Below are 111,575 nucleotides of genomic sequence, written 5' to 3'. Positions count from 1 at the left end.
AATGGCTGGGCTACCCGCTGCTCGAGCGCAAGGGCGCGCGCATCGGGCTGACCGCGCGGCGGCTGCAACTCGGGCGCTTCCTGTTCCGCCGGCATGGGGGCATCATCGTGTTCGTGGGGCGCTTTATCGCCATATTGCGGGTATTTGTTGCCCTGCTGGCGGGCGCCAACCACATGGCATGGCCCAAATTCCTCCTGTTCAACGCCATGGGGGGCATATTATGGGCGGGCGGCTATGCCTATGCCGCCTACTTCCTGGGCAACCGCATTACCCGGCTGTCGGGGCCGGTGGGCATGGCGGTGGCCACCTGTGGCGGGATCATGCTGGTGTGTGCCATCATTTTCCTGCGGCGCAACGAGGCGCGGCTGACGGCCGAGGCGGAAGCCACCGCCGAAAAGGAAATGAACCAACCCGGAGAACAGGCTGAACCATGAGCAGACACTGGACCATAAAACAGGCCCCCCGCATGGACGGACGCCTGGCCCTGGTCACGGGTGCCACCGGTGGCCTGGGCTACCAGACCGCCCTTGGCCTGGCACGGCGCGGCGCGCGGGTCATGCTGGCGGGCCGCAACCCCGACAAGGGACTGGCGGCCCTCACGCGCCTGCAGCATGACGCGCCGGGGGCCGATGCCTCCTTCCGCCTGCTTGATGTCGCCTCCCTTGACTCGATCGCGACCTTTGCCCGCAATCTGGCGCAAGAAACCGATACGCTCGATGTGCTGGTCAACAACGCGGGCGTGATGGGCACGCCCCACCGGCTGGAAACGCGCGACGGGTTCGAGTTGCAGTTCGGCACCAATTTCCTTGGTCCCTTCGCGCTCACCGCGCGCCTGCGCCCCCTGCTGTGCGCCCCCCGCCACGGTGGCCGGGTGGTGACGGTGGCAAGCCTTGCGGCATTGACGGGCCAGATCGTGTTTGATGACCTGCAGGCCCGCCGCCGCTACGCGCCGTTCCGCGCCTACCGGCAGAGCAAGCTGGCCGACCTCATCCTGGCGCTGGAGCTTGACCGGCAGGCCCGCACGCATGGCTGGAACCTGCACTCCATCGCAGCCCATCCCGGCTGGTCCATGACCGATATCGCCACCAGCCGCCTCAATACCGAGCAGGGTCTGCATGAGCGCCTGACCCGCTTTGGCGCGGTGTGGGCGTTCCGCCTCATGGGGCAGTCCGCCGCCGAGGGGGCATTGCCCATCGAATTCGCCGCCATGGCGCCCGAGGCGCGTGATGGCGGTTATTATGGCCCCGGCGGCTGGGGCGAGCGCCGGGGCCCGGTGACCGAAGCCTTCGTGCCGCCCGCCGCCCGTGACCTGACCATTGCACGGCGGCTGTGGCAGGCGGCCCAACGGCTGACCGGCACGTCGCTGTCGTGATCAGCGGCGCGTAAAGGTCCAGTACAGCGGCTGGCGGCCAGCCTTCAGCGCCTTGGCCTCGTAGCGGGTGGGCGGCCAGCCTTCGGGCCGCACGGTGGCGGGGGGGGCTGTATCGAACAGGTCCTGGGCACCCATCACTTCCTCCACCCAGGCCTGATAGGTCGGGTCATCGCTGGCCACGCGCCACACGGCGCCGGGGCGCAGGATGCGGGCGGCCATCTTCACCGTTTCGGGGTGAACGAAACGGCGCTTGGCGTGGCGCGACTTGGGCCATGGATCGGGGAACATGAGGAACAGGCGGTCGATCGACTGATCCGGCAGGCCACGCAGCAGGATGCGCGCATCCTCATCCCACACCCGCAGCATGTCAGGCACGGGGGCGGTTTCCTCGCCGCCATCAGGCACCACGCGCGAGAGCAGGGAGCACAGGCCGTTCTCGAACACCTCACAGGCAATATAGCCCACATCCGGGTGGGCGGCATGCTGGGCCAGCGAATGCTCGCCCCCGCCAAAGCCCACCTCAAGCCAGACCTGCGCGGGCTTGTGGCCAAAGCCCGTGGCCGGGTCAGCAATGGCGGCCTGGGGAAAGCGCAGGCGTGGCAGTGTCTGGTCGAGCAGGCGCTGCTGGCGCGGGCGCAGCGGATGGCCGCGCTGGCGCCCATAAAGTCGGTCTGGCGATGCCTTTACATCCACGGAGGCCGTCATCTATCCGAAAATCCTGCTCCTGCTGCCGGTGTGCGGCATGATTGAAAAACACATCGGGGGCCGCCACGACCCGCTTTTGCAAGCAGCCATGGCAAGCCCCCCTGATACAGAAGTTCCGGATGCAGCCATTTTAAAATAAGGCCGCACCCAAAAACTTTTATCGTCTTTTAGCGGTTGAACGCGCCACGCAGGGCATCGACCAGATCGGTCTGCTCCCAGGTGAAGTCGTCCTTCGCCGCATCCGGCGTGCGGCCGAAATGGCCGTAGGCGGAGGTCTGGGTGTAGATGGGGCGGTTGAGGCGCAGGTGCCTGCGGATGCCGCGCGGGCTGAGGTCCATGACCTCGCGCAGGACGCGGCCAAGCTTTGCCTCATCAATGTCCTTGCCCGTGCCATCAAGGTCCACATAGACCGAAAGCGGGTGCGAGACGCCAATGGCGTAGGAAATCTGCAGGGTGCAGCGATCGGCAAGGCCCGCAGCCACCACGTTCTTGGCCAGGTAGCGGCAGGCATAGGCTGCCGAGCGGTCCACCTTCGTGGGGTCCTTGCCCGAGAACGCACCGCCACCATGCGGGGCAGCACCGCCATAGGTGTCGACAATGATCTTGCGCCCGGTCAGGCCGCAATCGCCATCGGGGCCGCCGATCACGAACACGCCGGTGGGGTTGACGTAGAATTCGTCTTCCGGCGGCATCCAGCCCTCAGGCAGCACATCGCGCACGATGCTGCCGAGTTCCTCGCGGATGGTGGCCTGGCTGGCACCTTCCACATGCTGGGTCGAGATCACGACCGAGGTGGCGCCCACGGGCTTGCCATCGACATAGCGCAGCGTGACCTGGCTCTTGGCATCGGGCTGCAGGGCGGCAGCGCGCGGGTCGCCCGCCTTGCGCAGGTCGCGCACGCGGTGAAGGATGTCATGCGCGTAGAACAGCGGCGCGGGCATGAGGCTTTCAGTCTCGCGCGTGGCGAAGCCGAACATGATGCCCTGGTCCCCTGCGCCTTCGTCCTTGTCGCCCGCGCTGTCAACGCCCACGGCGATATCGGCGGACTGGGCATGTAGGTAGTATTCCACCTCGGCATTGCGCCATGAGAAGCCGGCCTGGTCGTAGCCGATATCCTTCACCGCATCGCGCGCACCCTGGATCAGCAGGTCAGGGGTGACGGAAGACGGACCACGCACTTCACCGGCAAGGATGATGCGGTTGGTGGTGACCATCGTTTCACACGCAACGCGGGATTCACCATCTGCTGTCAGGAAGGCATCGAGAACGGTATCACTGATCCGGTCAGCGACCTTGTCGGGATGCCCTTCGGATACTGATTCCGATGTAAACAGAAAATCGCCTTTATTGCGCATGATGGTCCTGTCTGCCTCGTATGGAGTAGAATAACGCCTGCGAAACCGGGCGTACGATCGCATGCGTTTGGCCGAAACCCGCCCAAGCGTCAAGCCATTTCCCTGAATACCACCCTCCCGGATGGCCTGCGGCACGCGGATGGTCGAGGCACTGCCATGGAAAAGTTTCTGGTGAAGCTTTTTTCAAAAAGCTTCAAGGAACGCCGCCTTTTTGAAAAAAGGCGGAACCCGAAAACTTTTATATTTTATTATCAATACCTTGATATCAATCGCGCGGCAGGCCCAGCACGTCTTCCATATCATAGAGTCCCACCTCATGCCCGCGCAGCCAGTGCGCGGCCCGGACCGCGCCCGTGGCATAGACCCTGCGGTCAAACGAGCGGTGGGTCAGGCTGATCTGTTCATGGCTGGAGGTGAAGATGACCGAATGCTCGCCCACGATCTGCCCGCCGCGCAGGGCGGCAAAGCCAATCGCGCCATCAGCGCGCGGGCCGGTATGGCCATCGCGCCCGCTTTCGATATGGTCTTCGAGCCTGATGCCGCGCCCCTGCGCCACCGCGCGGCCCATGGCCAGCGCCGTGCCTGAAGGGGCATCGACTTTCTGGCGGTGATGCATTTCAAGGATCTCGGCATCATACTCGCTGCCGGGCAGCACGGCGGCCATCTGGCGCGCAAGGCGGGTGACCAGCGTGACACCGGGCGAGAAATTGGCCGCCTGCACCACGGCAATGCGGGTTGCGGCCAGATCGACCGCCTGCTGGTCTGCTGCTGAAAGGCCGGTCGTGCCCAGCACCCATGCCGTGCCTGCCGCAGCGAGGGCCTGGGCATGCGCCACCACCGTGCTGACATGGGTGAAGTCGATCACCACATCGCACTGCGCGGCAAGGGTGGCGATATCGGCATGAACGGGGCAGTCGATCCCTTCAACAGGGCGGCCATCGCGCGTCGTGCCACCGGCCAGCACGGCCCCTGCCGCTGGCACTTCCTGCGCCAGAAGGCGGCCGACACGGCCATTAAGGCCCGTAATCCCGATCCGCAGGGGCTGCGCGTTCATGCTGTCTTCTCCACCAGTGCCCAGATATGCAAATGGCGGCGCGACCGGGGGATCGCGCCGCCTGAACTCTATTCATGGTGCAGGTTGGGGGGGATTCACCATGAATAGTGGTTCGACCCTACACCTGACCCATCAGCAATTTCAACCACCTGCACGCCATGGTCGCCATGGCGTGAGAACAGGCTTACAGCTTGCCTTCAAAAAAATCCTTCACCTTGCTGAAGAAGCCGGTGCTCTCGGGGCTGCCCTTGGCATGGCCTACGGCATCGGCCTCGAATTCCTCAAGCAGTTCACGCTGGCGCTTGCTCAGGTGGCGCGGTGTCTCGACCACGACCTGAATATACATGTCGCCCCGCGCGGAAGAGCGCAGCACCGAGAACCCCTTGCCACGCAGGCGGAAGTGCTCGCCCGTCTGGGTACCTGCCGGGATCTTGACCTTGGCGCGCGAGCCATCGACCACCGGCACCTCGATCTCGGTGCCAAGGGCGGCCTGGCCCATGCGCACCGGCACGCGGCAATAGATATTGGCGCCATCACGCTGGAAGATGGCATGCGCCTCCACCGACACATGCACATACAGGTCGCCTGCGGGCACGCCCTTGCCGCCGGCCTCGCCCTCGCCAGTGATGCGGATGCGCGTGCCATCCTCGACACCTGCGGGGATCGCCACCTCGATGGTGCGGTTCTTTTCCACCGTACCCGCACCGTGGCATTCCTTGCACGGGTTGCGGATCAGGCGGCCGGTGCCGTGACAGGTGGGGCAGGGGCGCTCGATGGAAAAGAAGCCCTGCTGCGCGCGCACCTTGCCCGCGCCGTGGCACGAGGGGCAGGTTTCGGGCGGCTGGTCCTTGTCGGCGGAGCCGGCGCCATCACAGCTTTTGCAGGTGACGCGGGTGGGGATGGTGATTTCCTTCTTCACCCCCGCAAAAGCCTCGACGAAGGTGATGGTGACCTGCACCTGGATATCGGCGCCCGAGCGGCGGCCACCGCGCCTGCCGCCCATCATGTCGCCAAACATCTGCTCGAAGATGTCGCCAAGCCCGCCGCCACCAAAGTCGAAGCCACCCGGCCCCGGGCCACCGCCCTCGAACGCGGCATGGCCAAAGCGGTCATAGGCAGCGCGCTTCTGGTCATCCTTCAGCACGTCGTAGGCTTCGCTGATTTCCTTGAACTTGCTTTCCGCCTGCGCATCCCCCGGATTGCGGTCGGGATGGTATTTCATGGCCAGCTTGCGATACGCCCGCTTGATTTCATCGCCATTGGCATCACGCGAAACTTCAAGGGCTGCGTAATAATCTATCTTGGTGGCCATGTTGGTCCTCTAGCAAACGCGGCCGCCCGGCTTGTCGCGGCACGATCCTCGCGTTCCAGCTTTAATTGTTGGGCAGCATATGGAAAGCGCCCGTCTTCAAAGAAGCACGGGCGCCACCCTGGTGGAAGGGAACGCGGGCCCTCAGGCCCGCGCCCCGCTTTCCGGAGCCTGTATGACGCCTTGCGGCAATCAGGACTTCTTGGAGTCGTCCACGTCCTCGAAGTCGGCGTCGACCACCTTTTCATCCTTCGGTGCTGCCCCACCGGCGGCGGCACCTGCGGCACCCTCGGCCTGGCCAGCCTTGTGGATGGCTTCGCCAACCTTCATGCCAACCTGCGTCAGGTGATCGGTCGCGGTCTTCAGCGCCTCGGCATCGGTGCCTTCAAGCGCCTTGCGCACGGCGGCGATCGCGGCTTCCGCCTCGGCCTTGTCAGCCGCCGGGATCTTGTCGCCCCCTTCGGTCAGTGACTTCTCGACCTGATGGGCCATGCCTTCGGCCTGGTTACGGGCCTCGATCTGCTCCTTCTTGGCCTTGTCAGCCTCGGCATTGGCCTCGGCGTCCTTCACCATCTTGTCGATGTCGGCTTCGGACAGACCACCAGAAGCCTGGATCTTGATCTGCTGTTCCTTGCCGGTCGCCTTGTCCTTGGCCGAGACGGACACGATGCCGTTGGCGTCGATGTCGAACGTCACCTCGATCTGCGGCACGCCGCTCGGAGCAGGCGCGATGCCGGTCAGGTCGAAATTGCCAAGCAGCTTGTTGTCAGCCGCAATTTCACGCTCGCCCTGATAGACCTTGATGGTCACGGCCGTCTGGTTGTCTTCCGCGGTCGAGAAGGTCTGGCTCTTCTTGGTCGGGATGGTCGTGTTGCGGTCGATCAGGCGGGTGAAGATGCCACCGCGCGTCTCGATGCCCAGCGACAGCGGGGTGACGTCGAGCAGCAGCACGTCCTTGACATCGCCCTGCAGCACCGCACCCTGCACGGCGGCGCCGATGGCGACCACTTCGTCGGGGTTCACGTTACGGGCGGGTTCCTTGCCGAAGAACTCCTTGACGGCCTCGATCACCTTGGGCATGCGCGTCATGCCACCCACGAGGATGACTTCATCGATCTCACCCGACGAGACGGACGCATCCTTCATCGCCGCACGGCAGGGCTCGAGCGTGCGCTGGATCAGGTCATCGACCAGGCTTTCCAGCTTCGCACGGGTCAGCTTGACCACGAGGTGCTTGGGCCCGGAGGCATCAGCGGTAATGAACGGCAGGTTGATCTCGGTCTCCTTGGAGGAGGAGAGTTCGATCTTCGCCTTTTCAGCCGCTTCCTTCAGGCGCTGCAGGGCCAGCTTGTCCTGACGCAGGTCGATGCCCTGCTCGCGCTTGAACTCGTCGGCCAGGAAGCCGATGATGCGGGCATCGAAGTCTTCACCGCCGAGGAACGTGTCACCGTTGGTGGACTTCACCTCGATCACGCCATCGGAAATCTCGAGGATGGACACGTCGAACGTGCCGCCGCCAAGGTCATAGACCGCAATCGTGCCGCCGTTCTTCTTCTGCAGGCCATAGGCCAGGGCTGCGGCGGTCGGCTCGTTGATGATGCGCAGCACTTCAAGCCCGGCGATGCGGCCCGCATCCTTCGTGGCCTGACGCTGGGCGTCATTGAAGTAGGCCGGAACGGTAATGACGGCCTGCTTGACCGGCTCGCCCAGATAGGACTCGGCAGTTTCCTTCATCTTGCCCAGGATGAAGGCGGAGATCTGCGCGGGGGCGTATTTCTTGCCCTGTGCCTCGACCCAGGCATCACCGTTGTCGCCCTTGACGATCTCGTAGGGGACAAGGCCCTTGTCCTTCGCCACGGTCGGGTCGTCATAACGGCGGCCGATCAGGCGCTTGACGGCATACAGCGTGTTGGCGGGGTTGGTGACGGCCTGGCGCTTGGCGGCCTGGCCCACGAGCATCTCGCCGCTGTCGGTAAAGGCGACCATCGACGGGGTCGTGCGTGCGCCTTCGCTGTTCTCGATGACCCGCGTCTCGTCGCCTTCACGCACGGCAACGCAGGAATTGGTCGTACCAAGGTCGATACCGATAACCTTGCTCATGAAATCTTCTCCTTTTCAGCGGCCTGTCCGGACCCGAAGCATCGGGACAGACCCTTCTTTATTCAGTCGTCCGGCGTGTGGCGCGGACTGTTTTTTCCACATCCACCCGCACGCCGTCATCATTATCCGATGTAGGCAGCCCGTGCGTCGCTTTCAAGAGGAGCCAGCCATGCACGGGCGGGATTTCACCCTGCCTGCGCCGGCCCTTTCGACACGACCACCATGGCCGGCTTGAGCAGCCGCCCGTGCAGCGTCCATGCAGGCGTCCATGCCTCCATCACGGTATCGGCGGGGTGTTCGTCGCTGTGCTGCTGGCTCATGGCCTGGTGCAGGTTGGCATCGAAGGGCTTGCCCTTCGCGTCTTCCGCCTTGATGCCGTTGCGCTCGAGAATGCCCATGAACGAACGCTCGGTGCTCTCGATGCCTTCGCGCATGCTGGTCAGCAGCTTGTCCTCGCCCTCGGTGGGCTTGGGCAGACTGGCCAGCGCGCGCTTGAGGTTCTCGGCGGCCTCGACCACGTCCTTGGCGAATTTCTGCACGGCGTATTGCCGGGCATCTTCCACTTCGCGCTTGGTGCGGGTGCGCAGGTTCTGCATGTCGGCTTCCGCGCGCATCCACTTGTCACGCATGGCCGAGAGTTCGGCTTCAAGCTCGGCTATGCGCGGGTCGGGTCCGGCCTCCGCCTCGGGCTGGGGCGCTGCCGCTTCGTGGGCGTGCGCGCCATGCGCGTCGGAGGGTGTGCCATCGCCGGGGGTGGCGTCGGCAAAGGGGGTGGGGTCTGTGTTCTCGCTCATGCTCTTACAAGTAGGTAACGACTGACCGATGGACAAGGCATTGCGCTCCCGGCAGGCATGCCGATTTTGCGCAACGTCCCTGCCGTGAACGGAGCAGCCGGAATGACGTTATCATTCCAGTGGATCCCGGCACCCGCATCCCCTCATGACATGCGGGCGGTTATGACGCTATGCTGCGCGCGCCTGCCAGGCAAGATGCTGGCGGTCATGCCCGGATCGGCGAAGGAGCAAAAAGAGAGCCCCCATGGAGCCAACGAAACAGACGATCGTGCTGGTTGACGATGACAGGAACATCCTGACCTCCGTGCAGATGACACTGGAGGCGGAAGGCTTCATCGTCCGCACCTATACCGATGGGGAGAGTGCGCTGCATGGTCTGTCATCGCGCCCGGCCGACCTGGCGGTGCTCGATATCAAGATGCCGCGCATGGACGGGATGGAACTGCTCCAGCGCCTGCGCGCGCGCTCGCAGCTGCCTGTGATCTTCCTGTCTTCCAAGGATGAGGAGGTGGACCAGCTCATGGGCCTGCGGCTGGGGGCGGATGACTACATCACCAAGCCGTTCTCGCAGCGCCTGCTGCTCGAGCGCATCCGCGCGCTGCTGCGCCGCAACGAGGTCAGCCGCAGCGAGGCGGCGGGCATCAGCCCCACCGGCACCATGGTGCGCGGCGCCCTGTCGCTGGATGAAACCCGCCACCAGTGCCTGTGGCACGGGCGCGACATCCAGCTTACGGTCACCGAGTTCCTGCTCGTCAAGGCGCTTGCCGCCCGCCCCGGCCTGGTCAAGTCGCGTGACCAGCTGATCGATGCGGCCTATGGCGAGAACATCTACGTGGATGACCGCACCATCGACAGCCACATCAAGCGCGTGCGCAAGAAGTTCCGGCAGGTGGATGACGCGTTCAACCAGATCGAGACGCTGTACGGCATCGGCTACCGCTACAAGGAGGAATGAGCACGCCGGTGTCCCGTCTTCTCCTGTCTTCCCTACCGCTTCCCCGCCCGCTGCGCCGCCTGCTGCCCCGGCGGTGGAGCGGGGAGCGGCAGAACGCGGTTGCGGAATTCATGGAATACCGCACCCGGCTGGTCTCGCCGCTCATGCGGCGCATCCTTCTGGTCAATACACTGCCGCTCGGCCTGCTGGCGCTGACGCTGCTGTACCTCACCCAGTTCCAGAACAGCCTGCTTGAGGCCGAGGTCTCGGCCCTGCGCGAGCAGGCGCGCATCTATGCGGGCGCGCTGGGGCAGAGTGCCGTGATCGTGTCGCACCGTGACGTGACCCTGGCGCCGGACCTTGCGGGGCCGCTGCTGCTGCGCCTGACCGAGCCCAGCCCGAGTGCGCATGCCCGCCTGTTCGCCCCTGATGGCCAGATCGTGGCCGACAGCCGCGTGGAACAGGCAGGGTTTGGCGTGCGGGCCACCCCCCTGCCACCGGCCGAGGAAGACGAGCACGCAAGCCCGCCACACGGCGCATCGATCAATATGGGCGAGCGGCTGTATAACTGGCTTCTGGCGCAGTTGCCCACGCTTTCGGGCGAGCGGATCATGACGCTGGACACGCCGGATTCAGACCCGTCGATCCAGCCCGTCACCCAGCCCGATGGCACGCGGGTGATGGAAATTCCGCCCTATATCCGCCGCAACGCCGACCACCAGCTCATGGTGACCGTGGCCGAGCCGGTCATGCATGCGGGCCAGACCACGGTGGGCATCATCCAGCTCACGCGTGAGGCGCGTGATGTCGACCGCTCGCTGTTTGCCGTGCGCTCGTCCATCCTGTCGCTGTTCCTCATGGCGCTGGCGCTGACCATCCTGCTCTCGTGGTATCTGTCGCTCACCATCGCCCGCCCGCTGCTGCGGCTTGCGGCCTCGGCCCACACCATGCGCGAATCCTCCGACCGCACCGACATGGTGCCCGAGCGCCTGCTGGCCCGGCGCGACGAGATTGGCGAGGTTGCCCGTGCGTTGCAGGACAGTGCGAGCGCGTTGTGGGCGCGCATGGATGCCATCGAGCGCTTTGCCGCCGATGTCAGCCACGAGATCAAGAACCCGCTCTCCTCCATCCGCTCGGCCATTGAAAGCCTGCTGCGCATTGATGACCCCGAGCGCCAGCGCCGCCTGATGTCGATCATCAACGACGACGTGCGCAGGCTCGACCGGCTGATTACCGATATTTCCGATGCCAGCCGCGTGGATGCCGAACTCTCGCGCACCCGCGCCGAGCCGGTGGCCATCGTGCCGCTGCTCTCCGTACTGGCCGAAATTCATCAGGCCACCCGCAAGCCGGGCCAGCCCTTCATGGCGGTGGCAAGCAGCGGCGACAGCCCCGAGCGCAGGCTGGTGGTGCTGGCGGTGGAAGACCGGCTGGTGCAGGTGCTGCGCAACCTGATCGGCAACGCCATCTCGTTCTCGCCGCCCGATGGCAAGATCCTGCTCAGCGCGGTGCCCGCGGGCGGCATGGTGGAGATTGCGGTCAGTGATGATGGCCCCGGCATTCCGCAGGCCAAGCTCGACAACATTTTCGACCGCTTTTATTCCGAGCGGCCGAGCAGCGAGAATTTTGGCCAGCATTCCGGCCTGGGCCTGTCGATCAGCAAGCAGATCATCGAGGCCCTGCGCGGCACCATCAGCGCTGAAAACCGCGTGGATGCCGATGGCCACGTGCAGGGCGCGCGCTTCGTGATCTGCCTGCCGCGCGTGGACGTGAAGGGCGAGGTCAGCCGACCTCATCCGTAGCACGCGCATATCGCCGGTAGCGAAACGGTGGCGGCGTGGCGGGCAGGGTGTCGAGCACGGCCTTGACCCGCTCATGGTCGGGCGCGCGTGAGCAGACCGGGTCAGTCGCGGCGGCATCACCTGCCAGCGCCAGGGCCTGGCAGCGGCAGCCGCCCCAGTCCTTCTCGCGCTGGTCGCAGCTCCGGCAGGGCTGGGGCATCCAGTCCGTGCCGCGGAACATGGTAAAAAGCGGGGCCTCACGCCAGATATGGTCCAGCGTGTCGTGCTTCACGTCAGGGAAGGCGACGTTGGGAATGGTCTCGGCCGCATGGCACGGCAGCACCCGGCCCGAGGGCGAGATGTTGATGAACCGCCGCCCCCAGCCCCCCATGCACGGCTTGGGCCGGTCGGCATAGTAATCGGGTGTGACGTAATCGATGGTCAGGCGGCCCTCGTATGTCCTGCGTGCCGCCTCCACCGCCTGCGTGGTCTGCTCAAGCTGGGCGGCGGTGGGCATGAGGGCCTCGCGGTTGGCCAGCCCCCAGCCATAATACTGCGTATGGGCGATCTCGACCCGGCGCGCGCCCATCTTCAGCGCTGCCTCAAGCATCTGCGGCACGCGATCTGCGTTTTCACGGTAGATGACGAAGTTCAGCGTCAGCGGCATGCCGTCGGCTGCAACCAGCCGTGCCGCCTCGATCTTGCGGGCCTGCGCGCCTTTCATGCCGCCCACAATCTCGGCATTTTTCGTGTCGATATCCTGGAACGAAAGCTGGACATGATCGAGTCCCGCCTCCACCAGTGCCGGGAAGGTCTTCTCGTTCAGCAGCACGCCAGAGGTGATGAGGTTGGTGTACAGCCCCAGCCCCACGGCATGGCGGATGAGTTCGGGCAGGTCGGGGCGGCTCATCGGCTCGCCGCCCGAAAAATGCACCTGCAGCACCCCCATCTCGGCGGCCTGGTCAAGCACGCTGATCCATTCGGCGGTGGAAAGCTCGTTCTTGCGCGGCTCCAGCGCCAGCGGGTTGGAACAGTACGGGCACTGCAACGGGCAGCGATGCGTGAGTTCCGCCAGCAGGCTCATGGGCGAGAGAATGGTTTCGGTCATGCCACCAGCACCTGTCGGGTCATGAGGTCGGTCACCATGACATGGACATCGCGCCCGATCACATCAACCGGGGCGGCGAAGCGGCTGGCCAGATCGGCAATGATCTGGCCCAGCGTGCGCGTGCCATCGACCAGTCTGAGCACCTCGGCCGCGATGGGATCGGGAATGAAGGCCCGCTCCGGCGCCTGGATGATCCAGCGCTCACGCACGCGGTCATGCTGCAACCGCACCCCGCGCGCGAAGCGGATGACCGTCTCGTCAGTCAGGTCTGCGCTCATGCCGCATCCGGGCGGAACGCACCGGGGGGGATGCGGCCCGGATTGACGTAGGCGTATTCCAGCTCATCAAGCATGGCCCACAGCACGCCGCACTTGAACTTGAGCGCGCCGAGCACCGCCTGCTGCTGCGCGGGCGTGCGGGCATGTTCCTTCACGTAGCCCAGCGCAAAATCGGAATCACGTGGGGCCTGTGTCAGGCGCGGCTGGAAGTAGGCCAGTGTTTCGGGCGTAATGAAGTCGTAGTGGCGCAGCATGCCCGCCACGCGCTCGCTGATGATGGTGGGCGAGAACAGTTCGGTCAGCGACGAGGCAATAGCCTCGAGGATGGAACGGTCACGCACGAAGGCCACATACGCATCCACCGCGAAGCGGGTGGCGGGTAGCAGCCCTTCGAGCGACTCCACATAGGCGCGGTCCAGCCCCAGCCCGTCGGTCAGCTTGAGCCAGCGCGCGACACCGCCGGTGCCCGGCGCATCGCCATCATGGTCCACCAGCCGCCTGCGCCATTCGCGCCGCAGTTCCGCCGTGGGCAGGCGGGCGAGCAGCGTTGCGTCCTTGGCGGGGATGCTGGCCTGGTAATAATAGCGGTTCAGCGCCCAGGCCTGCACCTGCGCACGGTTCAGCCGCCCATCATGCAGCGCACGGTGGAAGGGGTGCAGGTTGTGGTAGCGTTCCGCCCCGATGGCGCGGAGTGCCGCCTCGAGTTCATCGGGGGAAAGCAGGGGTGCGCTCATGCCGTAATCCTCATCCCGTCATGGGAGATTTCCCACCCTGCGGCCTCGACGGCAGCGCGCTCGGGCGTATCTGCCAGCAGCACAGGGTTGGAATTGTTGATGTGTATGAAAATCTTGCGCTTTATGCCCAGGTCGCGCAGGGCGGCGATGGTGCCGTCCATGCCATCCATGGACATGTGGCCCATGCGGCGGCCGGTCTTCTCGCCCAGGCCCGCGCGGACCATCTCGTCATCCACCCACAGCGTGCCGTCAAAGAACACGGCATCCGCCCCGCGCAGGCGCACGCGCAAATTATCGGTCATGCGCGCGCAGCCTGGCACGAAGCATACGCGGTGGTTGCCATCGGAAATCTCGAGGCCGATCGTCTCGCCATTTTCACAGATGGCGGCAGGGTCGGGGCCGGACTCGGCATAAAGCGGCACCTTGCCGGGCACGGCAAAGGGCACGATGGTCAGGCCCGCGGGCGCGCCATCGGCCAGCTTCAGCGCCAGGGGCTGGTCGAGTCCCATCGGTTCACGGCTCACGACCGCGCGGTTCAGGGCCTCAAAAATGGGGTTGGCATCCAGCATGGACAGCACTTCGGGCGTGGCCAGAAGGGTAAGGGGCTGTCGCTCGCGCAGGGTGAGCAGGCCGGTGATGGTATCCACCTCGCCGCCTGTCAGGATCACGCCGGCGATGGGCGTGGAACGCAGGCCCTCCTGCGGGTGCAGCGCCGGGGTCTGGTTGATCTGGGTACGCAGGTCAGGCGATGCGTTGACCACGAACCAGTTCTTTCCATCTCCGCTGATGGCGATGGAAGCCTGTGTGCGGGGCAGGGCTGCCGGATCGCCGGCCCTGGCCCGCCTGCAACCGGGAGCATTGGAGTTCCATTGGGGAAATCCGCCGCCCGCCGCCGCGCCGAGAACGATAATGTCGATCATGGACGCAGAGTGTAAAAGAAAATCGCCGCCTGTGCGAGACAGGCGGCGATGTTTCCATCTTACTTCTTTTCGCCGCAGACGTAGCTGTTGATCTCGGCGCCCAGGGGGACTTCAACGATCTTGGGGGTATTCCAGGCCATGGGACTCTCCATTGATTGATATGCGAAAGGCAGGAACCTTCGTCTGTCGGTTATTTGAGCCCGGTCTCCCGCCACTTTCAAGTCATGTGTGGGGGCATATGGGGCCTGAAAATTCACGTTAGCGTGTACCACGCCGCCCCCCTGCAATGGTTGCGTAGCGGGAATGTGCCAAAATCCTTGGTCCTGCCTGCCCGATACGGCCATAAGGAGCAGGTACGCGGACACCAGCCCCCGGCCATACGGGCCAAGCCAGCACAAGCCAGGACCTGAACCGATGCCGCCCGAGACACCGCCCCCCCCGCCGCCATCCTACGAGCAGGTCCAGCAGCAGCGCGCCATCGAGGTCATGCGCCACAGCCGCATCGACACCCGCACGGCCTGCCTGCTGCTGCTCAGCGTGCTGGCGGTGTTCTATACGCTGTATTTCGCCTCGGCCATCATCCTGCCCATGATCCTGGCGCTGGTGGTCAACCTGCTGCTATCCTCGCCGCTGCGGTTCCTGCACACGCGGCTGCACCTGCCCAAGCCACTGGCGGCGCTGTGCCTGATCCTGTGCGTGTTTGGCGTGGTGGGGGCGGTGGGCACCGCCATTTCCGTGCCCGCCACGGGGTGGCTGGAGCGCGCGCCCGACGCGATCAATACAGTGCAGGAGCGCCTGGCCTTCCTGCGCGGGCCGTTCCAGCTCCTGACCGGCGCGTCCGACCGGATCCATAATTTCCTGTCCATCGCGGGCGGGCATGCCACGGTGGCCGCTACCGACCAGACAACACCCGACGGGCATGTCATCATCGTGTCCACGCCGACCGGCGGTGGCGGCGTGGCGGGGCTGGACCGCTTTTCCTCCTCCATCCTGCTGGGCACGCAGGCCTTCATGGGCCAGTTCTTCACCATGATCCTGATGCTGTTCTTCCTGCTGGCACAGGGGGACAGCCTGCTCCGGCGCTTTGTCGAGATCATGCCCACCTTCGCCGACAAGCGCCGCACGGTGCAGATCGCCTATCAGATCGAGCGCAACGTGTCGGAATACCTGGCCACCATCACCATCATCAACAGCCTCGTGGGCGTGGTGAACATGGTGCAGTGCTGGCTGCTGGGCATGCCCAACCCGCTGCTGTGGGGGGTCATGGCGTTCCTGCTCAACTACATTCCCATCATCGGGCCGATGATGGGCATCATCATCTATTTCCTGGTGGGGCTGTTCGTCTATCCATCGGTGTGGCAGGCGCTGCTGCCGCCGGCCATCTACCTGTGCATCCACCTGACGGAAGGCGAGACCATAACCCCCATGGTGCTGGCGCGGCGCTTCACGCTCAACCCGGTGCTGGTCATGGCCTCACTCATGTTCTGGGACTGGCTGTGGGGCATTTTCGGGGCGTTCCTGTCGGTGCCCCTGCTGGCAGTGTTCAAGATCATCTGCGACCATGTGGAGATCCTGACCCCGCTTGGCCACATCGTCGGCGGCCCGGCCCATCCCGCGCCACAGAAGCCGCTCTTTACCGAAATGCCCGATACCGCCACGCCGGATGAAGACGCCAGCCGGCTGGACGACTAGCTGTTGCCCGCCGCCAGAACCTCAAGCTTGGCCGTTGACACGATGGTAATGGCGTAGCCCTTGCCCACCTCGATCATGCCCTGGCTGCGCATCCAGCTCAGCGTGCGGCTGACGGTCTCGATGGTCAGGCCAAGGTAGTCGGCAATGTCGCCACGGGTCATGGGCAGGTGCAGCCGCCCGCCGGATGGCGGCGGCTGGCCGGGCAGGAGGCCCGCCTGCATCTGGTCGAGCAGGAAGCTCGCCACGCGCTCGCGCGCGGTCTTGCGACCGAGCAGGAGCATCTGGTTCTGGGCGGCCACGAGTTCGTTGGAGGCTTCTTCAAGCAGGCGGCGCTCGAGCTTGGGAAAATCATCGAGCAGTTCGCTCATCTTCTCACGCGAGAAGCGGCATACGCGCACCGTATCGATCGCTTCCGCGCCAAAGGCGTAGCTGTCCGACACGGCAAGGCCCAGAAAGTGCCCGGGTGCGGCAAAACCGGTGATCTGGCGCCGCCCGTCAGGCAGGGCCTTGAACAGTTTCACGGTGCCCGATGTCACGTTGAAGAAGTCGGTCGCAGGCGCGCCTTCCTCGATAAAGCCGCGACCGGGGGAAATGATGGTTTCCACCGCCACTTCGGCGAGGCGGGAGATATCGGAGGGTTCGATCACGCTACAGACGCTGGTGGGGCGAACGCTGCAATTGGTGCAAAAATCGGCCTGCACGCCACCCGACCCGATTACGATACGCCGTGGCCTCGATTCGAACTGACACGAAGGCATATCCGACATGATAATTTCCAATTCACTTTCAGGCGCCCGCGTTCCGGCGCCGAAGTAACCGGACATGCCCTGGCTCCCAAGAAATACAATAAATGCATTCGCCAAGAGCGCAGACTATGGCGGATGGGTTGATGTAAATCAATGCGGTGAACCCAGAAATATAAGGTAAACACGACTGATCATAACAAAAAATTCTTAACCCGAGGAAATCCCGACGCGTGCAGGCCGTCCCCCCGCCTATGGTCAGACGACTGGACCCCGCCGATGTCCCGCTGCTTTATCCGCTGGTGCGCCAGTCCTTTCCGCACCTGACGCTGCGCGAATGGATGCGGATCGGCCGCAGGCTGGCCCGCCCCGGCGCGCGGGCGCGGCAGGGCATCCTTGTCGCCCGCTATGGCGATGGCAGGCCACCATGCGGCATGGCCACCTTCAGGCGCGGGTTCGACCTGTGTTCGGGCGATACCCTGACATCGGACTACATCATCACCCTGTCCTACACGCGCGCGCAGGCCATCATCGACGCGCTGCTGCCCGCCATGGAGACCATGGCGCGCGAGTGGGGATGTGATGCCATACGGACCATTACGCACAGTAAACCTGCTGCAAAACCATACGGTGCGTTTCCCAAACTGTGTTCATCCGGCAACATTACCGAAAGAACAGTCAGGCTGGACCACAACACGCAAATAGTTCCGCGTGGTTGATTGATTCATATCAAGGCCGAGTGCTAGGTGGCCGTGATTTCTGCACACATCAAATGAACTTGAATATTCTTAATCCTCTCGCCTGCCTGCCAGCCGGGAAAGAAACTGGGGTCTGCTTACCATGAAGAACATCCGCAAACTCGCCCTGTCGGCAGTGCTCGGCGCCTCGGCGCTGGCCCCCGTGGCAGGCCATGCACAGACGATGGCGCCCTCCACCTATGTCAATGCCCCGCTGGCGGCACCCGTGGCACCTGCGCAGCCCAAGGGCCATTGCGGCATCTTCGAGACCTGTGCGTCGACCAAGATCGGCCTGGGCCGCGGCGATTTCATGATCCGCCTGTCCGCCGTGGGCGTGCTGCCCGAAGATCGTGACAGCAAGGTGTGGGCTGGCGGCATGAATGGCCCTTACAACGTAGTGAGCGGCACGCGCATCAAGACCACCAACCAGGTCATGCCGGAACTGACGTTCGAATACTTCGTAACCGACAACATCTCGCTGGACCTGATCGCGACCAGCACCCGTCATGAAGTTGCAGCCGAAGGTGCTGCCGTGGGCGGCAAGCTTGACGTGGGCAGCGCCTGGGTGCTGCCCCCCACGGTCACGGTGGCCTGGCACTTCCGCCCCCACAAGCGCCTGAACCCGTATGTGGGCGTGGGTGGTACCTTCATGTGGTTCCACAACATGAATGCTGCTGGCAATGCACTGAACACGACCAAGCTGAACTCCGGCTTCACCGGTGGCCCGTCCATCAACGCCGGTGTGGATTACCAGCTCGTTGGCAACTGGTTCTTCAACTTCGACGTGAAGCAGATGTTCGTGCGCATGCACGCCTGGGCTGAAAACAACGACGAAAGCCTGAAGGTCAAAGCCCACGACTCGCTGGACCCGACCGTCGTTTCCGCCGGTATCGCCTACCGGTTCTGATGACATGAACGCGGCGGACAGCACCCTGCTTTCGCGCTACGGGGGCAACCTGCCGCGTTATACCAGCTACCCCACCGCAGCCCAGTTCACGGATGCGGTGGGCCCGGACGACAGCCGCGCATGGCTGTCCTCCCTCCCGGCGGACCAGCCGGTCTCCCTTTACCTGCATGTTCCCTTCTGTGACACGCTGTGCCGGTTCTGCGGGTGCAATACCGCCGTGCTGCGCAATGCGGATGCTAGGAGCGCCTATGCCGCCCTGCTGCATGAGGAACTGCGCCGCGTCATTGCCCTGATCGGCCCCGGCCGGCGTGTAACGCACCTGCAATGGGGCGGCGGCACGCCCACCACGCTCCCGGCCAGTGCGATGCGCCGCGTGATGGACGCCATCCGCCGCGATTTTGACATCGCCCCCGATGCGGAAATCAGCATCGAGGTCGACCCCCGCCACCTTCCGCCCGACTACCCGGCCGTGCTGCATGAACTCGGCTTCAACCGCGCCAGCATGGGCGTGCAGGATCTGGATGCCAGCGTGCAGCAGGCCTGTGGCCGCATCCAGAGCTGGGAGCAGACGCGCGACTGCCTTGAGGCGCTGCGCGGCGCGGGTGTCGCCTCCATCAACATCGACCTGATCTACGGCCTGCCCCGGCAGGACACCGAAGGCGTTGCCCGCACGGCGCAGGCCGTGGCCAGCCTGGGGCCGGACCGGCTGGCCGTGTTCGGCTACGCCCATGTGCCGTGGAAGCAGAAGCGCCAGACCCTCATGCCGGTAGGCGAGCTTCCCTGTGCGGAAGACCGCATCAGCCAGCGTGCGGCAATGGACGGCGTGCTGCGCGCGGCCGGTTTCCTGCCCGTGGGGCTGGACCATTACGTCAGTCCCGATGACAGCATGGCCCATGCCCTGAAGGCGGGCAGGCTGCACCGCAATTTTCAGGGCTATACCACCGACAGCGCGCCGGTGCTGATCGGCATCGGGGCCTCGGCCATTTCCGCGCTGCCCGGCGGCATGACGCAGAACGCCGTCTCGGCCGCCGCCTATGCCCGCCTCATGGCCCGGCCCGACAGCCTGCCCGTGGCGCGTGGCGTGCGCCTGCAAGAAGATGACCGGGCGCGGGCCGACATTATTGAACAGATCATGTGCGCCATGCAGGTCGATCTTGATGCGATGGGCGCCCGCCACGGCCTGCCCGCCAGTCATTTCGACGCCGAATGCGACCGTCTCGCGCCCATGGTGGCTGACGGGCTGGTCACCCTTGCAGGCCATGACGTGCGCGTGACCGAAAAGGGGCGGCCTTTCGTGCGGCATGTCGCCGCAATCTTTGACCGTTACCTCACGGCCCAGAGCAGCACCCGCCACGCCAGCGCCCTGTAGCGCCGTCCAGCGCCTCTCCTGGGCGGGGCACCCGGCACGGTCCGAACCCACAGCCAGCAGCAGACCCTTCATGCAAACCAACTGCGTCACCGCCGCCCTTGCCACAAGTCCTGTCCAGCCATGGCCCTATCCCCACTGGCAACTGCATGACGTGCTGCCCGCCGCCATTGCCACAGCTCTCGTACAATGGGTGCCCGACGCGCGGTTCATCGGCGGTGACAGCGGCGGCCAGCGCGCAGGTCGCAACGGGCACCGGCTGTTCGTCACCCCCGCGCAACGCGCGGTCCATCCCGCGCTCGACCAGTTGGCCTGCCTGTTTGATGATCCCGCCACGCGCGCGGGCTTTACCCACCAGTGCAATGCCTGGCTCGATGATGCCGCCCTGCGCCTTGAACTGTGCCTTGATGGCAATGGCTTCTGGCTTGAGCCACATACCGATATCGGCGCCAAGCGGCTGACGCTGCTGGTCTCACTTTCCATGGGGGCCGCGGCGACGGACTGGGGCACCGACATCATGACCGCGGAGGGCACGCCGGTGGCACGCGCCTCGGGGCTGTTCAATTCGGGGCTGCTGTTCATTCCATCCGCGCACTCATGGCATGGCTTCGTGCGCAGGCCGCTGCACGGCGTGCGGCGCACGCTGATCGTCAATTACGTCAGCCCCGCATGGCGGGCGACGGACGAACTGGCCCTCACACCCCGCGCCGCCTGAATACGGCCCTGGCAGGGGGCCATCCGCAACGGAATATGCAGCCAAGACTTTATTCATGCACCAATCGGTTCTAGGAAGCACTCCTATACAGGTGTAACCCCTTTCATCCCATGTCATCCCGGTCATGACGCAAGAGGACAACAGAGGTATGAGCGAGACCCCGCGCGAGACTATGGAATTCGATGTCGTCATCGTAGGTGGCGGCCCGTCTGGCCTGGCCGCGGCCATCCGGCTGCGCCAGGTTGCCCCCGACGCCACCGTGTGCCTGATTGAAAAAGGCAGCGAGATTGGCGCCCATATCCTGTCCGGCGCGGTGATCGAGCCGCGCGCGCTGGCGGAACTCCTGCCGCACTGGCACGAGGAAGGCGCACCGCTGAACACCCCCGTGACGGAAGAGCAGATGCTCTACCTGACCGAGAACGGCGGCATTGAAGTCCCGTTCCTTGACCGCGTGATGCCGCATATGCGCAACCACGGCAACTACATCGTGAGCCTTGGCGACCTGTGCCGCTGGCTGGCCGGCCGCGCGGAAGACCTGGGCGTGGAGATCTATCCCGGCTTTGCCGGTGCCGAGGTGCTGGTTGATGACAGCGGGCGCGTGGCGGGTGTTGCCACCGGCGACATGGGCGTGGGCCGCGACGGCCAGCCCACCGGCAACTATGCGCCGGGCATGGAACTGCGCGCGAAATACACCCTGTTTGCCGAAGGCTGCCGCGGCTCGCTGACCAAGCAGGTCATGGCGATGTACAACCTGCGCCAGGGCGTGGACCCGCAGACCTACGGGCTGGGCATCAAGGAACTGTGGGAAATCCCCAAGGAGATGCACCGTCCCGGCCTGATCCAGCACAGCTTTGGCTGGCCGCTCGATGACCGGACCTATGGCGGGGCGTGGATGTACCATTTTGGCGACAACCTCGTCTCCTACGGCTTCGTGGTGGGGCTGGACTACCCCAACACCTGGCTCTCGCCGTTTGACGAGATGCAGCGCGTGAAGCTGCACCCCTCCTTCCGCCCGTATTTCGAGGGCGGGCGGCGCATCGCCTATGGCGCGCGCGCGCTCTCCGAAGGGGGGATCCAGTCCATCCCGCGCCTGACCTTCCCCGGGGGCGCGCTGATCGGCGATACGGCGGGCTTCCTCAACGTGCCCAAGATCAAGGGCACGCACACGGCCATGAAGTCGGGCATGCTGGCGGCCGAGGCCGTGGGCGAGGCGCTGGCCACAAACCGCGTGGAACCCGGCTCCTATACCCGCCGCATCAAGGATTCCTGGCTGTGGGATGAACTGCGCACGGTGCGCAACATCCGCCCCGCCTTCGCCAAATTCGGCATGAAGGGCGGCGCGCTGTATGCGGGTATCGACGCCATGCTGCTGCGTGGCCGCGCACCGTGGACGCTGCACACCCGCCACGCCGACAACGAAGTGCTGGAACCGGCCTCGGTCTCGCCGAAAATCAACTACCCAAAGCCCGATGGCAAGATCACCTTCGACCGTCTCTCCTCGGTGTTCCTGTCGGCCACCAACCATGAGGAAGACCAGCCCGTCCACCTCAAGGTGCGCAACATGTCGCTGTGGAAGACGGTGAACTGGGATGTGTTCCGCGCGCCTGAAAGCCGCTACTGCCCGGCGGGCGTGTATGAAGTGGCCGATGAGGCGACCGACCCGCACCTGCAGATCAACGCGCAGAACTGCGTGCACTGCAAGACATGCGACATCAAGGACCCGGCCCAGAACATTGACTGGGCCACGCCGGAGGGGGCGGGCGGCCCGAACTATCCGGGCGGGATGTAATTGCCCGGCGGGTACGGTATGTATCCGCCACACCGATTGCCCTTATCCGAAGACAGACAGGCAAATATGCAATGAAGGTTCTTGTACCCGTCAAGCGCGTGATTGATTACAACATCAAGCCACGTGTGAAAGCCGATGGCACCGGCGTTGAAACCGCTGGCGTCAAGATGTCCATGAATCCGTTTGACGAGATCGCGGTCGAGGAAGCCGTGCGCCTGAAGGAAAAAGGCGTAGTGAGCGAGATCATCGCCGTCTCCATCGGCGAGGCCAAGGCGCAGGACACGCTGCGCACCGCCATGGCCATGGGTGCCGACCGCTCCATCCTGGTCGAGACCGATGTGGTGACCGAGCCACTGGCCGTAGCCAAGGTGCTCAAGGCGCTGGTGGAAAAGGAAAAGCCGGACCTCATCATCCTGGGCAAGCAGGCCATTGATGATGACATGAACGCCACCGGCCAGATGCTGGCCGGCCTGCTCGACCGCCCGCAGGCCACCTTCGCCTCGAAGGTGGAAGTCGCTGATGGCGCGGTAACCGTCACGCGCGAGATCGATGGCGGGTCGCAGACCATCAAGCTGGCGCTGCCCGCCATCATCACCGCTGACCTGCGCCTTAACGAGCCGCGCTACGCCTCGCTGCCCAACATCATGAAGGCGCGCAAGAAGCCGATGGAAAAGATCACGCCCGCTGACCTGGGCGTGGACATGACCCCGCGCCTGAGCGTGGTCTCGGTGTCAGAACCGCCCGAGCGCAAGGCAGGCGTCAAGCTCGACTCGGCGGCGGAACTGGTTTCGCGCCTGCGTAACGAAGCAAAGGTGATCTGATCATGACCGTTCTCGTTTATCTCGATCATGAAGGCGGCGTGATCCGCCAGGCTTCGCGCTCCGCCATTACGGCGGCCACAAAGCTTGGTGATGTCGATGTGCTGGTCACCAGCCCCGATGCCGCTGCCGCCGCCAAGTCGGCTGCCGCCATCCCCGGCGTGAAGAAGGTGTTTGCCGTAACCGACACCACCGGCAACAGCGAACTGGCCGAGCCGGTTGCCGCCCTGCTGGCCCAGCTTGCGGGCAATTACACGCATATCCTCGCAGCTTCTTCCGCCACGGCCAAGAACGTGCTGCCGCGTGCGGCGGCCCTGCTTGATGTGCAGCCGATCCCCGATATCGTCGCCATCAACGATGCCGAGACCTTCGTGCGCCCGATCTATGCAGGCAGCGCGCTGGCCACCGTGAAGTCGGCTGATGCGAAGAAGGTGATCACGATGCGGGCCTCCGCCTTCGATCCCGCCCCGGCGGAAGGCGGCAGCGCCACCATCGAGGAAATCGCCCTGCCCGCAGGGCCGGGTGGCTCCACATTTGTCGCGACCGAGCTTTCGAAGTCCGAGCGGCCGGAACTGGAATCCGCCCGCGTGGTGGTATCGGGCGGCAACGGCATGCTCAATGAAGAGAACTTCAAGCTGCTCGAGCCGCTCGCCGACCGCCTGGGTGCTGCCATTGGCGCCTCGCGCGCGGCGGTGGACAAGGGCTTTGTCTCGAACGAATACCAGGTGGGGCAGACCGGCAAGATCGTGGCGCCGGAACTGTATATCGCCATGGGCATTTCCGGGCAGATCCAGCATCTGGCCGGCATGAAGGACAGCAAGGTCATTGTTGCCATCAACAAGGACCCCGAGGCCCCGATCTTCCAGGTGGCGGATTACGGGATCGTGGGCGACCTGTTCACCATCCTGCCGCAGCTTGAGGCGGAACTCGACAAGGCAGGCTGACCCCACCGGGCCAGTCGCCATGCAAAAGGGGTGCCGGGCGGTCTGTCCGGCGCCCCTTTTTTTTCAGGCGGGCCTATTCATTTTCCAGTACGGCATGGGCGCGGGCGACGACCGTGTCATACTCCTCCTGCGTAAGGTCGCCCCGGTGCAGCATCTCGCTCGCACGGGCCAGCGCGTCACGCGCATGGGTCACATCGGGTATGGGGTAGCGTCGGCCCGGCAGGGCAAAGGCTGAATCAGGCAGGGCATCACGTTCGGCCGCCGTCAGTCTGGACATCGGTATTCCTCCCTTAATGCAGGGGTTCCTGCCACGGGCGGGAACCGGCTTCAGCGTAATGGAGACGCCTCATGCGCGACCAGCGATAAAAGTGCTGGTCTCCTGCGCGATGATAAAATTTTTTAGGTGCTGTCTTTTTCCAAAAAGGCAGCATTCTTCGAAGCTTTTTGAAAAAAGTTTCGCCAAAAACTTCTTTTGGCAGAAGGCTACAGATCCTGCTCGACCTCATGGGCCACGTGGTGCCGCCCGTCAGGGGCAAGGCCACCGGGCAGGGGCTGCGCGGTCTCGACGGACTGCACCCGTGCCCACAGCATCGGCATGGCCACGACATAGTCACAACCAAATATGATCACATTGCACACCATGGCGCAGGACACGGTCATGAGCAGCCTGTGCCTTGCGGATATGAGATAGGCGGTGGTCACGCACAGGATTTCCAGCCATTCGATGCCAAACAGGAGGGCACTGCCATACCCCCACTGCCAGTAGGCCCATGCCCCCCTGCAGGCTGAGGGTCACCAGCAGGAACACCCCGGTCCTGTGCAGCGGTCGAAGCCGGGAGAGATGCCCAATGAGCCAGTAAGGCAGGCTCATGCACACGGTATCGTCCAGAATATTGTGTCCCAGTGCATAGATGATCTGCCTGCGCAGCACGGATGCCATAAATATCACGACCGCCAGCGGGCCTGACAGGTTTTGCAGGATCTGCTGTTCCTGCGGGCTGCGCAGGCTGTCGAGCGTGCTGCCATCGGGTTCAAACAGCCACTCCACCGCCCCGAGTAGAACGCCCATGATGCCAATGAGCAGGCAGGAATATTTTGGCGGCAGGGACATGCGGTTCATGAAGGGCGATACTTTGGCGGGTCGGATTGCGCGGCAGACTGTTCCCTTTGCCAGAAATGGACTGGTCCGATCTAATTTTTAACCCGACCAGCTCCCCCATGCGGGCCTGGCGGGATTGCACGGGCAGGGCACAAAAAAAGACAGGGCCGCCCATGGGGTGACCCTGTCAGTAGAACGTTGATACCGGAGGGTAACACGTCCAGCCCGGTATCATGACCGGATTTTATCGGTTTTTATGGAAGCCAGCGGCTTCGTGTAACCCCTTATGCCATCCACCTATTTAAACGTCAACAATAAAGATAAATAAAAATTCTATTTTACTTTTTTTGCACTGCACAATTGGCATGGTTATTTTGCACTGCACAATCAAATTTTATTATATACAGCAATAGTAAGGTGATTTTGTGCTCTGCAGCAAAAACAGGCCGGGCAGGGGTCTTGTGCCCGGTTTCAATGCCCCGCATCATGGGGCGTGACCATGGCGGCACTGGCCAGGCCGCCCCCACTGCAGCAGACAGGACACCCGAATGGGGGGACAACCCGCGACCCGACCCAAAGCCGCATTCTGCACAGGCAGCATTGTCCGCCATGTGGTGGTCATGGCGGGTACGGGGGCCATTGGCCTGATGGCGGTGTTCATTGTCGACCTGCTGAACCTTTTCTACATTTCATGGCTGGGTAACCCTGCGCTGACGGCGGCCATCGGCTTCTCGGGCGTGATCAGCTTCGTGCAGATCGCGGTATCCATCGGCCTGTCGATTGGCATCGGCGCCATCACCGGCAGGCTGATCGGCGCGGGCAGGATGGAGCAGGCGCAGCGCGTCGCATCCTCCTTTGGCGTCGTCATGCTCGGCTTCTGCCTGCTTATCGGGGTATTCACCGCATGGCTTGCGCCGCTCCTGCTGGCCCTGCTCGGGGCGCAGGGGGAGGCAGCGCGGCAGGCGGCCACGTTCCTGCGCATCGTCTCGCCCGGCCTGCCGCTGATCGCGGCGGGGATGGGGTGCTCGGGGCTGCTGCGCGCCATCGGGGCTGCGCGCATTTCCATGAATGTAACGCTGATCGGCGCCATGATCTCGGCCGTGGCCGACCCCCTGCTGATCCTGGGCCTCGGGCTGGGGCTGAAGGGGGCTGCGATCAGCACCATTTTCTCGCGCGGGATCGTGGCGCTGATGGGCTTTCGCTGCGCGCGCCGTCATGGCCTGCTGGCCTGGCCCGTGCGCACCCATGTCGTGGCCGACACAAGGCTGGTGGGGCAGGTGGCCATGCCCGCCATCCTGACCAACCTGGCAACGCCGGTGGGCAGCGTGTTCGTAACGCATGCCATGGCGGGGTTCGGGCTGGCGGCGGTGGCGGGGCAGGCGACCATCGAGCGGATCGTGCCGGTGGCCTTTGCCTTTGTCTTTGCCCTGACGGGATCGGTCGGGCCGATCATGTCGCAGAACCTCGGGGCAGGGAAGCTGGAGCGCGTGCGCGCCACACTCGTGGCCTCGCTGTGGCTGGTGGCAGGCTGCGTGGCGCTGACATGGGCCATCCTGTTCCTGACGCAGGACCTGGTGGTGCGGGTGTTTTCTGCACAGGGCACGGCGGCGATGCTGATCCACCTGTTCTGTAACTGGACCATTGCGGGCTACGTGTTCATCGGCATGCTGTTCGTGGCCAATTCCGCATTCAACAATCTGGGCCACCCGCTCTATTCCACGCTGTTCAACTGGGGGCGGGCCACGCTGGGCACCATTCCGTTCGTGTGGATGGGCATGCGTTACGGGCCGGGCGGCGTGCAGGTGGGGCAGGTGCTGGGCAGCGTACTGTTTGGCTCCTGCGCGGTGCTCACCGCCTTTTCCGTAGTGCGGCGCCTGCACCCGGGCGACCGGGCCACGCAGCAGGCCATGCCGGTCATTCCTCCGCCCCAGACCGGCGAAGCAGGCCTGATCGAACTCGACGAACTCGACCACTCGGCCTGATCACGACGCGCCGGGCTGCCTGCGTGCCACGCGTAAGGGAACCAGTCGATCACGGCGGAAAAAGGCGGCGCCGCTGCATCATGCGCCGAGACAATGACCTGCCCGTCGGCCACGGGCCATTCAATGCCCAGTGTCACATCATTTAAGCGCAGGTGGGGTCGGAGGGGAGCGTGCATGGCAGTGCCCCTCCGTATGGTCGGCCAACGTGCACAAACCGTGCAGGAATCCCGGCGGTATCCAGGACTGGCCGCCATTTTCGGCATTCAGGGTCGCGCCCACCCATTGCCCGAACGTAGGCGAACCGGCGCGCACATCCACCGCCACATCCCATATCCCCCTGCGCGTGCGCCGCACCAGTTTGCCCTGGGCATGAGGGGTTCCCTGAGCATGAAGCCCTCATGCAGAACATGAAGGCACTGGCCAGATCATTCATCAATAATATTTTTGGGGTACCAGATTAAGGAATCTGGTGGAGCCAAGGGGAGTCGAACCCCTGACCTCCTGAATGCCATTCAGGCGCTCTCCCAACTGAGCTATGGCCCCACTGTTCCGACGGTGCAGGCCATCTGCATGGCCACCGTGGTCCGGTGACGGGGGTATAACCGCAAGCGCAGACCGATGCAACCCCCCTTTAACCGATTCAGGGCAAGATAATGTCCTGCCCGCGCAGGGCGGCAAGCAGGGGCAGCAGTGGCAGGCCCATAATGGCCGACTGTTCCCCCTCGATGCGGGAGAAAAGCTGGATTCCCGGCCCTTCAAGCCGGTAGCACCCCACGCAGGACAGAATCGCCTCGCCCTCGGCGGCCAGATACCACGCAAGAAAGGACTCGCTGAACGCACGCATGTGCAGCACGGGGCAGGCGACATGGTGCCAGACCTCGCGGCCATCGCGCCACAGGCTCACGGCCGTGTGCAGCACATGCGCCCGGCCCCGCAGGCGCAGCAGTTGCGCACGGGCCGCGCTGCGGTCTTGTGGCTTGTCGAACCATTCCGCCCCGCAGGACAGGATCTGGTCCGCGCCAATCACCACCGTGCCGGGTGCGACCGGAACCGCCCGGGCCTTGGCGCGGGCGAGTTCAAGGGCGGCAGTACTGGCATCGTGCCCGGCAGCGCGCTGGGCCGCGCGAATGGCGTGTTCATCCACATCCGCCGCCATGAACCGGGCCACAAGCCCCGCCGATTCCACCAGTGCGCGCCGCGCGGCCGAGCGGCTGGCCAGTACTATCGGCGGCGACTCCACCTGTAATGGGGTGGGCTTTAGTACTAAACTGGAGTCGTCCGGCATCGCGCTCTCCGTACTGCGGAAGTGAAACATTTAATTCGGGCCTCTGGAGTACTGGGGTACATGGGGACAGTACTCCAAACAATTCTGTGCCGTACCGAGTACCGTGGACAACGTGTACCCGCCCCATTCCGGTGAGTTGTACACAGCCTTATGTCGGTACATTCGGGATAACTTTCCGACTCCGTGGGAATCCTTGGAGTCGGAAACGGTACACACTGTGGGGAAAACGGGGTACATTTTCGGAAACATGGGTACCCCGTGATCCACAGCACTAAAAGCACATCAAGAAATTTCTTTCTCTTTTCTTTTATTGTTTTGAAAGGGGCGCGCGCGTTGTGCCCTGCCCGCTATCCGTCAGCCCGAAAGTACGAGATAGTCCGGCCACAACGAAACAGAACGACGGATCGATGACAGCAACACGCAAACCCCTGCTCGCCACCCTGTTGGGAGAGGCGACCTGGCCCCCTCCGGTATGGCTGATGCGGCAGGCGGGCCGGTTCCTGCCGGAATTCCGGGCCTTGCGTGAAAAGGCGGATTTCATAACCCGCTGCATGACCCCCGACATGGCCGTCGAGATCACGCTGCAACCCATCCGCCGTTTTGGCATGGATGGGGCCATCCTGTTCTCCGATATCCTGATCCTGCCCTGGGCCATGGGGCAGTCGCTGGAATTCGTGCCGGGCCGGGGGCCTGTCCTGGGGGCCGTGCGCTCACAGGCCGATCTCGACCGGCTTGATCCGGGCCGCGTGGCGCAGGCGGTTGAGCCGGTGATGCAGACCCTGCGCAGGCTGCGGGCCATTGTCGACGGGCCGGAGGCGATCGGGCCGGCACGACCGGGGCAGGTGACGCTGATCGGGTTTGCAGGCGCGCCGTTTACGGTGGCGTGCTACATGGTGGAAGGCCATGGCTCGCGTGAGTTCGAGGAAACCCGCAAACTCGCCTATACCGACCCCGCGTTCTTTGACCGGCTGATCGACCTGCTCACCACCTCGACGGCGGATATGCTGTGCGCCCAGATCGAGGCGGGGGCCGAAGCGGTCATGCTGTTCGATAGCTGGTCGGGCCTGCTGCCGCCCTCGCAGTTCCGCAAGCATGTGATTGAACCGGCGAAGCGCATCACCGCCATCATCAACGCCCGCCACCCCGGCGTGCCGGTTATCGGCTTCCCCCGGCTGGCGGGGCTGATGGCGGTTGAATACGGGCGTGAGACCGGCGTGAACGCCATGGCGCTCGATACCGGAGCGGATATGAAGGCCGTGGCCGACAAGGTGCCCGGCACGCTGGTGCTGCAGGGCAATCTCGACCCCATCCGCGTCCTGGCAGGCGGCGAAGGCATGCGTACGGAAGCGCGTGCCATCCGCGACGCCATGAAGGGCCGCCCTCATGTGTTCAACCTTGGCCACGGCGTCATTCCCACCACGCCGCCCGAGCATGTGGGCGACCTGATCAAGACCATCCGGGAGGTCTGAGCCATGCTGCCCTCTGCCCTGCGCCCCGATGGCGCGCTCAGGCTGGTCATTTTCGATTGCGATGGCGTGCTGATCGACAGCGAAGGCCCGTCATGCCGCATGATCGCCCGCACCCTGCGCGACTATGGCCCCGAGATCAGCGATGAGGACGCCGTGCGCCGCTTCGCGGGTCACGCCCTGACCGCGCTCAAGCACGAGATCGAGGATGCGGAGGGCATCAGCCTGCCTGCTGACTGGCCCGCCCGGATGCAGCGCAACCTCGTCACCCTCATGCGCAGTGAGGCGGAAACCATCGCGGGCGCGCCTGCCATGCTGCGCGGCGTAGCTTCGCTGGGGCTGCCCTACCGCATCGGCTCCAATTCCTCGGTAGAGGAAATGGAGGCCAAATTCGGCCGCACGGGGCTCGATGCGCTGATTGCGCCCGCCAGCATCCACTCCGCGCGTGACATGGGCCAGCCCAAGCCGGACCCGGCGGTCTATCTGGCGGCGGCCAGGGCGCAGGGCGTGCCGCCGGAATGCTGCATCGTGCTGGAAGATACCGATACCGGCGCCCGTGCCGCGCAGGCGGCGGGCATGGGCTGCGTGCTGCTGCGCGCGCCCGAACTGCCCGCACCCCAGTGGCCGGGGCTGCTGCGCATCGCGCATCTGGATGAATTCGTGCCGCTGCTCAGCCGCATCCTGGCCAGCCAGAAGCAGGCGGGCTGCGTGAATGGGTAGCGCCCTCATTCCCTTCATGCTGTGGCTCAAGGCGTTCCACATCATGTCGCTGATTGCATGGATGGCGGGGCTGTTCTACCTGCCGCGCCTGTTTGTCTATCACTGCCAGGTCGCACCCGGTTCATCGGAATCAGCCCGGTTCAAGGTGATGGAATACAAGCTGCTGCGCTTCATCATGGCGCCTGCCATGATCAGCACCTTCGTGTTTGGCGGGCTGCTGGCCGCCATACCCGGCGTGATCGACTGGCATGCGGCGTGGTGGCCGGTCAAACTGGCCTGCGTGCTGGCGCTGGCGGGCTTTCAGGGGGCATGCGGGCGGTGGCGGCGTGACTTCGCCAATGACCGCAATACGCGGCCCGAACGCTTCTATCGCATGGCCAATGAAGTGCCGACCGTGCTGATGATGGTCATTGTCATCATGGTGGTGGTCCGCCCGTTCTGAACCGAGCAGGCGGACCCCCGTAACGCCCGTGGATCAGAGCAGCGACTTGCCCTGCTTGAGCACGGCGTTGCAGACCTTGGTGGTGACCTTCTGCTTGAGGTTGCCCTTGAGCGTGGCGAGCGAGAAGGTGTTGCCGTTGCCGGTATCAAGAATGCCGTTCTGGCCGTTGGTGTACTGGCTGCCCGTGGTATCAAGCCCGGCCTTCTGCTTGAGCGAGGACAGCAGGGTGGTGGGGCTGTTGCCCTGCAGGTAGTTGTTCTGCACGCAGTAGCCCAGCAGGCCCGTGACGTTGGAAGGGGCCAGCGAGGAAACGGAGGGGGCGTTCATGCCACTGCCCGAGAGCAGGTTCGATGCGTCGCCACCCAGGCCGCCAAGCCCGCCAAAGCCTTCCGCATGTGCCGGAGCGGCAGCGAGGGCCGCAGTCAGGGGCAGGGCGGCGAGAAATGCCAGGAAACGGTTCGATTTTTTCATGTGAATACTAACTCCTGAAAATGCGGTCCGCGTGAAAAAGCAGGGCCCGTTCCCCCATTATAGGCCGCACGGCGGCGGCGGGGATAGTCCGCTTACATCGGGGGGGTGAGCAACATGGCCTCGATCCTGAACAGGATCGGCAGCGCCAGGTACTGGATCAGCAGCAGCAGGACCAGCGGGCTGAAATCCATGTTGCCAAAGTTGGGCAGCACGCTGCGTATGGGGCGCAGCACCGGTTCGGTCATGCGGTACAGGAAATTGCCGATATTCCACACGATCGGGTTGCGCTGGTCGAGAATGCCGAAGGCCAGCAGGAAGCTGAACAGGCACGAGACCAGCACCACATAGGTGTAAAGCTGTATCAGTTCAGCCAGCAGGCTAAAGAGTATGGGGATCAACGGGCCAACTTTCATAGGTGACGACACACGGGAATCTAGTGTCGTCAGGGAGCGCATACAACCGCCATGCACCGCCAGTTCGGTGCGGGAAATGAGGCACAGGCCAAAATTTGGCCTTGACTTGCGCCCGGTGCAGGTTATCTATCGCGCGAGGATTGTGGGGCTGTAGCTCAGATGGGAGAGCGCCTCGTTCGCAATGAGGAGGTCAGGGGTTCGATTCCCCTCAGCTCCACCACGATCCCCTCCTGATTCCATACAGATTGCAGCGCGTCGTTCAGGCTGATGCCCTTCAGGCGTCTTCCTCGCCCGGTCCGGTCGTGGCGAGCAGTTCGATCTCGGCCAGTTGCCCCGGCTGTTCAAACCCCTTGACCAGGCGCAGCGTGGTGGCGGGGCAGGTGCGGGCGAACAGGTCGTTGAGCAGCGGGAAACAGGCGGCAAAGCCTGCCGTGTCATGCAGCATGAAGATGATGCGCGTCACGTTCTCCGCCCCCATGCCCTGGCTGGCCAACTGGTCCATGCCCGTCATGAGCGCCTGGCGGATCTGGCCAAACAGTTCAGGGGAGAAGCCGCCGGTCTGCGCGTTGATCCCGGTCAGGTGCCGGAGGTGAAGTTCGGACTGCGGGCGCAACGACGTGTTTTCTTCCATCTGTCAAAGAATCATGAAGTCGCCATGTTTTGTCCATAAAAATTTTTCCTTTCCCGAAACAGCGCCCTGTCCGGTAAAGCACGGGCATGAACGCACCGCTCCACATCCATGCCTCCTGTGCCGCGCGCGGTGCGCAGGGCGTTCTGCTCATGGGGCCATCGGGGGCGGGCAAGTCGGACCTGCTGCTGCGCCTGATCGATGCGGGCTATGCCCTCGTGGCCGATGACCAGGTCTGCCTGCACGCGGGGTGGGCCAGCCCGCCTCCCGCCCTTGCGGGCTTGCTCGAGGTACGCGGCATCGGCATCATCCGCATGGCGTGGCAGGAGCGGGTGCGGGTGGTGGCGCTTGCAAGGCTGGTGGCGCCGCCCGATTATGCCCCCCGCCTGCCACCGGCACCCGAACCCGACGCGCTGGCCGGCGTGCCCGTGTTCCGCCTCGACCCGGCCCGGCCCTCGGCCGTGGCGCGCGTGGGGCTGATCCTTGACTGCGTTGCCGGACGCAGCCAATTGCTGGGTGAAAGACAGATGTGATGCGGCTGCCACTTTCCATGCTTGCCCTTTCGGGGGAGAATGGGTTCAGGAAAAGGTTTCGATCCCGCCATGATACAGCGATCTGTCATCCGGCAAATGGCTGAGAGAAGTCAGGGTTTTGCGTGACTGACACCATGCATGAAGACACACCTCTCCCCCGTCGCATCCTGCTTGTGACCGGCCTGTCCGGGGCAGGAAAATCCTCGATTCTGCGTATTCTGGAGGATCTGGGGCATGAGGTGATCGACAATCCGCCGCTGGGCATGCTCGATGAGATCGTGGCCCGTGCCGAGCGCCCGGTGGCCATTGGCGTGGATTCGCGCACGCGTGGCTTCGATGCCTCCGCCGTGCTGGCCGCCCTGGCCCGGCTGCGCGTCAACCCCGCCCTCAATGCCGAACTGATCTACGCCACGGCGGAGGAAAGCGTGCTGCTCAGCCGCTACACCGCCACCCGCAGGCGCCACCCGCAGGCCGTGCACGGCACGGTCAAGGAAGGGATCGAGGCCGAGATCCGCCTGACCTCTCCCCTGCGCGAGGCCGCCGATGTGGTGATCGACACCTCCGACCTGCCCCCGCCCGAGTTGCGCCAGCTTGTCGAGGCCCGCTTTGGCGAATGGTCGGCAGGCGGGCTTGATGGCCTGACCGTCGCCCTGATGTCCTTCGCCTTCCCCGCCGGTCTCCCGCGTGAGGCGGATATGGTGTTTGATGCCCGCTTCCTCACCAACCCGTATTACGACCCCGCCCTGTCAGCCATGACCGGGCTGGATGCGGCCGTGGCGGATTATGTGGCAAACGACCCTGATTATGCCGAATTCCTTGATCGCATGGCGGGGCTGCTCGAACTCGTGCTGCCGCGCTTCGTGCGCGAGGGCAAGAAATACGCCACCATCGCCATTGGCTGCTCGGGCGGGCGGCACCGTTCCGTCACCCTTGTCGAGGCATTGGCGCAGCGGCTGGCGCAGCGTGCCGACAGTCCTCACCCCCATGATGCATGGCCCGTCGTGATCATGCACCGTGAACTGGCCCGCCAGGGTCGCAGTAGCTGGCGCTGGGCCAACCGCCCGCGCGGGCTGGCCGAACCAACGGAGCAGGCGGACCCACGATGATCGGTCTTGTATTCGTGATGCATGGCGTTCTGGGCGAGACGCTGAAGGCGGAACTCGAACATGTGGTCGGCCCCCAGGCGCAGGCCACGGTGTTCAATGTCACGGCGGCCTCGCTGCCCGGTACCTGCCGTGCGCCGTTGCGCCAGGCCATCGAGTCGGTCGATAGCGGGCAGGGCGTGATCCTGCTGACCGACATGTTTGGCAGCACGCCATCCAATGTTGCGATTTCCGTGCTGGAGAACGACCGCGTGGAAGTACTCGCCGGCGTCAACATGCCCATGCTGGTCAAGCTGGCGCAGATGCGCGGCCAGGTGGGTCTGCAGGAATGCCTGCATGGCGCGGAAGAGGCGGGCAGGCGCTATATTTCGGTCGCATCCCACCTGCCTGCCGCCTGCCTGTCGGGCGTGGGAGCCTGCGCGGGCGAGGCCGCGGACAGCGTGGTCGGTCATGGTGGCTGAGCCCGTGGCGCAGGCGGCACCCCGGCGGGCGGATGTGGGCATTGTCAACCAGCGCGGGCTGCATGCGCGGGCGGCGGCCAGATTCGTCACGGTGGCGGAAAAATTCGATGCGACCATCGACGTGACCCATGCGGGCATGACCGTTCCGGGTCATTCCATCATGGGGCTCATGATGCTGGGGGCGGGAAAGGGCGAGACAATCGGCATCACGGCCCACGGCCCGCAGGCGGAACGCGCGCTTGCGGCCCTCGTGCGGTTGGTCGGGGCCGGATTTGATGAAGACGACTGAACGCAGCACCGCGCGTCGCCCCCGCGCCGGTGAGGTACGGCTGGAAGGCCAGCCCGTTTCATCAGGCGTGGCCATTGGCCATGCCGCCATCGCGCATGACCCCGACCCCCCACCCATCGACACCACGCGGCGCGACTGCGACCCCGCCCATGAACGCGCCCGCCTGCATGAGGCCATAACCCGCTCCACCGCCCAGCTGCGCCGCCTGCATGACCGCCTGGCCCTGCTGCCGGAAGACGGGCAGGTGGAAATCGGCTCCCTGCTTGAAGTCTATCGCCGCATGCTCGGCCCCTCGCGCCTGCGGCGCGGCATCGAGGCGCGGCTGGGCCATGGCATGCTGGCCGAGGCCGCCGTGCAGCTTGAAACCGAGGCCCTGGCCGCCTTCATGCTCAGCCCCCCCGGTCGCCCCGCGCCTGAAGGCGAGGATGCGGTGGCGGCAAGGCGGCGCGCGGGCGAGTTCCGCGAGATCGGGCGCAGGCTGGTGCGCAACCTTAGCGGCACGCCATACCGGTCGTTTTCCGCCATCCCTGATGGCGCGATCCTTGTGGCCGAGCAGTTGCGCCCCGCCGATGCCGCCCTGATCGACCCCTCGCGCATTGCCGCCGTGGTCACGGAGGAAGGTGGCAGCACCGGGCATACCGCCATCCTGCTGCGCGCCCTTGGCATCCCCGCCGTGCTGGCCACCCATGGGCTGCTGGCGCGCATCGGGCGGCGTACGCGGCTGGTGGTCGATGGCACCACCGGGCAAGTCATTCTCCGGCCTTCCACCCGCACGGCGGCAGCGGCCCGGGTGGCGGTGGCGGCCTATGCGCGGGAGCGCCAGGCACTTGGCCGCCTGCGCCGCCTGCCTGCCCGCCTGTCGAGCGGTGAGGTGCTGACATTGCAGGCCAATCTGGAAATACCGGCCGAACTGCCCATGATCGCGCAGTCAGGTGCGGCCGGCATCGGGCTGCTGCGCAGCGAATTCCTGTTCATGAATGCCGGGACCCTGCCTGATGAAGCCCGGCAGGAATCACTTTACCGCCCGCTGATCGAGGCCATGTCGGGCGATCCGGTCACGATCCGCGTGGTGGACTGGGGCAGCGAGAAGAACAGCGATGCCCTGGCACAGGCCGGCATCGGGGCGGGCAGCGATGTCAATCCGGCGCTGGGGGTGCGCGGCATCAGGCTGCTCCTGCGCCATCGCGCCCTGCTGGAAACGCAGTTTGCCGCCATCCTGCGCGCGGCCACCGCGGGTCCGGTGCGGGTGCTGCTGCCCATGGTCTCAAGCCCGGCGGAACTGCATGCGGCGCGTGAGGTCTATGCCCGCGTGGGGCGCAGGCTGCGGCGCAAGGGGGTGGACATACCCGATCCGCTGCCGCCGCTTGGCATCATGATCGAAACGCCCGCCGCAGCCCTCATGGCCGATGTGCTGGCGCAGGAGGCCGAATTCCTGGCCATCGGCACCAATGACCTGACCATGTATACCCTGGCGGCTGACCGCGCGGCGACGGATGTGGCAGGGCTGTATGACCCGCTGCACCCCGCCGTGCTGCGGCTTGTGCGCCTTGCGGCCGATGCGGGGCTGCGCCAGCGCAGGCCGGTCTCGCTGTGCGGCGAGATGGCGTCCGACCCGCTGGCCGTGCCGTTGATGGTGGGGCTGGGGGTGCGGTCGTTTTCCATGCATGCCTCCGCCGTGCCGCATGTGAAGCGCGCCGTGCGGGCAGCGGCGATGGATGACTGCCGCCGCATGGCCTGCCGCGCGCTCGAGGCTGCCGACGGGCCGGAAGTCAGCGCCATGCTGATGGCCTATGCCGCCACCCTGCGGCACGCTGGTGATGGCTAGCCCCGCGCCCTGCCTGTCCGTGGCCTGGCGGGATGTGGATGACGTGCTGGCCGCGTGGGGTGGGAGCCCCGGCTTTGCCTGCCTTGATAGTGGCGGCCCGGTCGGCCCGCGCGCGCGCTGGACCATCATCTGCCGCAACCCCGTGCGCTGGATCGCGCAGCATGATGGCACATGCTGGCTTGATGGCACGCCGGTTGCGCACGATCTGCCATGCCTGCTGCGGCAGTGCGTGCCGGGTGGCGCCTGCCCGCCCGCGGTCCCGTTTGCCGGGGGCGCGATCGGTTTTATCGGCTATGGCGCGGGCCAGCGCATGGAAGGCATCGGCACGCGGCATGGCGCAGGCGATGATGGCCCTGAGGCCGCTTTTGGCGTGTATGACCATGCCTTCGTGCTCGATCGCGAGACGGGCCGCGCCTGGCTGGCGGGAACCGGCCTTGATGGCCCGCGCGCGGCTGGGCTGGTGGCGCAATGGGCGGCGATTGGTCCGGCAGCCACACCCCTGCCGCTGCCCGCATTGCGTTTCAGGCCCGATCAGGATGGGGCAGCCTATCGCGCCGCCGTGGCGCAGGCCGTGGCCCGGATTGCAGCGGGCGAGGTGTTTCAGGTCAACATCACCGGGCGCATGCAGGCCGCCCGCCCGCCCGGGCTTGCGGCGGTTGATGTCTACCGCACGCTACGTGTCACATCGCCCGCGCCGTTCGGGGCCTTTGTGGCGGGCAGGGACGGGTTTGCGCTGCTCGGTGCCTCGCCCGAGCGTTTTTTAAGCCTTGATGGCGCAGGCCGGGTCAGCACCCGGCCCATCAAGGGCACGGCCGCGCGTGGCGCCACCGCGCAGGACGATGCCCGCCTGGCCCACGCCCTGCGGCACGACCCCAAGGAGCAGGCCGAGAACCTGATGATCGTTGACCTCATGCGCAACGATATCGGGCGCGTGGCCCAACTGGGCAGCATCGCGGTGCCGGAGCTTTTCGCGGTCGAGCAGTTTGCGCATGTGCACCATCTGGTGTCCGAAATAACGGGGCGGCTGGGGCCGGGGCGCGATGCGTATGACCTGCTGGCCGCTACCGTGCCGCCCGGTTCGGTCACCGGCGCGCCCAAGCACCGCGCCATGCAGGTGATCGATGCACTCGAGGCCTCGCCCCGTGGGGCCTATTGCGGCACGGTGGTGCGGATCGGCTGCGATGGCGCGATGGACAGCGCCGTCATCATCCGCACGCTGGTGCTTACGCGCGACCACGTTACGGCAGCAGCAGGCGGCGGTATTACCGTGGAGTCCGACCCGGAGCGCGAATACCGCGAGATGCAGCTCAAGATTGCAGCCCTGCTGGCCCTGTTCGGACCACAGGCGGCGGAAGGAAACATGCCATGACCCCTGCCAGCCTGCCTGTCTGGCTCAATGGCCGCATCATCGATCAGGCCGAGGCCCGCATCGACCCGGCGGACCGGGGGCTGCTGCTGGGTGATGGCCTGTTCGAGACCATGCGCGTGGCGGGTGGCGGGGTGCGGCATTTCACACTTCATATGGAGCGGCTGGCGCATGGCGCTGGCGTGCTCATGCTGCCGCCACCCGACAGGGGCCTGATCGCGCGGGCGGCGGCCGACCTGCTGGCGGCGTGCGGGTTGCAGAATGGTTCGCTGCGGCTGACATTCACCCGTGGTCCCGGCCCGCGCGGGCTGCTGCCGCCGCCCCAGGTACGGCCCACCCTGCTGCTGACTGCAACCGCCAACCTGCCGCCCGCAACCCCCGTGCGGCTGGCAACAGCCAGCCACCGGCGCGATGAGGAGAGCGTGCTTTCGCGCATCAAGAGCCTGAACTACCTGCCCTCCATCCTGGCGCGGATGGAGGCGGCCGGTCAGGGCGCGGATGATGCGCTGCTGCTCAACCGGGCAGGGCACGTGGCCGAGACGAGTGCCAGCACGCTTGTGGCGGTCAGGGATGGGGCGGCGCTTACGCCCCCCGTGCGCGACGGCGCCCTGCCCGGCATCGCCCGTGGCGTGCTGCTTGCGGCAGGCATGCTGCGCGAAAGCCGCCTCAGCCCCGCCATGCTGCGCGGCGCCGAGGCGGTTTTTGCCCTGAACAGCCTGTGCGCGCGTGAAGTGGTGGCGATCGACGGCCACGAACTGCCGCGCCAGCCCGCCTTTCTGGCCCAGCTGGTCGCGCCTCTTGATGGCTGATTTTGCGCCCGTCGGGAGGAAAGTGACAAAAGTTTCTGGGTGCCGCCTTTTTTCAAAAAGGTAGTTTGTTTTACAAAGCTTTTTGAAAAAAGCTTCACCAAAAACGTTTTGATGTTTTTTATAATATCTGTTCCAAAAAACCTTTTAAAGAGCCAGCCATAACATTTCGCTTATTGCCCATTCCGGCGCGGTTGGACTAATCCAACCCGCATTGGCTCATTTCCAGCTTGCGTGAAAGGTCACTTGCAGATGACCCCCCCCACCACCGTGCCGGTCCGGCGTGCCCTGATTTCCGTGTCTGACAAGAAGGGACTGCTTGATCTGGCCCGCGCGCTTGTCGCCCACGGGGCCGAGATCCTGTCCACCGGCGGCTCCGCCCGCGCCCTGCGCGAAGCGGGCATTGCCGTGCGCGACGTGTCCGAGCATACCGGCTTTCCGGAAATTCTTGATGGCCGCGTCAAGACGCTGGTGCCGCAGGTGCATGGGGGCATTCTGGGCCGGCGCGACCTGCCCGCCCATGTGCAGCAGATGGAAGAGCACAGGATTGCCCCGATCGACCTCGTGGCCGTCAACCTCTACCCGTTCGAGGCCACCGTGGCCTCTGGCGCGGGGCCGGAGGACTGCATCGAGAACATCGATATCGGCGGCCCCGCCCTGATCCGCGCCGCCGCCAAGAACCACGCCCATGTGGCCATCGTGACCGACCCCGCCCAGTATGGTGAAGTGATCGCGGCGCTGGAAAATGGCGGCACGACGCTGGACCAGCGCACGAAGCTGGCAGGTGCTGCCTATGCCCGCACCGCAGCCTATGATGCCGCCATCGCCGCATGGTTTGCAGGCCAGGAAGGCGAGGTGCTGCCGCCGCGCATGATCCTTGCGGGCGAAAAGCGCGAAAGCCTGCGCTATGGCGAGAACCCGCACCAGAAGGCGGCCTTCTACACCGATGGCTCGACCCGTCCCGGTGTGGCCACGGCCACGCAGGTCCAGGGCAAGGCGCTGTCCTACAACAACATCAATGACACCGATGCGGCGTTTGAGGCGGTTGCGGAATTCGATGCGCCCGCCGTGGTCATCGTCAAGCACGCCAATCCGTGTGGTGTCGCCACCGCCCCCACCCAGGCCGAAGCCTGGGACCGTGCGCTGCGCTGCGATCCGGTCTCGGCCTTTGGCGGCATCGTGGCGTTGAACCGCACGCTGGAAGCCGAAGCCGCCGCGCGTATTGCGTCGATCTTTACCGAAGTGATCGTAGCACCCGATGCCACGGCCGAAGCGCGCGAGATCCTGTCGCGCAAGAAAAACCTGCGCCTGCTGCTGACCGGCGCGCTCCCCGACCCCGCAGCCGGTGGCGTGGTGGTGCGCTCGGTGGCGGGTGGTTTCCTCGCTCAGACGCGTGACAGCGGCCGCATCACGCCTGAGGCGCTGAAAGTCGTGACCAAACGCGCGCCCACGGCCGCCGAGATGGCGGATCTCATCTTCGCCTTCCGCGTGGCCAAGCACGTCAAGTCGAACGCCATCGTGTATGTGAAGGACCAGAGCACGGTGGGCATTGGCGCGGGCCAGATGAGCCGGGTGGATTCCGCGCGCATCGCCGCCACCAAGAGCGCCGATGCCGCGAAGGAAGCCGGCATCGACCACCCGCTGACCCAGGGCAGCGTCGTGGCGTCCGATGCGTTCTTCCCGTTTGCCGACGGGCTCGAGGCCGCGATTGCGGCAGGGGCCACCGCCGTGATCCAGCCCGGCGGCTCGATCCGTGATGACGAGGTGATTGCCGCGGCTGACAAGGCGGGCATTGCCATGGTCTTCACAGGTATGCGCCATTTCCGGCACTGATCCGAAGTGAAGGCCCTTGCCTGCGCGGCGGGGATGGAATGAGATGGCACGCCCGGCAGCGTGCCGGTCAAGACAGACGAAAGACGGGTACCCGCATGGACATTCATCGACGTTCCTCCTGCCGCCTGCTCGCGGGCGTGCTTGTTGCTGGCAGCCTGGTGGCGGGTAGTGCCCATGCGGCTGGCAAGGCGGGCGCCCAGCCCCCTTCTGCCGCCCCTGCCGCAACGCAGGTTGCCCCCGTGTTCGACCTTGCGCCGCTGCCCGTAACCAGCGGGCAGCTGGTGCAGTACATCCTCAGCCCGGCAGGGCAGGTGGCAGGGCTGCTGCTGGCCGATGGCACGCAGGTTTTCTGCCCGCAGGACCTGGGCGAGAACCTGCCCGCCATCGCCCGCCCCGGCGAGCAGGTCTCGATCAGCGGGCTCAAGGGCATTGGCCATCCCATCGTGCGGGCCTATGCCGTAACCGGCCCGCGCGGGCAGCGGATTGCCGACGTGCGCCCCGCAAGTGCGCCCGCTCCCTATGATTCGCCCTCCATCGGCCCCGACGTGCCGGTTGATGGCATCGTGCTCGCCCCGCTCTATGACATGCAGGGCAAGGTGCAGGGCGCCATCATGCACGATCACAGCGTGGTGTATGTGGGCGAGGCCAACGCCACCCGCCTTGCCGCCTGGCTCAGGCCGGGTGCCAGCCTGCACGCCATCGGCATTGGCGTGAGCGGGGAGCGCGGCACCGCCATCAACGCGCGTGAGATCGGCCCGGACGTGAACCAGGCCATCCATATCGAGCCCGCCGATGCGCCGCCGCCGGGCGCCTTTCCCGGCAGCGCGGGGTATGACGTGATTCCGGGCAGCGCCACGGCGCAATAAAGATGCGCCGAACGCACAACCGATAAAAAAGATGCAGGGGAACCTGTTTGTTTGCCACCCCTTGCTTGACAGGTTATTGCAGCCCCGTTAGCTACCGCCTGCACCCTCAAGGAGGTGCGAGAAGTGGATAAGGATAACGATCCATCCGGCGAGTCCTTCAACCGGCGACTGGAAGCGGCCCGCGAGCGCATCAAGCCCCGCAAGGCCGCTGAACGCGATACGGGCGGGACAATGTCCGATCTGGGCCTGGTCATCAGGTCGGGAACGGAACTGGTGTCGGCACTTGTGGTCGGGGTTGGCATTGGCTGGGGGCTTGACCACTGGCTGGGCACAAAGCCCTGGTTCCTCATCGTCTTCTCGCTTCTTGGCGGTGTGGCGGGTGTACTTAATGTCTGGCGTCTTGTCAGGCCCGATGCCATAAGCACTAAGGCAGACGGGCCGGATGGCGGCCCCGGACGGTTATAGGGAAGAACGAAGTTGGCGGCCGGATCATCTATCGACGCGCTCGGTCAGTTCGAGCTCCATCCAGTTCTGGGTGCATTGGGCGAATCCCTGCGGTTCAGCCAGTCCCCCATGATGATGATTGTCGCCGCCTTGCTGGTTCTGGCGTTCCTGTACGTGGGCATGCGGCCTGCTGCGGTGGTGCCCGGTCGCCTGCAGGCCGCAGCCGAGATGTGCTACGACTTCATCTACAACATGGCAGTCGACACCATCGGCGTGGAAGGCAAGGCCTTCTTCCCCTTCGTGTTCACGCTGTTCTTCTTCATCCTGGCCGGTAACTACCTCGGCCTGCTGCCTTTCTCCTTCGCCTTCACCAGCCATATCGCCGTGACCCTGGCGCTGGCGCTGATGGTGTTCTGTCTCTCGATCATCGTATCGCTCAAGGTGCAGGGGGCGAAGTTCTTCGCCCATTTCATGCCCGCAGGCGCGCCCAAGGCGCTGGCCCCGCTGCTGATCCCGATCGAGATCCTTTCTTTTCTTTCGCGTCCCGTGAGCCTGTCGATCCGTCTGTTCGCCAACATGGTGGCGGGTCACGTGATGTTCGACATGTTTGCCGCCTTCACGATCATGCTGGCCGGTCTGGGCTTCTTCGGTGAAATCATCGCCGTTGGTCCCGTGGTCATCAATATCGCGCTGATGGCACTCGAATTGCTGGTTGGTGCCTTGCAGGCCTATGTGTTTGCAATCCTGACCTGCATCTATCTGAGGGAGGCGGTGGCCCACTAACAGGCCGCATCCGCTTCCATCTATTTCAATCCAGAACGTCTGAAACAAGGAAAACAAGACATGGATATCGCAGCAGCCCGTGAAATTGGTGCCGGTATCGCCGTTATCGCCCTCGCTGGCGTTGGCATTGGCCTGGGTAACATCTTCTCTACGCTGGTCAGCAGCATCGCGCGCAACCCGTCCGCACGCCCGCACGTGTTCGGCCTTGGCATGCTGGGCTTCGCCCTGACGGAAGCCGTGGCCCTGTATGCGCTGCTGATCGCGTTCCTGATCCTGTTCGTCTGATACGCTGGAGGCGAACATGGCGCGCGCCGTGATGTATAACAACATCCGAAGGGCGAAGTCGTTTGTGGCTTCGTCCGCGCTGGCTCTGCCGCTGATGGCCATGGCAGCCCCTGGCGCGCGCGCCGAGGGCATGCCCCAGCTTGATTTTGGCAATCCTTATGTCATCGGTCAGGTGATATGGGGCGCTGGCATTTTTCTGGTTCTCTACCTGCTGCTGAGCCGTTCGGCCCTGCCCAGGGTGGAGAAGGTTCTCTCGCTGCGTCGTCAGACCATCGAGACCGACCTTGGCATCGCGCACAAGGCCAAGACCCGCGCTGATGAAGCCGTGGACGACCTGCACGCCGCACGCCGCAAGGCGCTGGCCGATGCACAGGCCAATGTGGACAAGGTTGTCGAGGAGGCCCGTCTGGCCGCCGCCCGGCAGACCGAGGAAATGAACGCACGCCTTGCCGCCGAGATCAGCGATGCCGAGACCCGCATCGCGCAGGCCCGGACGCAGGCGCTGGCTTCCGTTCGCGAGATTTCCACAAACACGGCGGAAACGCTGATCAATCAGTTATCTGGCATTGCCGCCCCGGCCGATTACGTGACGGCAAAGGTCGGTTCTGCTGCGGCAGCACGTGGTCTCTGACCCGCTGCCCAAGACAGACAGGTCATAATCATGTTTCATGATCCCCGTTTCTGGTCGGCTGTTGCCTTTGTCCTGTTTTTCGTCCTGTTCGGGCGTTCACTGTGGAAACCCCTGGTGAGCGCGCTCGACGGGCGGGCAGAGCGCATCCGTGCCGAGCTTGATGAGGCAGCCCGCCTGCGCCGCGAGGCCGAGCAGATGCTGGAGGACGCAACGCGCGACCGCGAGGCGGCACTCGCCGAAGCCAAGGAATTGGTCGAGCACTCCCTGCGTGAAGCCGCGAACATTGCGGAAAAAGCCCGCAAGGATGCCGAGGATATTGCCACGCGGCGTGAGCAGATGGCCAAGGACCGCATTGCTTCGGCCGAGCGTTCCGCCCTGCGCGAAGTGCGCGAGACGGCGGTTGACATTGCCATCGAGGCCGCCCGCGAGACGCTGGCCGCCAGCCTGCCTGCGGATGCTGATGGCAAGATCATCGACAAGGCGATCGGCGACCTGCCGACTGCCCTTTCCAAGCGCGCTGCCTGATTGTCTTTGCAGCCGCCCGTCATGAAGGACAGCCATAACGGGGCGGACTCACGCCCCGTTTTGTCCATTATTGCTGCCGTGCTGAACGAGGGCGGCAATATCCGCCCCCTGTGCCAGGAAATCGCGGCCGTGCTCGACCGCCTGCCCTCGGCTGAAATCATCTTTGTCGATGATGGCAGCACGGACGGCACCGTGGCCGAGCTTGAAGCGGTCCGGCGCGATGGCATCCTGCCGCAGTTGCGCATTCTCAGCCATGATGTCACCTGCGGCAAATCCGCTGGCCTGCGTACCGGCGTTGAAGCCGCGCGGGGCGAGTGGGTGATCGTGCTTGATGGCGACGGGCAGGATAATCCCACCGACTTCATCAACATGCTGGCACTGTGCCAGCAGGGCAACGGGCGTGCCCCCCTGGTGGTGGGCGTGCGCACCAAACGGCGCGATACCCTGTCGCGCAGGCTGGCGTCGCGTTTTGCCAATGGCCTGCGCCGCCGCCTGCTGGATGATGGCTGCCCTGATACGGGGGCCTCGCTCAAGGCATTCCGGCGCGAAGATTTCCTGCCGCTGCCGCAATTCGAGGGGCTGCACCGCTTCCTGCCTGCCCTGATGGGGCGGCGCGGCGTGCCGCTGGTGTGCATGCCGGTGCATCATCGCAACCGGCTGCATGGGTCCTCCAAATACACCAATTTCAACCGGGCGATTGTCGGCATCCGCGATATACTGGGTGTCATGTGGCTCAATAACCGCGCCAGGATACCGAAACGCGTTACCGAACGCTGAAGGGACCGTGCCATGACGCGCCTGACACTGCGCCACTATGTTTTTGTGGCGCTGTCCGTGTTTGTCCTGTTCCTGCCCGGGCGGGCCTCGCTGCCGCCGCTGGACCGTGACGAACCCCGCTACATGGAAGCCACGGCCCAGATGCTGCATAGCGGCAATTACGTCGATGTGCGCTTTCTCGATCAGCCCCGCTACCTTCAGCCCGCTGGCATTTACTGGCTGGAGGCGGCTGCCGTCAGCCTGACCGGCATGCAGGACCGCAACGCTACCTGGCCCTATCGGATTCCCTCGCTTCTGGCCGTAACGGCGGCCGCTGTGCTCACGGCCTGGATTGGTGCCGCCCTGTTTGGCCCGCAATGCGGCCTGCTGGCGGCGGCCCTGCTGGCTGTTTCGGTGCTGATGACCGCCGAAGGCCGCATGGCCACGATTGACACCACGCTGCTTTTGTTCGTGCTGCTGGCGCAATGTGGCCTGCTGCGTGCCTATCTCGACCGTGAGCGCGATCTGGCCACGCCGCTTGCGGCGGCCCTGCTGTACTGGATTGCGCTGGGCTGCGGGCTCATGCTCAAGGGGCCGGTGGTGCTGATTCCCGGCTTTGGCACGCCACTGGCGCTGGCGCTGGTGGAGCGGCGCATTGACTGGTGGCGCCGCCTGCGCCCGGCCTGGGGCTGGCTGCTCATGCTGGCCATCGTGCTGCCGTGGTGCATTGCCATCGGGGTCATCAGCCATGGTGATTTCTTCTCGCGCGCGGTGGGGCGCAATTTTCTGGGCAAGGTGGCGAGCGGGCAGGAAACGCATGGCCTGCCGCCGGGCTATCATCTGGCCGTGTTTGCCCTGGCCTTCTGGCCCGGCTCGCTTTTTGCCGCCATGAGCCTGCCTTTTGTGTGGGCGCAGCGTTTTCAGCCGCATGTGCGCTACCTGCTGTGCTGGATCGTGCCGCACTGGCTGGTGTTCGAGGCCATTGCGACCAAACTGCCGCATTATGTGCTGCCGACCTATCCGGCCATTGCCATCCTCACGGCTGCGGCGGTGGTCTCGTTTCCCACGGAGTGGGCATGGCCCCGCGCCCTGTGGGCCCGTGGCCTGCTCGCGGCCTATGGGCTGATCTGGTTTACGGTCGGTTCCGTGCTGGCCTTTGCTGGCCCCGTGCTGCTGTGGCGCATGGAAGGCACGCTGTCGCCTGCCGCCATGCTGATCCCGGCGGGAGCGCTGCCGGTTTTGGGGCTGTCGGCCTATATGATTTTGCACCGTGAGGTGCTGCGGGCGGTCATGGCGGCGGTTGCTGCAGCGGTCATTATCCATGTCGGGCTGTTTACGACCGTCATTCCGCGCTTGCAGACCATATGGCTCAGCCCGCGCCTTGCTGCCATGGTCGATGCCCACCGCCCCTGCGGGCGCGAGAGCATTGTCGCCTCGACATCGGATTCAGAACCCAGCCTTGTCTTTCTGCTTGGTGAGAATACCCGGTTGATCACACCTACGGCAGCGGCTGATTTCCTGCAGCAGAACCAGAAATGCGGCATGGTGCTGGTGGGGGCGCGTGAACTTGCGGCGTTCAGCACCCGCGCACTGCAAGATGGCCTGGACCTGCATGAACTCGGGCAGCAGGCGGGGCTGAACTATTCAACCGGCAAGCATCTGCAAATCGGGCTGTATGTGGTGATGCCGCCGCCGACACCGTAACGGATAAAAGTTTTTGGGGGCCGCCTTTTTTCAAAAAGGCAGCGTTTTTGGTGAAGCTTTTTGAAAAAAGCTTCACCAAAAACTTCTGTAAAAAAAAAGCGCTGCGCGGGTTCTGCCCGGCAGCGCTTTTTTTGTGGGAACGGATCTCAGAACAGCAGGATCATACCGCCCGAGGCACTGTTGTCGCTTTCCTTGTAGGGGCCGTGGGCGGCGGAACTGGTATGGGCGTATTCGGCCACCAGGTTCAGCCAGTCGGTCATCTTGTAGTAGGCGGCACCCACTTCGGATTCATTGCGGCGCACGAGATCGGGATCTTTCTCGCCCGGTGCCAGATACAGGTTACTGACACCATAGCTGCCCACGAGTTTGAACTTCTTGGTGAAGTTATACATCATCTGGACATAGTAGCCTTCCGATGCGCGCTTGCGGCCATTGCTGGCCACGCCATCAAAGAACAGGCCGGTCGTGCCAAGGCCGCTGCCGCGATAGTAGTAGCCCACGAACTGTGCCGCGCCGTAGGTCAGCTTGGTGCCGATTTCGCCTGCTTCCGCCGTCACGCCGTGTTTCTGGCCGGGGACGACGGACACATCCGCCGTGCTGGTCGAGGTATAGGGGAAGCGTGTTACCCCATCGGCTTCAAGCAGGAATGTGGTGACGTTGCTGGTGCGGCTTTCGGTCAGGTCCTGCTGGTGCTGTGTCAGGAAACTGGCCCAGATACGCGCCGTAAGCCCACCGACCTTGAAGTCGTACGTCACCTTGCCCTGGATCATGGGCGAACTGTGCTGCGTGGAGGACGCCGAATAGGCATTGCCGTTGGCATCGTCACCCGAGAAATCGAACTCATCAAGCGGCTGCAGGATGCCGATCGTGCCCTGGAAGCCCTTGATGGTGGGCGACTGGTAGGAAATCTGCGGAATCCAGTCGGCATACACGTAACCGACGCCAATGCGGCCAAGCGAGGTATTGCCCGGTGCCGAGTTGCTGCCCGTCGAGCCGACACTGAGCAGCGTTGCGTCATCAAGAATGGCGTCGCCACCAAAGATGCCAAGGTCACGACCGATCTTGAACGTGCCCCATTTCTTGTTGCCCGCCGTCACGTAAACCTGACGAAAATCGATGCCGGCGGTGCCAAGGCCCACCGGGCTGCCGCCGGTATTGGCGTTGAAGGCGCCGTTCTTGGCGTTGTCGATGCCGGGATACATGCCCATCACGGCGGCAAGGTCGATGCCGTTCTGCGTGGTCGAGAGCTTGAGGATCAGGCCCGCGGGCAGCAGGCCGTTACGCAGCGCCGAGGAATCGAACCCGCTCGACCCTGACGAGACGCCGCCCGCCACCGGCATGCCGCCAGCAGGGCTGTTATAGGTATAGAAGCCGTTGATGAAGCCCGAGAGATTGATGTCGATCGGCCCGGCCTTGAAGGTCAGGCCCTTGCCGGGCACGTATTTTTCCATCCGCACCAGCGACATGCCGCCGCCAAGCCCCATGGAATGCTGGGCCGCAAGCCAGGTGGACTCGGCCGAGGCCGCGCTGGCCTGCGCGCTGGCCGCCGCCTGCTGCGCCTGGGCCAGCACATAGTCGGGGTCCATGCCGTTGCCGCCAATCTCGATCTGGCCGGGGGGCTGGACCGCCTGGCCCATTGCAGTGCGCATGGGTGCATGGGCGGCCTGCGTGCCCATGTGGCGCGCGGCGGGCACGTATTGCTGCGTGCGGGCGGCACTGGTCGCCGCCTCATGCACATGTTGCAGGTGATGGGCGAGCAGGCCGCGATATTCACCCTGCGTCAGGCTGCCCTTGGCCTTCAGGATATCGAGAAGTTCACTATAATCGTCAGCCCATGCCTCATCGATGCAGGCAAGCGATGTGCCCCCGCTTGCCATAACAACCACCGCGCCAATACGCGCCAATTTTCCTGCCGACATAGTATTAAACTCCCTATGCGCATTCCTGTTGTATAAAACCCGGCGGGTCAATGGCCCCTGCTGGCGGCTGCAGGGGGCAGGACAGCGGCCACAGGGTGCAGGCGCGTGCAGGGACTTCTCCCCCCATGGTGGGAGAAACAGGGCGTGCAGGGCAGGCTCCGTTATGGATTCGTTGGTTAATCTTCCTTTTTTTTCATGCAACGTTCAAAAAATGGTCATAACGGAACACATGTGCGTTTTCGATCTTGTGGTGTGCGACAGGGCAGTACGTCATGATGCCTGTTGGACCTGGACAGTCCGGTTTCGCAAGGCGTGTAAAGATCCATCAAACAATCGTGTGCGGCCCCGTTGGTCGTTTCTGTTCAATAAAACGGCATGAGCAGACGCATTGCTGGCGCGGGAATACACAGTAGAACCTCACAAAGCTGTGTTTGTATTTTACTAACTTATTTCTTGACCGTCTCTTCCATGCCCACCGTTCAGGCCAGCAGGGTGCGCGCCTGCCGCCAGGCCTGCTCCAGCGCATCGACCATGGTGGGGGCGGGCGCGGTCCAGTCCTGCGCGGCCTGCCCGGGCACGTCGAGGCGCGCGTGCCAGCATTTGGCATCGGGCGCACCGGGCAGGCGCTCGATATGGATCCCCCACGGGGCGGGAATGCGCGACAGCACGCGGGCCAGCCTTTTCTCGGGGGTGAGCGGCGTTGCGTAATTATGGGACATGGGTGCCTCCTTTTTTCCAAAAAGCTTTCCCCAAAAAACGTCCTTATGCTTGCAGGATGTTTCGGGAACGGGCTTTTCAAACAGCCTTGGTGGCGCAAGTCTGCCCCTTGACGGGGCTGCGGATAACCCCAAAAAACGCACGGTTGCCCGCAGCCAAGGATATGCCTGCCCGTGTCCACTTTTCCCGGCCTTGTGCCTGATGAATCTGTTGATGGCGTTGCCCACCTGATCCAGACGGCGCTGACGCCGGTGTTCATGCTGTCAGGCATCGGCACGTTGCTCAACATGTTCAATACGCGGCTCGCGCGCGTCAGCGACCATATCGAGATCGTGCGCGACAAGCTGGAAAATGCCGATGACAAGAAGGGCAGCGAAAGCACCGCCGTGCTGCTGCGCCGCCTGACCCACCTGCATTACCGCACCCTGCTGCTTGATGCCGCCATCCTGTTTGGCGGCGTGGGCGGGGCTTCGGCCTGCGGCTCGGCATTCGCGCTGTTTCTGGGCAGTGTGCGCGATTCCGCCATTGCGTGGTGGCTGGTGCTCATGTTTGGCAATGCGCTGGTGTGCACGGTCATTGCGCTGGGCATGTTTCTGGGCGACAGCATCGTCGCGTGGCATGGCCTGCGCGTGACCACCTTCCTGCCGCACAAGCAGGAAATGCTCGAGAGCCAGGTCGACTGAAAACAAAAGACGTTCTTGGTAAGGCTGCCTTCTGGCAAAAAGGAAGTCCTCCAAAAACCTGTGTTTTTATCAGGGACCAGCAGGATCAGACGGGTCCAGCGCGTACTGCCCGAGCGCAATGTCATGCGTCATCAGCCCATGCGCGTGCAAAAAGGCGGCAAAGGCCTCATAGCGCGGCCGGTTGAGCAGGGCGGGCTGCTTGCACAGGCGTGGCAGCGTGGCCTGCCAGGCCGCGCGGTTGAGCGGCGTATCGAGTTCCGGGTGGTCATGAATGGCCTGGGCCAGAATGGTGTCGGGGTGGTTGATGAGCGTGTTCGTGCCCTCGGCCAGCGCCTCCATGAACGCTTTCACCCATGTATCATGCCCATGGGCGCGGGCTGCGAGAAAGATCAGTTCATCAGAGATCGGCACGCCATGTTCCTCGGGGTAGAAGGCGGAAACCCTGATCCCCTTCTGTTGCAGGTCAAGCAGTTCATAGGTGCGCACGGCGCCGATCACGCCATCCACCGCATGGCTGATCAGGGCCTGTTCAAGCTGGAAATTGACATTCACCTGCCTGACATCGTTTACGCCAAGGCCCACTGAATGCAGCATGGCGTCAAGGGAGGCATCATCCACGCCGGGCATGGAAATGCCGATGGTCTTGCCCTTGAGTTCCGCAAGGCCGTGAATGTCAGCGCCAGTAATCAGCACGTTCAGCGGCGTATCGATCAGCGTGCCCACGCGCACCAGTGGAATGTCCTGATCCGCCAGCATGCCAAGCTGTGCCTGATAGGATACGGCCAGATCGGCCTGCCCTGCCGCCACAAGGCGCGGGGGTGAGCCGGGATCGGCCGGGGCAATGAGTCTGACATCCAGCCCATGGCGGGCAAACGCCCCGCTGTACTGCGCGGCCAGAAGGCTGGCATGGTCGGCGTTGAGGAACCAGTCCAGCACGACCGTGACCGGCTGCCCCGCAGCCAGGGCGGGTTGGGTCATGAGCGCGCAGGCCACAAGCGCCATCATGCCCGGCGCATGCCTGAAAATATGCATGGTATGAAAGCTCCCCTGCCAGCATGGATGTGGAACACGCGGCAGGCAGGGAGCGGTATCATGGCCCCGTGGCGGGGCCGTGCTGTCTCCCTTCGCTGGCATGACCCAGATCAGGTTCAACGGGTATGATCTCAGCCCATCGATGAGGGGCACCCCGGTCAGGCGGCACAGTGTGGGCAGGCGCGGCTTGCGTCAAGTCACAGATGCCCGAGCGTGCGGGCTTATGCGGTGGGCTGGCGCATTTCACGCCGTGCGCACAGCGGCAGCAGCACGAGGAAGTAGCTGAAGTAGTAAAGGGCCGCGATCCGTCCTGCGATCATCCAGCCGCCTTCGGCATGGTGGCGGCCGACCAGCCCCATCATCACGAAGGCGATGACCAGCCCCGCCATGCCCATGCGGCAGGCCGGTCGCTCGCGCGCCGAGCGGATGGGCGAGCGGTCAAGCCACGGCACCACGAACAGGATGAGGATGGAACCCGCCGCCGCCAGCAGCCCGCCGAATTTGGAGGGCACGGATTGCAGCAGCCCGTAAAACGGCAGGAAATACCATTCCGGCTCGATATCGGCAGGCGTGTGCATGGGGTTGGCGGGGCGGTAGTTTTCCGGCTCGCTCAGCAGGTCGGGCCACAGGAAGGCGAGGGCCACGAACACCAGCGCGAACAGCACGAGCCCGGTCAGGTCCTTGGTGGTGTAATAGGGGTGGAAGGGCACGCTCTCCTTCGCGGGCACGGGCCTGCCGCTGGGGTTGTTCGGCCCGCTGACATGGAGCGCCGCCACATGCAGCCCGACCACCGCCACGATGGCGAACGCCATGACGAAGTGCAGCACGAAGAAGCGGTGGATGAAGATATCCCCCAGCGTGTCGCTGCCTTCCATGATGTGTTCAAGCGTGGGGCCGATTCCCGGCACGGCGCCCACTGCCTTGCCCGCCACGTCAGCGCCCCAGTACGACATCTGCCCCCATGGCAGCACGTAGCCCGCAAAGGCCGTGACCATGACCATGAGCAGCAGCCCCAGCCCGCTGAGCCACAGGATTTCGCGTGGCTGCTTGTACGAGCCGTAGTACAGCCCGCGGAAGAGGTGGATATAAAGTGCCGCCATGAACAGGCTGGCCCCCGTCATGTGCATCGCGCGCAGCATCCACCCGCCGGGCAACTGGCGCTCGATCATCTCGACCGATGCGAACGCCCCGCCGGCCGTGGGGGTGTAGTTCATGGCCAGGAAGATGCCGGTGGCCAGCATGAGCACCAGCACGGCGGTCAGGATCGCCCCGAAATTCCACAGCGCGTTGAGGTTCGCGGGCATGAGGAAATCGATATATTCCTTGCGAAACCCGCTGATGACGGGAAGCCTGCGGTCAATCCATGAAAGGACGCCACCTGATGCAGGTTGCGCAGGTGTGGGGCTATGTTCGGGGAGGCTGGGCCCGCTCATTCTCGGTTCCTGAATCAGACGACGGAAAAAACAGCCCCGAGTGTAGCAGCCCGGCGGGAGACGGGCACGCCCTCTTTTTCATCAGGTGGCGGTCGGGTGGCATGATTTTATGGTCCGCAGGTCATTACGCACCCATACCGGCCTTCTGCACGGCCCGTGCGCACAGGTCGCGGCGCTGGGGTATGTCGAGATCCGTCAGCCGTGCGCGCTCGGGGGTTCCGGGGTGCAGCACGCCTGCCGTGCCATAGGCGTAATCCATGTTGCCTTTTTCATCGGGCGGCACGGCGTTGGTCTTTTCAATCAGCGCGACCAGCAGCGGCGTTGCCTCATCATGCTGCGCAAGCCCGTTACCGATGCAGAAATTGAGGTACCCCGCCAGCCGCGCGCCGGGTGTCGCCGCCAGGATCGCCTGCGGGTTGGGGGCGGCATCCTGTGCCATGGCGGCAGGCAGGCCCGCCATCAGGCCAAGCGCGGTGAATGCACCCATCACGACTGAACGGTAGCCCATTGCCTTCATCCTTCATGCCAGGGCGCAGGCATGACCTGCCCCGCGCTACGCCGTAGAACCGCGCGCAGCGGGTGAAGTTGCATGAAGCAAAGATGCAATAACGCAGGCCATCAGGGCTATCCGCCCATGTGGCATCAGGTCTGATGATATTTTAAGGAAAGTGGCGCACCCGAAAGGACTCGAACCTCTAACCCCCAGATTCGTAGTCTGGTGCTCTATCCAGTTGAGCTACGGGTGCGCTGTGAGGCGGTTTCTAGCCGAGGTGCTTGCACCCCGCAAGCCCCTTTTTTCGCTTTGGGAAAATTTTTTTGGCGGCCTGAAATGCCGTCTCAGGAATGACCTGCAATCATGAAAAAGTTTTTGGCGAAGCTTTTTTCAAAAAGCTTCGACAGAACGCCGCCTTTTTGAAAAAAGGCGGCACCCAAGAACTTTTGATTTTTAAACAAACGCTTATCGCCGCATCCGCGCGCGCAGGCGCTGGCCCAGCTGCCGCGTTCCCACACGGATGCGCTCCATGTACAGATAGATGACCGGCGTGGTGTAGAGTGTCAGCAACTGGCTCATCATCAGCCCGCCTACCACCGTAATGCCCAGCGGGCGGCGCATTTCCATGCCGTAGCCGCCATTGGTGATCAGCGGCACGGCGCCAAGGGCTGCCGCAAGCGAGGTCATGAGAATGGGGCGGAAGCGCTGGATGCACGCCTCGCGTATGGCGGGGGCGGGGTCCATGTTCCGGTCGCGCTCGGCATGCAGCGCGAAATCGACGATCAGGATGGCGTTCTTCTTCACGATGCCGACGAGCAGGATCATCCCGATCATGGTGATGAGCGAGAACTCCTGCCCCAGCGCCCAAAGCGCGAGCACCGCCCCCACCCCCGCCGAGGGCAGGGTGGACATGATGGTCAGCGGGTGGATGTAGCTTTCATACAATATGCCCAGGGTGACGTAGATCGTGACAAGGGCCGCGAGGAAGATCAGCACCTCGTTGATGATGGCGGACTTGAACTGTGCTGCCTGCCCGCTGAAGCCGCCATGGATGGAGGGTGGCACATGCAGCCGGATCATGGTGTCCGCAATGGCGGCGGAGGCATCGCTCAGCGCCATGCCGGGTGCGAGGTCGAAGGAAATGGCCGCCGAGACGAACCCGTCCTGGTGCGAGACGGTGATGGGCGTCACACGCGCCTCAAGCCGCGCCACATCGGAGAGCGGGATCATGGTCTCGGTGCTTGACGAGACAGCCGACCCGTTCGAGGCCCCGGCCCCGCCCGCCAGCCGGTTGGCGATCTGGTTGCGAAAGGATTGCTGGCTGAGCTGCGTGCTGCGGCTGGCCTGCGTGGTGGTGGTGGCGCGCGCGCGCACCGTGTTCGATACCGTACCCCCGCCCGCACTCCCGCCGGAGGTGGAAATGCGCATGGAATTGAGGATCTCGGGGCTGGTGCGGTACGCATCCGCCACCTCCATCACCACATGATAGGTGGTAAGCGAGGTGGAGATGTTCGATGCCGTGCGCTGGCCAAAGGCATCATACAGCGTGTTGCTGACCAGTTGCGGCGTGATCAGGTACCGTGCCGCGAGGTCGCGGATGATGTCGGCATGGATGGCGGCGCCATTGTTCATGACATCGGTGGTGACATCACGCAGCACCGGGTTCGTGCGCAGCGTCGCGGTCAGGATCGGGGCCCATCTGTACAGGTCATCGGCGTTGTCGCTGGTGAGCTGGTAGCGGTAGGCGCCCTCCTTCTGCCGCCCGCCGCCGCCGCTGATGTCACCGGCCGAGAACAGCGATATGTCCAGCCCCGGTATGGCCTCGAGGCGGTCATGCACGCGCGCGATCATGTCATCTATGGTGTCGCGGCGCTGCGCGCGGTCATGCAACTGCGCAAAAGCCTGCCCCTCGATGTTGGTATCGCCTGAAAAGGCCACGACCTCCTCCGTGTCCGGGTCGGTGGAGAGCGCGTTGCTGATGGCGCGGATCTTCTCCTTCATGGCAGGGAAGGAGGTGGTCTGGTCCGCGCGGAAGAAGCTCATGACCATGGCCACGTCCTCCTTGGGCAATATGCCCTTGGGCATGAGCACGATCACGCCGATCATCACCGCAAGACTTGCCGGCAGGGTCAGGGCGGTGATGACGTGGTGGCGCAGTGCCACATCAAGCGTGCGTTCGTAGGCGCGCAGCAGGTGCTGGTATCCCGCCTCCAGCCAGTCGCCTGCCTGGCGCGGCCACCGCCGCCACCATGGCGCGGCGGGGGGCAGGGGGGCGATCTCGCCCACTTCAAGGAACAGGCTGCACATCATGGGGGTGAGGCTCAGCGCCAGCAGCAGCGACACCGTGACCGTGATGGCCAGCGTCATGGAAAACTCGAAGAACACCTTGCCCGGCGTGCCCGCCAGCAAAAGCAGCGGCAGGAATACCGCGACAAGCGAGATGGTGATGGACAGCACCGTGAACCCGATCTCGCGCGAGCCCCTCAGTGCGGCCTCGCGCCGGTTCAGCCCGGCCTCCATGTGGCGGGCGATGTTCTCCAGCACCACGATGGCGTCATCCACCACGAAGCCCGTGGCGATGGTCAGCGCCATGAGCGAGAGGATATCGAGCGAGAAGCCGAACACCGCCATCAGCGCCAGCGTGCCTGCCAGCGAGATGGGCACGGTAATCGCCGGGATCAGCGTCGAGCGCAGCGTGCGCAAAAAGACCAGCACCACCCCCACCACCAGCACCACCGAGGCCAGCAGCGTCCATTTGGTATCGGCGAGCGAGGCGCGGATGGTGATCGAGCGGTCCATGACCGGGCTCAGCGTCACCCCGCGCGGCAGCGCCGTGCGCAGGGCGGGGATGCGGGCCTTGATGTCATCGATCACGCGGATGACGTTGGCCCCTGCGCGCGGGCGGATGATGGCCATGACCGCCTGATGCCCGTTGAGGTAGCCGATCTGGCGTTCGTTCTCCACGCCGTTGCGCACGGTGGCCACATCGCTCAGCCGCACGGGGCGGGTGTCGCGGTAGCCGATCACCAGGTCACGGTACTGGGCGGCAGTGCGGGCCTGGTCATTGGTGGCCAGCATGGTGCGCGTGGTGTCGTTTTCGATGATGCCCTTGGGCGTGTTGGCATTGGCCGCGGCCAGCGCCGAGCGGATATCCTCGAATCCCAGCCCGTATTTGAACAGCGGCCACGGGTTGATGTCCACCCGCACGGCGGGCGCGGAACTGCCCGCGATCTCGACCCACCCCACCCCCTGCACCTGCGAGAGCAGGGGCTGGAGGCGGGTCTTGGCAATGTCGTACAGCTCCGAGACCGGCTGCGTGTCCGATGTCAGGGCCAGGATCAGGACCGGGTTGTCGGAGGGGTTGGCCTTCCAGTACTGCGGCTGGGACTGCAAGGTGGCGGGCATGTCGGCGCGGGCGGCGCGCAGGGCGGCTTCCACGTCATTGGCGGCGGCGTCGATATTGGTCGATTCATTGAAGATGAGCAGGATGAAGGCGCTGTCCTGGCTTGAATCGGATTCAATCGAACTCACCCCCGCCACCTGCCCCAGCCTGCGCTCGAGCGGGGTGGTGACGGAACTCGCCATCTGCTGGGGCGAGGCACCGGGCTGGGTGGCCATGACATAGATGACCGGCACTGCGATGTTGGGCAGGTCGCCCACCGGCAGCAGCCTGTAGGCGAACACGCCGGAGAGCAGGATGGCCAGCGCCATGAGCGTGGTCGCCACCGGGCGCAGGATGAAAACGCGGCACAGGTTCACGGCAGGCTTCCGTTGCCCGTGGCCGTTCCGCTGCTTCGGGGGGTCGTGTTCATGAGGATGGGGGAGTATCCGGCATCAGCCCGGTTTCGGGCATGGTGCCCGCCTGCCCCGCAGGCTGGCGGAAGTAGTAATGCTCGGCAATCGAGATGGGCAGCAGGTCCATGAAGCGCGAGCCCGCCGCCAGCCACCACGGGAAGGCGATGCGCCGCTTGCCGCGCGCAATGCCCGACAGGATGGCGCGCACGGCATCACCCGTCTGGGTCAGGCCGGGCATGTGAAAGCTGTTCTGCGCGGTCATCGGCGTGGCCACGAACCCGCAGCTCACGCTGGTCATGACAATGCCCGCGCGCTTCATGTTCGCCCCCGTCGCCACCATGAAGCGGTCCACCGCTGCCTTGGAAGCACAGTACGACGGCGTGCCCGGAAACGATACCAGCCCCGCAACCGAGGCCATGGCGCAGATGCGCCCGCGCACCCCGTCAGTGCCGCGTGGCTGGCCGCGCATGACATGCAGCGCGGGCAGCACCGTGTTCAGCACGCCATCGACATTGGTGTCGAACATGCGGCGGATCTGGGCATCGGGCTCATGGGGCGCATCCGCCCCGCCCCGTGTCGAGGCGGTAATGCCCGCCCCCGCGAATACGAGGTCGAGCGTGCCTGCCGTCGTGATCCACTCTTCCATGCCGGCCGCGTCGCGCACGTCCTGCACCTTCAGGCGCGCATCCGCCCCGCGTGCGATGCAGGCGGTGGCCACGGCCTCGAGGTTGCGGGCATTGCGCCCGCCAAGGTGCAGCGTGCGGCCAGGGCGCGCGAGGGCAAGGGCGAGGCCGCGCCCGATTCCGGACGAGGCGCCTGTGATGAGTATCGAATCCTGTTTCATATTCGCAGAATACATACACCCTGTTAGAACTGCGCTACCCCGTTTGCCTACCCGGCCTGCATTCGCACAGGACCGCCGACTAAGGAGAGCCGCATGAGCCAGACCGTCCCCCCCACTCGCCCAACCCCCGTGGCGCCGGTCAGGCGCAGGGGGGTCTGCCTGGTCATTTCCGCCCCGTCGGGTGCTGGCAAGTCCACCATTGCCAATGCCCTGCGCGCCTCCGAGCCGCAACTGCTGCACTCGGTCTCGGTCACCACGCGCCAGCCCCGCCCCGGCGAGAGCGATGGCGTGCATTACCATTTTCGCAGCATGGATGAATTCAACCGCATGGCCGGAGCAGGCGAGATGCTGGAATGGGCCACCGTGTTCGGCCGTGGCTACGGCACGCCGCGCGCCCCTGTCGAGCAGGCACTTGCCGAGGGGCGCGACATGGTGTTCGACATCGACTGGCAGGGCCACCGCCAGATCCGCGCGGCGTTGCCTGATGACGTGATCAGCCTGTTCGTGCTGCCGCCCTCGATCGAGGAACTCGAGCGCCGCCTCACGGGCCGCGCCTCCGACGAGGCCGATGAAATCGCACGCCGCATGCAGGCCGCGCGTGACGAGATCTCGCACTGGAACGAATTCGATCACGTTATCATCAATTCCGACCTCGATCAGGCCATCGCCGAGGCCCGCGCCGTGCTGGTCGCAGCCCGCCTCGAGCGGCACCGCCAGGTGGGGCTGATCGACCTCGTGGCCAGTTTCGGGGTGTGAATCCGGGCTTTATCGCGGGGCGTGAGGGATAAAGTTTCGGCGCGGCGTTTTTTTCAGGGAAAGCGACGGTATCGACGTTTTTTGCAAGAAGCGTCGCTACCAGACCTTTTCCGGCACGCAATGCATGTGTTGCATGCAGCCATTCCGCATGGACAATATGCCTGAAATACGGGGATATGCACGAACGGCGCCGTCTTGTGCCGCTGTTTCTGTCCTGCCGTGGATTCCCATGCCCGCCCGTAGCCGTCGTCCCTCTCCTGCCATGCCGTTCTGGATGATCGCCCTGCTCGGGCTGCTCACGGCCATCGGGCCACTGGCTACGGATATGTACCTGCCCGCCTTTCCGGTCATGGATCGTGAACTCGTGGGCGGGCATGCGGGCAGCAGCCAGGTCACGCTGGCCGCGTGGTTTGCGGGGCTGGCACTGGGGCAGTTCAGCATGGGCCCCATTTCCGACCGGCTGGGCCGCAGGGTGCCGCTTCTGGGCGGGCTTGTGTTCTTCATCATCGGCTCGGCGGGGTGCGCGCTGGCCGGGGGCTTCGGGCTGTTCTGCCTGTGCCGGTTCATCGCGGCCCTTGGCGGGGCGGCCTGCGTGGTCATTCCGCGCGCCATCGTGCGCGATGTGGCCACGGGGGCGGCAGGCGCGCGCATCATGTCGCAACTTATGCTGGTGTTTGGCGTCATGCCCATCCTTGCGCCGTCGCTGGGCAGCCTCGTGCTTTCGTTCGGGCACTGGCGCTGGATTTTCTGGATCGCGGTGGGCTACGGCGCGCTGGGCCTGGTTACGGTCATGGCAAGCCTGCCCGACACCATGCCGCGCGCGCGGCGCATTGCCTTCTCGCCCACCGGCATGATCAGCCGCTACGCAGGGCTGGTGCGTGAGCCGGTGTTCATGTCGAGCGCGCTGATCAACAGTTTCTCCTCCTTCGTCATGTTTGCCTACATCACCTCGGCGCCGATGGTGTTCGAGCACCTGCTGGGCTTTACGCCGGGGCAGTTTGGCGTGTTCTTCGGGCTCAATGCCGGGGTGTTCATCGCCTGCGCGCAGGTCAACGGGTGGCTGGTGCATCATATCGACCTCTCGCGCCTGCTTGACTGCGGTATCGTGGCCATCATCATCGCGGCCTGTGCCTGCCTGGCCCTGTCGCTGGCAGGCGTTGCGGGGCCTGCGCACCCGCTGCTGGTTTGCGGGCTGGTCAGTTGCATTACCGGCAGCCTTGGCTTTATCGGGCCGAACGCCACGGTGCTGGCCTTTACCCATCATGGCCACCAGGCGGGCAGCGCCTCGGCGCTGATGGGCACGATCCAGTTCTCGCTTGCAGCGGGCAGCGGCTTCATTCTGGGCCATGTCACCTTTCGCAGCCCCACGCCGCTGGCGGTGGTGGTGATGGCGGGCGTGTGCTGTACGGTGGCATGCAATATCTGGCGGCACGCCAGCGCGCGCCGGGCACGGGCGACACCTGCGACCTGAAGCGGCCCGGCGGGTCATGCGCTTTCGCTTTGACGTGGGTGGCCTGCCGCGCTACGGCAGGGACAGGCCTGCCACGCCCTCCATGTGGCCAGGTCCTTATCCTTACGTGCGGGAGGCAGGGTGAACGGCATTCTCGATTTTGTTGCCGGGCTGGGCAGGGCCGTTCTGGACATGGTGCGCATGGCCGGAAAGGTGGCGCTGTTCGGGGCCGTGGCGCTGTCGCATGTTGTCCGCCCGCCGTTTTACTGGCGCACGCTGTGGGGCTCGCTGGTCGAGATCGGGTATTTCTCGCTGCCCGTGGTGGCGCTGACCGCCCTGTTCTCGGGCGGGGTGATCGCGTTGCAGTCCTATACCGGCTTTGCCCAGTACCATGCCCAGAACGCCATTGCGGGCATCGTGATCCTTGCGGTCACGCGTGAACTCGGGCCGGTGCTGGCAGGGCTGATGGTGGCGGGCCGCGTGGGGGCGGCGATGTCAGCCGAGATCGGCACCATGCGCGTGACCGACCAGATCGACGCGCTGACCACGCTTTCCACCAACCCCATGAAATACCTCGTCACACCAAGGCTGGTGGCGGGCACGCTGGCGCTGCCCTTCCTGGTGCTGATTGCCGACATACTGGGCGTGCTGGGCGGGTTTACCGTATGCGTGATGAAGCTGGACTTCTCGGCTTCGGCCTATATCGCGGCGACCATCGCCTCGCTCAAGGTGATGGACGTGACGGTGGGGCTGGTGAAGGCGGCGATCTTTGGTTTCCTGATCACGCTCATGGGCTGCTACCATGGCTACCATAGCCGCGGCGGCGCCGAGGGCGTGGGGGCGGCGACCACGGCGGCAGTGGTGGCGGCGTCGATCCTGCTGCTGACCTTCGATTACCTGCTGACGGATGTGTTCTTTTCGCAATGACAGACCCGACCCCCAAGATCCGCATTCGCGGCCTGAAAAAGGCGTTTGGCCCCAAGGTGGTGCTCGATGGGGTGGACCTTGATGTCATGGGCGGCACGTCGTTCGTGGTCATTGGCGGCTCGGGCACCGGCAAGTCGGTGCTGCTGCGCTGCATCCTTGGCCTGATTACGCCCGATGCCGGTTCCATTGAGATCGACGGCGTGGACGTGACCACGCTCACGCCGCGCCAGCGCGAGCCCTACATGGCGCGCATCGGCATGCTGTTCCAGAACGGTGCGCTGTTCGACAGCCTGAGCGTGTGGGAGAACGTGACCTTCGGCCTTACCGCCGCCGCCCGCATGGGCCACGGCCCGCGCCTGACCCGCGCCCAGTCGCGCGCGCGGGCGGGCGAACTGCTCGAGCAGGTGGGCATGGACCCCGCCGTGGGCGCGCTTTCGCCCGCCGAACTGTCAGGCGGCATGCAAAAGCGCGTGGGGCTGGCCCGCGCCATTGCCGCCCGGCCCGAGATCCTGTTCTTTGATGAACCCACCACCGGGCTTGATCCCATCATGGGGGCGGTGATTGACGGGCTGATTGCCGACTGCGTGCGCAAGCTTGGCTCCACAGCCATTGCCATCACGCATGACATGGCCTCCGCCCAGCGGATCGGGGACAGGGTGGGCATGTTGTACGAAGGCAGGCTGATCTGGCAGGGGCTGCCCTCCACCCTGTTTGATAGCGGCAACCCCGTGGTGGACCAGTTCACCCACGGCCGTCGCGAGGGGCCGATCAAGGTGGATGTAGGGAAATAACTGAAAAGACAAAAGTTTTTGGGTGCCGCCTTTTTCCAGAAAGGCGGCGTTCTTCTGAAGCTTTTTGAAAAAAGCTTCACCAGAAACTTTTCTCCGTTTGGCCAAGCGGCCGGTCGTTCCATATATGATATACACGATCTGTTCTTGCCCAAGGAGCCATCATGGCGCGTCGGCCCGCTAACCGTTTTGTCTGCCAGTCCTGCGGGGCGGTCTTTCCCAAATGGTCGGGAAGGTGCGATGCCTGTGGTGCCTGGAACAGCATTGTCGAGGAAACGGTCGAGCCTACCGCCACCGGCGGCACCAATGCGCGCAGGCGCACCGGCGCGCGCATCAACCTCGTGGGGCTTGCGGGCGACACGCCGCCGCCGCCGCGTATTGAAACGCATATCGGCGAACTTGACCGCGTGCTGGGCGGCGGGCTGGTACCCGCCTCGGTGGTGCTGGTAGGTGGTGATCCCGGCATCGGCAAGTCCACGCTTTTGCTGCAGGGCGCATGCGCCCTGGCGCGGGCCGGGCGCAAGGTGATGTACATCTCGGGCGAGGAAGCGGTGGACCAGATCCGCATGCGCGCGCGCAGGCTGGGGCTGGAAGCGCCCACGCTGGAACTCGCCGCCGCCATCAATGTGGCCGATATCGTGGCAACGCTTGAGGCGGAGAAGGACCTGGCGCTGGTCGTGATCGACTCGATCCAGACCATGTGGATGGAAACGGTGGAGAGCGCGCCCGGCACGGTCAGCCAGGTGCGGGCCTGCGCGTTCGAACTCATCCGCCTGGCCAAGCAGCGCGGCTTCAGCCTGATCCTCGTGGGGCATGTGACCAAGGAAGGGGCACTGGCCGGCCCGCGCGTGCTTGAGCACATGGTCGATGCGGTGATGTATTTCGAGGGTGATCGCGGTCACCAGTTCCGCATCCTGCGCGCAGCCAAGAACCGCTTTGGCGCGACTGACGAGATCGGGGTATTCGCCATGACCGATCAGGGGCTGGAGGAAGTGCCCAATCCCTCCGCCCTGTTCCTGGCCGAGCGGCGGGGGCACATTGCGGGTTCCGCCGTATTCGCGGGCATGGAGGGCACGCGCCCCGTGCTGCTGGAGGTGCAGGCACTCCTTTCGCCCAAGGCGGGCGATGGCGGCGCGCGGCGTGCCGTGGTGGGGTGGGAGACGGGGCGGCTGAACATGCTGCTCGCCGTGCTTGAGGCCCGCTGCGGCATCAAGCTCAACGCCATGGACGTGCACCTCAACATCGCGGGCGGGCTGCGCGTGGGCGAGCCTGCCGCCGACATGGCGGTGGCTGCCGCCCTTGTTTCCGCCGCCACCGGCCAGCCCACCAGCGCGGGATCGGTCTATTTTGGCGAGGTCGGGCTGTCGGGCGAGGTGCGTCAGGTCTCGCAGCCCGATACGCGCCTCAAGGAGGCGCACAAGCTGGGTTTCGAGCAGGCGTTCCTGCCGCGCCGCATCGCGCGGGGCAACCGCAAGCCTTCCGCCCCCGATGGGCTGGGCCTGCATGAAATCGGGCATCTGGGCGATCTGGTCAGCCTGTTCACCGGCGCGATGGAGGAGGCGGAGGCGTGAGCACGCCGGAACGCTTCATGCTCACAGCCCCCGCCATGCTCGAGCGTGAGGTAAAGAAAAGCATCTTCCTCGCTCAGGCCGCTCCCGTCGCCACCCCTGCCGCGGCCATGGAATTCATCGCCTCCGTCAGCGATCCCGACGCCACGCATAACTGCTGGGCCTACCTGATCGGCCAGACCTATCGCAGCGATGACGCGGGCGAGCCGGGCGGCACGGCAGGCCGCCCCATATTGCAGGTGATCGAGGGGCAGGGCTTTGACCGCACGGTAGTCGTGGTCACGCGCTGGTTTGGCGGCACCAAGCTGGGGGCTGGCGGGCTTGTGCGCGCCTATGGCGGCACGGCAGCGGAATGCCTGCGCGCAGCACCCCGCGTGCCGATTGTGGAGATGGCGGGCCTGAGCTTTGGCTGTGGCTTTTCCGAGCACGCGCTGCTGCGCGCGCGGCTTGAGGCGATGGATTGCCAGATCATGGCCGAGGAATTCGGCGCCGAGGGCGTGGACCTGCGCATAACCGTGCCCGCAGCCCGTGAGGCGGAGGTGCGCGCGCGCATTACCGACATCACGCGCGGGCAGGCCATTATCCGTGCCATCGAGGAAGCGGACGCGCCGGGTGTTGGAGAGTAACGGCATTGCCGCTATGTCAGACAGCGTTTCACGTTCAGCATACGGAAAAAACATGACCGATACCCCGCCGGACCGCCTGTCCGTCAATCCGACCAGCCCCTTTTATGACGAAGCCCTGCTTGAGCGCGGCATTGGCGTGCGCTTCAAGGGCATCGAGAAGAACAATGTCGAGGAATACTGCATCAGCGAAGGCTGGGTGCGGCTGGCCGTGGGCCGCGGCACCGACCGCTTTGGCAACCCCATGACCATGAAGGTGACCGGCCCGGTCGAGGTCTGGTTCAAGTCCTGAAGATAAAAGTTTTTGGTGAAGCTTTTTTCAAAAAGCTTCAGAAGACACCGCCTTTTTGAAAAAAGGCGGCACCCAAAAACTTTTATAACTAAAAAAGGCCGCACCCTGGGGGGATGCGGCCTTTTTGCTGTTCCCCTGCCGGGTCATTCCTTGTCAATCGCGCGCTTGGGCAGCAGGGCGGGCACGAAGACCAGCGTGGCAACCAGCGTGCAGGCCAGCGAGAGCAGCAGCAGCCGCCCCATGCTGGCCGTGCCCGGATGGTGCGAGGCCGCGAGCGAGCCGAACGCCGTGCCCGTGGTCAGCGCCGAGAACAGTACCGCGCGCGCCGTGGGGCTGGAGAGCGGCGATTTGATGCCTGCCCGCCAGTTCATGACGAAATAGATGTTGAACGACACGCCCACGCCCAGCAGCAGGGGGAGTGCGATGATGTTGGCGAAGTTGAGCTGCTCGGGCACCACGATGATCAGGATGACCGTCATCAGCGCGGAAAGCAGCAGCGGGGCCAGAACCAGCGCCGTATCAAGCAGCTTGCGCAGCGCCACGGCCAGGATGATCGCGATCATGACAATGGCGGCCCCGGCAGCCGTGACAAAGGCATGCACCATCGTCGCCGCACTCTGCACGATGTCGATGGCCGAGCCCGCCGCCGTGGGGGCAATCTTCTGTATCTCGCCCACATACTGGTGCAGCGCGCGGTTGCCCTGCATGTCATGGCTGGGATGGACCTCGACCAGCGCGCGGCCATCAGGCAGCAGGTAGTCACGTGCAAGCTGCTGCGGTACGTCGGCAATGCCCACTTCCTTTACCTGCAGCATGTCGCGCAGCATGTTCAGCTGCATGGGCAAAAAGCGCACCAGCGCCTCGTTGGTGGCCAGCACGCGGGCATCATCGGCTTTCGCCAGTTGTGCCAGCGCTGACTGGATGCGGCGCAGCGGGTCATTGGCGGGCAGCTTGTCCAGCACGCCGCCAAGGTCGCCCGCCGTCTTGGCGGCGGCGGCGCGCAGGGCATCGGCATCCGGCGCGGGCTTGGGGTCGGGCACGATCAGGGTGGGCAGGAGAATGTTCGCCGCATCCTGGATCAGCGGCAGCTTGGTCTTCTGGTCGGCTGGCACCATCGAGCCGAGCCACAGTGCATCATGTACCAGCGGCAGGCCCGACAGTTTTTCCGACATGGCGGCGGCCTGCCTGAGGTCGGGCATCAGCACATCGACCGTATAGGGCGAATACTGCGGCTCTGACATGAGCATGCCCAGCGTGACCATGCCTTCGGACTTGGGGTTCTTGGTATGCAGCGGGTCGGCATCAAAGGTCAGGCGCGGCACCAGCGCCAGCCCCACCAGCGCCACGACCACGAACCCGGCCAGGATGGGCTTGCGATGGTGGCGGATGGCGGTGTCCACCGGTCGCGCGAAGGCGAAGCCGATCGTGCCATGCCCCGCCGTGGGGCGGAACAGGCGCAGCAGTGCCGGCAGCAGCGTGAGCGTGCAGACGAAGGCGAACACCATGCCAAAGCCTGCAATCAGCCCCAGTTGCGCAACACCGACGAAGGCGGTGGGCGTAAACGCCAGGAACCCCGCCGAGGTGGCCATGGCGGCGACAAGGATCTGGTGGCCGGTTTCGTTGCCGGTCTGCTCAAGGGCGGCGGGCAGGCTCAGCGCGGACCCATCCGGGTTGGCCTGCGCGCGGAAGCGGACCGAGAACTGGATGGCAAAATCCACCGCGATGCCCACGAACAGGATGGCGAACGCCACCGAGATCAGGTTGAGCTTGCCCACAACGATGGCGGCAAACCCGGTGGTGAGCAGCAGCCCCGATACCAGCGTGATGATGATGGGCACGATGATGCGCCACGTATGCACCGCCAGGATCAGCCACAGCGTAACCAGCACCAGCGAACCGAGCAGGCCCGCCACCATGCCTTCGGCCACGGTGGCGAATTCCTCATCCGCGATCTGGGTATCGCCCGTGATGTGCACATGCGCCCGCCCGCTCTTGACGAAGGGCAGGTCGTTGGCCGAAGCCCGGATGGCGTCGGATGCCGCCCCGCCGGGCTGGAAGGAATCATAATCCAGCTTGGGCTGGGTGACGACAAACTGGAACTTGCCACCAAGGTCGGCCAGGTCACCCGCCAGCAGCCGCTCCCATGAAAGGGGTTCGGGCGTGCCATCGACCGAATGCTGCAACGTGGTGGCAAAGCCATCGAGGGCAGCGTGGAAGTTGCCAAGATCGGCCTGCCCCTGCGCCACGCCCAGCGCGATCAGGTTGAGCGCGCTGAACAGCCCGCGCCCCGAAGGATCAGCCGCAAGTTCGCTGAGGAAGGGCTGGGCGGTGATGGTGGTGTTGAGCACGCGCTCGAGCGCCTTGGGGTCAAGGAACATCAGCCCGTTGCGCACCAGGTACGGATCGGTCTGGGGCGTGGTGACGTAATTGAAGTTGGCATGGTCGCCGCGCAGTTTTGCCGCCAGGCCGAGGGCTGTCTGCTGTGCCTCCTCGGGCAGCGCCGCGTCGATCACGGCCACAAGCTGGTCCTGCTTTTGCGGGAACAGGCGGCCCATTTCATCCGAGCGCTTCTTCCAGTCCAGCGAGGACGAGAACATCTGGTCCGTATCGGTGGTCACGCCAAGCAGCGCGTAGCTGGCATAGGTCGCGCCAGCAATCAGCACGGCAAACGCCAGCACGACAGCAATGGCATGGCGGGAACACACAGCGACAAGACGCCCAAGCGGTACCGATAGCATGACGAGTATTCAGCCCTTCAGAAACCTGATCCCGTGCCGCATGAACGCGGCAGTCGGTGAAGAGGTACGGTTTGGCCCATGATGCGGTGCCGATGCAAGGTGGTTCTTTATCGCCGCGGGTTGAGGCCGATGGCGCAGATGCCAGCGTGGCGTATGGGGCCTGAAAAACCCATCCACGAAAAAACCGGCCCACCGTAAAGAAGTTTTTGGTAAAGCTTTTTTCAAAAAGCTTTGAAAGAGGCGGCCCTGATGAAAAAAGATGGCGATCAGACCCGTCTGTTTTTCATCAATTATTTGCCGGGTAACACTCTTTTACAAAAATCGTCCCGTCCGGTCAGGACTGGCGGGGCAGGCGTATTTCCGTGGCGGCAGGGCGGACCCAGCGCATTTCCATCACCTGCCATGCCACAAGCGAGGGCAGGCCCCAGGCGATCTCGCGCAGGCGTTTGATCAGCGACAGGGCAATCCCCTCCTGCGGGGAAAGGCCAAGCAGCCCGCCAATCAGGATATATCCCCCCTCCGACACGCCAAGCGCGCCGGGCACGGCAAACCCCGCCGATTTGGCGGCCTGTCCCACGCTCTCGATCACGAAACTGTCAGCAAGTGAAAGCGGGTGGCCTATTGCCGCGAGCACCACAAAAACCTCGAACGTGCCAAGCGACCAGCCCAGCAGTTGCAGCGCGCCCGCGCGCAGCGAGTTCTCGCGCGTGCGGTACAGCGTCAGGATCTGCGCATGCAGGCCACGGATGTCGTCCACCCCGTCCCACCCCAGGTGGGCTGCAATGCGCACCAGCAGCTTTTCCACCAGGGCAATGGCGCCGAGGTACTGGCTGCCAAAGAACACGGCGCCCAGCAGCAGGGCCGCGACAGCACTTTCCATGAGTTCGTCGGTCACGGGCGAGCGGTTGACGAGGCAGAACAGCACCCCGAGCCCGATGAGCGTGAAGGTGACCTGGCTGAGCAGTTCGATGGTCAGGTCGCAGATGGTCGAGGCGGCGGCCTGCTTGATGCCCGTGTCATCACGCCGGGCGAGCAGGCGGGTGGTGATGACCTCGCCACCCACCTGGGCGACCGGCAGCAGGTTGTTGATGCCCTCACGCGCGCAGCGCAGGGCAAAGAAATCGGCAAAGGCCAGCTTTGGCCGCCCGGTCTGGGCCAGCAGGCGCCATGCCTGCGCCGAGGCGCAGACCTGGGTTGCATGGAAAATGATGATGGCAGGAATGCTCCACCCCCCGGCTGCGATCAGCCCGAGGATGTCATGCAGGCCGAAACGCCCCAGCATCCAGATCGTCAGGCCGACACCGAATGCCCCGGCGAGGAAGGTAAGCAGCCGCATCCGCCATCCCTGTCACCCAAAACAGGACCGCAGAAAGGCTGTTTTCAGCCATTCATGTGGCCCGACCCTACTTTAACAGCCTCTGATTTTCTGAAGCAATGCGAGACTTTCAACACAGGCGGCCACGGCTTCGCGGCCCTTGTTGTGCACGTCATCACGCGAGCGGATGACGGCCTGCTCATCGGTGTAGGTCGTGAGCACGCCAAAGGCGATCGGCACCTCCGTATTCAGCGCCGCCTGCTGCAGGCCAACCGTCGCCCCAAGGCTGATGAACTCGAAATGCGCGGTATCCCCCTTCACCACGCAGCCGAGGCATACCACGCCATCATAACGCCCGGTTTTGGCCAGGGTCTGCGCGATCAGCGGCAGTTCATATGCACCGGGTGCATACATAACATCTTCATCACGCATGGAGATGGCGTGTTCCTTCAGCCATGCCAGCGCGCCATCGCGCAGGCCATGGGTTACGCCTTCATTGAAGCGGCTGACCACGATGGCAAGGCGCGGCGGGTGGGCGAAGCTGAGCTCGACTGTGGTAGAGGGGATGTTGGTGCTCATATCCGGCGTTGTCCGTTTTTATTGTGGGGTAAAGTGATAAAAGTTTTTGGGTGCCGCCTTTTTTCAAAAAGGCGGCGTTCTTCGAAGTTTTTTTGAAAAAAGCTTCACCAAAAACTTTTGTCAGCCTGCATCCGCTGTCGCGGGCTCGCACAGGGCATGGCCCATCCGGGTGCGCTTGGCTTCCAGATAGGCGCGGTTGAAGGGGTTGGGCGCAATGGCCAGTGCAATGCGCCTGCGCACGTCAAAGCCGTGGCGTTGCAGGGCCTGCACCTTGTCGGGGTTGTTGGTCAGCAGGTCGAGGCGGCTCACGCCGAGCGCGTGCAGGATGTCCGATGCCGCCTGCCAGTCACGCGCATCGGTCTCGAAGCCAAGGCGGTGGTTGGCGTCCACCGTGTCCAGCCCCTCATCCTGCAGCGCGTAGGCGCGGATCTTGTTGGCCAGCCCGATGCCGCGCCCCTCATGCCCGCGCACATAAACCAGCACGCCGCACCCGGCGGCGCCAATCTGCTCGAGCGCGCCCTGGAGCTGCGCGCCGCAATCGCAGCGCAGCGAGCCCAGCGCATCCCCCGTCACGCATTCCGAATGCAGGCGCACCAGCGGCACGCTGCCGGGCCTTCCGGGTTCGCCCTTGACCATGGCCACATGCTCCGTGCCATCAGGCGCGCGGAAGGCATGGATCATCATGTCCGGTCCGCCAAAGCGGCTGGGCAGGCGGGCCTGGGCAACCTGTTCGATGGCGGGCTTTTGCCCGGCATCTGCTGCAATCGGGTTGTCCTTGAGCCACTTTGCCAGTTCCGCGATGGACAGGATCTGCAACCCGTGGCGCTTCGCGTAGGGGCGCAGGTCGTCCATGCGGGCCATGGTGCCGTCCTCGTTCATGATCTCGCAGATCACGGCGGCCGGGATCAGCCCCGCCATGCGGGCAAGGTCAACCGAGGCCTCGGTATGGCCGGGGCGCGCCACCGTGCCGCCGGGCACCGCGCGCAGCGGGAAGATGTGGCCCGGCGAGACCAGATCCGCGGGCTTTGCATCGGGTGCTGCCGCCACCAGCACGGTCTCGGCGCGGTCAGCGGCGGAAATGCCGGTGGTCACGCCCTCGCGCGCCTCGATGGAAACGGTAAACGCCGTGCCGCGCGGGCAGGTGTTCACCTGTGTCATCATGGGCAGGTTGAGCTGCGTGATCCGCTCGGGCGACATGGGCATGCACACCAGCCCGCGCGCGTGGGTCACCATGAAGTTCATGGCTTCTGGCGTCATGAGTTCCGCGGCCATGACCAGGTCGCCCTCGTTCTCGCGGTCCTCGTCATCCACAAGGATGATCATCCCGCCCCGGCGGATGGTTTCCACGGCCTGCGCCAGTGCCGGGGGCATCAACGATACTGACATACGCTCTCCACATATTTTGCAATGACATCGACTTCGATGTTCACGGCGTCGCCTGGCTTCAGGCTGCCAAGGGTGGTGTGTTCCCACGTGTGGGGGATGATCATCAGCGCGATGCGGAATTCGTCCGCGCTACAGCCTTCCTCGCCCGGTGCGCCCACTGCGTTCAGGGTCAGGCTGATGCCATCGATGGTGATGGAGCCTTTCTCGACCAGGTAGCGGCGCAGCCGGGCGGGAATGGCGAAGGTGATGTGCCGCCCCTCGCCTTCCTCGCGCACCGCGATCAGGCGGCCCGTGCCATCGACATGGCCCTGCACGATATGGCCTGACAGCCGTGTGGCAGGTGTTACCGCGCGTTCGAGGTTGACGGTATGCCCGGCCCCGATGCGGCCCAGCGCCGTGCGGTCCAGCGTCTCGGAACTGATGAAGAAGGTCGCCGTGCCCTGCGTGTTGAAGGAGGTCACGGTCAGGCACACGCCATTGACGGCAATGCTCTCGCCAAGGGCCAGATCGGTGATGCCGGTTTCCACCGTTATGTCCAGATCGCGGTCAAGCCGCCGCGCGGCGCTGACCTGTCCCTGGTGCTCGATAATGCCAGAAAACATGCTTGTTCCTTATGCGGCGGCCAGTTCGGGGAAGAGGCGCAGCGGCGTTGCGTCGCCTTCGCGCACGCGCACGGCGTAATGGTCCGTGCCAGCGGGGCCTGCGGTTATGCTCAGCCAGTCATGCCACAGCCCGCGGGCATCGATTTCGGCCAGCAGCCCGGGGCCGGCCTCCACCATGGCCCATGTCACCCCCGCCTGGCCGAGCATGTCGGGCAGGGCGGCGATGTCGGTGCAGACCTGCACCGTGAAGCCCCGGTTGCGGGCTGCGGTGAGGTAGGCTTCATCCACCTCGCCCGTGCGGGTGCAGATGGCGAGGATGCGCGGCGCACGGCCCGGGTGGTCGGGCACGCGGCGCACGTCCAGGCCGGGGCGGTCGGCGTTTATGGTGCCGGTGGCGGTAATGACCGCATCGGTCGCCCGGCGCAGGCGGTGCGCCAGGTCGAGCGAGGCGGCAGCGGTGAAGGTGGTCTGGCCCGCGGGCGGCACCATGGAACCATGGGCGTCAAGCGCCTGCTTGACCGTGATCCACGGCTGGCCGGTGCGCATGAAGTGAGTGAACGGGGCCAGCAGGCTGCGGCACAGCGCCTGCATGGCGGCCTGCTGGCCTGCGGGCTGGAGCACATGCACGTCGCAGCCGCGCTGGCGCAGCGTGTCGGCCCCGCCGCCTTCCACATGCGGGTTGGGGTCGCGCACGCCAATCCATACCGTGCGGATGGGCGTTGCAAGGAGGGCCAGTGAACACGGCCCGGTGCGCCCGGTGTGATTGCAGGGCTCAAGGGTGACTACCGCCGTCTGCGCGCGTGCCAGCAGGCCGCGCTCGCGGCACTGGCTGATGGCCTGCACCTCGGCATGCGGCGTGCCTGCGCGGTGGTGGCCGCCGATGGCGAGGATGTGGCCTTCGCCGTCAAGGATGGCGCAGCCCACGGGCGGGTTGGGGGCGGTGGCACCCACATGGCGCGCGGCTTCATCCACCGCCGCGCGAAAGGCGTGGGCAATGGCGGGCGGCAGGTCAGTGGCCTGCGTGGCGGGGGTGCGGGAACCCTGTGGCAACGCGTCCAAAACACAGTACTCCATCCATCTGGACGGACCCAGGGCGCGTAAAACCACATGCCTGCCTTCCATGCGGGAAAGCAGGGCCATAGTTTCCGTTCTCTCTCATCCGGACTGTAACCGTCGGTTCCGGAATTGCACCGGATCTGCTTGACCCCGCCCGCTTTCGCGACCGGGCGCTCGCGGACTTATGGGCCTGCATGCAGGACCACTTACCGCCGGTGGGGAATTTCGCCCCGCCCTGAGAACGCCTGATAAACCGGGGCAGCACCCCGATTCGTATTCAGTGGCACTGATAGTGGGAACAATTCGTGCCGATTGCAACCCATCCCCCGTGCCGGGAACTATAATGTGTCCTGTTCGCGCGCCTTCGCGTGGCGGCCGGGATGGAACAGCGAGGGGATGCGGCCATGATGGCCGAAATTGACCACACGCGCCTCTTCCACCTCGATGCGGCCAAGCAGGCGCGAGCGGATGATGGCGATGGCCAGCGCCGCGCCCATGAACGGTCCGAGCGCATAGATCCAGAAAGACTGCCACTGCCCTGCAACCAGCGCCGGGCCAAAGCTGCGCGCAAGGTTGGAACTGTTGCCCGACAGCCAAGCCGAGATGGGGTTGCACGCCAGGAAAAACAGCCCGCCCGCCCACGGCGTGAGCCATTTCAGCGTGGGATGGGCGGCAAGGGCGCAGATCATCAGCACCAGCAGCACGGTCAGCACCAGTTCCGTCGCCAGTGGCCACAGAACCGAGACATGCGGGAACGGGATGGTGGCGGCATAGGCCGAGGCCTGTGCCATCTGCCCCCATGCCGGCAGGACATGGCCCAGCCCCGCCAGCAGCACCGTGGCCAGGCAGGCGCCAACCATCTGGGCTGTGATGTAGCCGCACAGGTCGATCATGCCCAACCGCCCCGCAAGGCTGAACGCCAGCGAGACCGAAGGGCTGACATGCGCCCCGCTCACCCGCCCGAACGGCGTGAACGCCGCCACCGTGCCCGACAGGCCAAAGAACAGCCCGCACAAGGCGGTCTGCGCCAGCGGGTGGGGGGCAAGGGCGCGGCCAATAGGGGTATAGGGCGTGGTCAGCACCGTAACCGACACGATCCCGCACAGCATGAGCACCGTCGTCGCCACCATCTCGCACGCATAAAGCTTCCAGTGCAGCGGATGGTCGGGATGGGGTGCGCCGGCAAGGGGCCGGTCCTCCTGCGGTGGGGAGCCGGTCTGCCGGGGTGCGGTCATGTCGTGTTACTCCCTTCGTGGCACATGTAGAGGCCTTGAATTAAAGCAGGGAATGGTGTGGAATAAAGGAAATCATGCGAATATAAGCCGTGCATGAGAATAGTTAATGCATAGCAGCTGAATGTTTTTTCTATAATAGGATGCGCCATCCCTCCTGTATCCCCCAGGCATGCGGGTGTGGGTGAGGGTTTTATCAACCATGTTTTCAGGGGCAGACGCGCCAGGCTGATGGATTGCTGTTGGAAAGAAGGCCGCTGTTCGTGTCAGGCCGACAGGGTGGGCAGGCCCCGCATGGTGCTTGGCGGGCTGATGGTCATGCTTGGCGGCATGGTGGCGCCCGCGGCGGCCCAGGCCGATGACATGGCCGAGATCCGCGCCATCCATGCCGAGATGCAGCGCCTGGCCAGCCGGGTGCAGCAGCTTGAGGCCCGTCATGGCATGACGGAGGGCACGCATGTGCTCGCAGGGCGCACGCTGCGCTCAGGCCCGCGCTCGAGTGCCAGCAGCACGTCGGTCACCAACCCGTCGGGCCAGATTACGGCCATGCCCGACCTGTCGCGGCTGACCATTGGCGGCCCCGCCCTGTCAGATGACGCGCAGGCGGCGGCAGCGGCCGAGAACACCATGACCGAATCCATCGTGCCCAGCCAGCCCAAGCTGGACCTTGATTCCTCCAGCCCGCTGGCCATTACCCAGACCGGGGTGGACAGCCTGCCGCCCATCTTCCGCATTGGCGGGGTTTCGGTCCGGCTGGGCGGCTTCATCGATTTCTCGAACATCTATCGCAGCAAGAACCTGACCAGCGGCCCCGCCACGAGCTGGGGCGCATTCCCCTACGCCAACAGCCCCAATGCCCATACCGGCGAGTACCGCCCGTCTGCCCAGCTGACCCGGCTGAGCGTGCTGCTGCAGGGCTCGCCCACCAAGGACGAGACGCTGTCAGGCTATATCGAGACCGATTTCGGCGGGGCCGCGGGCACCGCCAACAGCTACCAGACCAACAGCTACACGCCGCGCATCCGCCAGGCGTACATGACCTACAGCAACACCAAATGGGGCTTCCACGTGCTGGCGGGGCAGGCATGGAGCCTGACCACGGGCTACACGCAGGGCCTGCTGTCGCGCCACGAGCAGCTACCGCCGGTGGTCGATAACAACCAGATCCCCGGCATCGTGTTCACGCGCGTGCCGCAGATCCGCTTCATCAAGGATTTCGGGCGCAAATGGTGGCTCGGCCTTTCGCTCGAGGCGCCGCAGGTGGCCTATGCGGCATCAGGCAGCGCGGGCGACCACCCGATGATGACCGGCACGGATGATGATACCCTCGCCTCGTCGGGCACCACGCTGCTCTACAACAATGCGGGCTCGGGCATGCTCAACCCCAATGCCAAATACAGCATGGACGTGGCGCCCGACATCGTGCTCAAGGGCGCGCTCGACACCAAGCCCGCCCATTACGAGGTGTACGGCCTCGCGCGCTGGTTCAAGGCGATGGGGCAGGCCCCGGGCGGCCCGATCCGCGAGCATGTGTCCTTTGCCGGTGGCGTGGGCGGTGACGTGACGGTGCATGTCATTCCACGCTACCTGCAGTTTACCGGCAACGTGCTGGCAGGCGAGGGCATTGGCCGCTACGGCCCCGCCATGCTGCCCGATGCCACCTTCAAGGCCAATGGCTCGCCCGCCCCCATTCCCGAGATCATCGGCAGCATGGGGCTGATCGGCCACCCGACCTCCAACCTGCTGATCTATCTTTATGGCGGCGTGGAGAGCGCGGGCAGGCGGACCTATACCGGCAGTGATGGCTTCGAATACGGCTACGGCGTGAACGACCTGGCGCTGAGCAGCTGCAACGTGGAACTGATTACCGGCGGCAGCTGCGATGCCCAGACCCACACCATTGCCGACCTGACCGTGGGCGGCTGGTGGCATGTGCTGCAGGGCGGCTATGGCGCGGTCATGACGGGCGTGCAGTACACCTACCTGCGCAAATTCGCCTATAAGGGCGGCGACGGTGCCACCCCCACCACGGGGGGCAACACCATCTACGTCACGTTCCGCTATTTGCCTTTCCAGTAACCGTGCTGCCAGCCGCGAGGGCGGCCTGGCAATCGGCGGCCTGATGGGCGAGATGGATGTCATGCACGTCGCTTACCGCGCGGATGCTGGTCGCGCGCCAGTGCGCGGTCATGCCATGGGGCGTGCACAAAGCCCCCGCGCCCAGCAGCGGCCCGTTGCCCGGATCAACCGCTGCCAGCACGGCACGCGGGTTGCGCGGCAGGGCCAGGCGCAGCGCGGTGCGCAGGCGTGCCGTCGTCTGGTCATCGGTATGGGTGATGAGTTCGGGTACGAGTTCGATCCAGCCCGACCAGCCCGCGGCCACGGCGCGGCGCAGTTGTGGCCAGGCCTTGCGCTCATCAAGCGCCTTTATGGTCGCATCCGCCCCGTCTTCATGCAACTGGCGGGCGAGGGCGCGCGCGCTCAGGCCCATTCCGGCCTCGGTGGGGGCGCCCGCAGGCGGCAGGCTGGCGGCAAGTGCTGTCAGCCCGATGGTGGGGGCGAGCAGGGCTGCAAGCAGCATCAGCCGGGGAAACGTGCTGGGGCGCATGGTCTTTGTTCTCCCTTCTTACTGGTGTTGCGTTATGGTGAGGAAACACCGCAATCGTGGCGCGGACGGGGCATGGATGGGGAAAATCATGGGCACGCCGGTTGCAGGGGTGGGCACATGTGCTTATAGGCTGCGGCCATGCCCGCATGTGTCACGGGGCAGCCGCGCGATCCTGACCGGACCTGCCACGCGCGTTGACCAAGGGGGCGGACAAGGCCCTGGATTGTTGTTTCTGGCGGGTCTCGCCATTGTGGAGAACAGACGTTTCATGGGTGCCATGTCCTCTTCCGAACTTTCGCGTCTTCAGGTCTGCCTGCGCCGTCTGCTGGGCTCGCCGGGGCTTACCGTCAATGCGCCGCCGCGTGCCGGGCTGTCGGTTGAACTCGCGGTCAATGGCGAAGTGGTGGGCACCGTCCATCGGGATGAAGACGAGGGCGAAGTGTCCTACGCCATCCACATGACCGTGCTGGAAGAAGATCTTCCCCCCGCAAAGTAAGCGCCGGAAACAGAAAGAAGTTTTTGGTGAAGCTTTTTCAGAAAGCTTCAGGAACCGTGGCCCGTCATTCCGGCCCTGTCGTGCGGCCTGGCCAGCCTAGGGCTGTGTCAGCGGCGCGGGCACGGGGCCTGCCGATGCCTCGACAAGGGGCTGCGGCGGGGGCGCGGGCAGGTCGATTCGATGGATCTTCCACTGGAAGGCGTGGATGCGCATCTGCAATCGCAGCGGGGTCTCGTGCTCATGGCCGGGCATGATCACGCTCGCCTCGAACACGCCCGGATGGATGAAATGCGCATGCACGCGCCACAGCATGGCCAGCATCGTGCCCGCCGTGGCGGGCTGCTGCTCATGCGGCATCAGGTGATCGACCAGCATGCCCAGCTTGTCGGGGCGCACTTCCTCATCAATCGCATTGGATGCGGCGGATGAGGCGAAGGATGACCCGAAGGCTGGCAGTTCATCATCGGCCACGGGCGGGCCGATCAGGTCATCGACCACCTGCGTCTTGAGCCCGTTGCGCACCGATTCCCATTTGAGGCAGGTGTTGAGGCTGCCCATGTCATGGCTGCGGATGGCTGACGTGATGGACCACAACGTGCAGAAAGGCGAGGCCGCATACAGCGTTGTTGCGGCAGCCAGCGTGCCGGCGCACACCCACCGCGCCTGCTGGCGGCGCAGGGTGGACAGGCTGGCGGGAATTTCCATGCGGGAAAGATAAGACATTGATTTATACTCCCCCAAAATGGTTTCACCTTGCCCTTTGAGCTTATACTGGAAACATATCGGGCATGCATTGGTTTCATGATTGCGTGACATAATTTTCACGTAATCGTGATCAAAAGCCTGTCTCTCCCGGCTGCGCCGCGGTGGGGCAGGGTGTATCCGCCAGGGGTGCGGCAACGGGCGGGGCAGGAGAGAGGAATGAATTTTTCCCACGAAGAGATCCAGCGCTACGCGCGCCACATCCTCCTGCCCGAGGTGGGCGGCACGGGGCAGGAAGCGTTGAAAAACGCCAGTGTTCTGGTCATTGGCGCAGGGGGGCTGGGCTCGCCCGTGGCCCTTTACCTGGCGGCGGCCGGGGTGGGGCGCATCGGGCTGGTCGATGATGACGTGGTGGACCTGTCGAACCTGCAACGCCAGATTGCCCATGTGACCGACCGGGTTGGTCAGCCCAAGGTCGAATCGGCAGCCACCGCCATGCGTGCGATCAATCCGGGAACACGGGTCGATTGTCATAACGTGCGGCTTGCGGCTGGCAATGCGCGCGCGCTGGTGCGGCAATACGACCTTGTGTGCGATGGCAGCGACAATTTCGCCACCCGCTACCTCGTGGCCGATGCCTGCGCGCTGGAGGGGCGCACCCTCGTTTCCGCCGCCGTGCTGCGCTTTGAGGGGCAGCTTTCCACCTTCCGCCCCGGCGGCCCGTGCTATCGCTGCCTCTACCCCGAGGCGCCGCCCGCGGGCACCGTGCCCTCCTGCGCCGAGGCGGGCGTGTTCGGCGCCGTGACCGGGGTCATGGGCACGCTCCAGGCCACCGAGGCGCTGAAGGAAATCCTCGGCATTGGCGAGAGCCTGTCCGGCCGCCTGCTGGTGTGGGATGCGCTGGCCATGCGCTTTCACACCATTACGCTCCCGCCCGACCCTGACTGCGCCCTGTGTGGCGCGCACCCCACCATTCATGACCTCTCGGCCCATCACGAGCCGACTCCCGCCCGGTGCGGCGTGCCCGAAGGCGTGGCACCATGATGCGTGATGACGGGGCTCTGGCCATCCTGCTCTATGATGGCGCCTATGCCCGCGCCCATTATGCCTTTGTGGTGGCGGCGGGCGCGCTGGCCATTGGTCGCCCGGTCATCGTGTTTGCAGCCGGGCGGGGGGTGCATGCGCTGGCGCGTGACTGGCGTGGCCTGCATGATGCCGCGGATGACGCGGGCGTGCGCGCGCGCGGTGTCGCGGGCATGGACACGCTGCGTGAAGCCGTGATGGAACTTGATGCGACGCTCATGGTGTGCGAGGCCGCGCTGAAACTGTGCGACCTTGCGCCGCAACGGCTGCTCGATGGCGTGCAGGTGGCCGGTATTCCCACCTTTCTCGAAGCCGCCCGGGGGCGGCAGATCATAACCCTTTAAGGATTGAAGAACACGATGGCGCAGTGCGTGCGGCATGAATTCCTTGCGCGGGCGGCCAGCAGGCCGCCCGTGCGTGGCACCCGGCGGTGGGGGTATCTGGCAGCCTGCGTGGCGGTGCTGGGCATGGAGGCGGCCCCCGTGCAGGCTGCAACGGCCACGACCCACCATCACGCCCATGCGGCTGCTGACAAGGCGGCCACCAGCCTTGGCCATGCCCATGTGCATGGAGCAGGCAAGACCGCAAAGGCGGCGGGAAAAAAAGCCGGGGAAAAGGCCGGGAAAACCGCGCATGCGGCGGGCCATCATCACCATGCGGCAGCGGTAGCCGCTGGTGTGGGCGCAGGTGCCGTGGCGGGCGCGGGGGCTGTCGCGGCCAGCACGGCCCACGCGCCGCCTGCACCGCCGCCCGCACCGGCTGCGGATGCCGCGGCGCTGGCGCCGGTTGACAACACCAAGGGCAGCGTGACCGGCCTGCCCCTGCCGCGCTTTGCCGCCTTCCGCGCCGATGAGGTCAACCTGCGCACCGGGCCGGGCCAGCGCTACCCCATTGACTGGGTGTACCACCGCCGGGGCCTGCCGGTAAAAATCGAGCGTGAATTCGATGTGTGGCGCCTTGTCGAGGATTCGGACGGGCAGAAGGGCTGGGTCCATCAGGCAACCCTGGTGGGAACCCGCACGTTTGTCATACCGGGACTGCCCCCCCAGGGTGATGCCCAGCAGGTGGGCCAGCCCACCGCCAAGGAGACCGACGTGATTGGCCGGGCCGATACCCGCATCGTGGGCCATGTGACGGATGTGGCCGACGCGGCGGACATCAAGGGCGCGGTCATGCTGCATGCGGATGCCAACACCTCATCCGCCGTGGTGGCCGTGCTGCGCCCCGGCGTGGTGGGCACGCTGCGCCAGTGCCAGGCGGGCACGCCGTGGTGCAAGGTCTCGGTCAAGCAGTACAGTGGCTGGATCGAGCGCAGCGCCATGTGGGGGCTGTTGCCGCAGGAGGTCATAGCGCCTTCCTGAGAATGACGTGAACAGGCGGAGAAAGAAATGCCGGATACACCCTACCGTGCCATGCGCCGGACCAAGATCGTCTCGACCCTTGGCCCGGCCACGGCCGACCATGCCACCATCCGCGCGCTGGCCGTGGCGGGGGTGGATGTCTTCCGGCTCAATTTCTCCCACGGCACGCATGAAGACCACGCCGCCCGGCATGCGGTCATCCGTGACGTGGAGGCCGAGCTGGGCCGCCCCATCGGCATCCTGGCCGATGTGCAGGGCCCCAAGCTGCGGGTGGGCAGTTTTGCCAATGGAAGGGTGCAGCTTACGCCGGGCGCGCCTTTCCGGCTCGATCTTGACCCGGCACCCGGCAACGAAAAGCGCGTGAGCCTGCCCCACCCCGAAATCATTGCCGCAGCCCAGCTGGGCAGCACGCTGCTGCTTGATGATGGCAAGCTGGCGCTGCGTGTGAGCGAACGCGGTCCCGACTTTTTGCTGACCGAGGTGGTGGTGGGCGGCCCGCTATCGGACCACAAGGGCGTGAACGTGCCCGACGTGGTCCTGCCCATTCCCGCCCTGACCGACAAGGACCGCGCGGACATGGCCTTCGCGCTTGACCTGGGCATTGAATATGTCGGCCTGTCCTTCGTGCAGCGCGCCGCAGACGTGCGCGAGGCGCGTGCGCTGGCTGGTGGCCGGGCCTGGATCATGACCAAGCTTGAAAAGCCGCAGGCGATGGACAACCTGCACGAGATCATCGCCCTGTCGGATGCGGTGATGGTGGCGCGTGGCGACCTGGGGGTGGAACTGCCGCCCGAGCGCGTGCCGCTGGCCCAAAAGCGCATCATCCGCATCGCCCGCCAGCTTGGCCGCCCCGTAGTGGTGGCGACCCAGATGCTCGAGAGCATGGTGCACGCGCCCACCCCCACCCGCGCCGAGGCCTCCGACGTGGCGACGGCGGTGTTCGATGGCGCGGATGCGGTCATGCTCTCGGCCGAGACGGCGGTAGGCGCCTACCCGCGTGAGGCGGTGGCGATCATGGACCGCATCGTGCGCCGTGTTGAGGAAGATGAAGTCTGGCGCCGCCAGATGGAAACCTCCAGCCCCGAGCCGGATCATGCCATCGCCGGCGCGATTGCCGCGGCAACCCGGCAGGTGGCGGCCACGATCGATGCCGCCGCCATCGTGGCCTTTACCCTGTCGGGCCGCACGGCGCTGCGCATTGCGCGCGAGCGGCCTTCCTGCCCCATCCTTGGCCTGACCCCCACCGACGAGAGTGCCCGCAGGCTGGCGGTGGCGTGGGGCGTGCAGGCGATCTCGGTCGGGCAGGAAACCCCGGTCCATACCGTGGAGAGCGTGGTGGACCAGGCGCTGGCCGTGGCAAAAGGCGATGGCTATGGCGTGGCGGGCGAGGCGGTGGTGATCGTGGCGGGGCTGCCGTTTGGGGTTGCGGGCAGTACCAATACGCTGCGCGTGGCGACGCTGACCTGAACAAAAGTTTTTGGTGAAGCTTTTTTCAAAAAGCTTCGAAAGAACGCCGCCTTTTTGAAAAAAGGCGGCACCCAAAAACTATTATCCTTTTATTACCAAAGGGTTTTTCATGCCTGCCGGTTCTCGATCAGGCTGCGGCGGATGGCGCGCCCGCGCTTGATGCGGCTGACGATCACATCCTCATTGCCGGTGCGGATGGCGTTGCCCATGGCCTGCGCATCGGCAATGAAGCGGTCGAGCATGTCGAGCAGCGCCTCGCGGTTGTTCAGGAAGATATCGCGCCACATCGTGGGGTCGGACGCCGCGATGCGCGTGAAGTCACGAAAGCCCGAGGCCGCGAAATCCAGCACTTCCGAGCGCGTTTCATCCGCCAGGTCATCCGCCGTGCCGCATATGGTAAAGGCCAGCAGGTGCGGCAGGTGGCTGACAATGGCGCAGACCCGGTCATGGTGCGCCACCGTCATGTCGCGCACGCGGGCGCCCATCATCTCCCACAGGGTCGTGACACGGGCCAGGGCTGTGGCCGGCGTACCCGCAGGCGGCGTGAGCAGGCACCACCGGTCCTCGAACAGCGTGGCGAAACCGGCATCCGGGCCGGAGAACTCCGTGCCCGCCATCGGGTGCGCGGGCACGAAGGCAATGTCGGGGTAGGCGGCCAGCAGCGGGGCCATGGCCTCCATCACCGTCACCTTGACCGAGCCGACCTCGCTCAGGATCGCGCCCTTTTTCATGGCGGGCAGCACCTGTGCGGCCACCATGGCAATGGCCCCTACCGGCACGCAGATGATGACGCAGTCCGCATCGCGCACGGCAGTGGCCGGGTCGGCTGCGACCTCATCGGCAATGCCCAGTTCCGCCACGCGGGCGCGCACTTTGGGGCTGATGTCGCATGCGATCAGTTTGCGCGCGATGCGCCGGTCCGCATGCGCGCGGCGCAGGATGGAAGAGCCGATCAGGCCGGGGCCGATAATGACCAGCGTATCGAACAGGGGGGCGGGCTTGTCCGTCATGGGGCGGTCTGTCTGGCTATGGGTGTGACAAAAGGGGGTGCTGTCAGTCCTGCGGGGGCTTGGCGGGCTTGTTTGCAGGCACGGTGGCGGGGGCTTCTTCCGGCTGTGCGGGGGTCTTGTGGCGCAGGGCCCGCATTTCCATGGCCTGCCACAAAAGCAGCATGGGAATGCCGATGACCAGTTCCCGCCCGCGCCGCAGCAGTGACAGGCCGAGCGAGATGGAAGGTGCGATGCCAAAGGCCGAGCCAAGGGTGATGTAGGCCGCTTCCTGCACGCCCAGCCCCGCGGGCACGAGGAACGAGACGGACATGATGCCGCACGCAACACCCTCGATCGCAACCGCGCCCCCAAAGCTCAGATGCGCGCCAAGGAAGTAGTACGCCACCCAGATCGTGGCGGCACTCCCCAGCCAGCCCACGTAATGCAGCAGCGCGCCCTCCATGATGCGGCGCGGATGCGACCAGATGGCGTCGAAGCGCTCCTGTATGCTGTCAGCGCTGCTCAGCATCGCATCCTGCCACTGCGCGGCCATGTTGTGGCCCAGCATTTTGCCCGCGCGCTTGAGCAGGTCGCCCCCCCGGCGCTGGGTATAGACAAAGCCCGCAATGCCCAGGGTCAGCAGCACGAGGCCGATGATGACCGGGCGCGCGAACGGGCTGGACTGCTGGTGGGCCACGAGGCACAGCACGGCGGTCAGGATGAACAGGATCTGGCCCATCACCTCGGTGGTGATGTCAACAAGGTTGGCGCAGGCCGCCTCGCTGCCATCTATGGCGCGGCCCTTGCCACGTGGCGCGAACAGGTCGCTCGAGCAGGTGGCGCGGATGCCCAGCACCATGCCGCCAAGCTGCGAGAACGGCAGGCACGAGGCGGCTGCATCACGGATCATGCGCGACACCACCAGTTGCACGAAGGGAATGTCCCGGCAAGCCGCGTGCCAGGCAAGACCCAGTATTGCATCGACTGCAAGCTGGGCCACCACGGTCGCCATGAACCCGACCACCCCGATGGAGACGATGGCCTTCATCACCGATCCGGCTCCGAACCAGGCGGTGCAGCCAGTCAGCAGGGCCAGGCCGAGGAGGGCCAGCAGGATTGTGAGCTTTCTCAAAAAAGATCCGTCTTGGTCTGTTGGCGTCAGGACACCGGGGAAAATTCATGCCGCCGTGGCTGGTTTTGCCTGACTTACACTACAGCAGGGTCTGGCGCCACCGGGAGGTGTCGGGATAAATGGAACGCCCGCCGGTTGCGAGTCCGTATCGCAATCGTGAATTCTGTCCCCTGACGGAGTGATCGTTCAGACCATGACTGCCCCAACCCTTGTAACCGGTGCGACCGGTTTTGTCGGCTCGGCCGTTGCCCGCAATCTGGTGGAGCGCGGCCACACGCTCAGGCTCATGGTGCGCAAAGGCAGCGACCTGACCAACCTGCGCGATCTGCCCGCCGAACTGGTGGAAGGCGATCTCTCCACCCCCGAAAGCTTCGATGCGGCGGTGAAGGGCTGCCGCTACGTGTTCCATGTCGCGGCGGATTACCGGCTGTGGGTGCCCGACCCGGTGCCGATGATGGTAGCCAACGTGGAAGGCACGCGCGGCCTGATGCTGGCGGCGCAGAAGGCGGGGGTCGAGCGGATCGTGTACTGCTCCTCGGTGGCGGCGCTGGGGCTGATCGGGGATGGCACGATCTCCGATGAGGAAACGCCGGTGCATGAACATGGCGTGATCGGTATCTACAAGCGCTCCAAGTACCGCGCCGAGCAGGAAGTGCTGCGCCTGGTGCATGAGCGCGCGCTGCCTGCCGTGATCGTGAACCCCTCCACCCCCGTCGGCCCGCGCGACATCAAGCCCACGCCCACGGGCCAGATGATCCTTGATTGTGCCGCAGGCCGCATGCCCGCCTATGTCGATACCGGCGTGAACATCGTGCATGTCGATGACGTGGCCGAGGGCCATGCCCTGGCACTCGAGCGCGGGCGCATTGGCGAGAAATATATCCTGGGCGGGCAGAACTACCTGCTGCGCGACCTGTTTGCCATGACCGCCGAGATCGCGGGCGTCGCACCCCCGCGCATCAGCCTGCCGCAGGCGGTGATCTGGCCGGTGGCGGTGGCGAGCGAATGGCTGTCCCGCGCTTTTGGCATTGCGCCGCGCGTCACGCGTGAGATGCTGGCCATGTCGCACAAGAAGATGTTCTTCTCGTCGGACAAGGCAATCCGTGAACTTGGCTACGCCCCGCGCCCCGCGCGTGAGGCGGTGACGGACGCGATCGACTGGTTCCGCCAGCACGGCATGCTGGATTGAGCCGCCGGCCATGCTTCTGCTTCCCCTTTCCATTCTGACGGTTGTCATCTGGCTCGGGCTTATTTTCTGTCATGGCCGCTTCTGGCAGGCGGGGCCGGTGCTGGCCCCCGTGGCAGGCGGCCAGCTTGATCCGGCCACCTGCCCCGATGTGTGCGTGGTGGTGCCCGCGCGTGATGAGGCGCCATCGGTCGCGGCCTGCATCGGCTCGCTGCTGGCGCAGGACTATCCCGGCGCGCTGCGTGTCGTGCTGGTTGATGACAACAGCACCGATGGCACCGGGCGGCTGGCGCGCGCCGTGCCCGACCCGCACAGGCGGCTGAGCGTGGTGACCGGCAAGGCGCGGCCTGCGGGGTGGAGCGGCAAGCTGTGGGCCGTAGCCCAGGGCGTGGCCCGCGCGCGTGAACTGGCTCCTGATTCCAGCGGTTTCGTGCTGCTGACCGATGCCGACATCACCCACGATCCGCGCCATGTCTCGACCCTGGTAGCCAAGGCGCAGGCAGGCGGGCTCGATCAGGTCTCGGAGATGGTGGAACTGAACTGCGCCAGCCCCGCCGAGCGCATGCTGGTGCCTGCGTTCGTTTTCTTCTTCGCGCTGCTCTATCCGTTTGCCAGCGTGAACAACCCGCGCAGCAGGGTGGCGGGGGCTGCGGGCGGCACGGTGCTGGTGCGCTGGAGTGCACTGGCGCGCATTGGCGGCATCGAGAGCCTGCGCGGCGCGCTGATCGATGACTGCACGCTGGCCGCCCATGTCAAGCATAGCGGGGGGCGGATCTATCTGGGCCATAGCTGCCTGGCCCGGTCCATCCGGCCCTATCCGCACCCGTCCGACATCTGGCGCATGGTGGCGCGCACGGCCTATGTGCAACTGGGCTATTCGCCCCTCCTGCTTGCGGGCACGGTGCTGGGCATGGTGCTGGTGTGGATGCTGCCGATGCAGCTTGCGCTGCTCGCCCACGGGCTGCCCTGCCTGCTCGGCGCGGGCGCATGGGTGCTGTCCATGGCCTCCTACACGCCCACGCTGCGCCGGTTTGGCCAGTCGCCTGCCTGGGCGCTGTTGCTGCCGGCCATTGCGGGGTTCTATACGCTGGCCACCATCGGCTCGGCGCTCGATCACCATCGGGGGCGGGGCGTGGTCTGGAAAAGCCGCGCCTATACCGAACCGGATGGCGCGATCTCGACACATATGCGCGGCGAGAGTGCTGCAACGGTAATGAACCGCACCATGGGGGATGACGTAGGGTGAACACGGATGAGCAGGACGTATGGGGCAGCGCGGATGTCTCGTCGGGCAAGGATGCCGGGGATGAAAACTTTCCCGTAGGCTCCCTGCTGATCAGCCGCAGGCTGCGCCCGCATGTGCATGCCTATTATGATTTCGCCCGCGTGATCGACGATATCGTCGATACCGACCAGCTTGATCCGCCCGCCAAGATCGCCCGCCTCGATGCGATGGAGGCGGTGGTGCATGGCACGCGCCTCGCCCCCCACCGTGCCGATGCCCAGACGGCGGTGCGCGTGGGCCAGACCCTGCGCGAGACGGGCGTGCCCACTACTACGGCCACCGACCTGATCGTGGCCTTCCGGCAGGATGCGGTGAAGAACCGCTACGATTCGTGGGAGGAACTGGAGGAATACTGCCGCTATTCCGCCAACCCCGTGGGCCGCTTCCTGCTCGAGCTGCATGGCGAGGATGCGGGCACGTTCGGCCCGTCGGATGCGCTGTGCACGGCATTGCAGGTGCTCAACCACCTGCAGGACTGCGCCGATGACCTGCGCAACCTCGACCGCTGCTACCTGCCGCGCCCGTGGCTTGCGCAGGCGGGGGCCAGCATTGATGACCTGCGTGGCCGCCATGCCAGCCCCGGCCTGCGCCGTGTGTTCAACCAGCTGCTTGACCGGGTGGATGAACTCAACCGCCGCGCCTCCCTGCTGCCCGGCCTGATCCGTGACCGGCGCATGCGCATGGAGGCCGCCGTGATCGTGGGGCTGTCAAAGCGGCTGGCCACGCGGCTGCGCGGGGAAGACCCGGTGGCGGGCCGGGTCAAGCTGTCACGCGCAGATGTGCTCGCAGCCCTTGCGGGGGCCGTGCGAACGCTGGTCTGATAGGGCGTGATTTTGTTCTTGGGGGTGATTGCCGCTAAGAACAGGCGCAACTGTTAATTCGTAAAGTGAACGGAACACGCGGGAATGGGTTTTTTGCGCGCGCGGCATGATGAGGCGCCTGTACTGGGCTGCGATGCGGCCGACCTTGCCGAGGTCGAGCAGATCGTGGTGCGGTCGGGCACGTCCTTTGGCAAGGGCATGCGTATCCTGCCGCCCGACCGGCGGTATGGCATGTATGCCGTCTATGCCTTCTGCCGTCTTGTCGATGACGTGGCTGATGACGAGGGCGAGGCGGAGGACAAGAGCCGCAGGCTCGAGGAATGGCGCGCCCGCATCGCCCGGCTCTACGGCGGTGAGGCACGCGATGGCATCGATCGCGTGCTCATGGCCACCATCCGCCGCTTCGACCTGCGCCAGCAGGACTTCAATGACGTGATCGACGGCATGGAAATGGATGCGCGCGGTCCCGTCGTTGCCCCCGATGAGGCGACATTCGACCTGTACTGCGACCGCGTGGCCTCCGCCGTGGGGCGGCTTTCGGTGCGGGTGTTTGGCGATTCCTCGCCCGCAGCCGACCAGGTGGCCTATCATCTGGGCCGTGCGTTGCAGATCACCAACATCCTGCGCGACGTGGCCGAGGATGCCCGCCTTGGCCGCCTCTACCTGCCGCGTGACCTGCTTGAGCGTTTCAACATCACGCCCAAGCCATCCGCCGTGGTGCATGCCGCGCGGCTGGAGCAGGTGGGGCGCATCCTTGCGGCCCGCGCGCATGACCATTTCCGCGCCGCCGCCGCCGCCATGGCGCGGTGCGACCGCACGGCCATGCGGCCCGCGCGGCTGATGGGGGCGACCTATGCCGCCATTCTCGGCGCGCAGGAGCGCCAGGGCTGGGGCACGCCAGAAAAGCGCGTGTCGCTCTCACGCCCGCGCAAGGTGCTGATCGCGCTGCGCGCGCTGGCGGGCTGAGACCATGGCGGGGCATGTCCATATCATTGGCGGGGGCCTTGCGGGCCTGTCCGCCGCCGTTGAACTGGCGGGTGGCAGCGAGCAGGTCACGGTGTACGAGGCGGGGCCGGCCTGTGGCGGGCGGGCGCGCTCGTATCATGACCGGCAGCTTGACTGCCGGATTGATAACGGCAACCACCTGCTGCTGTCGGGCAACCCGGCGGTGTATCGCTATCTGGGCCTGATCGGGGCGCAGGATACGCTGGTGGGGCCGCAGCGCCCGGTCTTTCCGTTCATTGACCTGGCCGACCGGCTGCGCTGGACGCTCGACCTCTCGCGCGGGCGGGTGCCGCTATGGGTGCTGTCAAGGCGCAGGCGCGTGCCGGGCATGCGGCTGGCCGAACTGCGTGGCCTGCTGGCGCTGATGGAGGCCACGCCCGACATGGTGGTGGCGGACTGCCTGCCCGCAGGCAGCCTGTCGCGCCGCCTGCTCGAGCCGTTTGCCATATCGGTGCTCAACACCATGCCCGATACCGGCAGTGCCGCCCTGCTGGGCGCGGTGGTGAAGGAAAGCCTGGCCCGTGGCGGGCGCAACTGCCTGCCGCGCTTCCCCGCCATTGGCCTTTCGGAAAGTTTTGTGGACCCCGCCCTTGCCCATCTGGCCGTGCTCAGGGCGCAGGTGCGCACGGGCAGCCGGGTCAGTGCGGTCGAATTCACCCGTGGTGGCCCGGTCACGGCGCTGCTGCTGGGTACCGAACGCATTGAAATCAGCCCCGACGATACGGTCATCATGGCTGTTCCCGCCCCCGTGGCATCCGGCCTGCTGGCGGACCTGCCCGGCTTCAGCGCGCCGGACGCGTTCGAGGCGATCCTCAACGTGCATTTCCTGCTGCCGCAGGCGCCGGTGCTGACTGGCGGGCTGGCGCAGGCGCGCTTTATTGGCGTGGTGGGCGGCATTAGTGAATGGGTGTTCGCCAAGGACCGCATCCTGTCGGTCACGGTCAGCGCCGCCAACCGCTACGCCGGGCGTGACCTTGATGAACTGGCGCCGCTGATCTGGAACGAGGTGCGTGCCGCCATCGATCCCGCGGCCACCGCGCCGCTGCCGGTGGCCCTGCCGCCGCTGCGCATCGTGCGTGAAAAGCGCGCCACCTTTGCCGCAACGCCCGCGCAGGACCGCCTGCGCCCTGGCACGCAGACCATGCTGCCCAACCTGCTGCTGGCAGGGGACTGGACCGCCACGGGCCTGCCCGCCACCATCGAGGGCGCGATCCGCTCGGGGGCTGCGGCGGCGCGCGCGGTGCATGCCCGCAAGGGCGTGCCGGGCCGACCGGGATGAGGCACGCCAGGCGGCCAACCGGCCTGCGCCGCCACGACGGCAACGGCACATAATGGCCATGACGACCGGGGCAGGCACGGCCTTGCGCCTCTGTCGGGCCAGTTGGGCGGAGGTTTCCCTCCCGTCCGCACATGGCGCGGCAAAGAGGGGCGGGCACCGTACGGCACGCTTGGGTTCAGCCGGGTGGCGGGGCGGTGTGCCCGGGGCTCAGGGTCGTGTTGTGTACTGCCGGGGCCTGCGCGTGGCGTGCAGGTGGTCCGCCCCGGCTATGGCTTGTGATAATCGCAGGGAGATCCATCAATATGTCCGGTAGCACAGCAGTCTCTCCGTTTTCCCGGTTGGGCATCGTGGTGGGCATGGAGGCGGAAGCCGCCCTCATTCGCCCCTTCCTGCCCCATGCCCGTATTGGCCTGAGTGGCGCGACCCTGTCGGGCGCGCGGCAGGCGGTGCTTGACCTGCTTGAAGGCGGGGTGGACGCGCTGCTCTCCTTCGGGCTGGCGGCGGGGCTTGACCCGGCGTTGCAGCCCGGTGCCGTGGTCGTGCCGCATAATGTGCTGGTCAATGGCGAGCGCCTGCCTGCCGCCCCGGCGCTGCTGTCATGGCTCGGGGCGGACCGGGCGGATGTGGTGGGCGGCGACCTGCTGCACAGCGATGTGATCGTAACCGCCGCCACCCGCAAGATGGCGCTGTACCGCGAGACGGGATGCGTGGCGCTGGACATGGAAAGCGGCGTGGTGGCGGAAATGGCTGCCGCCCGCAAGGTGCCCTTCGCCGTGCTGCGCGTGGTGTGCGACCCCGCAGACCGCACCCTGCCGCCTGCCGCCGTGGTGGCGCTGCGCCCTGATGGCAGCCTTGCGGTGGGCGCACTGGCCCGCAGCATCGTGTGCAATCCGTTCCAGATTCCGGCCCTGATCCGCGTGGGGCGTGATGCCGGGCTGGCGCGGACAGCAGCCCGGGCGGTTCTGGCGCGGCGCTTTGGCTGACGTGGCCTGTCAGGGAAAAGTTTTTGGTAAAGCTTTTTTCAAAAAGCTTTGAAGTCTGAAGCCTTTTTGAAAAAAGGCGGCACAGGAAAACCTTTCCGGTCTTGGTATCCGGCATCTCTCCCTGATTCTGCTGCGGGTGGGAAAAACTTTTATCCTTCCCCACCATTGGGCCTCCTGCGTGGCGCGCAGGCGCCATGTGGCGCAATAGCTGTTCTCCTGCCTGCTTTGGGTTAGGCTGGGGGTAGCCAATTGATTCGCATCAATGTCACGCCCGGCAGATGGGCGTGACATGCTGCCGGTTCTTGGCACGTAGGAGGGAGAGAGGCATGACACGGGCGGTGCTCGCACTCAACGCAGGTTCATCCAGCCTGAAATTTGCCCTCTTCGCCATCGAAAAAGGCGAGACGGCGGCCTCTCCGAGCCATCGCCTCGCCTCGGGCGAGCTTGAGGGAATCGGCAGCCACCCGCATTTTGTCGCCCATGACGCTGCTGGCCGCGTGCTGGTGGACGAGACATGGGCCCCCACCGCCGATGGCGCAAACCTCGACAGGGCGCACCAGGCTCCCATGGCTACCCTCATGGCATGGGTGGGCCGGCAGCTTGGCAGCGTGGACCTCATGGCCGTGGGGCACCGCGTGGTGCATGGCGGGCCTGACTTCATCGCCCCCGTGCGCATTACGCCCGATGTGCTGGCGCGGCTTGCGGCGCTGACGCCATTTGCGCCCCTGCACCAGCCCGGCAGCCTTGCCCCCATCCGCGCGCTGCTGGCCCAGTATCCCGACCTGCCGCAGGTGGCGTGTTTCGATACCGGCTTCCACCACACCCTGCCTGCCGTGGCGCAGGCGCAGGCCCTGCCGCGTGACTATGCGGCGCGCGGCGTGCGGCGCTACGGGTTTCATGGCCTGTCATATGAATATATCGCCTCCGCCCTGCGCGATCGCGCGCCACATCTGGCCAACGGGCGCACGCTTGTCGCCCATATCGGCAGCGGGGGCAGCCTGTGCGCGCTCAATGCCGGGCGCAGCATCGACACCACCATGGGCTTTTCGGTGCTGGACGGGCTGGTCATGGGCACACGGTGCGGGCATCTCGACCCCGGCGTGATCCTGTACATGCTCAAGGAAGAAGGGCTGGGTGCGGCCGAGATCGAGAATATCCTTTATCACCGCTCCGGCCTGCTGGGCGTGTCCGGCGTTTCGGCCGATATGCGCGACCTGCATGCCAAGGCGGGCGTCAGCGCCGCGGTGACACAGGCGCTCGACCTGTTTGTCTACCGCTTCGCCCAGCAGGCGGGCGGCATGATGGCGGCCCTGCAGGGGCTGGACGGGCTGGTGTTTACCGCAGGCATTGGCGAGCATGACGCCATCATCCGCGCCGCCGTGTGCGCGCGGCTGGGCTGGGCGGGCATCCGCCTTGATGCGGCGGCCAATGCCGCGCACCACGAAATCATCAGTACGCCGGAGAGTGCCGTGGAGGTGCGGGTGATCCCCACCGACGAGGAAACGACAATCCGCCGCCACGTGCTGATATGTCTGGGCTGAGGCCGGGCAGGAACGGACCATTCTGGAAGGAACGGAAATGAGTGAAACCCCCTCCGCAACCCCGCTTTCCACGGCGGATGTCGCGCTGTTCAACAAATGGTGGCACGCAGCCAATTACCTCTCGATTGCCCAGATCTACCTGCTGGCCAATCCGCTGCTGCGCGAGCCGCTCAAGCTCGAGCACACCAAGCCGCGCCTGCTGGGGCACTGGGGCACCACGCCGGGGCTGAACTTCCTGTACCTGCACCTCAACCGCATCATCCGCGAACAGGATCGCAGCATCCTGTTCGTGGCAGGCCCCGGCCACGGGGCGCCGGGTGTGGTGGCCAGCACCTACCTTGAAGGCACGTACACCGAATACTTCCCCGAAGTGACGCAGGATGCGGACGGGCTGGCGAAGCTGGTCAAGCAGTTCTCCTTCCCCGGTGGCATTCCCAGCCATGCGGCCCCCACCACGCCGGGTTCGATCAATGAAGGTGGCGAACTGGGCTATTCGCTCTCGCATGCCTATGGTGCGGCGTTCGACAACCCCGATCTGGTCGTGGCCTGCGTGGTGGGTGATGGCGAGGCCGAGACCGGGCCGATGGCCACGTCATGGCACAGCAACAAGTTCCTCGACCCCAAAACCGATGGCGCGGTGCTGCCGATCCTGCACCTCAATGGCTACAAGATCGCCAACCCCACGGTGCTGGCCCGCATCTCGCCCGATGAACTGACCAGCCTGTTCAGGGGCTACGGCTATGAGCCGATCGTGGTGGAAGGCCACGACCCGGACCTCATGCACCAGAAGATGGCCGTGGCGATGGACACCGCCTTTGCCAGGATCGCGGAGATCCAGAAAGCCGCGCGCGAGAAGAACGACACCACGCGCCCGGCCTGGCCCATGATCATCATGCGCACCCCCAAGGGCTGGACCTGCCCCAAGACGGTGGACGGCCTGCGCACGGAGGGTTACTGGCGCGCCCATCAGGTGCCCATTACCGACATGACCAACCCCGCCCACCTCAAGCTGCTCGATGAATGGCTGCACAGCTATAAGCCTGAAGAACTGTTTGACGAAAACGGCACCCTGATGCCCGAAATCGCGGCCCTTGCCCCCAAGGGCGACCTGCGCATGAGTGCGAACCCGCACGCCAATGGCGGCCTGCTGCGCCGCGACCTGCGCCTGCCGGATGTGACGGACTATGCCGTAACGGTGGAATCACCCGGCCACGCGCTGGGCGAGGGCACGCGCGTGCTGGGCACATGGCTGCGCGACGTGATGAAGGAAAACCTGCCCGCGCGTAACTTCCGCGTGCTGGCCCCTGATGAAAACAACTCCAACCGCCTCAACGCGGTGCTGGATGTAACCAACCGCGCCTGGAACGCCGAGACCTTCGATTATGACGACCATCTGGCCGTTGATGGCCACGTGATGGAAATCCTGAGCGAGCATACCTGCCAGGGCTGGCTGGAAGGCTACCTGCTGACCGGGCGGCACGGCTTCATGTCATGCTATGAGGCGTTCATCCACATTGTGGATTCCATGGTCAACCAGCATGCCAAGTGGATCAAGCAGGCGGATGAGGTTGCATGGCGCGCGCCGATCGCATCGCTGAACTACCTGCTCACCTCGCATGTGTGGCGGCAGGACCATAACGGCTTCAGCCACCAGGACCCCGGCTTCATTGACCATGTGCTCAACAAGAAGGCCAAGACGGTGCGGGTGTTCCTGCCGCCCGATGCCAATACCCTGCTGTGCACGGCCAAAGCCTGCCTTGAAAGCCGCGACCGGGTGAACGTGATCGTGGCGGGCAAGCAGCCCGAGCCGCAATGGCTGGACATGGACTCCGCCATCGCCCACTGCGCCAAGGGCATCGGCATCTGGGAATGGGCCAGCAACGACAAGGGCGGCGAGCCCGATGTGGTCATGGCCTGCGCGGGCGACGTGCCGACCATCGAGACACTGGCGGCCGTGCAGTTGCTCAACAAGCACCTGCCTGACCTCAAGATCCGCGTGATCAACGTGGTGGACCTGCTCACGCTTGAATCGCGCAGCCAGCACCCTGACGGGCTGGAGGATTATGTGTTCGACAGCCTGTTCACCACCGACAGGCCGGTCATCTTCGCCTTTCACGGCTATCCGGCGCTGATCCACAAGCTGATCTACAAGCGCACCAACTGCCGTAACTTCCACGTGCATGGCTACCGCGAGGAAGGGTCCACCACCACGCCGTTCGATATGACGGTGCGCAACAACCTCGACCGCTTCCATCTGGTGCAGAACGTGATCCGCCGCGTGCCGGGCCTTGCGGAAAAGGCGGCCTATGCCAACGAGGCGATCAGCGACAAGCTGGTCGAGCACACGCGCTATGTGGCGCAGTACGGGCAGGACCTGCCCGAAGTCAGGAACTGGCGCTGGTCATAACCACGACAGACCTGTTCAGAGTTATGGGAAAGGGAGCCGCAAGGCTCCTTTTTTCATGGGAGTATGAAAAGCCAATCCTGCAAAAAATCCTTTAATAATAAAAAGTTTTTGGGTGCCGCCTTTTTTCAAAAAGGCGGCGTTCTTGGAAGCTTTTTGAAAAAAGCTTCACCAAAGACTTTTATTCTTTCAGCCAATCATCTGGTTCAGGAAATCCTGTGCCCGCTGGGTCTGCGGGTTGGTGAAAAACTGTTCGGGTGGCGTGATTTCCATGATGCGGCCCTGATCCATGAACACGATGAGATCGGCAACATGGCGTGCAAAGCGCATTTCATGCGTGACGCACAGCATGGTGATGCCCTGGGCCGCAAGGTCGTTCATGATCGTGGCCACGCCGGATACGGCCTCGGGGTCGAGGGCTGCGGTCGGTTCGTCAAACAGCATGATTTCGGGCTGCATGCACAGCGCGCGCGCAATGGCCACGCGCTGCTGCTGCCCGCCGGAAAGCTGGATGGGGTATTTGCGCGCCTGCCCGGCAATATTGACCTGCTGCAAAAAGCGCATGGCCAGTGCTTCCGCCTGCGCGCGCGGCATCCTGCGCACCAGGCGGGGGGCGAGCGTGCAGTTGTCGAGCACGCTCAGATGCGGGAACAGGTTATAGTTCTGGAACACCAGCCCCACGAGGGCGCGCAGCCGGATCAGGTCGGTCCTGGCGGTAATGGCCTGGCCATTGATGTGCAGCGAGCCGCTGTCATGGGGTTCGATGCGGTTGAGGCAGCGGATCAGCGTTGACTTGCCCGAGCCCGATGGCCCGAGCACCACGACCTTCTCGCCGCGCCGCACGTCAAGGTTGATGCGGTCAAGGGCAATGAAATCCTTGTACAGCTTGCTCAGGTTGCGGATGGACAGCACGGCGGCGGGATCAGGAGTCATGCGTGCCCGCCCTGTACTGGTCTGCCCATGCAAAACGGCGTTCCACACGTTTTTGCACCAGCAGGAAGAAGAAGACCATGGCCAGGTAGTAAACCAGTGCCGCAGCATAATACTCGGTAAACTCGAACGTGCGCGCAACCTGAATCTGGGTGACCGCCAGCAATTCCTGCACCGAGATGACAGAGGCGAGCGAGGTGGTCTTGAGCAGGGTGATGAAGGCATTGATGGTGGGCGGCAGTGCGATGCGCAGCGCCTGCGGAAAGATGACATGACGGTAGACCTGCCCGCGCGACAGGCCCAGCGCATTGCCCGCCAGCGCCTGGGCGGGATCTATGGCTGTGAGTGCGGCGCGGTTGATCTCGACCTGATAGGCGGATTCATTGATTGAAAGCGCCAGCCATGTGGCGAGAAAGGGCGTGAACCATGCCTCGCGGAAGAACGGCAGGAACTGGGGCAGGGCGTTCCAGATGAACAGCAGTTGCAGCAGGGTTGGCGCACCACGGAACAGCGCGACATAGAGCTTGATCCCCGTCCTGAGCATGGAGTCCCGTCCGTTCAGCACCAGCGCCAGCGGAATCGAGAGGGCAATGGCGGTCAGATGCGACAGTACGGCGACAGCCAGCGTAATGAATGCCCCCCGCATGAAGGCGGCTGATGTCAGGGCGCCAAAAAACGTGCTCCAGCGAAAGGCTGAAGCCGGTGCGCTGGCCCCCAGCGCCTGCGCGGCATCGGACGTTATGGCCCATTTCTTCTCGATCGCGGCCATCTGCCCGTTCTCGCGCAGGGTCGCAATGGCCTGTTCCAGCAGCGCCCGGTCCTGGGCATTCTTGCGGATATAAAGCGCAAAATGCCGGTATTCGGGGTAAGGGGGCGTAAAGATCACGCCCACCTTGCCGTGCAACTGTTCGCGCCGGTAGGCCAGTTCCACATCCTGGCTGGCCAGCGCGAAGGCGCGCCCGATCAGCACCTGCTGCACCACCTCCTCCTCGGTGGGGTATTGGGCGATGAGCATCGGCGCGTGGCCTGTTGCCACCAGCGCCTCGTTCTCCTGTGCCAGGCGCGCGCTGTAGCTGGTGCCGGCCTGCACGGCCACTTTCCGGCCCGACAGGTCTGCCATGCTGCTTAAGGGGCGGGTGCCCGCGCGCGCCACGATGACCAGCGCCGTATCCTGATAGGCCACGGCATCAAAATTGCGTTCGCGCTGCGGCAGTTCGATGATGCCGCTTGCCACCACCCCGCAGCGCCCTGCGGCAAGGCTGGGGAACAGGCCGGTAAAATCCATGGTCGTGACGGCCAGCGTCACGTGCCAGTAGGCCGCCAGGGCGTGGGCGAGATCCATGTCGATGCCGTCCACCGCCTGCATGTCGGTGCCGTTGACGAAGGTCATGGGGGGCAGGGTGGGGTTGGTGCAGACCGTCAGCGCGCTATCATGGATGAAGCCGGGCAGGGGTGGCTGCGCGTCCGCCCGCGCCATGCCCGCGCCCGCCAGCATGGCGGCAAGGCCTACCACCACGATGCGCATGGCGCGCAGGCACCTCAACCGTGCCATCACAGGGGTCATGCGGGGCTCCTCGCGGGTGGCGGCCAGTTTCAGCAGGCCTCTTCCAGAATGGCACGGAACGTATCGAGCATGAGGCCCGTCTCGGGGTTGGGGCGAGCCAGGAAATAGAAGCTGGTTTCAAGCTGCAGGCCGTCAAGCACGATGCGGCGCAGCAGCCCGTCATGCACCAGCGGCTGGGCAAAGGGCTGGGGCAGGAAACCGATGTAATTGCCTGACAGGATCAGCAGGGCGCGTGAATCGACATTTTCCGCCGCTGCGGCAAAGGTCAGGTGTGGGCGCAGCCTGTCCCACATGGGCGAGGTGGCGGCGCCCGAGACCGTAATCATGCGCTGCCCGGCCAGAATGGCGGGCGTGATCTCGCTTTCAGGCGTGTTGAACAGCGGGTGGCGCCTGCCACAGAACAGGTGCAGTTCCTCATGGAACAGGGCCGTGGCCTGTACATCGGGCGCGTGGCGCGGGTTCAGGGTGATTCCGGCGCAGGCCTGTCCGTTGAGCACGGCAAATTCCACCTCACGCGCGGAGGTGGAGCGGATATCCATGAACACTGCCGGGTGGCGGGTGGTGAAGGTTTCAATGGCGCGCACCAGCACCGTTTCACCATGGATCTGGATATTGTCGGGCACGTACAGGCAAAAGCGCCCCGTCAATGTGCCGCTGGCCTCGTTGATGCGCTGCTGGAAGTGCGCGATATCGGCAAACAGGGCCTCGGTCGCCTCAAGCACCATGCGCCCTTCGGCGGTCAGGGCAAACCCGCTGCGCCCGCGCGTGCACAGCCGCAGGCCAAGCCGGTTTTCAAGCGCTGCGATGTCGATGCTGATGGAGGACTTGCTCTTGCCCAGCGCCACTTCGGCTGCGGCAAAACCGCCATGCTCGGCCACGGTGCGGAACACGCGCAACTGCCGCAGGTCTACCTCGGCAACCTGTCCGTGAAAACCATCCGCCTTGCGGCGCGTGGCGGTGCCGCGCGGGGCAGCGGCCCTGGCCGCCAGGGGGGGAGCGTGCCGGGTCATGCAAAACCGATCCACCAAATAGAGGGCATGAATGCACTGCTTTCCCGTGAGGTGCGTTACTGCGCTGTGGGGCCTGTCTGGTTTGTTGTCGTCATTATCCATAAACCGTAATGATGGGGGAGGAAAGCGTTTCTGCCTGCCATGGAGTGGCAGTCATGATGGAGTATATTTACGCACAAATTCAAATAATAAGAAAATTCAAGGCAGATATTTTTTCAAAATATTTATAACAGCACCAAATTTTTTAAAAAATTACAGGTAAAAAATGTTCATTTTCTACCGTTTCGTATATTTCAAAACATGTTCACAAAAATTTTTTGCAAAAGGGAATCCGGTAATCAACTGGAATCATAAAATTTCTTGCCGAAGCTCTTTTCAGAAAGCTTCGGAGGACGTTCCCCGAAACCTTGCTTTTTCATCAACAGCCTTTTCAGGCCTGGTTTGAAATTCTGCCTGAAGCTTACTTTGAAGATTTCATGTTTACGCGCGCCGGGCAGTCGGTAATCATTGCGTCGTATCGCATGGGTCGGGCTGCGGCATTCCATGCCCCATAAGACGCAGCATGCCTGCCATAGTAAGGAATATCCAGCAATCATGTCTTCCCTTTCGCCCGCGCCCTCCACCGCCCCGACCGAACAGGCCCTGCGTGAGGATCTGGCCGCCGCTTACCGGCTCATGGCGCTTTTTGACATGACCGACCTTGTCTATACCCATCTTTCGGTCAGGTTGCCGGGGCGTGCGCATGCTTATCTGGTCAATCCCTATGGCTTCCTGTTTGAGGAGATTACCGCAAGTTCGCTGGTGGTGGTCGATGCCGATGGCCTGCCCCGGCAGGACACGTCATGGCCGATCAACCCGGCTGGGTTTGTCATCCATTCTGCCATCCACCGCAGCAGGCCCGATGCGGCCTGCGTCATGCACACGCACACGCTCGCGGGCATGGTGGTGGCCGCGCAGGAGCAGAACGTCCTGCCGCTTAACCAGATCAATATGGAATTTTATGAGCGCGTGGGTTTCCATCCCTATGAAGGGATTGCCGCTGATGACAACCTGAGCGAACGCGAGCGCCTTGTGCGCGACCTTGGCACCCGCAATGCGCTGATCCTGCAAAACCATGGATTGCTCACCGTGGGCACCACCGTCGCGCAGGCTTTCTACCGCATGTACTACCTTGAGCAGTCCTGCCGTATCCAGGTTGCCGCGCAGTCCACGGGCGTGCCTTTGCATATCCCCTCCAAGGCGCAGATCCTGCGCGCGCGGGGGCAGTTTGAGGATGACCCCGATGAAGGCCGCCTGATCTGGCAGGCGCTGCGGCGCAAGCTGGACCGCGAACAGCCCGGTTATCGCGACTGAACCGGCAATGGGTAATCATGGGGTGGCGTTTGCCTGAAGCTTTTTTGAAAACAGCGCCACCAGGAACCTTTATGTCCTGCATGATGCCATGCGGTTAAGGCTTCAGGAAAGTTGTGTAGCAAATACTTATAATGGGCATATTTTGTCAGGTATATTGCTGGCAAATACCTGAAACCCTTGTCCTGAAATAAAATGTTGCATTAAGTATGGCCCCATCGTGCCTGTGCGCGGGGGCCGGGGCATCACGCTCCTCCCCTTTTTGCATGCGCGCGCCCGTAACTGGAGTCCGTGATGCTTCTGAGCCTTTCCACCACCCATGTACCCGCAACGGATCTGGGTTTTCTCCTCATGAAGCATCCTGATAACGTGCATCAACTCCAACTCTCGATGGGGCGGGCGTCGCTGTTCTATCCGCAGGCGGATGAAGCGCGCTGCACGGCGGCCATCATGGTCGAGATCGACCCCATCGACCTGGTGCGCGGGCGCGGCCACGCCACGGGCCAGCAGGACAGTTATGTCAATGACCGGCCCTATGCCGCCTCGTCGCTGCTGATGACCGCCATGCGCCGCCTGCTCGGCACCGCCCTGTCGGGCCGCTCGCGCATGCGCCAGGACCTGGCCGATAGCGAGATACCGCTTGAGGTCACCATCACCCCGCTGCCGGTGCGCGGGCCGCCAGACCTTGCCGCCCGCCTGTTCACGCCGCTGGGCTACGAGGTCAGCACCACGCCCATCGTGCTCGACCCCGCCCACCCCGAATGGGGTGACAGCCCCTACGTCACCTTTACGCTCAGGGGCAGGGCGCGGCTGTCCACCCTTTTGCGGCAGCTTTTCCTGCTGGTGCCGGTGCTTGATAACAGCAAGCATTATTACGTGGGCGAGGACGAGGTGGAAAAGCTGCTGCGCGAAGGCGCGGGCTGGCTTGATGTCCACCCCGAGCGCGATCTCATCATCCGCCGTGCCCTCAAGGGGTTCCGCGCGCTTGTCACGCGCGCGCAGGCCGGGCTGGCCGCGCCCGATGCGCCTGCCCCGGCGGATGCCGATGCGCCGGATGCGCCTGAACAGCGGCTCGAGGCGCCCCTGCGCCTGCAGGATGCCCGCATCGCCCATGTAGTCGAGACCTTGCGCCGCCTGCATGTGCAGAGCGTGCTTGATTGCGGCTGTGGCGAGGGCGACCTGCTGCGCGCCCTGCTTGCCGTGCCCGATTTCAGCCGCATCGTGGGCATGGATGTCGCCCCGCATGTGCTGGCCCGCGCGGCGCAGCGGCTGCGGCTTGATGACATGCCCGAGATCAGGCGCAGGCGCATCACCCTCATGCAGGGCGCGCTGACCTATCGCGACAGGCGCATGCAGGGGTTTGACGCCGCCTGCGTGGTTGAAGTGATCGAGCACATGGATGCCGAGCGCCTGCCCGCCTTCGAGCAGGTTCTGTTTGGCCAGGCCCGCCCCGGCATTGTCATCGTGACCACGCCCAACAGGGAATACAATGCCCTGTTCGCCAACCTGCCCGCCCACGCCATGCGCCACCCCGACCACCGTTTTGAATGGGACCGCGCCACCTTCAGCCGCTGGGCGCGCGATGTGGCGCAGGCTTATGGCTACACCGTGGCGTTCGAGGGCATTGGCCCAGTTGACCCCACCCACGGCGCGCCCACGCAGATGGCGCTCTTTACGCAGGCAGGACACGAGTCATGAAGATCGAGATACCGGAATTCGCGCTGGTCCTGCTGGTCGGCGCTTCGGGCACGGGCAAGTCCAGCTTTGCCGCGCGGCATTTCAGGCCCACGGAAGTCATTTCATCGGATGCGATGCGGGGCTGGGTCTGTGATGATGAAAGCGATCAGGCCGCAACGCCCGATGCCTTTGCCATGCTGCATGCGCTGGCCCGCACCCGGCTCAAAAACCGCCGCCTTACGGTCATTGATGCCACCAACGTGCAGCCTGCCGCCCGCAAGAGCCTGGTAGCCCTGGCGCGTGAGGCGCATGCGCTGGTGGTGGCGATCGTGTTCGACCTGCCCGAGGCGGTGGCCGTGGCGCGCAACGCGGCCCGCGCGGGCCGCGACATTGGCGCGGGCGTGGTGAGCCGCCAGATGCGTGATCTCCATCGTGGCCTGCGCGGCATGCGCAGCGAGGGCATACGCTACACCCATGTGCTGCACACGGCGGCGGAGGTCGATGCCGTAACCATCACCCGCACCCGCCTGTGGACCGACCGGCGTGAGGACAAGGGCCCGTTCGATATCATCGGCGACGTGCATGGCTGCGCCGATGAACTGCAGGACCTGCTGCAAAAGCTCGGCTACACCATAACCTGGCAGGATAAAGCCGTGCAGGTCACCCCGCCTGCGAGCCGCCGCGCGGTGTTTGTGGGCGATCTGGTCGATCGTGGCCCCAACACCCCCGATGTGCTGCGCATTGTACGCGCCATGGTCGAGGCAGGCCACGCGCTGGCGGTGGTGGGCAACCATGATGACAAGCTCAAGCGCTACCTGTCGGGCAAGGCGGTCAAGCGCACGCATGGCCTGGCCGAGACCATAGACCAGCTTGAGGCCGAACCGCCTGCCTTCGTGGCCAGCCTGCGCCCCTGGCTCGACAGCCTGATCAGCCATTACGTGCTTGATGAAGGCCGTCTGGTCGTGGCGCATGCAGGCATCAGGGAGGAGATGCAGGGCCGGGCCTCGGGTGCAGTGCGGGCCTTTTGCATGTATGGCGAGACCACGGGCGAGATCGACAGCTTCGGCCTGCCCGTGCGCTATGACTGGGCAGCCGATTACAAGGGGCAGGCCAAGGTGGTGTACGGCCACACCCCGGTCATGGAGGCGCAGTGGCATAACGGCACGCTGTGCATCGATACCGGCTGCTGCTTTGGCGGCAAGCTGACCGCCCTGCGCTACCCCGAGATGGAACTCGTGGCCGTAGAGGCGCGCGAGACCTATGCCGAGCCACTGCGCCCGCTTGGCGGCCCGACCACGCCCGAGGCCCAGCCCCCTGCCACCATGCCCGACGTGGCCGATGTGCTGGGCCGGCAGGCGGTCGAGACCCGCGACCTCGGCACCATCGTCATTGCACCCGACAACGCCGCCGCCGCGCTGGAGGTCATGAGCCGCTTTGCGGTGGATCCGCGCTGGCTCATTCACCTGCCGCCCACCATGTCGCCCCCCGAGACCAGTGCGATGGAGGGCTGGCTGGAACGCCCGGAGGAGGCGCTGGCCTATTACCGCAAGAACGGCGTGGCCTCCGTGATGGTGGAGGAAAAACACATGGGATCGCGCGCGCTGGTGGTGCTCGCGCGCACGCCCGATGTTGCGGGCCGCCGCTTTGGCGTAAGCGACGGCGCGCGTGGCATCGTGCTCACCCGCACCGGCCGCCGCCTGTTTGATGATCCCGCCATCGAGGCCGCCGTGCTGCACCAGATGGATGCCGCCATGACCGCCGCCGGCCTGTGGGATGACCTGGCAACCGACTGGGTGCTGTGGGATGTCGAGGCCATGCCGTGGAACATGAAGGCAGCAGGGCTGGTGCATGCGCAGTTCGCCCCGGTGGGGGCTGCCGCCATTGCCAGCCTGTCCGCCGCGGAACAGGCCCTGGCCGCAGCACGCGCGCGCGGCGTGGCGGTGGGTGACCTGCAGGCCACTACTGCCGTGCGGCTGGAGGATGCCTTCCGCTACCGCGATGCCTATAACCGCTACGTCACCCCGTTCGAGGGGCTGGGCAGTGTCAGGATCGCGCCGTTCCACCTGCTGGCATCGGAGGGGCATGTGCATGCCGACCGTGACCATGCATGGCACATGCAGCAGGCCCACAGGCTGGCCGAGGCGGGCGGCCCACTGGTCATGGCCACGCGCCACCGGCTGGTGGACCTCAATGACCCCGAACAGTGCGCCGCCGCCATTGCGTGGTGGGAGGAACTGACCGAGGCGGGCGGCGAGGGGATGGTGGTCAAGCCGCTGGATTTCCTGGCACGCGGCAGGCGCGGCCTGATCCAGCCCGCCATCAAGTGCCGCGGGCGCGATTACCTGCGCATCATCTATGGTCCCGATTATGACCGGCCCGAACATCTCGTGCGGCTGAAAGGGCGCAATCCGGGCCAGAAACGCTCCATGGCCATTCGCGAATTCGCGCTGGGGCTGGAAGCCCTGCACCGGTTCGTGGCGCATGCGCCCCTGTCGCAGGTGCACCAGTGCGTGTTTGGCGTGCTGGCCATGGAGAGCGAGCCGGTGGATTCGCGCCTGTAAAAGTTCTGGGTGACGTGTTTATCATTCAGTCCGGCACGCCCCTGATCGGTTTCAGCGCCCCGGCAAAAAGCCGGTCATTGCGCCTGATGCCCTCATCAAGCGCAAGGGCGATCTTCTGCCGTGCCAGCGGCTGGAGTACGTCATGCGCCCATGTGCTCATGGCCCTGATGCCCTGGCCAGACAGGCTGGCGCATCAGGGGCCCGCTTGTGCCGCCGCACCTGTTCGCGCGCCAGCCCTGCAATGAACCGGTGTAGCGACGCCAGCACGGTGGAGGCGGTATCAGGCTGGGAGCGGTGCATGCAGACCAGCACATTGAAGCGTCCTTCGGGGCTGGAAAACATCCAGTAAACAGGGTCTTTTCATGTCACGGAGGGAGTTGCTTCTGCCAATGAGCGGAACAGATTACGCAAACCTGTGGCCTGGGGCGGGGCGCTGATATCGGGTGCCCGTTCGCGGTTGCCTGCCGATCCTGTCTTTGAGTGCAATGGCAGGAGCAGGTTTATGCCATTTTCACACGGCAGACATGACCAATAACGGTAAATATTTTTGTTTAAGATAAGAATATAATAAAAATTACTCCTGCATATATTAAATATTTATATAAATTTAGAAGGATATATTATGAATAATATTAATATCGACATAAATAATGATATAATGCTCTGTCGCCGCCTGCCTGCTTTGTTGAATACCATGCGGCCTCTACTCGGCAGGCATGATCTGGTCTCCTTCTGTGTGCCAGATATTATGCCGGAACGTATTGGAGAACTCACCAATATTATTATGCCCTTGCATAATCAGGCATGGGAACGTGGTGATGCGATTAATATATGGGATGTCGCTGGCCTGAAGTATAATGAAGGCCGTAACAGTGCGGTCCTGGGCTGGCTGCTTGATCCGCAGGGCACCCATGGCTGGGGCGCGCGCCTGCTCCGTGATGTGTTGCGGCTGGCCGGGGATCGATATCCACACTGGCCCCGTCTGGATAAAGACCTGAACACTGTATCGGTCGTGACCGAGTGCTGGCCCGCAGGCAGCACAACCGAGCGTGTTGATATTGCTGTTGATGGCGATGATTTCGTGCTTTTCATCGAGATCAAGATACAGGCACGCGAAGGCAGGCAGCAACTGGCCCGTTACGTGAAAGTAGCCGAGGCAAAACGACAGATTACCGGCAGGCGGCACGGGCTGGTTCTCTATCTGAGCACCATTGCACCGGTTGATCCGCCTGAAGAAGTAGCACTCATGACCTGGCGTGATGTAGCAGATATTTTGGCACAATTCCCGAAGGGTGGCTTTAATGGCGCCATCACGCAGCAGTTTGCTCAGCATATCCGGAAATTTCATTAAGGAGAAAAAGAAATGAACAGTCCCGAACTAAACCAGGTTCTTGTTGAGAATATTGCCGACCTTGAGGTGACGGCAACACGCCTTCATATGCTTGGTGATGCACTTGATGGTGTCATTGATGAAAATACCCAGAAATGGATAGATGAAAATAACTGGTCCGGAGAAATTGACGAAGGTAATTGGTGGATCGCGCCGAAAGGAGAAGGGTGGTACAACCCTGAGGATGAAGAATCCGAGGGTGCCTTTTTTGAATGGACGGATTTTGAAGACCAGAGCGAAGATAATTATTACGTCACACAACTCTGCCAGTTAGGGAAGGATAAGGTTGGCATTCGATTTGTGCAGGATCAGATCGGCCGCGGACAATGGAAAAAGATAGTTTCCGAACTGGCGGAACTGGTCAGTGGAACCGGTTTTTTACTTGAAGAAAAAAAGCTGAGCTTCTTCCTGCCCGTTAAAATCGACCAGAAAGTTCTGGCATCGGGCTTGGGTGATGACGATATTGAAGCCGGGATGAAGCAGTATCGTGAAACTCTGGATCTGCTTTTAAAGGCCAAAACGGCTTTTGACAAAGTGATTGCCCGCATCAAGCAGGTTGGCTGATATAAAATTAAGGTTGCATGCGAACCAGCGCGCCTGTTGCGGCCCGCTGGTTCGCAAAGAATCAATCATACAAGACACAAAAAAGCCCAGAAAAAGATGGTGGCCCCAAAACCGTTCTGTTTTACGTAATCTGTGGTGCGAGCTGCGGGACTCGAACCCGCTCTTCTCGGTCGCAACCAACAAAGTAACTCATTGAAATATAATGATAATTTCAGGATAAATCATCCTTCATATGGTGACTGCGGGTTCACTCTGCGGGTAAACCCGTGGGGCAGTTAAGGGGATATGGTCGAGTAGAAAAAAAATCCATATAAGTCGTTCGTGTATATGTCTGTTGATTTTAAGGAAAAAAGATAATGGTTTTTAATCTTGAAAAAGCTATTTGTGTTCCGAGCGTTCGCCACATTATTGAAAAGAGAGATGGCGTTTTAAACCATTTTGGCCCCATTTTTCGTCAGCCATCAGAGATAAAAAAAGATGATTACTTAAAATTTTTAAGTATACAGTATAATTGTCATTGGAGTGGCCTTGAGCGTCTTGGCCGTAAGGTGGCAGAAGATATGGATAATCTTCGTCATGCATTATCCATTTTAGTAGATGAAAGTCAGTTATTATCTCGTAGGTTAGATAAGTGCTTACAGGACTTGCAAGGGGTGGGGCATGCGACCCTTACAGCCATTTTACTAGTTGCTTATCCTGCCCATTATGGGGTGTGGAATAGTACCAGTGAGTGTGAAATGAAAGAGAAAGGGCTGTGGCCTAGCTTTGAACGAGGCACCAGTACTGGACAAAAATATGAGGTCATTAATGAAGTTTTATTGGGGCTAGCCAAACAATATAGCGTTGATACATGGACTTTAGATGCATTGTGGTGGGCAGAAAAAGCAGAGCGCCATGAAAGTGGCCATTATAAAAATGCTTGGGACATAGCTATTTGGTCTATGGCAGACCAAGCAGAGCAAACAACAAAAAATTCTAATGGGCAATTAGTTGAGCGCACTATAAAAAACAAAGATTTGAGATTTGATAAAGAGAATCTCATTAAATACTTGAAAAAACTTTTAGAAGAAAGTCATCATAGATGCGCTATAACGGGTCTTGAATTGCAGCCAAAAGGACCTGATCCACAGTTGATGCCGTCTTTAGACAGAATAGATAGTAACGGTCACTATGAAGCTGATAATTTACAGGTAGTGGCAAGGTTCATAAATTTTTGGAAAAGGGATACTCCAGATGCTGAATTCCGGCGACAGTTAGCTTTAGTTCGAAATGAATGAAATATGTCAAAATTGCTCCATCTATTGGAAATAGAATAGTCTTTTCTAACGGTAAATTGTGGAATTATAGAAAACGGTAGCCAGCCGTGCAAACCAGCGGACACGTTGTGTCTCGATGGTTTGCAAACTGGTCAGGGGGAGAGCAATGATCTTCCCCGTGAAATTCCTTTTTTAAGGTAATGCGCTATTCTGGATATCTGTTCTTTATATGCAAAATAAGGTTACGTATGCTTTCCCATGAAGCCCCGGCAGCAGGATGCCAATGGCACCAACAAAGCACAGATTGTCCGTTTTCTAACATAAACTCTTCGACACTAGGGTTTCGGTTGGGACCTGAATAAGCGTTATCCTGAATAGCTTTTCCTTTCGGAATATTATCCCAGCACGTTAGACCTAAAACAATAACATGCCGAGGAGAGAGCTTTTCCAATAACTCGGGCCACTCAGATTTTGCTAAATTCCAAGCGTGCTTATCAGGTCTCTGTCGGGCGGCGTTTCCTACAGAAACCGGAACGTAATTTGTAAATGCGACTTGATTCCAGCCTGCTTGTCGTTTTTCAACGCTATTACAATCATGATTGGTCAAGGCATTTGTTAGCATTGACATGAATGCGCTGTCGTCAGGAATCGGCTCTAACAGTCCTTCAACCATCCTAATGGGGTGGTCAGGTTGAGGTTCCATCAAAGGGCCATCAACGTATTCTGTATAGGCATAACAACTTTCTCCAAGGAGAAGAATACGGCTTTCACTATAGTTTTTTCCTATCCACGGCGTCCACATAACCAACCTTTCGGAAAGATTTCTAATATTAATTTTGTTTTATACAAACAGAAAATTCCTGTCGAATTGGTATCTTAATACAGAAGCGCTTATTTGTAGTATTTCTTGTTTTTTCCATGCTTTAGGGGGGTAACGGGGGAGGTTTTTCCCCCTTGCCAGATGTTGAATGGGTAGCCATTCAACACTGCTGGCTCCCTTTTAAAACGTTCCCTTTTTGAAGGCTCTTTCGGGGTAGCTTATTGCCTCTATGGTTTGCTTGAGGTTGGCTGTTGAAATGCCAGTCAGATAGGTGGTTGTCCCTTGGCTCTTATGGGTGGCTTCATGGCCAAGAAGTCGGTCTATCCATATTTCTCGAATGTCGGCTTTGGCATTTCTGAGCTGGGTCGAGACTGTGTGCCGGAACGAGTGAAAAATGATTTCTGCTGGCAGGCCAATCCGGGTCTTGAGTAATGAGAAAGCCCGTCCCATTGCTGCGCCCCTGACACCCTGTTTTGAAGTTTCTAGACCGGGAATGAGGTAGGGTTTGTCAGCGACATTCTTAAGGGCCGGAAGACCTGCTTCGATCAACTTTGAATGGATGGGTATAATGCGGATGCCTGCTTCTGTCTTTGGTGACCAGCCATCGTCAGAATGTGGTCTGACCATAAAGCAGGGGATACCATCAATGTTTTGGAGGTCTTCTTTGCGCAAGGCGCAGATTTCACCAAGCCTCATGCCCGAATAGGCTGCAATCAGTGTGACCAGCCGAAAGGTCTCTTCTGGCACGGACGTGCTATGCCATGAGGCAGAGGCCAGCAAAGCGAGTTCCTTTGTTGTCCAGCTTCTGCGTATGGTTTTTTGTCCATTATCGAAATTCCAGCCAGTCCACGGGTTGCGTATGACCTGTTCGCGCTGGTGTGGCTGGTTCCACAGGGCGGAGAGGCGCATCATATGGTTCTTGGCGCTCTTGCCACTCAATATTGGCAGACCTTCCTCTCTGGCCCTCAGTGCCTCTTCTTCAAGGGTAAGGCTGCTTTTACGTTTGCCCAGTGAGGCCGGAAGGGAAAACAGCAGGTCTCGGAATGCTCCAGCCTTTTCGCCCCCTATGATGGATACAGGTGCATCTCCAAACGCTTGTAAAAATGGCTCTACAGCCCGTTGTGTGGCTTTCTTGGTGTCGGCGCTGGCATGGGGGTTATCCAAGACAAAGCGTTTCAGGGCACCGGAGAGCATCAAAGGCTGGGCTTTGGGTGTTTTGGCCTGTTTGCTCTGTCGTTGAGGTTTTGGCATCGGTGCTGACACCGGCACGGACCCCGTTTCCTGAGCAGATGAAGGCATGTTCACGCTCTGCAAATCCCGCAGTGCAATCCGCAGTCCCTCAAGTCTGCTTAAAGCGTCTGGTTCTACCAGTGCAGAATGGACCTGCATGAACAGTTCAGTAGTTCTGGCATGAAGCAAAGAAGCGCGTTTACGGACTTCGTTCTGGTAGCCGGTTTTCAGGGAAATCCAGATTTCCCGCCGGTTTAAGGCTGCTCTCAGGGTAGGGGGAACGATACGGCGGAAGTGGTAAGTGGTGCCTCGGACGCGGAGCATAAAATCTTCCCTCTGTGGGGAAAGACGATGGAGCAAAGACAGCCTTTGCCCCTCATTCAGCCGAAAAATCGTGCCATTTCAGGTGTCTGTGGTGCGAACTGCGGGACTCGAACCCGCACGCCCAGTTACAGGCGCAAGATTTTAAGTCTCGTGCGTCTACCATTCCGCCAAGCTCGCATATGCAACCCTGTTTAGCATATACAGGGCACAGCACAATCATCAGTCCTGATTTTATTAAAGTTAAAGGCTTGGTGCCTTCTTCATGAATCGGGGCCGTCTGAAGCAGTTTATAAAGATCAGCTCATGTAATGTAGTCAGGGGTAGGTGACTGGTCGAAAAGCGTATTGCCCCCCTTCAGGCGCAGTCAGCAGCGCCTGCATGGCTTCCAGAAAATTTCATGTGCATATACTGTCTTCAGGGAAAGCCGGATCGTTAGTTAATCACGGGATGTCTCGATTTTGACATCCCGCGCACCCGTCTGTGCTTCAACTGGTCTTGCGGGAATAAAGCTGGGTTTTTCCATGGGGCACGCCACGACCTGCCGCGCCACTAGGCGGGCAGGCCGTAACCGCATTACTGCTGGAAGGCGCGCGCCAGCATGTTCTGCTTTTCAAGCGATACGGGCAGGGTGGTATTGGTCAGTGCAATGCCCTGCCAACCCGCGCCAAGGGCGGTGTACAGGTTGATCGCATCCTGCAGGCGCTCCAGCCGGGCCATGGCCTCGGCATTCTGGGCGTTCAGCGTGGTGCGTTCGGTCGTCAGCACTTCCAGGAAGCCGACAAGACCGGCCGCATACAGCTTGCGGGCGCGTTCACTGGCCAGGGCGCTGTCTTCCGCAGCCTTGGCCAGCAGTTCGGTGTGTTCCTCATCATCATGCCAGGCGGCCATCGCATCCTCGACTTCCTTGAAGCCGTTCAGCACGGACTGCCTGTAGGCCAGGCGGCTCGCCTCGGCCGCGGCCTGTGCCATGCGGATCTGCGAGGTGTATTTGCCACCATGCATCAGGGGCAGCGAGGCCATCATCAGGAACTGCCAGCTCATGCCGCCCATCTGGAACACCTGATACAGCGCCGATGCATTGGGGTTGAAGTTCAGCGGAATGGTGAAGTTGGGGTAAAGCTGGGCCACCGCCACGCCAATGCGCGCCGTGGCCTCGGCATAGGTGCGCTCGGCCTTGCGGATGTCGGGGCGGTTGGCAATGACCATGGAGGGCAGCGTGGCGGGGAACTCCGGCACCGGCGGCAACGGCTTGGCCACCTTCAGTTCCAGTTCCGACGTGCCCGGCATCTGCCCCATCAGCACGTCGATGGCATGGGTGATCTGGGAGATATGGGTCTTGAGCGGTTCGCGCGCGGCGGTCTGGGAATCCAGTTCCGCTTTGGCCTGCGCGATCTGCATGGTGTTGCCCACGCCTTCAAGATACAGCCGGTTGGTCAGGTCATAGGCATCCTGCGCCACATGGATGTTGTTGTTGGCGATTTCCAGCCGCAACTGCTGGTCGCGCAGCATCATGTAGTCGCCTGCAAGCTCCGACAGCATCATGACCATGACGCCACGACGGTCCTCGATCGATTCCTCGACCGCGCGGTTCTCGGCTTCCACCCCGCGGCGGATGCGGCCGAATACATCGATCTGCCAGCTTGCACTGAAGCCGTAGCCCAGATACGCAGCCTGTGGCTGGTTGGCGGAACCCGCAGCCGACCCGGGGCGCAGCGGCCAGTTATCGATATTGACCGAATAGCGGACATTACCGGCCGAAGCCTGCGTATCGACCTGCGGATACCACTGCGATGCCTGCACATCGCGGATGGCGCGCTCGGCCATGATCCGTTGGCCTGCCACCTGCAGGTTGTAATTGCCCGCAATGGCCTTGTCGATCAGCTTGTCGAGTTCAGGATCCTTGAAGAGGTGCCACCACTCCTTGAGTTCCTTATTGGTGTCCTCGATCTCCTCGGGGGTGGCGGTATGCTCGTCCTCGGTGAACTTGGCGGGCAGTTTCATCCGGTCCGGCTGGTAGCGCGGCCCCACCGTGCAGCCAGCCAGGAAGATGGCCGATGTCAGGAACAGGCCGGTCCTGCGGGTAACTGAAGAGATGTTCATGATCGTGCCCGCGCCTTACAGATGGTCTTGCAGCCATGTCGTCAGGCGGCCGCGTTGCGTGCGGGCCTGCGGGCCGACGCTGATCGTGGCCGTCATGCCGGCGGCGAGTGTCACGCTGTCGGGCACATGGTCAAGGTGGATACGGACCGGGATGCGCTGCGCAAGCCGCACCCATGTGAAGATCGGGCTGACATCCTGCAGGCCAAGCCCGTCGGGGCGGCCGTTCTGGTCATTGATACCGCGCGCGATGCTGACCACGTGGCCGGGAATGATGTCCTTGTAGCCCATGAGCTTGACGCGCGCCTCGTCGCCCACATGCACGCCCCACATCTTGGTTTCCTCGAAGTAGCCGTTGACCCAGTAGGAGTCGGCATCGATCACGGCCAGGCGGGCATGGCCCTCGGTCACGTAATCACCGATCCGCAGGTTGAGGTTGGTGATGTTGCCGTTGACGGGCGAGTACAGGATGGAGCGCTGCAGGTTCAGCTTGGCCAGGTCAAGGGCCGCGCGCGCCGCATCGACCGAGGCGATCTGGGTGGCCACGTTCGAGTTGAACACTTCCTGCTCTTCCGCCGAGACGATACCGCCAAGGCCCATGCGGCGGCGGGCGTCATTCTGCTTGAGCTTCAGGTCCTCGAGCGCGCCATCGAGCCGGGCCTGTGCCTCGCGGATGGCAAGGCGGAAGCGCACGGGGTCAAGCACGAAAAGCGGGTCGCCGCGATGGACGTACTGGTTGTCCACCACCGGCAGTTGCACCACGGTGCCCGATACTTCCGGCGCCACGTCAACGACATAGACACGGACACGCCCGTCACGGGTCCAGGGGGCAATCATGTAGGTGTCCCATAAAGTGATGCCCATGACGACGGCCATCGTCACGACCGCCAGGGTCAGGACCACACGGATCAGGGTGCGCAGGAGAGGCATGGGGATTCTCGAACCTTCTTGGGACAGTCAGATGTACAGGATCATCAGGCACAGGACGCAAGTGTATAGCGCGACCTCGAACAGGGCGAGATGCCAGAACCATTTCATTATGCCGCACCACCACAGCAGCGAGCGCAACAGCATGGTGACAGGCAGGGCAGCGACGGCATAGACGACAATCGGTGCCATGAAGACACCGAAGAGGTTGAATTCGCTCAGCATCAGGCGGTTCTCATTCCGAACGGTCCCGTTGAAGGAGAAGCAGGCAGCGACACCCGGTGACAGACTCCGCGCCGCTGTGCCGCTATCTGTAGCCGACACGGCGGCGGGAAGAAACCGTCAATGGTGCCACAATGCAGGGACACGACCCCGCCATGGGGCGGAAAAAAGGGGGAAAGGGGCAGGGGCATCACCGCATTGCCACCGTGTGG

The 111,575-nt window shown here is 63.9% G+C and carries 110 protein-coding genes, 4 tRNA genes and 2 riboswitches (1 of these 116 running past the window's edge); of the genes, 61 read left to right on the top strand and 53 right to left on the bottom strand.

Translation table 11 applies throughout. From position 1 onward, the window contains the following. Together HNW77_RS02375 and HNW77_RS02370 are read left to right on the top strand one after the other, a co-directional pair. A protein-coding gene (locus HNW77_RS02375) for a DedA family protein (RefSeq protein ID WP_172155015.1) crosses the window boundary here: on the top strand, window positions 1–434 show its 3' portion. The gene continues 157 nt to the left of window position 1, outside the view; 434 of the gene's 591 nt are visible here — the last part of the coding sequence; its start codon lies beyond the left edge, outside the window; it ends in the stop codon at window positions 432–434. After that, window positions 431–1,372 carry an SDR family oxidoreductase gene (locus HNW77_RS02370; protein WP_172155013.1) on the top strand — a complete coding sequence of 314 codons (942 nt, stop codon included), beginning with the start codon at window positions 431–433 and terminating at the stop codon, window positions 1,370–1,372. Before HNW77_RS02375 ends, HNW77_RS02370 begins: the two co-directional genes overlap by 4 nt. Here the strand turns inward: HNW77_RS02370 and trmB are convergent, their stop codons facing one another. The 6 genes from trmB to HNW77_RS02340 form a co-directional block, all read right to left on the bottom strand. Continuing rightward, the gene (trmB, locus tag HNW77_RS02365; protein WP_172155011.1) at window positions 1,373–2,077 is read right to left on the bottom strand and encodes a tRNA (guanine(46)-N(7))-methyltransferase TrmB; all 705 of its coding nucleotides are present in this window, start codon (window positions 2,075–2,077) and stop codon (window positions 1,373–1,375) included. It abuts the gene before it with no gap. Window positions 2,078–2,244: 167 nt separating this feature from the next. Continuing rightward, window positions 2,245–3,432, bottom strand: a complete 1,188-nt coding sequence (gene metK / locus HNW77_RS02360; protein ID WP_172155009.1) for a methionine adenosyltransferase — start codon at window positions 3,430–3,432, stop codon at window positions 2,245–2,247. A 265-nt stretch (window positions 3,433–3,697) separates the two neighbouring features. Continuing rightward, window positions 3,698–4,486 carry a 4-hydroxy-tetrahydrodipicolinate reductase gene (gene dapB, locus HNW77_RS02355; protein WP_172155007.1) on the bottom strand — a complete coding sequence of 263 codons (789 nt, stop codon included), beginning with the start codon at window positions 4,484–4,486 and terminating at the stop codon, window positions 3,698–3,700. Window positions 4,487–4,670: 184 nt separating this feature from the next. After that, window positions 4,671–5,798, bottom strand: a complete 1,128-nt coding sequence (dnaJ, locus tag HNW77_RS02350) for a molecular chaperone DnaJ (protein WP_172155005.1) — start codon at window positions 5,796–5,798, stop codon at window positions 4,671–4,673. Window positions 5,799–5,987: 189 nt separating this feature from the next. Then, the gene (dnaK, locus tag HNW77_RS02345; protein ID WP_172155003.1) at window positions 5,988–7,895 is read right to left on the bottom strand and encodes a molecular chaperone DnaK; all 1,908 of its coding nucleotides are present in this window, start codon (window positions 7,893–7,895) and stop codon (window positions 5,988–5,990) included. 185 nt (window positions 7,896–8,080) lie between these two features. Beyond that, complete coding sequence (locus HNW77_RS02340; protein ID WP_172155001.1) at window positions 8,081–8,689, bottom strand: nucleotide exchange factor GrpE; 609 nt, start codon at window positions 8,687–8,689, stop codon at window positions 8,081–8,083. Between the two features lie 244 nt (window positions 8,690–8,933). On the opposite strand from HNW77_RS02340, the gene HNW77_RS02335 reads away from it, so the two are divergent. Both HNW77_RS02335 and HNW77_RS02330 read left to right on the top strand, forming a co-directional pair. Further along, window positions 8,934–9,644: a response regulator transcription factor gene (locus HNW77_RS02335; RefSeq protein WP_007397227.1), complete on the top strand. Its 711-nt coding sequence runs from the start codon at window positions 8,934–8,936 to the stop codon at window positions 9,642–9,644. Window positions 9,645–9,754: 110 nt separating this feature from the next. Beyond that, complete coding sequence (locus HNW77_RS02330; protein WP_241694246.1) at window positions 9,755–11,425, top strand: stimulus-sensing domain-containing protein; 1,671 nt, start codon at window positions 9,755–9,757, stop codon at window positions 11,423–11,425. Here the strand turns inward: HNW77_RS02330 and pqqE are convergent. Genes pqqE through pqqA form a run of 5 tightly spaced genes read right to left on the bottom strand, consistent with a single transcriptional unit; the run spans window position 11,406 to window position 14,584 of the window. Further along, the gene (gene pqqE / locus HNW77_RS02325; RefSeq protein WP_172154997.1) at window positions 11,406–12,512 is read right to left on the bottom strand and encodes a pyrroloquinoline quinone biosynthesis protein PqqE; all 1,107 of its coding nucleotides are present in this window, start codon (window positions 12,510–12,512) and stop codon (window positions 11,406–11,408) included. The genes HNW77_RS02330 and pqqE overlap by 20 nt on opposite strands. Then, a complete protein-coding gene (pqqD, locus tag HNW77_RS02320) occupies window positions 12,509–12,790 on the bottom strand; it encodes a pyrroloquinoline quinone biosynthesis peptide chaperone PqqD (RefSeq protein WP_172154995.1) in 282 nt (93 codons plus the stop codon). Before pqqD ends, pqqE begins: the two co-directional genes overlap by 4 nt. Beyond that, window positions 12,787–13,524 (bottom strand): pyrroloquinoline-quinone synthase PqqC, encoded by a 738-nt coding sequence (pqqC, locus tag HNW77_RS02315; protein WP_172154993.1) that lies wholly within the window; start codon window positions 13,522–13,524, stop codon window positions 12,787–12,789. The genes pqqD and pqqC overlap by 4 nt, the downstream gene beginning before the upstream one ends. Beyond that, window positions 13,521–14,444 (bottom strand): pyrroloquinoline quinone biosynthesis protein PqqB, encoded by a 924-nt coding sequence (pqqB, locus tag HNW77_RS02310; protein ID WP_172154991.1) that lies wholly within the window; start codon window positions 14,442–14,444, stop codon window positions 13,521–13,523. The genes pqqC and pqqB overlap by 4 nt, the downstream gene beginning before the upstream one ends. A gap of 59 nt (window positions 14,445–14,503) precedes the next feature. Continuing rightward, entirely contained in the window at window positions 14,504–14,584 is an 81-nt protein-coding gene (pqqA, locus tag HNW77_RS02305) for a pyrroloquinoline quinone precursor peptide PqqA (protein WP_010508617.1), read from the bottom strand. A 274-nt stretch (window positions 14,585–14,858) separates the two neighbouring features. On the opposite strand from pqqA, the gene HNW77_RS02300 reads away from it, so the two are divergent. Further along, window positions 14,859–16,136: an AI-2E family transporter gene (locus tag HNW77_RS02300; protein ID WP_408886752.1), complete on the top strand. Its 1,278-nt coding sequence runs from the start codon at window positions 14,859–14,861 to the stop codon at window positions 16,134–16,136. Here HNW77_RS02300 and HNW77_RS02295 read toward each other — a convergent pair. Beyond that, a complete protein-coding gene (locus HNW77_RS02295) occupies window positions 16,133–16,903 on the bottom strand; it encodes a Crp/Fnr family transcriptional regulator (RefSeq protein ID WP_172154989.1) in 771 nt (256 codons plus the stop codon). The genes HNW77_RS02300 and HNW77_RS02295 overlap by 4 nt on opposite strands. Before the next feature lie 230 nt (window positions 16,904–17,133). Here HNW77_RS02295 and HNW77_RS02290 point away from each other — a divergent pair, with 230 nt between their 5' ends. The 7 genes from HNW77_RS02290 to HNW77_RS02260 all read left to right on the top strand — a co-directional run bounded on the left by HNW77_RS02290 (window position 17,134) and on the right by HNW77_RS02260 (window position 24,155). After that, window positions 17,134–17,598 carry a hypothetical protein gene (locus HNW77_RS02290; protein ID WP_172154987.1) on the top strand — a complete coding sequence of 155 codons (465 nt, stop codon included), beginning with the start codon at window positions 17,134–17,136 and terminating at the stop codon, window positions 17,596–17,598. 121 nt (window positions 17,599–17,719) lie between these two features. Beyond that, window positions 17,720–18,523 carry an OmpW/AlkL family protein gene (locus tag HNW77_RS02285; protein WP_172154985.1) on the top strand — a complete coding sequence of 268 codons (804 nt, stop codon included), beginning with the start codon at window positions 17,720–17,722 and terminating at the stop codon, window positions 18,521–18,523. 4 nt (window positions 18,524–18,527) lie between these two features. After that, complete coding sequence (gene hemN, locus HNW77_RS02280; protein ID WP_172154983.1) at window positions 18,528–19,892, top strand: oxygen-independent coproporphyrinogen III oxidase; 1,365 nt, start codon at window positions 18,528–18,530, stop codon at window positions 19,890–19,892. Window positions 19,893–19,962: 70 nt separating this feature from the next. After that, window positions 19,963–20,604, top strand: a complete 642-nt coding sequence (locus HNW77_RS02275; RefSeq protein ID WP_172154981.1) for a 2OG-Fe(II) oxygenase — start codon at window positions 19,963–19,965, stop codon at window positions 20,602–20,604. A 148-nt stretch (window positions 20,605–20,752) separates the two neighbouring features. Next, on the top strand, window positions 20,753–22,393 hold the full coding sequence (locus tag HNW77_RS02270) for an electron transfer flavoprotein-ubiquinone oxidoreductase (protein WP_172154979.1): 1,641 nt from the start codon (window positions 20,753–20,755) through the stop codon (window positions 22,391–22,393). Between the two features lie 71 nt (window positions 22,394–22,464). Further along, window positions 22,465–23,214 (top strand): electron transfer flavoprotein subunit beta/FixA family protein, encoded by a 750-nt coding sequence (locus tag HNW77_RS02265; protein ID WP_172154977.1) that lies wholly within the window; start codon window positions 22,465–22,467, stop codon window positions 23,212–23,214. A gap of 2 nt (window positions 23,215–23,216) precedes the next feature. Next, window positions 23,217–24,155 (top strand): electron transfer flavoprotein subunit alpha/FixB family protein, encoded by a 939-nt coding sequence (locus tag HNW77_RS02260; protein ID WP_172154975.1) that lies wholly within the window; start codon window positions 23,217–23,219, stop codon window positions 24,153–24,155. Between the two features lie 73 nt (window positions 24,156–24,228). Here HNW77_RS02260 and HNW77_RS02255 read toward each other — a convergent pair whose 3' ends face one another. From HNW77_RS02255 to HNW77_RS02245, 3 genes are all read right to left on the bottom strand, one after another. Further along, window positions 24,229–24,432 (bottom strand): hypothetical protein, encoded by a 204-nt coding sequence (locus tag HNW77_RS02255; RefSeq protein WP_172154973.1) that lies wholly within the window; start codon window positions 24,430–24,432, stop codon window positions 24,229–24,231. A 206-nt stretch (window positions 24,433–24,638) separates the two neighbouring features. After that, window positions 24,639–24,785, bottom strand: coding sequence for a hypothetical protein (locus tag HNW77_RS02250; protein WP_172154971.1), 147 nt, complete (start codon window positions 24,783–24,785; stop codon window positions 24,639–24,641). Beyond that, window positions 24,766–25,275 (bottom strand): hypothetical protein, encoded by a 510-nt coding sequence (locus HNW77_RS02245; protein WP_172154969.1) that lies wholly within the window; start codon window positions 25,273–25,275, stop codon window positions 24,766–24,768. The genes HNW77_RS02250 and HNW77_RS02245 overlap by 20 nt, the downstream gene beginning before the upstream one ends. A 527-nt stretch (window positions 25,276–25,802) precedes the next feature. On the opposite strand from HNW77_RS02245, the gene HNW77_RS02240 reads away from it, so the two are divergent. Then, the gene (locus tag HNW77_RS02240; RefSeq protein ID WP_172154966.1) at window positions 25,803–27,236 is read left to right on the top strand and encodes an MATE family efflux transporter; all 1,434 of its coding nucleotides are present in this window, start codon (window positions 25,803–25,805) and stop codon (window positions 27,234–27,236) included. Between the two features lie 138 nt (window positions 27,237–27,374). Here HNW77_RS02240 and HNW77_RS02235 read toward each other — a convergent pair whose 3' ends face one another. The 3 genes from HNW77_RS02235 to HNW77_RS02225 form a co-directional block, all read right to left on the bottom strand. After that, window positions 27,375–27,590: a dTDP-4-dehydrorhamnose 3,5-epimerase family protein gene (locus HNW77_RS02235; protein ID WP_276592049.1), complete on the bottom strand. Its 216-nt coding sequence runs from the start codon at window positions 27,588–27,590 to the stop codon at window positions 27,375–27,377. Window positions 27,591–27,703: 113 nt separating this feature from the next. Next, a tRNA-Ala gene (locus tag HNW77_RS02230) sits at window positions 27,704–27,779 on the bottom strand. A 97-nt stretch (window positions 27,780–27,876) separates the two neighbouring features. Next, window positions 27,877–28,521, bottom strand: coding sequence for a Maf family protein (locus tag HNW77_RS02225; RefSeq protein WP_241694242.1), 645 nt, complete (start codon window positions 28,519–28,521; stop codon window positions 27,877–27,879). Between the two features lie 407 nt (window positions 28,522–28,928). Here HNW77_RS02225 and hemE point away from each other — a divergent pair, with 407 nt between their 5' ends. From hemE to hemJ, 3 genes are read left to right on the top strand one after another with little or no spacing between them, the layout of a single operon-like run. Further along, window positions 28,929–29,990 (top strand): uroporphyrinogen decarboxylase, encoded by a 1,062-nt coding sequence (gene hemE, locus HNW77_RS02220; RefSeq protein WP_172154963.1) that lies wholly within the window; start codon window positions 28,929–28,931, stop codon window positions 29,988–29,990. 3 nt (window positions 29,991–29,993) lie between these two features. Beyond that, the gene (locus HNW77_RS02215) at window positions 29,994–30,707 is read left to right on the top strand and encodes an HAD family hydrolase (protein ID WP_172154962.1); all 714 of its coding nucleotides are present in this window, start codon (window positions 29,994–29,996) and stop codon (window positions 30,705–30,707) included. Then, entirely contained in the window at window positions 30,700–31,149 is a 450-nt protein-coding gene (gene hemJ / locus HNW77_RS02210; RefSeq protein WP_241694241.1) for a protoporphyrinogen oxidase HemJ, read from the top strand. Before HNW77_RS02215 ends, hemJ begins: the two co-directional genes overlap by 8 nt. 33 nt (window positions 31,150–31,182) lie before the next feature. Here the strand turns inward: hemJ and HNW77_RS02205 are convergent, their stop codons facing one another. Beyond that, on the bottom strand, window positions 31,183–31,620 hold the full coding sequence (locus HNW77_RS02205; protein WP_172154961.1) for a YjjA family protein: 438 nt from the start codon (window positions 31,618–31,620) through the stop codon (window positions 31,183–31,185). Window positions 31,621–31,712: 92 nt separating this feature from the next. Beyond that, complete coding sequence (locus HNW77_RS02200) at window positions 31,713–32,033, bottom strand: YggT family protein (RefSeq protein ID WP_172154960.1); 321 nt, start codon at window positions 32,031–32,033, stop codon at window positions 31,713–31,715. 144 nt (window positions 32,034–32,177) lie between these two features. Between HNW77_RS02200 and HNW77_RS02195 the strand changes: the two genes are divergently transcribed. After that, window positions 32,178–32,253: transfer RNA gene (locus HNW77_RS02195), tRNA-Ala, on the top strand. 54 nt (window positions 32,254–32,307) lie between these two features. On the opposite strand, the gene HNW77_RS02190 is transcribed toward HNW77_RS02195, so the two are convergent. Next, a complete protein-coding gene (locus tag HNW77_RS02190) occupies window positions 32,308–32,664 on the bottom strand; it encodes a RidA family protein (protein ID WP_172154959.1) in 357 nt (118 codons plus the stop codon). A gap of 86 nt (window positions 32,665–32,750) precedes the next feature. Between HNW77_RS02190 and HNW77_RS02185 the strand changes: the two genes are divergently transcribed. The 16 genes from HNW77_RS02185 to HNW77_RS02110 all read left to right on the top strand — a co-directional run bounded on the left by HNW77_RS02185 (window position 32,751) and on the right by HNW77_RS02110 (window position 46,871). Then, window positions 32,751–33,194, top strand: coding sequence for an HPr kinase/phosphorylase (locus HNW77_RS02185; RefSeq protein WP_172154958.1), 444 nt, complete (start codon window positions 32,751–32,753; stop codon window positions 33,192–33,194). 134 nt (window positions 33,195–33,328) lie between these two features. Further along, window positions 33,329–34,300, top strand: a complete 972-nt coding sequence (gene rapZ / locus HNW77_RS02180; RefSeq protein ID WP_187353143.1) for an RNase adapter RapZ — start codon at window positions 33,329–33,331, stop codon at window positions 34,298–34,300. Beyond that, a complete protein-coding gene (locus HNW77_RS02175) occupies window positions 34,297–34,758 on the top strand; it encodes a PTS sugar transporter subunit IIA (protein WP_172154957.1) in 462 nt (153 codons plus the stop codon). Before rapZ ends, HNW77_RS02175 begins: the two co-directional genes overlap by 4 nt. Beyond that, window positions 34,748–35,047 carry an HPr family phosphocarrier protein gene (locus tag HNW77_RS02170; RefSeq protein ID WP_172154956.1) on the top strand — a complete coding sequence of 100 codons (300 nt, stop codon included), beginning with the start codon at window positions 34,748–34,750 and terminating at the stop codon, window positions 35,045–35,047. The genes HNW77_RS02175 and HNW77_RS02170 overlap by 11 nt, the downstream gene beginning before the upstream one ends. After that, window positions 35,034–36,872 (top strand): phosphoenolpyruvate--protein phosphotransferase, encoded by a 1,839-nt coding sequence (gene ptsP / locus HNW77_RS02165; RefSeq protein WP_172154955.1) that lies wholly within the window; start codon window positions 35,034–35,036, stop codon window positions 36,870–36,872. The genes HNW77_RS02170 and ptsP overlap by 14 nt, the downstream gene beginning before the upstream one ends. Next, window positions 36,865–38,241, top strand: a complete 1,377-nt coding sequence (locus tag HNW77_RS02160) for an anthranilate synthase component I family protein (protein ID WP_172155082.1) — start codon at window positions 36,865–36,867, stop codon at window positions 38,239–38,241. The genes ptsP and HNW77_RS02160 overlap by 8 nt, the downstream gene beginning before the upstream one ends. Continuing rightward, a complete protein-coding gene (locus tag HNW77_RS02155) occupies window positions 38,238–39,047 on the top strand; it encodes an aminotransferase class IV (protein WP_172154953.1) in 810 nt (269 codons plus the stop codon). Before HNW77_RS02160 ends, HNW77_RS02155 begins: the two co-directional genes overlap by 4 nt. A gap of 249 nt (window positions 39,048–39,296) precedes the next feature. Then, window positions 39,297–40,877 carry a bifunctional phosphoribosylaminoimidazolecarboxamide formyltransferase/IMP cyclohydrolase gene (gene purH, locus HNW77_RS02150; RefSeq protein WP_172154951.1) on the top strand — a complete coding sequence of 527 codons (1,581 nt, stop codon included), beginning with the start codon at window positions 39,297–39,299 and terminating at the stop codon, window positions 40,875–40,877. Between the two features lie 95 nt (window positions 40,878–40,972). Continuing rightward, window positions 40,973–41,743 (top strand): hypothetical protein, encoded by a 771-nt coding sequence (locus HNW77_RS02145; RefSeq protein ID WP_172154949.1) that lies wholly within the window; start codon window positions 40,973–40,975, stop codon window positions 41,741–41,743. 123 nt (window positions 41,744–41,866) lie between these two features. Next, entirely contained in the window at window positions 41,867–42,208 is a 342-nt protein-coding gene (locus tag HNW77_RS02140; RefSeq protein ID WP_172154947.1) for an AtpZ/AtpI family protein, read from the top strand. 12 nt (window positions 42,209–42,220) lie between these two features. Then, window positions 42,221–42,970, top strand: a complete 750-nt coding sequence (locus tag HNW77_RS02135) for a F0F1 ATP synthase subunit A (protein WP_172154945.1) — start codon at window positions 42,221–42,223, stop codon at window positions 42,968–42,970. 60 nt (window positions 42,971–43,030) lie between these two features. After that, window positions 43,031–43,255 (top strand): ATP synthase subunit C family protein, encoded by a 225-nt coding sequence (locus tag HNW77_RS02130; RefSeq protein WP_003616715.1) that lies wholly within the window; start codon window positions 43,031–43,033, stop codon window positions 43,253–43,255. 16 nt (window positions 43,256–43,271) lie between these two features. Further along, on the top strand, window positions 43,272–43,886 hold the full coding sequence (locus HNW77_RS02125; protein ID WP_172154943.1) for a F0F1 ATP synthase subunit B family protein: 615 nt from the start codon (window positions 43,272–43,274) through the stop codon (window positions 43,884–43,886). A 30-nt stretch (window positions 43,887–43,916) separates the two neighbouring features. Continuing rightward, window positions 43,917–44,411 (top strand): F0F1 ATP synthase subunit B family protein, encoded by a 495-nt coding sequence (locus HNW77_RS02120; protein ID WP_172154941.1) that lies wholly within the window; start codon window positions 43,917–43,919, stop codon window positions 44,409–44,411. A gap of 21 nt (window positions 44,412–44,432) precedes the next feature. Then, window positions 44,433–45,188, top strand: coding sequence for a glycosyltransferase family 2 protein (locus tag HNW77_RS02115; protein ID WP_172155080.1), 756 nt, complete (start codon window positions 44,433–44,435; stop codon window positions 45,186–45,188). 12 nt (window positions 45,189–45,200) lie between these two features. After that, a complete protein-coding gene (locus HNW77_RS02110) occupies window positions 45,201–46,871 on the top strand; it encodes an ArnT family glycosyltransferase (protein ID WP_172154939.1) in 1,671 nt (556 codons plus the stop codon). Window positions 46,872–47,017: 146 nt separating this feature from the next. On the opposite strand, the gene HNW77_RS02105 is transcribed toward HNW77_RS02110, so the two are convergent. Both HNW77_RS02105 and HNW77_RS02100 read right to left on the bottom strand, forming a co-directional pair. Next, window positions 47,018–48,790, bottom strand: coding sequence for a porin family protein (locus HNW77_RS02105; protein WP_172154937.1), 1,773 nt, complete (start codon window positions 48,788–48,790; stop codon window positions 47,018–47,020). Between the two features lie 479 nt (window positions 48,791–49,269). Further along, entirely contained in the window at window positions 49,270–49,509 is a 240-nt protein-coding gene (locus HNW77_RS02100) for a hypothetical protein (protein ID WP_172154935.1), read from the bottom strand. Window positions 49,510–49,680: 171 nt separating this feature from the next. Here HNW77_RS02100 and HNW77_RS02095 point away from each other — a divergent pair, with 171 nt between their 5' ends. Continuing rightward, window positions 49,681–50,190 carry a DUF2721 domain-containing protein gene (locus HNW77_RS02095; protein ID WP_408886751.1) on the top strand — a complete coding sequence of 170 codons (510 nt, stop codon included), beginning with the start codon at window positions 49,681–49,683 and terminating at the stop codon, window positions 50,188–50,190. 69 nt (window positions 50,191–50,259) lie between these two features. On the opposite strand, the gene HNW77_RS02090 is transcribed toward HNW77_RS02095, so the two are convergent. The 7 genes from HNW77_RS02090 to HNW77_RS02060 all read right to left on the bottom strand — a co-directional run bounded on the left by HNW77_RS02090 (window position 50,260) and on the right by HNW77_RS02060 (window position 57,787). Continuing rightward, window positions 50,260–51,195, bottom strand: coding sequence for an ABC transporter substrate-binding protein (locus HNW77_RS02090; protein ID WP_408886753.1), 936 nt, complete (start codon window positions 51,193–51,195; stop codon window positions 50,260–50,262). A gap of 97 nt (window positions 51,196–51,292) precedes the next feature. Further along, window positions 51,293–51,389: riboswitch (TPP riboswitch) on the bottom strand. A 54-nt stretch (window positions 51,390–51,443) separates the two neighbouring features. After that, a complete protein-coding gene (locus HNW77_RS02085; protein ID WP_172154933.1) occupies window positions 51,444–52,655 on the bottom strand; it encodes a cytochrome b in 1,212 nt (403 codons plus the stop codon). Window positions 52,656–52,779: 124 nt separating this feature from the next. Then, window positions 52,780–53,163, bottom strand: a complete 384-nt coding sequence (locus HNW77_RS02080) for a hypothetical protein (protein ID WP_172154932.1) — start codon at window positions 53,161–53,163, stop codon at window positions 52,780–52,782. A 161-nt stretch (window positions 53,164–53,324) separates the two neighbouring features. Further along, window positions 53,325–53,401: transfer RNA gene (locus HNW77_RS02075), tRNA-Arg, on the bottom strand. 91 nt (window positions 53,402–53,492) lie between these two features. Then, the gene (locus HNW77_RS02070; RefSeq protein ID WP_172154931.1) at window positions 53,493–53,666 is read right to left on the bottom strand and encodes a hypothetical protein; all 174 of its coding nucleotides are present in this window, start codon (window positions 53,664–53,666) and stop codon (window positions 53,493–53,495) included. Next, window positions 53,614–56,907, bottom strand: a complete 3,294-nt coding sequence (locus HNW77_RS02065; protein WP_172154930.1) for an efflux RND transporter permease subunit — start codon at window positions 56,905–56,907, stop codon at window positions 53,614–53,616. The genes HNW77_RS02070 and HNW77_RS02065 overlap by 53 nt, the downstream gene beginning before the upstream one ends. 49 nt (window positions 56,908–56,956) lie before the next feature. Beyond that, window positions 56,957–57,787: an SDR family NAD(P)-dependent oxidoreductase gene (locus HNW77_RS02060; RefSeq protein ID WP_172154929.1), complete on the bottom strand. Its 831-nt coding sequence runs from the start codon at window positions 57,785–57,787 to the stop codon at window positions 56,957–56,959. Between the two features lie 93 nt (window positions 57,788–57,880). Here HNW77_RS02060 and gmk point away from each other — a divergent pair, with 93 nt between their 5' ends. The 7 genes from gmk to HNW77_RS02025 all read left to right on the top strand — a co-directional run bounded on the left by gmk (window position 57,881) and on the right by HNW77_RS02025 (window position 64,191). After that, window positions 57,881–58,543: a guanylate kinase gene (gene gmk, locus HNW77_RS02055; RefSeq protein WP_172154928.1), complete on the top strand. Its 663-nt coding sequence runs from the start codon at window positions 57,881–57,883 to the stop codon at window positions 58,541–58,543. Window positions 58,544–58,772: 229 nt separating this feature from the next. Continuing rightward, complete coding sequence (locus HNW77_RS02050; protein ID WP_172154927.1) at window positions 58,773–60,014, top strand: multidrug effflux MFS transporter; 1,242 nt, start codon at window positions 58,773–58,775, stop codon at window positions 60,012–60,014. 120 nt (window positions 60,015–60,134) lie between these two features. Then, window positions 60,135–60,920: an MlaE family ABC transporter permease gene (locus HNW77_RS02045; RefSeq protein ID WP_061275567.1), complete on the top strand. Its 786-nt coding sequence runs from the start codon at window positions 60,135–60,137 to the stop codon at window positions 60,918–60,920. Then, entirely contained in the window at window positions 60,917–61,711 is a 795-nt protein-coding gene (locus HNW77_RS02040; protein WP_130730860.1) for an ABC transporter ATP-binding protein, read from the top strand. The genes HNW77_RS02045 and HNW77_RS02040 overlap by 4 nt, the downstream gene beginning before the upstream one ends. 161 nt (window positions 61,712–61,872) lie before the next feature. Next, complete coding sequence (gene radA, locus HNW77_RS02035) at window positions 61,873–63,279, top strand: DNA repair protein RadA (RefSeq protein ID WP_130730861.1); 1,407 nt, start codon at window positions 61,873–61,875, stop codon at window positions 63,277–63,279. Then, window positions 63,276–63,902, top strand: a complete 627-nt coding sequence (locus HNW77_RS02030) for a YigZ family protein (RefSeq protein WP_172154925.1) — start codon at window positions 63,276–63,278, stop codon at window positions 63,900–63,902. Before radA ends, HNW77_RS02030 begins: the two co-directional genes overlap by 4 nt. A gap of 52 nt (window positions 63,903–63,954) precedes the next feature. Beyond that, window positions 63,955–64,191, top strand: a complete 237-nt coding sequence (locus HNW77_RS02025; protein ID WP_061275528.1) for a DUF3297 family protein — start codon at window positions 63,955–63,957, stop codon at window positions 64,189–64,191. A gap of 143 nt (window positions 64,192–64,334) precedes the next feature. Here HNW77_RS02025 and HNW77_RS02020 read toward each other — a convergent pair whose 3' ends face one another. From HNW77_RS02020 to HNW77_RS01990, 7 genes are all read right to left on the bottom strand, one after another. Then, a complete protein-coding gene (locus HNW77_RS02020; protein ID WP_172154923.1) occupies window positions 64,335–66,929 on the bottom strand; it encodes an MMPL family transporter in 2,595 nt (864 codons plus the stop codon). A 334-nt stretch (window positions 66,930–67,263) separates the two neighbouring features. Then, the gene (locus HNW77_RS02015) at window positions 67,264–68,265 is read right to left on the bottom strand and encodes a lysylphosphatidylglycerol synthase domain-containing protein (protein WP_172154921.1); all 1,002 of its coding nucleotides are present in this window, start codon (window positions 68,263–68,265) and stop codon (window positions 67,264–67,266) included. A 72-nt stretch (window positions 68,266–68,337) separates the two neighbouring features. Next, entirely contained in the window at window positions 68,338–68,823 is a 486-nt protein-coding gene (ribH, locus tag HNW77_RS02010; RefSeq protein ID WP_172154919.1) for a 6,7-dimethyl-8-ribityllumazine synthase, read from the bottom strand. Window positions 68,824–68,943: 120 nt separating this feature from the next. Then, window positions 68,944–70,194 (bottom strand): 3,4-dihydroxy-2-butanone-4-phosphate synthase, encoded by a 1,251-nt coding sequence (gene ribB / locus HNW77_RS02005; protein WP_172155076.1) that lies wholly within the window; start codon window positions 70,192–70,194, stop codon window positions 68,944–68,946. Continuing rightward, window positions 70,194–70,811 (bottom strand): riboflavin synthase, encoded by a 618-nt coding sequence (locus HNW77_RS02000; protein WP_172154898.1) that lies wholly within the window; start codon window positions 70,809–70,811, stop codon window positions 70,194–70,196. The genes ribB and HNW77_RS02000 overlap by 1 nt, the downstream gene beginning before the upstream one ends. A gap of 9 nt (window positions 70,812–70,820) precedes the next feature. Next, complete coding sequence (gene ribD / locus HNW77_RS01995; protein ID WP_241694245.1) at window positions 70,821–71,819, bottom strand: bifunctional diaminohydroxyphosphoribosylaminopyrimidine deaminase/5-amino-6-(5-phosphoribosylamino)uracil reductase RibD; 999 nt, start codon at window positions 71,817–71,819, stop codon at window positions 70,821–70,823. A 135-nt stretch (window positions 71,820–71,954) separates the two neighbouring features. Continuing rightward, a riboswitch (FMN riboswitch) is annotated at window positions 71,955–72,114 on the bottom strand. Window positions 72,115–72,205: 91 nt separating this feature from the next. Further along, a complete protein-coding gene (locus HNW77_RS01990) occupies window positions 72,206–73,102 on the bottom strand; it encodes an MIP/aquaporin family protein (RefSeq protein WP_172154894.1) in 897 nt (298 codons plus the stop codon). A 228-nt stretch (window positions 73,103–73,330) separates the two neighbouring features. Here HNW77_RS01990 and HNW77_RS01985 point away from each other — a divergent pair, with 228 nt between their 5' ends. Then, a complete protein-coding gene (locus HNW77_RS01985) occupies window positions 73,331–75,178 on the top strand; it encodes a hypothetical protein (RefSeq protein ID WP_172155072.1) in 1,848 nt (615 codons plus the stop codon). Here the strand turns inward: HNW77_RS01985 and HNW77_RS01980 are convergent. Next, window positions 75,150–75,707 carry a hypothetical protein gene (locus tag HNW77_RS01980; protein WP_241694239.1) on the bottom strand — a complete coding sequence of 186 codons (558 nt, stop codon included), beginning with the start codon at window positions 75,705–75,707 and terminating at the stop codon, window positions 75,150–75,152. The genes HNW77_RS01985 and HNW77_RS01980 overlap by 29 nt on opposite strands. A 268-nt stretch (window positions 75,708–75,975) precedes the next feature. Between HNW77_RS01980 and HNW77_RS01975 the strand changes: the two genes are divergently transcribed. Further along, window positions 75,976–76,203, top strand: a complete 228-nt coding sequence (locus HNW77_RS01975; RefSeq protein ID WP_110568538.1) for a DUF3126 family protein — start codon at window positions 75,976–75,978, stop codon at window positions 76,201–76,203. Between the two features lie 96 nt (window positions 76,204–76,299). Here the strand turns inward: HNW77_RS01975 and HNW77_RS01970 are convergent, their stop codons facing one another. Continuing rightward, window positions 76,300–76,926, bottom strand: a complete 627-nt coding sequence (locus HNW77_RS01970; protein WP_172154892.1) for a DUF2939 domain-containing protein — start codon at window positions 76,924–76,926, stop codon at window positions 76,300–76,302. A 198-nt stretch (window positions 76,927–77,124) separates the two neighbouring features. Between HNW77_RS01970 and HNW77_RS01965 the strand changes: the two genes are divergently transcribed. Genes HNW77_RS01965 through pyk form a run of 4 tightly spaced genes read left to right on the top strand, consistent with a single transcriptional unit; the run spans window position 77,125 to window position 80,816 of the window. Beyond that, window positions 77,125–77,949 carry a HesA/MoeB/ThiF family protein gene (locus HNW77_RS01965; RefSeq protein WP_172154890.1) on the top strand — a complete coding sequence of 275 codons (825 nt, stop codon included), beginning with the start codon at window positions 77,125–77,127 and terminating at the stop codon, window positions 77,947–77,949. Further along, on the top strand, window positions 77,946–78,332 hold the full coding sequence (locus HNW77_RS01960) for a DsrE family protein (RefSeq protein WP_172154888.1): 387 nt from the start codon (window positions 77,946–77,948) through the stop codon (window positions 78,330–78,332). The genes HNW77_RS01965 and HNW77_RS01960 overlap by 4 nt, the downstream gene beginning before the upstream one ends. A 15-nt stretch (window positions 78,333–78,347) precedes the next feature. After that, complete coding sequence (locus HNW77_RS01955; RefSeq protein WP_172154887.1) at window positions 78,348–79,349, top strand: SH3 domain-containing protein; 1,002 nt, start codon at window positions 78,348–78,350, stop codon at window positions 79,347–79,349. A 27-nt stretch (window positions 79,350–79,376) separates the two neighbouring features. Next, window positions 79,377–80,816 (top strand): pyruvate kinase, encoded by a 1,440-nt coding sequence (gene pyk, locus HNW77_RS01950; RefSeq protein ID WP_172154886.1) that lies wholly within the window; start codon window positions 79,377–79,379, stop codon window positions 80,814–80,816. A gap of 107 nt (window positions 80,817–80,923) precedes the next feature. On the opposite strand, the gene HNW77_RS01945 is transcribed toward pyk, so the two are convergent. Together HNW77_RS01945 and HNW77_RS01940 are read right to left on the bottom strand one after the other, a co-directional pair. Continuing rightward, window positions 80,924–81,826, bottom strand: a complete 903-nt coding sequence (locus HNW77_RS01945) for a prephenate dehydrogenase/arogenate dehydrogenase family protein (protein WP_172154885.1) — start codon at window positions 81,824–81,826, stop codon at window positions 80,924–80,926. 43 nt (window positions 81,827–81,869) lie between these two features. Continuing rightward, complete coding sequence (locus HNW77_RS01940) at window positions 81,870–82,937, bottom strand: lysylphosphatidylglycerol synthase domain-containing protein (RefSeq protein ID WP_172154884.1); 1,068 nt, start codon at window positions 82,935–82,937, stop codon at window positions 81,870–81,872. A gap of 193 nt (window positions 82,938–83,130) precedes the next feature. Here HNW77_RS01940 and hpnA point away from each other — a divergent pair, with 193 nt between their 5' ends. The 8 genes from hpnA (at window position 83,131) to HNW77_RS01900 (ending at window position 93,444) form a co-directional block, all read left to right on the top strand. Next, window positions 83,131–84,126, top strand: coding sequence for a hopanoid-associated sugar epimerase (hpnA, locus tag HNW77_RS01935; RefSeq protein ID WP_061273926.1), 996 nt, complete (start codon window positions 83,131–83,133; stop codon window positions 84,124–84,126). 10 nt (window positions 84,127–84,136) lie between these two features. After that, a complete protein-coding gene (locus tag HNW77_RS01930; protein ID WP_172154881.1) occupies window positions 84,137–85,369 on the top strand; it encodes a glycosyltransferase in 1,233 nt (410 codons plus the stop codon). Beyond that, window positions 85,366–86,229: a squalene synthase HpnC gene (hpnC, locus tag HNW77_RS01925; RefSeq protein WP_172154880.1), complete on the top strand. Its 864-nt coding sequence runs from the start codon at window positions 85,366–85,368 to the stop codon at window positions 86,227–86,229. The genes HNW77_RS01930 and hpnC overlap by 4 nt, the downstream gene beginning before the upstream one ends. 84 nt (window positions 86,230–86,313) lie before the next feature. Next, window positions 86,314–87,195, top strand: a complete 882-nt coding sequence (hpnD, locus tag HNW77_RS01920) for a presqualene diphosphate synthase HpnD (protein ID WP_172154879.1) — start codon at window positions 86,314–86,316, stop codon at window positions 87,193–87,195. A 4-nt stretch (window positions 87,196–87,199) separates the two neighbouring features. Continuing rightward, entirely contained in the window at window positions 87,200–88,513 is a 1,314-nt protein-coding gene (gene hpnE / locus HNW77_RS01915; RefSeq protein WP_172154878.1) for a hydroxysqualene dehydroxylase HpnE, read from the top strand. 302 nt (window positions 88,514–88,815) lie between these two features. Next, window positions 88,816–89,496, top strand: coding sequence for a phosphorylase family protein (locus HNW77_RS01910; RefSeq protein WP_172154877.1), 681 nt, complete (start codon window positions 88,816–88,818; stop codon window positions 89,494–89,496). 326 nt (window positions 89,497–89,822) lie between these two features. After that, window positions 89,823–91,037: an acetate/propionate family kinase gene (locus HNW77_RS01905; RefSeq protein WP_172154876.1), complete on the top strand. Its 1,215-nt coding sequence runs from the start codon at window positions 89,823–89,825 to the stop codon at window positions 91,035–91,037. A 37-nt stretch (window positions 91,038–91,074) separates the two neighbouring features. Beyond that, on the top strand, window positions 91,075–93,444 hold the full coding sequence (locus tag HNW77_RS01900) for a phosphoketolase family protein (RefSeq protein WP_172154875.1): 2,370 nt from the start codon (window positions 91,075–91,077) through the stop codon (window positions 93,442–93,444). 186 nt (window positions 93,445–93,630) lie between these two features. Here HNW77_RS01900 and HNW77_RS01895 read toward each other — a convergent pair whose 3' ends face one another. The 4 genes from HNW77_RS01895 to HNW77_RS01880 all read right to left on the bottom strand — a co-directional run bounded on the left by HNW77_RS01895 (window position 93,631) and on the right by HNW77_RS01880 (window position 97,541). Continuing rightward, window positions 93,631–94,374, bottom strand: a complete 744-nt coding sequence (locus HNW77_RS01895; protein WP_172154874.1) for an amino acid ABC transporter ATP-binding protein — start codon at window positions 94,372–94,374, stop codon at window positions 93,631–93,633. Continuing rightward, on the bottom strand, window positions 94,364–95,935 hold the full coding sequence (locus HNW77_RS01890; RefSeq protein WP_172154872.1) for an ABC transporter substrate-binding protein/permease: 1,572 nt from the start codon (window positions 95,933–95,935) through the stop codon (window positions 94,364–94,366). The genes HNW77_RS01895 and HNW77_RS01890 overlap by 11 nt, the downstream gene beginning before the upstream one ends. 29 nt (window positions 95,936–95,964) lie before the next feature. Then, window positions 95,965–96,945 carry a LysR family transcriptional regulator gene (locus HNW77_RS01885; RefSeq protein ID WP_172154870.1) on the bottom strand — a complete coding sequence of 327 codons (981 nt, stop codon included), beginning with the start codon at window positions 96,943–96,945 and terminating at the stop codon, window positions 95,965–95,967. A 338-nt stretch (window positions 96,946–97,283) separates the two neighbouring features. Continuing rightward, the gene (locus HNW77_RS01880; protein WP_172154868.1) at window positions 97,284–97,541 is read right to left on the bottom strand and encodes a hypothetical protein; all 258 of its coding nucleotides are present in this window, start codon (window positions 97,539–97,541) and stop codon (window positions 97,284–97,286) included. Here HNW77_RS01880 and HNW77_RS01875 point away from each other — a divergent pair. From HNW77_RS01875 to HNW77_RS01865, 3 genes are all read left to right on the top strand, one after another. Next, window positions 97,540–98,298 (top strand): class II aldolase/adducin family protein, encoded by a 759-nt coding sequence (locus HNW77_RS01875; RefSeq protein ID WP_172154866.1) that lies wholly within the window; start codon window positions 97,540–97,542, stop codon window positions 98,296–98,298. The two genes, HNW77_RS01880 and HNW77_RS01875, sit on opposite strands and share 2 nt — an antisense overlap. 291 nt (window positions 98,299–98,589) lie before the next feature. Then, window positions 98,590–99,993 carry a 3' terminal RNA ribose 2'-O-methyltransferase Hen1 gene (locus tag HNW77_RS01870; RefSeq protein ID WP_172154864.1) on the top strand — a complete coding sequence of 468 codons (1,404 nt, stop codon included), beginning with the start codon at window positions 98,590–98,592 and terminating at the stop codon, window positions 99,991–99,993. After that, on the top strand, window positions 99,990–102,533 hold the full coding sequence (locus HNW77_RS01865) for a polynucleotide kinase-phosphatase (RefSeq protein WP_172154862.1): 2,544 nt from the start codon (window positions 99,990–99,992) through the stop codon (window positions 102,531–102,533). The genes HNW77_RS01870 and HNW77_RS01865 overlap by 4 nt, the downstream gene beginning before the upstream one ends. Before the next feature lie 25 nt (window positions 102,534–102,558). Here HNW77_RS01865 and HNW77_RS17955 read toward each other — a convergent pair whose 3' ends face one another. Both HNW77_RS17955 and HNW77_RS01860 read right to left on the bottom strand, forming a co-directional pair. Further along, window positions 102,559–102,693 (bottom strand): hypothetical protein, encoded by a 135-nt coding sequence (locus tag HNW77_RS17955; RefSeq protein WP_275942127.1) that lies wholly within the window; start codon window positions 102,691–102,693, stop codon window positions 102,559–102,561. Continuing rightward, a complete protein-coding gene (locus HNW77_RS01860; protein WP_172154860.1) occupies window positions 102,690–102,875 on the bottom strand; it encodes a hypothetical protein in 186 nt (61 codons plus the stop codon). The genes HNW77_RS17955 and HNW77_RS01860 overlap by 4 nt, the downstream gene beginning before the upstream one ends. A gap of 280 nt (window positions 102,876–103,155) precedes the next feature. On the opposite strand from HNW77_RS01860, the gene HNW77_RS01855 reads away from it, so the two are divergent. The 3 genes from HNW77_RS01855 (at window position 103,156) to HNW77_RS01845 (ending at window position 105,764) form a co-directional block, all read left to right on the top strand. Beyond that, window positions 103,156–103,884, top strand: a complete 729-nt coding sequence (locus HNW77_RS01855; RefSeq protein ID WP_172154858.1) for a PDDEXK-like family protein — start codon at window positions 103,156–103,158, stop codon at window positions 103,882–103,884. Between the two features lie 12 nt (window positions 103,885–103,896). Then, a complete protein-coding gene (locus tag HNW77_RS01850; RefSeq protein WP_172154856.1) occupies window positions 103,897–104,487 on the top strand; it encodes a hypothetical protein in 591 nt (196 codons plus the stop codon). 356 nt (window positions 104,488–104,843) lie between these two features. Continuing rightward, window positions 104,844–105,764, top strand: coding sequence for a hypothetical protein (locus HNW77_RS01845; protein WP_172154854.1), 921 nt, complete (start codon window positions 104,844–104,846; stop codon window positions 105,762–105,764). Window positions 105,765–105,948: 184 nt separating this feature from the next. Here HNW77_RS01845 and HNW77_RS01840 read toward each other — a convergent pair whose 3' ends face one another. The 6 genes from HNW77_RS01840 to HNW77_RS01815 all read right to left on the bottom strand — a co-directional run bounded on the left by HNW77_RS01840 (window position 105,949) and on the right by HNW77_RS01815 (window position 111,366). Continuing rightward, entirely contained in the window at window positions 105,949–106,545 is a 597-nt protein-coding gene (locus HNW77_RS01840) for a hypothetical protein (RefSeq protein WP_172154852.1), read from the bottom strand. A 198-nt stretch (window positions 106,546–106,743) separates the two neighbouring features. Then, window positions 106,744–108,117, bottom strand: coding sequence for a DUF6538 domain-containing protein (locus tag HNW77_RS01835; RefSeq protein ID WP_172154850.1), 1,374 nt, complete (start codon window positions 108,115–108,117; stop codon window positions 106,744–106,746). An 89-nt stretch (window positions 108,118–108,206) separates the two neighbouring features. Then, window positions 108,207–108,294, bottom strand: a tRNA-Leu gene (locus HNW77_RS01830). A 396-nt stretch (window positions 108,295–108,690) separates the two neighbouring features. Next, a complete protein-coding gene (locus HNW77_RS01825) occupies window positions 108,691–110,217 on the bottom strand; it encodes an efflux transporter outer membrane subunit (RefSeq protein ID WP_172154848.1) in 1,527 nt (508 codons plus the stop codon). Between the two features lie 15 nt (window positions 110,218–110,232). Then, window positions 110,233–111,144: an HlyD family efflux transporter periplasmic adaptor subunit gene (locus tag HNW77_RS01820; protein WP_078525441.1), complete on the bottom strand. Its 912-nt coding sequence runs from the start codon at window positions 111,142–111,144 to the stop codon at window positions 110,233–110,235. Window positions 111,145–111,171: 27 nt separating this feature from the next. After that, entirely contained in the window at window positions 111,172–111,366 is a 195-nt protein-coding gene (locus HNW77_RS01815; protein WP_010510087.1) for a DUF1656 domain-containing protein, read from the bottom strand. Window positions 111,367–111,575: the final 209 nt, after the last annotated feature.

Source organism: Komagataeibacter melomenusus (genome assembly GCF_013155395.1).
In the GTDB taxonomy this organism is placed as follows: domain Bacteria; phylum Pseudomonadota; class Alphaproteobacteria; order Acetobacterales; family Acetobacteraceae; genus Komagataeibacter; species Komagataeibacter melomenusus.
Note: the sequence above shows the minus strand (reverse complement) of the source record. Positions and strands in the feature narration are given on the sequence as shown.

Coding starts and splice junctions, on each gene's coding strand:
- hemJ (WP_241694241.1), top strand. CDS start 30,700: ATGGGTAGCGCCCTCATTCCCTTCATGCTGTGGCTCAAGGCGTTCCAC.
- HNW77_RS02270 (WP_172154979.1), top strand. CDS start 20,753: ATGAGCGAGACCCCGCGCGAGACTATGGAATTCGATGTCGTCATCGTA.
- HNW77_RS02190 (WP_172154959.1), bottom strand. CDS start 32,664: ATGGAAGAAAACACGTCGTTGCGCCCGCAGTCCGAACTTCACCTCCGG.
- hpnD (WP_172154879.1), top strand. CDS start 86,314: ATGGGTTTTTTGCGCGCGCGGCATGATGAGGCGCCTGTACTGGGCTGC.
- gmk (WP_172154928.1), top strand. CDS start 57,881: ATGAGCCAGACCGTCCCCCCCACTCGCCCAACCCCCGTGGCGCCGGTC.
- HNW77_RS02300 (WP_408886752.1), top strand. CDS start 14,859: ATGCCGCCCGAGACACCGCCCCCCCCGCCGCCATCCTACGAGCAGGTC.
- HNW77_RS02260 (WP_172154975.1), top strand. CDS start 23,217: ATGACCGTTCTCGTTTATCTCGATCATGAAGGCGGCGTGATCCGCCAG.
- hpnE (WP_172154878.1), top strand. CDS start 87,200: ATGGCGGGGCATGTCCATATCATTGGCGGGGGCCTTGCGGGCCTGTCC.
- radA (WP_130730861.1), top strand. CDS start 61,873: ATGGCGCGTCGGCCCGCTAACCGTTTTGTCTGCCAGTCCTGCGGGGCG.
- HNW77_RS01815 (WP_010510087.1), bottom strand. CDS start 111,366: ATGCTGAGCGAATTCAACCTCTTCGGTGTCTTCATGGCACCGATTGTC.
- HNW77_RS01860 (WP_172154860.1), bottom strand. CDS start 102,875: ATGTTTTCCAGCCCCGAAGGACGCTTCAATGTGCTGGTCTGCATGCAC.
- HNW77_RS02130 (WP_003616715.1), top strand. CDS start 43,031: ATGGATATCGCAGCAGCCCGTGAAATTGGTGCCGGTATCGCCGTTATC.
- HNW77_RS02370 (WP_172155013.1), top strand. CDS start 431: ATGAGCAGACACTGGACCATAAAACAGGCCCCCCGCATGGACGGACGC.
- ribH (WP_172154919.1), bottom strand. CDS start 68,823: ATGAGCACCAACATCCCCTCTACCACAGTCGAGCTCAGCTTCGCCCAC.
- HNW77_RS02275 (WP_172154981.1), top strand. CDS start 19,963: ATGCAAACCAACTGCGTCACCGCCGCCCTTGCCACAAGTCCTGTCCAG.
- HNW77_RS02225 (WP_241694242.1), bottom strand. CDS start 28,521: ATGCCGGACGACTCCAGTTTAGTACTAAAGCCCACCCCATTACAGGTG.
- pqqE (WP_172154997.1), bottom strand. CDS start 12,512: ATGACCGAAACCATTCTCTCGCCCATGAGCCTGCTGGCGGAACTCACG.
- HNW77_RS02115 (WP_172155080.1), top strand. CDS start 44,433: ATGAAGGACAGCCATAACGGGGCGGACTCACGCCCCGTTTTGTCCATT.
- HNW77_RS01960 (WP_172154888.1), top strand. CDS start 77,946: ATGATGCGTGATGACGGGGCTCTGGCCATCCTGCTCTATGATGGCGCC.
- HNW77_RS01930 (WP_172154881.1), top strand. CDS start 84,137: ATGCTTCTGCTTCCCCTTTCCATTCTGACGGTTGTCATCTGGCTCGGG.
- HNW77_RS02145 (WP_172154949.1), top strand. CDS start 40,973: ATGGACATTCATCGACGTTCCTCCTGCCGCCTGCTCGCGGGCGTGCTT.
- HNW77_RS02110 (WP_172154939.1), top strand. CDS start 45,201: ATGACGCGCCTGACACTGCGCCACTATGTTTTTGTGGCGCTGTCCGTG.
- HNW77_RS01875 (WP_172154866.1), top strand. CDS start 97,540: ATGTCTTCCCTTTCGCCCGCGCCCTCCACCGCCCCGACCGAACAGGCC.
- HNW77_RS01845 (WP_172154854.1), top strand. CDS start 104,844: ATGGTTTTTAATCTTGAAAAAGCTATTTGTGTTCCGAGCGTTCGCCAC.
- HNW77_RS01985 (WP_172155072.1), top strand. CDS start 73,331: ATGGATTGCTGTTGGAAAGAAGGCCGCTGTTCGTGTCAGGCCGACAGG.
- trmB (WP_172155011.1), bottom strand. CDS start 2,077: ATGACGGCCTCCGTGGATGTAAAGGCATCGCCAGACCGACTTTATGGG.
- HNW77_RS01840 (WP_172154852.1), bottom strand. CDS start 106,545: ATGTGGACGCCGTGGATAGGAAAAAACTATAGTGAAAGCCGTATTCTT.
- HNW77_RS01885 (WP_172154870.1), bottom strand. CDS start 96,945: ATGACCCGGCACGCTCCCCCCCTGGCGGCCAGGGCCGCTGCCCCGCGC.
- HNW77_RS01905 (WP_172154876.1), top strand. CDS start 89,823: ATGACACGGGCGGTGCTCGCACTCAACGCAGGTTCATCCAGCCTGAAA.
- HNW77_RS02295 (WP_172154989.1), bottom strand. CDS start 16,903: ATGTCGGATATGCCTTCGTGTCAGTTCGAATCGAGGCCACGGCGTATC.
- HNW77_RS02170 (WP_172154956.1), top strand. CDS start 34,748: ATGGTGGCTGAGCCCGTGGCGCAGGCGGCACCCCGGCGGGCGGATGTG.
- HNW77_RS02105 (WP_172154937.1), bottom strand. CDS start 48,790: ATGTCGGCAGGAAAATTGGCGCGTATTGGCGCGGTGGTTGTTATGGCA.
- HNW77_RS02240 (WP_172154966.1), top strand. CDS start 25,803: ATGGGGGGACAACCCGCGACCCGACCCAAAGCCGCATTCTGCACAGGC.
- metK (WP_172155009.1), bottom strand. CDS start 3,432: ATGCGCAATAAAGGCGATTTTCTGTTTACATCGGAATCAGTATCCGAA.
- HNW77_RS02265 (WP_172154977.1), top strand. CDS start 22,465: ATGAAGGTTCTTGTACCCGTCAAGCGCGTGATTGATTACAACATCAAG.
- ptsP (WP_172154955.1), top strand. CDS start 35,034: ATGAAGACGACTGAACGCAGCACCGCGCGTCGCCCCCGCGCCGGTGAG.
- HNW77_RS02155 (WP_172154953.1), top strand. CDS start 38,238: ATGACCCCTGCCAGCCTGCCTGTCTGGCTCAATGGCCGCATCATCGAT.
- HNW77_RS01975 (WP_110568538.1), top strand. CDS start 75,976: ATGGGTGCCATGTCCTCTTCCGAACTTTCGCGTCTTCAGGTCTGCCTG.
- pqqB (WP_172154991.1), bottom strand. CDS start 14,444: ATGATCGACATTATCGTTCTCGGCGCGGCGGCGGGCGGCGGATTTCCC.
- HNW77_RS02000 (WP_172154898.1), bottom strand. CDS start 70,811: ATGTTTTCTGGCATTATCGAGCACCAGGGACAGGTCAGCGCCGCGCGG.
- HNW77_RS02185 (WP_172154958.1), top strand. CDS start 32,751: ATGAACGCACCGCTCCACATCCATGCCTCCTGTGCCGCGCGCGGTGCG.
- HNW77_RS01990 (WP_172154894.1), bottom strand. CDS start 73,102: ATGACCGCACCCCGGCAGACCGGCTCCCCACCGCAGGAGGACCGGCCC.
- HNW77_RS01865 (WP_172154862.1), top strand. CDS start 99,990: ATGAAGATCGAGATACCGGAATTCGCGCTGGTCCTGCTGGTCGGCGCT.
- dnaK (WP_172155003.1), bottom strand. CDS start 7,895: ATGAGCAAGGTTATCGGTATCGACCTTGGTACGACCAATTCCTGCGTT.
- pqqC (WP_172154993.1), bottom strand. CDS start 13,524: ATGAGCGCACCCCTGCTTTCCCCCGATGAACTCGAGGCGGCACTCCGC.
- HNW77_RS02160 (WP_172155082.1), top strand. CDS start 36,865: ATGGCTAGCCCCGCGCCCTGCCTGTCCGTGGCCTGGCGGGATGTGGAT.
- pqqA (WP_010508617.1), bottom strand. CDS start 14,584: ATGGCCTGGAATACCCCCAAGATCGTTGAAGTCCCCCTGGGCGCCGAG.
- HNW77_RS02060 (WP_172154929.1), bottom strand. CDS start 57,787: ATGAAACAGGATTCGATACTCATCACAGGCGCCTCGTCCGGAATCGGG.
- HNW77_RS01880 (WP_172154868.1), bottom strand. CDS start 97,541: ATGATTGCTGGATATTCCTTACTATGGCAGGCATGCTGCGTCTTATGG.
- HNW77_RS02020 (WP_172154923.1), bottom strand. CDS start 66,929: ATGCTATCGGTACCGCTTGGGCGTCTTGTCGCTGTGTGTTCCCGCCAT.
- purH (WP_172154951.1), top strand. CDS start 39,297: ATGACCCCCCCCACCACCGTGCCGGTCCGGCGTGCCCTGATTTCCGTG.
- HNW77_RS01900 (WP_172154875.1), top strand. CDS start 91,075: ATGAGTGAAACCCCCTCCGCAACCCCGCTTTCCACGGCGGATGTCGCG.
- HNW77_RS01855 (WP_172154858.1), top strand. CDS start 103,156: ATGAATAATATTAATATCGACATAAATAATGATATAATGCTCTGTCGC.
- HNW77_RS02080 (WP_172154932.1), bottom strand. CDS start 53,163: ATGGGCTACCGTTCAGTCGTGATGGGTGCATTCACCGCGCTTGGCCTG.
- HNW77_RS02255 (WP_172154973.1), bottom strand. CDS start 24,432: ATGTCCAGACTGACGGCGGCCGAACGTGATGCCCTGCCTGATTCAGCC.
- HNW77_RS17955 (WP_275942127.1), bottom strand. CDS start 102,693: ATGAGCACATGGGCGCATGACGTACTCCAGCCGCTGGCACGGCAGAAG.
- HNW77_RS02330 (WP_241694246.1), top strand. CDS start 9,755: ATGGAATACCGCACCCGGCTGGTCTCGCCGCTCATGCGGCGCATCCTT.
- HNW77_RS01850 (WP_172154856.1), top strand. CDS start 103,897: ATGAACAGTCCCGAACTAAACCAGGTTCTTGTTGAGAATATTGCCGAC.
- hemE (WP_172154963.1), top strand. CDS start 28,929: ATGACAGCAACACGCAAACCCCTGCTCGCCACCCTGTTGGGAGAGGCG.
- HNW77_RS02120 (WP_172154941.1), top strand. CDS start 43,917: ATGTTTCATGATCCCCGTTTCTGGTCGGCTGTTGCCTTTGTCCTGTTT.
- HNW77_RS01825 (WP_172154848.1), bottom strand. CDS start 110,217: ATGAACATCTCTTCAGTTACCCGCAGGACCGGCCTGTTCCTGACATCG.
- HNW77_RS01980 (WP_241694239.1), bottom strand. CDS start 75,707: ATGCGCCCCAGCACGTTTCCCCGGCTGATGCTGCTTGCAGCCCTGCTC.
- HNW77_RS02205 (WP_172154961.1), bottom strand. CDS start 31,620: ATGAAAAAATCGAACCGTTTCCTGGCATTTCTCGCCGCCCTGCCCCTG.
- HNW77_RS02285 (WP_172154985.1), top strand. CDS start 17,720: ATGAAGAACATCCGCAAACTCGCCCTGTCGGCAGTGCTCGGCGCCTCG.
- HNW77_RS02025 (WP_061275528.1), top strand. CDS start 63,955: ATGACCGATACCCCGCCGGACCGCCTGTCCGTCAATCCGACCAGCCCC.
- HNW77_RS02215 (WP_172154962.1), top strand. CDS start 29,994: ATGCTGCCCTCTGCCCTGCGCCCCGATGGCGCGCTCAGGCTGGTCATT.
- hpnA (WP_061273926.1), top strand. CDS start 83,131: ATGACTGCCCCAACCCTTGTAACCGGTGCGACCGGTTTTGTCGGCTCG.
- HNW77_RS01835 (WP_172154850.1), bottom strand. CDS start 108,117: ATGCTCCGCGTCCGAGGCACCACTTACCACTTCCGCCGTATCGTTCCC.
- HNW77_RS01870 (WP_172154864.1), top strand. CDS start 98,590: ATGCTTCTGAGCCTTTCCACCACCCATGTACCCGCAACGGATCTGGGT.
- HNW77_RS01945 (WP_172154885.1), bottom strand. CDS start 81,826: ATGACGGACAAGCCCGCCCCCCTGTTCGATACGCTGGTCATTATCGGC.
- dapB (WP_172155007.1), bottom strand. CDS start 4,486: ATGAACGCGCAGCCCCTGCGGATCGGGATTACGGGCCTTAATGGCCGT.
- HNW77_RS02050 (WP_172154927.1), top strand. CDS start 58,773: ATGCCCGCCCGTAGCCGTCGTCCCTCTCCTGCCATGCCGTTCTGGATG.
- HNW77_RS02015 (WP_172154921.1), bottom strand. CDS start 68,265: ATGCGGCTGCTTACCTTCCTCGCCGGGGCATTCGGTGTCGGCCTGACG.
- ribB (WP_172155076.1), bottom strand. CDS start 70,194: ATGCCCCCGGCACTGGCGCAGGCCGTGGAAACCATCCGCCGGGGCGGG.
- HNW77_RS02175 (WP_172154957.1), top strand. CDS start 34,297: ATGATCGGTCTTGTATTCGTGATGCATGGCGTTCTGGGCGAGACGCTG.
- HNW77_RS02090 (WP_408886753.1), bottom strand. CDS start 51,195: ATGATGGCGCTTGTGGCCTGCGCGCTCATGACCCAACCCGCCCTGGCT.
- HNW77_RS01970 (WP_172154892.1), bottom strand. CDS start 76,926: ATGTCTTATCTTTCCCGCATGGAAATTCCCGCCAGCCTGTCCACCCTG.
- HNW77_RS02340 (WP_172155001.1), bottom strand. CDS start 8,689: ATGAGCGAGAACACAGACCCCACCCCCTTTGCCGACGCCACCCCCGGC.
- dnaJ (WP_172155005.1), bottom strand. CDS start 5,798: ATGGCCACCAAGATAGATTATTACGCAGCCCTTGAAGTTTCGCGTGAT.
- HNW77_RS02125 (WP_172154943.1), top strand. CDS start 43,272: ATGGCGCGCGCCGTGATGTATAACAACATCCGAAGGGCGAAGTCGTTT.
- HNW77_RS02085 (WP_172154933.1), bottom strand. CDS start 52,655: ATGAGCGGGCCCAGCCTCCCCGAACATAGCCCCACACCTGCGCAACCT.
- HNW77_RS02040 (WP_130730860.1), top strand. CDS start 60,917: ATGACAGACCCGACCCCCAAGATCCGCATTCGCGGCCTGAAAAAGGCG.
- HNW77_RS01895 (WP_172154874.1), bottom strand. CDS start 94,374: ATGACTCCTGATCCCGCCGCCGTGCTGTCCATCCGCAACCTGAGCAAG.
- HNW77_RS02200 (WP_172154960.1), bottom strand. CDS start 32,033: ATGAAAGTTGGCCCGTTGATCCCCATACTCTTTAGCCTGCTGGCTGAA.
- HNW77_RS01965 (WP_172154890.1), top strand. CDS start 77,125: ATGAATTTTTCCCACGAAGAGATCCAGCGCTACGCGCGCCACATCCTC.
- HNW77_RS02290 (WP_172154987.1), top strand. CDS start 17,134: ATGGTCAGACGACTGGACCCCGCCGATGTCCCGCTGCTTTATCCGCTG.
- HNW77_RS02245 (WP_172154969.1), bottom strand. CDS start 25,275: ATGAACCGCATGTCCCTGCCGCCAAAATATTCCTGCCTGCTCATTGGC.
- hemN (WP_172154983.1), top strand. CDS start 18,528: ATGAACGCGGCGGACAGCACCCTGCTTTCGCGCTACGGGGGCAACCTG.
- HNW77_RS01955 (WP_172154887.1), top strand. CDS start 78,348: ATGGCGCAGTGCGTGCGGCATGAATTCCTTGCGCGGGCGGCCAGCAGG.
- rapZ (WP_187353143.1), top strand. CDS start 33,329: ATGCATGAAGACACACCTCTCCCCCGTCGCATCCTGCTTGTGACCGGC.
- pqqD (WP_172154995.1), bottom strand. CDS start 12,790: ATGAGCGCAGACCTGACTGACGAGACGGTCATCCGCTTCGCGCGCGGG.
- pyk (WP_172154886.1), top strand. CDS start 79,377: ATGCCGGATACACCCTACCGTGCCATGCGCCGGACCAAGATCGTCTCG.
- HNW77_RS02100 (WP_172154935.1), bottom strand. CDS start 49,509: ATGTCCCATAATTACGCAACGCCGCTCACCCCCGAGAAAAGGCTGGCC.
- HNW77_RS02335 (WP_007397227.1), top strand. CDS start 8,934: ATGGAGCCAACGAAACAGACGATCGTGCTGGTTGACGATGACAGGAAC.
- HNW77_RS01820 (WP_078525441.1), bottom strand. CDS start 111,144: ATGCCTCTCCTGCGCACCCTGATCCGTGTGGTCCTGACCCTGGCGGTC.
- HNW77_RS01890 (WP_172154872.1), bottom strand. CDS start 95,935: ATGACCCCTGTGATGGCACGGTTGAGGTGCCTGCGCGCCATGCGCATC.
- HNW77_RS01910 (WP_172154877.1), top strand. CDS start 88,816: ATGTCCGGTAGCACAGCAGTCTCTCCGTTTTCCCGGTTGGGCATCGTG.